This window comes from Tenacibaculum crassostreae, assembly GCF_964512405.1.
Classification (GTDB): Bacteria; Bacteroidota; Bacteroidia; order Flavobacteriales; family Flavobacteriaceae; genus Polaribacter; species Polaribacter crassostreae.
On the sequence record NZ_CAZELE010000005.1, the window covers coordinates 1 to 115,343 of the forward strand.

A 115,343-nucleotide genomic window follows, 5' to 3' on the forward strand; every position below is an offset into this window, starting at 1 on the left:
CCTTATCCTTGATCAAGTAACTAATAGAATAACTCCTCAAGCGTAGCTTTTTAAAAATATAACGTTGTTTTTATATGTTTTTTTCTATATCTAAATGATGAATAATGTACTTTGTATTTTTGTAAGGATTTATGTATAAAAACTACTAATATTATCTAAAAGTGAAATATATGAATGAAAAAATATTGACTTGGAAAGACGTGATTAATTTTGCTGTAAATGGAAATCCAGTTCCTGATAAGCGAGTAGAAAAGTCTGAGAATGAGTGGAAAGAAGAATTAACAGATGAACAGTTTAGGATTACTAGACAAAAAGGAACAGAGCGCCCTAATTCAGGGGCTTTATGTAGCGTGTATGAAGCAGGGAAGTATAAATGTGTTTGTTGTGAAACACCTTTGTTCGATTCTTCAATCAAATTTAGCTCAGGTACAGGTTGGCCTAGTTTTACACAACCCATTAAAGAAAATGCAATTAAATATAAAAAAGACACTACTTTTGGTATTGTAAGAGTTGAAGTGATGTGTAATACTTGTGACTCACATTTAGGACATGTTTTTCCAGATGGACCAGAACCAAGTGGATTGCGTTATTGTATTAACTCTGCATCGATGATATTAGATACTGAATAAGAAAATATGAAAACATTAACTGTTGGCGGAGGCTGTTTTTGGTGTATAGAAGCAATTTTTAACCAAATTAATGGTGTTGAAAAAGTAGTTTCTGGATATATGGGAGGTAAAGTTCCAGGAACACCAACCTATAGAGAAGTATGTTCTGGTTTGACTGGTCATGCAGAAGTGATACAAGCTATCTATAATCCAGATATTATAAGTTTAGAAGAACTTTTAGTGATTTTTATGACGAGTCATGATCCTACAACTCTAAATAGACAAGGAGCAGATGTAGGTACCCAATATCGTTCGGTTATTTTTTATGATACAGATGGAGAACGAATGATAGCAGAGAAAGTAATTAAAGAATTAACTCCTTATTTTGATGACGCTATAGTTACTGAAGTAAGTGCTATAACTACATTTCATGAAGCAGAAAAGTATCATCAAAATTACTATGAAAATAATAAAGAACAAATGTATTGTGCTGCGGTAATTTCACCTAAATTATCTAAACTTAGAAAATTACATGCAGATAAGTTAAAAACTGAAAATTAGAAACAAACGTGCTAAACCTTACAATAAAAGACAGTTTTAATAAAGAATTACCTGTAGATTTAGTTAAAGACAATACGCGAAGACAGGTTGTAGAGGCTTGTTTTTCATTTGTAAAACCTAAGAAGACTTCAAATCCTAAGATTTTGCATGTTTCTGAAGATATGGCAAGCAGATTGGGGTTTTACGAAGAAAAAACAAGCTCAGAAGCATTTAAAAATATTTTTACAGGGAACGAAATATATCCAAATACAAATCCGTATGCGATGTGTTATGGTGGTCATCAATTTGGTCATTGGGCAGGTCAATTAGGCGATGGAAGAGCAATCAATTTATTTGAAGTAACTCATAATAAGAAAAACTGGGCTTTACAATTAAAAGGAGCAGGAGAAACTCCGTATTCTCGAACTGCAGATGGATTAGCAGTGTTGCGTTCGTCTATCCGTGAGTATTTGTGTAGCGAAGCTATGTATTACTTAGGAGTACCTACAACTAGAGCATTATCGTTAGCCTTATCGGGAGATCAGGTATTGAGAGATGTGATGTATGATGGTAATCCTGCTTATGAAAAAGGAGCGATTGTATGTAGGGTAGCGGAATCTTTTTTGCGTTTCGGAAATTATCAAATATTCACAGCAAGAGGTGATCTTAAAACATTAAAAACCTTAGTAGATTACACAATTAAGCATCATTTTAAGTATTTAGGAGAACCTTCAAAAAACACGTATATTTCATTTTTTAAAGAAGTAGCTAACCGTAGCCTAGATATGGTAATTCATTGGCAACGAGTTGGGTTTGTACATGGGGTTATGAACACTGATAATATGTCGATTCTTGGCTTAACTATAGATTATGGGCCTTATGGATGGTTAGAAGGTTATGACCATGGATGGACGCCAAATACAACCGACAATACTCATAAACGTTATCGTTACGATAGTCAACCAGAAATTGTATTGTGGAATTTATATCAATTGGCAAATGCACTGTATCCTTTAATTGAAGAAGCTGAACCTTTAGAGGCTATTTTAGAAAGTTACCAAGAGGAGTTTCCTAAAAAGTATTTGAAAATGATGCATTATAAATTAGGGCTTTTTTCTCCCAATGAGATGGATGAAAAATTGATTTTTAATTTAGAAGAAGTACTTCATAAAACAGAAACTGACATGACCATTTTTTTCCGATTGTTATCAAGTGTTTCAAAAAATGATACCGTAAAGGAGGCAATCAGAAAAATAGAAAAAGCATTTTATACATCTTCAGAAGTTGTAGGTGAAATAAAAAAATCTTGGGAAAATTGGTTCCAAAATTATTTAGATAGACTGGAAAAAGAAACTGTTTTGGACGAAGAAAGAAAGGCAAAAATGAATACTGTAAACCCTAAATATGTACTTCGAAATTATATGGCTCAATTAGCAATTGATGATGCCGACAAAGGAAATTATGCATTGCTAAATGAGTTATATGAGCTATTAAAAAAGCCATATGAAGAGCAACCAAAATATGAAAGATGGTTTGCAAAAAGACCTGAATGGGCTCGAAATAAGGTTGGGTGTTCTATGTTATCGTGTAGTTCTTAGAATATTTTCATTGTTAATGTTTTTGTTTAGATGAAATGTTTTAATTAATTGATTTTAAGTAATTTTAATTTATGCATTAAAATATATTCAAAAGGTTTCTTTGAATAAAATTGAAAAATAATTTGGATATTCAATTTTTATAATTGAATATTTGTACTCGTAAAAGTTCAAACACTTATTGACGATGTTATCAAGAAAGGTGGAGGGATTAGACCCTATGAAGCCTTAGCAACCCTTTGTGCAAACAAAGAAGGTGCTAAATTCTACCAGAGTTTTAATAATAAGCTTGTGGATAGATAACTTAAAAGAAGTTTCAATAAAAATAAACTACTGAGACTTCTTGTAATTTCTTTATAACATTTTTCTAGTAAGCAACATCTAAAATAGATGTGTTTTGACTTTTGGTTTTAACAATCAAAAACAAAGAAAAATGAGCAGAGATGCTATTTACAAAAATCTAAAAACACTTAGCATTAATTGTTATACGACTATTAATGGGCAGAGTTATTCTAACATTACACTAAGCTATCAATTGTTTGGTAAAGAATTAGGAACAGCTCCGGTAGTTTTAATTAATCATGCTTTAACAGGAAACAGTAACGTAGCAGGAAAGAGTGGTTGGTGGAACAATTTAATTGGAGATAATAAAGTAATATGTACTAAAGAATATACTGTTATTTGCTTCAATATTCCCGGAAATGGTTTTGACGATTTTCTTATAGAAGATTATAGGAATTTTGTTGCAAGAGATATAGCAAACATCTTTTTATTAGGATTAGAAGCTTTAAAAATCGACAAGCTTTTTGCTTTGATAGGAGGTTCACTTGGTGGAGGAATTGCTTGGGAGATGGTGACGTTAAACCCTAAAATTACACAACATTTAATACCAGTAGCAACCGATTGGAAATCGACTGATTGGTTAATAGCCAATTGTCAAATTCAAGAATTGTTTTTAACTAATTCTAACAATCCGGTTCATGATGCACGTATACATGCAATGTTATGTTACAGAACTCCTGAGTCTTTCAAAAATAGATTTCAACGAACAAAGAATGAAGAACTACAACTTTTTAATGTTGAGAGTTGGTTGTTACATCACGGAAAAAAGTTACAAGAAAGGTATCAGTTAGCTTCATACAAGTTGATGAATCAATTATTAAAAACAATTGATGTAACAAAGGGTAGAGAAGGATTGAATGTTTTAGAAACTATTGAAGCAGACATTCACATTATTGGAGTAGATTCTGACTTATTTTTTACTGCAGAAGAAAATAGAGAAACTCAAAAACAATTAGCATCAGTACATCCTAATGTTACCTATAACGAGATAAATTCAGTGCATGGACACGATGCCTTTTTAATAGAATATGAACAACTAAAAAAGATTGTAGCCCCAATCTTCAATAAAAATTTAACAACTAAAAAAATGAAAGTTTTAAAGTTTGGAGGAAAGTCCTTATCAAATGAAGGAATTCATAATGTAGTTTCTATCATAGAACAAAAGGTAAGTGAAGGAGAACGAATAGCTGTGGTCGTTTCAGCAAGAGGAAATGCAACGGACGAATTAGAAGAACTTTTAGAAAGAGCTGCTAAAAACAAATCTTTTAAAGAACAGTTAGAAGCGTTTCGTTTTGAACAAACCAAATTAACCCCAATGATTGATTTTACCCAAGAATTTTCTCGATTAGAAAAACTTTTTGAAGGTGTTAGTTTATTGGGTGATTATAGCAGTAAAATTAAAGACGAAGTTTTAGCACAAGGAGAATTACTATCAATAAAAACTGTTTCTGAATTACTTGAACAAAAAGGAATAAAAGCGCATCCAACCGATGCAAGAAAGCTTTTAAAAACTGATGAAAATTATGGAAATGCCCAACCATTATTAGAATTATCAAAAGATAATGTAAAAGAACATTTTCAAAACTTTAATGGTGAAATTGTAAACGTTGTTACTGGTTTTATAGCTTCAACCCAAAAGAATGAAACTACAACTTTAGGAAGAAACGGAAGTAACTATACTGCCTCATTATTGGCAAATTATTTAGATGCTGAAGAATTACAAAATTACACCCATGTAGATGGTATTTTTACTGCCAATCCAGATTTGGTTGAAGATGCAAAAAAAATTGAAGAGCTCTCATTTTCTGAAGCAAATGAGTTGGCAAACTTCGGAGCAAATATATTACATGCTAAAACAATTATTCCCTTACTAGAAAAGAATATCAATCTTAGAATTCTTAACACTTTTAAACCTAATGATAGAGGGACATTAATTACGGCAAAATCTAGTTCAAAAGGAATAAAGTCGTTATCGGTATTAGATAATGTTGCACTTATCAATTTTGAAGGAAGAGGTTTGTTAGGCAAAGTTGGTGTGGATGCACGTATTTTCAAAGCACTAAGTAATCATGATATTAGTGTAAGTATTATTTCTCAAGGTTCTTCAGAAAGAGGTATTGGGTTAGTGGTGGGTAAAAATAACTCAGAAGCTGCGGTAAAAGCCTTAGAGCAAGAGTTTGAAAGAGATATACAAACTAAAGATGTAAACCAGATTTCTATACAAGAAGAAGTGTCGGTAATTTCAATTATAGGGCAAGATTTGAGTGAGTTTCATCACCCGTATAATGCTTTAATCAAGAATCAAATAGTTCCATTATTGTTCAACAATACAATTTCTGGTAAAAATGTAAGTTTGGTTGTTAAAAAAGAACATTTACACAAAGCGTTGAATGTAATTCACGGACAAGTTTTTGGGGTTGCCAAAAAGGTAAACATCGCCATTTTCGGAAAAGGTTTAGTAGGCGGAACTTTAATTGATCAGATATTAGATAGTGCACAAAACATTTTAGATAGACGCAAAATTCAGCTTAATATTTTCTCCATAGCAAATTCAAAAACTGTACTATTAACAAAAGATGGAATAACTAAGAACTGGGAAGATTCATTAATTAACACAAAAGAAAATAACCAAATAATTAAAAGTGTTATTGAATTTGCTAAAGAAAATCATTTAGAAAACTTAATTGCAGTAGATAATACTGCAAGCAAAGAATTTACAGAAAACTATATATCATTAATTAATGCAGGTTTCGATTTAGTTTCTTCAAATAAAATAGCCAATACTGTTTCTTACAACTTTTATCAAGAACTTAGAAAAACGTTAGAAGAAAACAAAAAAAACTATTTATATGAAACTAACGTTGGTGCTGGTTTACCTTTAATCGACACGATTAAACTACTTCATGACTCTGGAGAAAATATCACAAGAATTCGAGGCGTTTTTTCAGGTTCATTAAGTTACTTGTTCAATAAATTTTCTGAGGAAGAAGTACAATTTTCAACAGTTTTAAAAGAAGCGATAGATAAAGGATATACAGAACCAGATCCGCGTGAAGATTTATGCGGAAATGATGTAGCAAGAAAACTATTAATCTTAGCTCGTGAGTTAGATTTAGAAAATGAATTTGAAGATATAAACATAGAAAACTTAATTCCATCAGAATTTAGAGAGATCACTTCAGGAGAGTTTTTATCTAACTTAGAAAAACTAGATGCTACATTTCAACATAAAAAAGAAGCTCAAGAGGAAAATTATGTTCTAAGGTATATTGGAGATCTACATGGTGATTTACAACAATCAAAAGGAGAGTTGGATGTGAAATTGGTATCGGTACCACAAAACTCTCCTTTAGGAAGCTTGAAAGGTTCTGACGCCATTTTTGAGATTTATACTGAATCTTACGGAGAGCAACCAATCGTAATTCAAGGAGCAGGAGCAGGAGCAGAAGTAACAGCAAGAGGTGTTTTTGGAGACATTTTACGATTAGCTAAAGCAAACAGCTAAATTATAAAACAGGTTTACTTACCTAAAAAAGAAAATAATGAGTAAGAATTTTGAAACACAAGCAATTAGAACGCAAACGGAACGCACTCAGTTTTCTGAGCATTCAACACCGTTATATTTAACATCAAGTTTTGTATTTGACGATGCTGAAGATATGCGAGCATCTTTTGCAGAAGAAAAAGAGAAAAATTTATACAGCCGATTTTCTAATCCAAACACAACAGAGTTTGTTGATAAAATTGTAACTATGGAAGGCGCTGAAGCAGGATATGCTTTTGCAACAGGTATGGCAGCAGTATTTTCGACTTTTGGAGCGTTGTTAAATGCTGGAGATCATATTGTATCATCAAGATCTGTTTTTGGTTCTACACATAGTTTATTCACTAAATATTTTCCTAAATGGAATATTGAAACTAGCTATTTTAAAGTAGATGAACCAGAAAATATTGAAAGTTTAATTCAGACAAATACTAAGATTTTATATGCAGAAACACCAACCAATCCAGCAGTTGATATTTTAGATTTAGAATTATTAGGAGAAATTGCAAAAAAGCACAATTTATTATTAATAATAGATAATTGCTTTGCCACACCGTATTTGCAAAATCCAATTGAATTTGGAGCAGATTTGGTAATTCATTCCGCAACAAAACTAATTGACGGACAAGGTAGAGTTTTAGGAGGTGTAGCTGTAGGTAAGCAAGAGTTGATACGAGAAATTTACCTCTTTTCTAGAAATACAGGACCTGCTATGTCACCATTTAATGCTTGGGTATTATCAAAAAGTTTAGAAACTCTCTCGATAAGAGTTGAAAAACATTGTGAAAATGCCTTAAAAGTAGCGCAATTTTTAGAAGAGCATCCAAAGGTAAATTTAGTTAAATACCCATTTTTAAAATCTCATCCGCAATATGAAATAGCAAAAAAACAGATGAGATTAGGAGGAAACATTGTAGCTTTTGAAATAAAAGGAGGTATTGAGGCAGGAAGAAAGTTTTTAAATAGCATTCAAATGTGTTCATTATCAGCAAATTTAGGAGATACAAGAACCATAGTTACACATCCTGCATCAACTACCCATAGTAAGCTTAGTTTAGAAGACAGACTTGAAGTTGGTATAACTGATGGATTGGTACGATGTTCAATAGGATTAGAAAATGTAGAAGATGTTATTTATGATTTAAATCAAGCATTAAATTATTAAGAAGTAAAGCATATATTTGTAATATGCTTTCAAAGAAAACTAAATACGGAATTAAAGCACTTACCTTTATTGCTAGGCAAGAAAAAGGAACTATGGTACAAATTGCGACCATTTCTGAAAGTGAAAATATATCCCATAAGTTTTTAGAAAGCATATTACTTACCTTACGAAAAGCAGGTTTTTTAGGAGCCAAAAAAGGAAAAGGAGGAGGTTATTATTTGCTAAAACCTTCCGAAGAAGTTAAAATGACAGATGTTATTAGAACACTTGAAGGACCTATTGCCATGCTACCATGTGTAAGCTTGAATTATTACGAAAAATGTGAAGACTGCCCAGATGAAGATGCATGTTCGGTACATAAATTAATGATTCAAGTTAGAGATAACACACTAGCAGTACTTCGTAATAATACTCTTGCAGATTTAGTATAGTTTAACAAATTGTAAAATTTTGTTATTTATTTAATTTATTCTTTGTGAATTAAAAAGAGAATGTATATTTGTCGATTTAAAACCTAGTATTCCGATAGGGTAATGGTATTTTGAAATGATTGCAGAACAAATAATAGAAAATAAAACGAATTATAAAGAAGATAAGCTTTCTGAAAAACCATTGAGAAGTGTTGTGAAATCTGTTAGCTGGAGAGTTGTTGGTACTGTAGATACTATTCTGATATCATGGATAATTACAGGAAAAGTAAAAACAGCATTCTCAATTGGAGCAATAGAGTTAGGTACAAAAATGATACTATACTTTTTTCATGAAAGATTGTGGAACAATATAAAATGGGGTAAAAAATGAGATTAGAAAACAAATTAAATATTAAAGAATTAAATGAAGGGTTAGAAAAACTATCTCCGAAAGAAATAGTTGAATGGGTTTTTGAATTAAAGAAAAAAACTGTTGTAACTACTAATTTTAGACCTTATGAAGCAGCAATTTTACATTTAATAACTCAGATAAATCCTTCAACAAAAGTAATTTGGTGCGATACAGGATACAACACTCCGCAAACTTATAGACATGCTGAAAAATTAATTGATCAACTAGATTTAAATATTCAGTTATACGTCCCTAAACAAACGGTTGGGTATAGAAATCAAACACTAGGACTACCTTCTGTAGAAGATTCAAGACATCAAATTTTTACTGAACAAGTAAAATTAGAACCTTTTAGAAGAGCTATGGAAGAACATCAACCAGAAATTTGGTTTACAAACCTAAGAAAAGGACAAACTGCTTTTAGAGATAATATTGGTATTCTTTCATACAGTAAAGACGGAATTTTAAAAGTAAGTCCTTTTTATCACTGGTCAGATTCAGAATTAGATACCTATTTAGAAGAACAACAATTACCAAACGAGTTTAAATATTTCGATCCAACAAAAGTAGAAAGTAATAGAGAATGTGGTTTGCATATTTAAAAGATATGATTATGAATACAAGAACATTGCATGTAAATACATTAGAAAGCGAAGCTATATTTATTTTAAGAGAAGTAGTCGCACAATTTGAAAAGCCAGTACTATTATTTTCTGGAGGGAAAGATAGTATTACACTGGTGCGACTGGCTCAAAAAGCATTTTACCCAGCTAAAATTCCTTTTCCACTAATGCATATTGATACTGGTCATAATTTTCCTGAAACAATAGAATTTAGAGACAAGTTAGCTAAAGAATTAGGTGTTGAGTTAATTGTACGAAATGTACAAGACAATATTGATGCTGGTAAAGTAAAAGAAGAAACGGGGAAATACGCGAGCCGAAACATGCTACAAACTGAAACGTTATTAGATGCCATAGAAGAATTTGGTTTCGATGCATGTATCGGCGGTGCGCGTAGAGATGAAGAAAAAGCGAGAGCTAAAGAACGAATCTTTTCTGTGAGAGACGATTTCGGACAATGGGATGAGAAAAACCAACGTCCTGAGTTATTTGATATGCTGAATGGAAGAATAGACCTTGGGCAAAACGTACGAGTTTTTCCAATATCAAACTGGACAGAGTTAGATGTATGGTCGTATATAGAACAAGAGAGAATTGAAATTCCATCAATTTATTTTGCTCACAAAAGAAAAACCTTTGTTCGTGATGGTATGATTTGGTCGGCAGAAGACGGAGTGGTATATCGTGATGAAGATGAAGTAGTAGAAGAACGCATAGTTCGTTTCCGTACGGTAGGAGATATGTCATGTACCGCAGCTGTATTGTCTGATGCAGTTAGTATAGATAAAGTAGTTTCAGAGATTAGAGAATCTACAATTTCTGAAAGAGGTGCAAGAATAGATGATAAACGCTCAGAAGCAGCCATGGAAAAACGTAAGCAACAAGGGTATTTTTAAAGTAAAACCAATAGTTAGATAACAATAACTATTCAACGAACAGAACACATGAAAGTATTAAAAATAGCAACAGCAGGAAGTGTAGATGATGGGAAAAGTACCTTAATCGGTCGACTTTTATACGATACAAAATCACTAACAGACGATAAATTACAAGCTATAGAAGAAAAAAGTAAGCAATTAGGTTTTGATTATTTAGATTTTTCTTTAGCAACCGATGGTTTAGTGGCAGAAAGAGAACAAGGAATTACTATTGATGTAGCTCATATTTATTTTTCTACTCCAAAAATCAGTTTTATAATAGCAGATACCCCTGGGCATATCGAATATACTAGAAACATGGTAACAGGTGCTTCTAACTCTCAAGCTTCTATTGTGTTAGTAGATGCTAGAAATGGCGTAGTAGAGCAAACCTATCGCCACTTTTTTATCAATAATTTATTACGAGTAAAAGATGTGATAATTGCTGTAAATAAAATGGATTTGGCGAATTATTCTGAAGAAAAGTTTAATCAAATAAAAAATGAAATAAACTATTTAGTTGAAAAAAGTTCTTACAAAAATCAAAAAATAACGTTCATTCCTATTTCAGCATTGCATGGTGAAAATGTTGTAAATGTATCATCAAAAATGCCTTGGTATAAAGGGAAATCATTATTAGAACATTTAGAAAACTTATATATTGAGGATATTCAAGAACAATCTTTAGTACGTTTTCCTATTCAAACAGTAATTCGTCCAAAAACAGAAGAGTATCATGATTTTAGAGGGTATGCAGGTAAAATATATGGAGGCAATTTACAAGTTGGTGATAATGTAACTATACTTCCCTCAGCAACACAAAGTAAAATTAAAACCATTCACTTTTTCGATAAAGAATTTGTAAAAGCTGAAAGTGGAAGTTCGGTTACGATAACACTAGAAGATGACGTAAATATTAGTAGAGGTGATATGCTTGTAAAAACAGGAGAAGAACCAAAAATTGAAAAGCAAGTAACAGCAACTGTTTGTTGGATGGATAAAACTCCTTTACAAAACTCAAACAAATATTATATACAACACGGAGTAAACAATGCGCAAGCAAAGATTACCGATGTAAAATCTATTATTAAAACTGATTTTTCGGGAGTTGAAGAAAATTCACCTTCAAAACTAACTTTAAATCAAATTGGTGAAATCACTTTAAAAGCTAGCAAGCCTTTGTTTATAGATGCTTACAAAGACAATAAAACAAACGGAACTTTTATTCTTATAGATCCTAAAACCAATAATACCGCAGGTGTAGGTTTTATTCAATAACAACACACATATGGCAATAATAATAACCGACGAATGCATTAACTGTGGTGCTTGCGAACCAGAATGCCCAAATACAGCCATTTATGAAGGCGCTGTAGGTTGGAAATATAACGAAGGAACTTCTCTTAACGGAACATCTAAACTTCCTAACGGAAAAGAAATTGATACCGATGAAGAGCAAGATCCGATATCAGATGAGTATTATTTTATAGTTCCTGATAAATGTACCGAATGCGTAGGTTTTCATGAGGAGCCTCAATGTGCTGCCGTTTGTCCTGTAGATTGCTGTATTCCTGATGAAAACACTATAGAAACAGAAGAAGAACTGTTAACAAAACAACATTTTTTACACAACTAAAATTAAAACAACTTTGATATGCAAAGTTTTAGAAGCGAAATAGAAAATCCAGTTGTAGAAAAAGATATTCTAGAACTAGAACGTAAAATCCGACTTTTTAAAGAAGGTAAAATAGATGAAGAACGCTTTCGTAGCTTGCGTTTAGCACGTGGTGTTTACGGGCAACGACAATTAGGAGTACAAATGATTCGTATTAAATTGCCTTACGGTAAAGTAACGAGCCAGCAATTGCATAGGATTGCCGATGTTTCTGATGAATACTCAACAGGAAAATTACACATTACTACACGTCAAGACATACAAATTCATCATGTAAGTTTAGATAGAGCTCCCGAATTATGGGCTCAATTAGAAAAAGATGATATAACATTAAGAGAAGCTTGTGGTAATGCTGTTCGTAATGTTACAGCATCTGAAACTGCTGGGATTGACCCTAAAGAACCATTTGATGTAACACCGTATGCACACGCAACTTTTCAATTTTTCTTACGCAATCCAATTTGCCAAGAAATGGGAAGAAAATTTAAAATTTCATTCTCTGCTACTGATGAAGATTCAGCATTAAGTTTTATGCATGATCTAGGTTTTATTCCTAAAGTTCTAACGGTAAATGGAATAGAAGAAAGAGGATTTAAAGTATTGTTAGCTGGTGGATTGGGATCTCAACCTAGAGAAGCAGATGTATTTTATGAATTTTTAGAAGAAAACTTATTAATCCCAACCATTGAAGGAGTATTACGTGTTTTTGATCGTTTTGGAGAACGTACAAAAAGAGCCAAAGCTCGTTTGAAGTTTTTAGTAAAAGAAATCGGGTTAGAGGAATTCATTCAACTTGTTGAAGAAGAAAAAAAAGCATTAGCATATCAAGCTTACCCAATTAATTTGATTGAGTTTGAGAAATCAATTCAATTTAACACTAATAAAATACCTCATGTAAATATTATTGATAATGAAGAGTTTAAAACTTGGAAGAAAACTAATGTATTTAAACAGAAACAAAGAGGTTTATATGCGATAGGTATAAAAGTTACTTTAGGGGACTTTACAACCGATAAAGCAAGAAAATTAGCAGATTTAATAAGGCAGTACGCAGCAAATGAATTACGCTTTACCTTACGCCAAAACATATTAATTCGTCATGTAAAAGAAGCGTTTTTATCATTTTTTTATACTGAATTACAAAAATTAGGCTTTGCTGAAGTTGGTTACAATAGTTTAACAGATATTACTGCTTGTCCTGGCACAGATACTTGTAATTTAGGAATTGCAAGCAGTACAGGTATTGCATTAGAGTTAGAAAAAGTTCTAAAAAATGAATACCCTGAATATGCCGAAAACAAAAGCCTTACTATTAAAATTAGTGGCTGTATGAATGCTTGTGGGCAACATAATATGGCACATATTGGTTATCAAGGAATGTCTATTAATTCAGGTAAATTTGTAGCTCCTGCATTACAAGTTCTTATCGGTGGAGGTGTTTTAGGGAACGGTAAAGGTCGTTTTGCCGATAAACTAATAAAAATACCGAGTAAAAGAGGTCCTGAATCGTTACGAATTTTGTTAAATGATTTTGAAATAAATCAGCAAAGAAATGAAGATTTTTTAACGTACTATGATAGACAAGGAAAAACCTACTTTTACGATATCTTAAAACATTTATCTGACACCGATAATTTAACAGAAGGCGATTTTATTGATTGGGGGCACGACAAACAATACGTTAAAGCTATTGGAGTGGGCGAATGCGCCGGAGTAGTTATCGATTTGGTAGCAACACTACTTTTTGAGAGTGAAGAAAAGTTAGAAAATGCCTCACTAGCTTTGCAAGAAAAACAATGGTCAGATAGTATTTATTATTCCTATTCAGCACTTATTAATACCGCGAAAGCTATTTTAACTTCCGAAGGAGAAAAAACGAATACGCATGCAGGTATTATTAAAAATTTTGATGACGTATTTACAAATACGCAAACCATCGTTTTACCAACATCATTTTCAGAAATTGTTCATCAAATCAATAAAAATGAACCTTCAGAAGAATTTGCTAATCAATATTTAAGTTCAGCGAAAAACTTTTATAAAACTATTGATGCATTTAGAAAAATAGTAGTACAAAGCTAATCGTAACATCATGAAAAAATTACCAAAACTAACAGTAGTTGGTGCAGGTCCTGGAGATGCTGAATTAATTACTGTAAAAGCTATTAACACCTTAAAAAAAGCGGATGTTGTTCTATATGATGCATTGGTAAACAAAGAATTACTACAATATGTGTCAACAAAAGCTGAATTAATTTTTGTGGGTAAACGCAGAGGTTGCTATAGTTACCAGCAAGAACAAATAAACGATTTAATTGTAGCTAGAGCATATTCTCACGGACATGTAGTTCGTTTAAAAGGTGGCGATCCGTTTATTTTTGGTCGTGGTGCTGAAGAAATGGAATTCGCAGCTAAATACGGTATAGAAGTAGCGGTAGTTCCAGGAATTTCATCATCATTAGCAGTTCCTGCTTATCAAAATATTCCGTTAACAAAAAGAGGAAGCTCAGAAAGTTTTTGGGTGATTACTGGTACAACAAAACAACACCAATTATCAAACGATGTTGCTTTAGCTGCAAAATCAACCGCTACAGTCGTTATTTTAATGGGAATGGGTAAATTATCAGAAATTATTCGCCTTTTCAAACAAGAAAATAAATATAATTTACCCGTTGGAATTATTCAAAACGGAACAACTCCTCAAGAAAAAGTAGGTATCGGAACTATTGATTCTATTGAAGACATTGTGGAAAAACAACAACTAAGCAATCCTGCAATCATCATTATAGGTGAAGTTGTATATCACAGGCAACAATTGTTACAAATTCAGCAAGAACTAGCCATAAAAGAAGTAGTATAATAAGTATGGAAAGAAATAATTTATATCCAATTTTTTTAAAAACACATCAGCTAAACATTTTGTTGGTGGGTGGAGGTACTGTTGGATTAGAAAAATTAAGTTTTTTACTTAAATCTAGTCCAAAAGCGAATGTACAAATTGTAGCTCCTGAAGTAAAAAAAGAAATACTTGACCTTATCAAAAATAAGAATGTAGCCATTGCAAATTCGGTTTATAAAAAGAAGTATTTGCACAATAAAAATTTAGTAATCGTTGCTACCAATAATTATAAAATAAATGAAGAAGTATATTATGATTGCAAGGAGCAAAACATTTTAGTAAATGTAGCTGATACACCTGATTTATGTGATTTTTACTTAGGCGGAATTGTAACCAAAGGAAACGTAAAAGTAGCCATTTCAACTAATGGAAAGTCGCCAACAACTGCTAAACGATTGCGTCAGTTTTTTGAAGAAGTAATTCCAGAAGACATTAATCATTTAGTTGAAAATTTAAATAACTATAGAAAAACAATCAAAGGAAACTTTGAACAGAAAGTAGAAATACTAAACAAATTAACAGAGAGTTTAGTAAAATAATGTCATTGCGAACAACGTGAAGCAATCTGTAAGTCGATAAACAGATTACTGTATTGACAAAAAATAAATGAAAGATGATACAAACAGATATATTAATTATAGGAGCAGGACCAACAGGGTTATTTACAGTTTTTGAAGCAGGATTATTAAAACTACGTTGTCATTTAATAGATGCCTTACCACAACCAGGTGGGCAGTGTTCAGAAATTTATCCGAAGAAACCTATTTATGATATTCCTGCATATCCAGAGATTTTAGCAGGAGATTTAACCAACAAATTGCTAGAACAAATCAAACAATTTGAACCTGGTTTTACCTTAGGCGAAAGAGCTGATTCTATTGAAAGACAAGATGACGGAACTTTTATTATAACTACCAACAAAGGAACAAAGCACAAAGCACCTGTGGTAGCTATTGCAGGTGGTTTGGGGAGTTTTGAACCTCGTAAACCTTTAATAGAAAATATTGCAAAATTTGAAGATAAAGGGGTAGAATACATGATTAAAGAACCAGAGTTATACCGCGATAAAGATGTGGTAATTGCTGGGGGGGGAGATTCTGCTTTAGATTGGTCTATCTTTTTAACAGATATAGCAAAATCAGTAACCTTAATTCATAGAAGAAACGAATTTAGAGGCGCGTTAGATTCTGTTGAAAAAGTACAAGAATTGAAGAACTTAGGCAAGATTCATTTAATTACACCTGCAGAGGTAAAAGGTATTTTAGGTAATGATCACGTAACAGGTGTGGTTGTTGAGGAAAAAGATAATGAACCTTATATTTTAGATACCGATCATTTTATCCCGTTATTTGGGCTCGCTCCAAAACTTGGACCAATTGCTAATTGGGGGCTAGAAATAGAGAAAAATGCCATTAAAGTAAACAATGCATTAGACTATCAAACCAATATTCCTGGTATTTATGCCATTGGTGATGTAAACACCTATCCAGGAAAGTTAAAACTGATTTTATGCGGTTTTCATGAAGCTACTTTAATGTGCCAAAGTGCCTACCAAAGAATCCATCCAGATAAAAAATATGTGATGAAATACACAACTGTTGGCGGAGTTGAAGGATTTGACGGAACAAAAAAAGAAGCGCCTAAAGCAGTAGTAAAAGCTATCGAATAATGAGTCAAGATATAACACTTAAAATTACCGACCGTGAGGGTGTAATGTACGAAGTACTTGCTCCGACTGATATGGCAATGAATTTAATGGAAGTAGTCCGTTCTTATGAACTTGTCCCAGAAGGGACTATTGGAATTTGTGGAGGAATAGCGATGTGCGCTTCTTGTCAATGTTATATCAATTCAAATCACGAATTACCAGCAATAAACGATGATGAAGAAGCAATGCTTTCTGAAGCTTTTTTTGTAGAAAAGAATAGTAGATTAGGGTGTCAAATTTCTATAACTAATGAATTAGACGGACTAGAAGTTGAATTAGCTCCTGAATGTTAAGTATTTTTGTAGAAAGAAGTAAAGATATGCAGTTTAAACAGTACGATTTATCACTAAAAGATGATGTAGAGGTTTTTACCAAACAATTATTTTATGCCTTGTTTAATGATGTTTGTCAAGAAAAAGCAGAACATTTAAAAAATCAATTTGTAAGAATTTTAAATGGACTTGCTGTTGACAATGCGTTGGAAGTGTGGAGGGAATACCAACAATCATTTTGTGAAATACGAGAAAAGTTAGATTTAGATGCCAAAGCATTTGAAAAAACTGATCCTGCGTGTAAAAGTTTAGGAGAAGTGTATTTAGCTTATCCAGGGTTTCACGCCATTGCTGTATATCGATTGAGTCATGAATTGTATAAAATGGAAATTCCGATTTTACCAAGAATGATGAGTGAATACGCACATGGACTCACAGGAACTGACATTCACCCTGGAGCCACTATTGGCGATTCCTTTTTTATAGATCACGCAACAGGAATTGTAATTGGTGAAACCACGATAATTAAAGAAAATGTAAAAATTTATCAGGGAGTTACTTTAGGAGGAATTCAAGTAAAAAAAGAATTGGCATCTACAAAAAGGCACCCAACGATTGAAAATAACGTAACCATTTATGCCAACGCCACTATTTTAGGAGGCGATGTTGTAATAGGAAAAGATAGCATTATAGGTGCAAATGTTTGCGTAACAACTTCGGTACCCGAAGGATCTATTGTAACCTATGAGTCAGAAAATAAAATAACCACTAGAAAATCCTATGTTAAATAATGTAGGTAAAACCAACCATGAAAACTAAAACAATTGTAGATAGCATAGGAAACACTCCGTTAATAGAAGTTTCTAGCATCCTTCAAAAAGAAGGGGTAAAACTCTTGTTAAAACTAGAAGGAAACAACCCAGGCGGAAGCGTTAAAGATCGTGCGGCTTATAATATGATTGCAGAAGCTATCAAGAGAAAAAATATCCGACAAGGAGATTATTTAGTAGAAGCCACTAGCGGAAATACAGGAATTGCATTAGCACTCATGGCAAAAGTATTAGGGGTAAACATGGTATTGGTAATGCCAGAAAACTCTACCGAAGAACGTGTAAAAACCATGCGTGCTTACGGAGCTGAGGTTATTTTAACTGATGCGGAAAAAGGAATAGAAGGCTCTAGAGATATAGCACTAGAGCTACGCTATAAAAAAGGCTATTTTATGCTGAATCAGTTTGAAAACAACGATAACTGGAAAGCACATTATAAAACTACTGGTCCAGAAATTTGGAACGATACCGAGGGTGAAGTAACTCATTTTGTATCTGCTATGGGAACAACAGGAACTATTATGGGAGTTTCTACCTATTTAAAAGAGCAAAACCCTGAAGTACAAATTATTGGAGCGCAACCTAAAGACGGAGCAAAAATTCCTGGAATTCGTAAATGGTCGCCAGCATATCAGCCTAAGTTTTTTAATAGAAATAAAGTAGATAAAGTGGTAGAGCTAGATGAAAACGATGCTAAAAACATGACCAGAAAATTAGCACAAGAAGAAGGGGTATTTGCAGGTATGAGTAGTGGAGGATCAGTACATGCAGCTTTAGAAATAGCCAAAACTATTGATAAAGGTGTTATTGTAGCAGTTATTTGCGACAGAGGCGACCGCTATTTGTCATCTGACTTATTTCAATAAAAGGAATTCAATACAACGTGTTTGTATAAGCTTTGTTGCGTTAATTTAGCGGTAAATTTACTAAATAATTACAGACCAAGAAAGTCCGCGAGGACTTTCGCAAGTAGGAAAAAAGCCAGCAATAAAGTTTATACGGTGTTGTAAAACGTTTTTTTAAATTCTTAAATATAATTCAGTTTTTACAGGAGTTTTATTAATATATCCTGGTGAATAATTCAATTTTTCTATTATTAATTCCGTTATTTTCTCTTTTTGTATAGTTGTTAGTTTTTTCGGAGTTCTTAATTTAATTGACTCTTTTAAAACTTTTCCTTTTGTATCTATTGAAAACAAAATTGATATTTTATTTATCTTAAAAATGGAGTTCAATTCTATTTTGAAAGTTTCAATACTTGATAATAATTCAGGTTTTTTGTCTGTATATTTAATTTTATAAGCATCAAATGAATTAATAAAATCATATTTCTTTTTGTATTTTTTCTCGTCATTTTCACTCATTTCCTTACTCTTAATTTTAAAAGTAATAATTTTAGAGTTGACTATTTTTTTTGTCTTAAAAGAAATCTCATTTATTTTTAATTCGTAATTAATATTGATTTGGTCATTCGTTTTAAATGGATTTTGGCTAAATTCAATTTTTGAATTCGCTACTTTAAATTCAGTTGAATTCTCATTAATTACATCTGTCCAATAATTATAATAGACTGATTTTATTTCTAAATTTTCGTTAACTTTTATTAATGTAGTTTCTCCAGTAAATCCTGAATACAAACAATTATAAATCCAAATTTCGTTATCTGAAACTCGCTCAAAAAGAACTTTTTCAGATTTGTCAAATTCATTCGAAGTGTTTTGTTTTTCTTCTAAAATCTCAACATTTCTTGCTTTTTCATTATTTTTCAATTTTTCTTCATTTTTTTTACCAGAACAAGAAAAACTAAAAGTTATAATTAAAGCAAATAATATGTTTAAAACTCTCTTCATAAATGTTTTACAACTTGTTATATAAGAACTAAAATTACTGTTATCCGTTTGTTAAAATGTGATATGTGGAGTTTTTAGCAATTTTATTCTTCTTTTTCGAGCATCTAATATAAAATAAAATTGTATTGCTACCTAATGGTAGTAGGCTCTTTTTAGGTGTTAATTTAATTCTAAAATAAAAAGTTGTGTAAATAAAAAATAATACTATAACTTTGCCCTGTTCATTAACGTATTGATGTTATCAAGAAAGGTGGAGGGAATAGACCCTTTGAAACCTTAGCAACCCTTTGAGCAAACAAAGAAGGTGCTACATTCTACTGTATATTCTAAATTTATTTTAAGACTAACAGAGAGATAACGAAAAGAAGTTTTTACTTCCTCTTTTCCTGATAACTCGTACACTAACTATCAGGAATGCCTAACATTTATCAAGAAATACAAAAACGAATCCTCGTGCTCGATGGCGCTATGGGAACCATGCTTCAGCAATATAAATTTTCTGAAGAAGATTTTCGCGGAGAACGTTTTAAAGACTACCCAACTCCCTTACAAGGAAACAACGATTTGTTATCCATCACACAACCCGAAGCGGTAAAAGAAGTACACAGAAAATACTTTGCGGCTGGTGCGGATATTGTAGAAACCAACACTTTTTCTGGTACAACTATCGCCATGGCAGATTACCAAATGGAAGATTTGGTGTATGAGTTAAATTACAAATCTGCCAAAATAGCCAAAGAAGTAGCGGAGGAATTTACAGCGAAAGAACCACACAAACCTCGTTTTGTAGCAGGTTCTATCGGACCTACCAATCGTACTGCAAGTATGTCTCCCGATGTAAACGACCCAGGGTACAGAGCGGTTACTTTTGATGAATTGCGTATTGCGTATAAACAACAAGTAGAAGCCTTAATAGACGGAGGTTCTGATATTTTGTTGGTAGAAACCGTATTTGACACCTTAAACGCCAAAGCAGCTTTATTTGCTATTGAAGAAGTAAAGACTGAACGAAATATTGAAGTTCCAATCATGGTTTCAGGAACCATCACCGATGCTTCAGGAAGAACTTTATCTGGACAAACTGCCGAGGCTTTTTTAATATCCATTTCTCATATTCCGTTATTATCAGTAGGATTCAATTGTGCTTTAGGGGCTAATTTATTGCAACCACATTTAGAAGCGATTGCTTCAAAAACAGACTATGCGATTTCTGCACATCCGAATGCAGGATTGCCAAATGCTTTTGGAGAATATGATGAAACTCCAGAAGAAATGGCAACTCAAATAGAAGAGTATCTAAAAAAGAATTTAATAAACATTATAGGAGGGTGTTGTGGTACTACGCCTAAACATATTTCAGAGATTGCAACTATTGCAGCAAAGTATAAACCTAGAGGATTAGTAATAAAGTACGATTCGGACATATAAAAACTGAAAAGAATTGAGAGTATTGACTTTTTGATTCGTTTTGTGTCAAGACAAAATGAATATATAAACAATGAATACAGTAGAAAAAAAATACATGAAATTATCGGGGTTAGAACCGCTGATTATTACTCCTGAAAGCAATTTTATCAATGTAGGGGAACGAACAAACGTAGCAGGATCTCGTAAATTTCTTCGATTGATAAAAGAAGAAAAGTTTGATGAAGCCTTGGCAATTGCACGTCATCAAGTAGATGGTGGCGCGCAAATCATAGATATTAATATGGATGATGGTTTGATTGATGGTAAAGAAGCAATGGTACGTTTCTTAAACTTAATCGCTTCAGAACCTGATATTGCGAGAGTTCCTATTATGATTGACAGTTCTAAGTGGGAAATTATTGAAGCGGGATTGCAGGTAGTACAAGGAAAATCAGTAGTGAATTCCATTTCTTTAAAAGAAGGAGAAGAAAAATTTATTTGGGAAGCTACGCAGATAAAACGATACGGAGCTGCTGTAATTATCATGGCTTTTGATGAAGTAGGACAAGCAGATACCTACAAACGAAGAATTGAAATTGCAGAACGCTCATATAAAATATTGGTGGACATTGTCCACTTTCCGGCTGAGGATATCATTTTTGATTTAAACATCTTTCCTGTAGCTACGGGAATGGAAGAACACAGAAGAAACGCACTAGATTTTATTGAAGCTACTAATTGGGTTCGCGAAAATTTACCACATGTAAGTGTAAGTGGTGGCGTGAGTAATGTGTCGTTTTCTTTTAGAGGAAACAATGTGGTACGTGAAGCGATGCACTCAGTATTTCTATACTATGCGATTAAAGCAGGAATGAATATGGGAATTGTAAATCCAGCGATGTTAGAAGTCTACGATGATATTCCGAAGGATTTATTAGAACATATTGAAGATGTTATTTTAGATAGAAGATCAGATGCTACTGAGCGTTTATTGGAGTTTGCTGAAACGGTAAAAGGAACTCAAAAAGAAAACAGCGAGCAAGTGTTGGAATGGAGAAGTTTACCGCTGCAAGACCGTATAACGCACTCTTTAGTGAAAGGAATAGACGCTTTTATTGAAGAAGATGCTGAAGAAGCTCGTTTAAGTGTTGCGAAACCGCTACACGTCATTGAAGGACATTTAATGACAGGAATGAATGTAGTAGGAGACTTGTTTGGTGAAGGAAAAATGTTTTTACCACAAGTAGTAAAATCTGCTAGAGTAATGAAGAAATCGGTGGCGTATTTAAACCCGTTTATTGAAGCAGAAAAAACAGAAGAGCAAAAAGCATTAGGAAAAATATTAATGGCAACCGTAAAAGGTGATGTGCACGATATTGGTAAAAACATTGTATCTGTAGTGTTAGGTTGTAACAATTATGAAATTGTCGATTTAGGTGTGATGGTTCCACCAGAAAAAATCATTGAAACTGCCAAAAAAGAAAAAGTAGATGCTATTGGTTTAAGCGGATTAATAACGCCTTCGTTAGATGAAATGGTGTATTTAGCCAAAGAAATGGAACGTCAAAATTTGGAAATCCCATTATTGATTGGTGGAGCAACAACCTCAAAGGCACATACCGCTGTAAAAATAGACACACAATATAAAAATGCAGTAGTACATGTAAATGATGCTTCAAGAGCTGTAACCGTAGTAGGAGATTTACTAAACCAAGAAACCTCAAACGAGTATGTAGCTAAGTTGAAGAAAGATTACGAAGAATTTCGTGATAAATTTTTAAAACGAGGAAAACAGAAGCACTACATACCTATTGTAGAAGCTAGAAAGCGAAAATTCAAAATAGATTGGGATATGACTCATATTGTTAAACCAAAAGAACTAGGTATACAAAAGCTAGAACAAGTAAGTTTAAAAGCACTAGTACCTTATTTCGATTGGAGTCCGTTTTTCCGTTCGTGGGATTTACACGGAAAGTTTCCTGATATTTTAGAGGATGAAATAGTAGGGGTAGAGGCAACTAATTTGTATGAAGATGCTCAAAAAATGGTGCGAGAAATTATAGAAAAGCAAGCCTTAAAACCCAAAGCTATTTTTGGTTTGTTTGAAGCAAATTCTATTAATGACGATGATATTTCAGCTCAAAAAAAAGGAAAAGAAGTTGCTGTATTCAGAACCTTACGTCAGCAATTAAAAAAGCGAGATAATAAACCAAGTTTTGCCTTGGCAGATTTTATTGCACCTAAAGAAACAGAAAGAACAGATTATATAGGAGCTTTCTGTACCGCCATTTTTGGAGCAGATGAATTGGCATTACAATACAAAGAAAAGCACGACGATTACAATGCAATAATGGCGCAAGCTCTTGCCGATCGTTTTGCGGAAGCGTTTGCAGAGTATTTACACCATAGAGTGAGAACAAAACATTGGGGTTATGCTTCCGAAGAAAATTTAACCAACGATGAGTTGATAAAAGAAGATTATAAAGGAATTCGTCCTGCACCAGGATATCCTGCCTGCCCTGATCATCTTGAAAAAGAAACAATTTGGGACTTGTTGCAAGTAGAAGAAAATATTGGAGTTCGCTTAACAGAAAGTTTAGCCATGTGGCCAGCAGCAGCTGTTTCTGGATACTATTTTGCTAATGAAGAAGCAAAATATTTCGGGTTAGGAAAAATAACTGACGATCAAGTAAGAGATTATGCAAAGCGAAAAAACATACCGTTAGAAAAAGCCAGAAAGTGGTTGCATTCAAACATATCAGAGAATTAATAATAATTTAAAAAATCAATAAAAAGAGCGTGTTTAATTAACAATAAATTATAAGTAAGCTAAGCTTAAAGCTAAGAATCCAAACTAATATTGCAGTAAAAATTTATGTATAATGAAAAAATATCAAATAGAAATAAAGTTTGCAATTCAGTTAACCGTTATGGCAGTTTTAGCATTGTTTGTAGCTTCGTTATTGTAGGTTAATACGCCTTTATAAGCTATTACTTATGAAGGTAACAGAACATTTAGAAAAAGCTAACGGAACATCGTTGTTTTCGTTTGAAATACTTCCACCTTTAAAGGGAGATACAATTGATTCAATATTTAAAAATATTGACCCGTTAATGGAATTCAATCCGCCATTTATAGATGTAACATATCATAGAGAAGAGTACGTATATAAAGAGTTAGCAAATGGATTGCTAAAAAAACAAGTGGTAAAAAAGCGCCCAGGAACAGTGGGTATTTGTGCGGCTATTCAAAATAAATATCAAGTAGATGCGATACCTCATATTTTATGTGGTGGATTTACTAAAGAAGACACTGAGAATTTTTTAATTGACCTTGACTTTTTAGGGATTGATAATGTAGTTGCGCTGCGTGGTGATGCGGTAAAAAGTGAAACGTATTTCAAATCAGAAAAAGATGGACATTCGTATGCAAGTGAGTTGGTAACTCAAATAGAAAACTTAAACAAAGGAAGGTATTTAGATGATGATTTACAAAATTCATCAAAAACTGATTTTTGTATTGGGGTTGCAGGGTATCCTGAAAAGCACATGGAGGCTCCAAGTTTAGATTCTGACATTCATTTTTTAAAAAAGAAAATAAAAAATGGCGCTAACTATATAGTTACGCAAATGTTTTTTGACAATCAGAAATATTTTGAATTTGTAGAAAAGTGTAGAGAAGAAGGAATAAAGGTTCCAATTATTCCTGGGTTAAAGCCTATTTCAACCAAAAAACAATTGAATTTAATTCCACATCGATTTAAAGTAGATTTACCAGATGCGTTGGTAAAAGAAGTGATAAAATGCAAAGAAAATTCCGAAGTAAGACAAGTTGGAGTAGAGTGGTGTATTGCTCAAAGTAAAGAATTACTTAAAAAAGGAGTACCTATTTTACATTACTACTCGATGGGAAGATCAACCAATATTCAACAAATAGCTAAAGCAGTTTTTTAAACGCTATGTAATCGATAAGCGGTAGTTTATTAAAGGCACTGAGCGCAGTCGAAGTGCCTTATTTCTTTTGAATAACATGAAACTTCTCTTGAATGATTTGTGCTACTGGCTTGTTTTCTATTTTACTCTCAAGCCAAGAAAGAATATCTAAATACAAAAAGGCTCTTTTTTCATACGGATGATTCTCATATATCTTTAATCGGTCGTAAATACCTTTAAATTCCTTTTTAATTTGATGAGGAAATACATCACCTAAAGATTTTATAGAAGAAATAAATTCTTTCTGAACCTCTTGTAAATTCTCCATTTTTAGTAAAAAACGGTAAGTGTCTTTAAATTGTCGTTCTAAATCATAATCTAAACCACATTCATAATGAGCTATTAATGATAGTATTCTAGAAAAACACTGTAAATCTTGCGCAACATCTATGTTTTTTGCCTTTATAATTTTGTTTAAATAAGAAATACATTCTTTATTTTTCCCCATTCCAAAGTATAAGCAAGCAATCTTATAATAAAAAACAACGATGTGATGAGCGTCCAAACGATCTTTAAACTCTTCTATTTTATCAATAATAACTTCTACTAAATACTCACCTTTAGAAAAGCTTCCTTCTAAGAAATGCATATGTAATTTATTGGCGTAATAATAGAGAAATGTTAATATTTCGGTATTGCTATTTTGCGGAATCGATTTTTTTTCAATTTCTTCTTCAAACAAAGTAAGTTCTTCTTTAAACTTTTCATAATGTTTGATAAAGAATAAGCTTTCTAACAAGTAATTTTTTCCTTTTAAATAAAAAACAGGATGTAATGAAATGTTTTTAGAATCACTTTTAAATAAATCTACCCATTTGTTTGCATACTTATAACTCTGCAAAAAATCCTGAGTTAAAAAACTATGCCACAAATGTGCTTTGTACAACCATAATTTTTCACGAAAACCCAGATTTTCATAATTGTATTCAGGTAATTTTGAGTTGAAATATGAATTAACTCGCTGTAGCTCTTCATCATTTTTTACATAACCATTTTTCAATAAAGTTCCGTACAATTGAAGGGATAAATTAGATAGTTTACTCGCAATTACATTTTGTTGACTAAGCTCTTTAGCTTGAATAGTTAATTCGTCCGAACGTGTATCGATACTTCTTGTAATGTATTGACTTTCAATGACTTTTTCTAGCTCTACAATTTCGTAAGCAATGTTTTTTTCTTCATTTTCAATTGCCATGTGTTTCGCTTTATCAAGCAATTTTAAACTTTGCTTGTACAATCCTTTTTGATATAAAACTGTTGCGAAATCTAATTGTTCACGTATTTGAATTCTGATGTTTTTATGAGCAGGATTCATACGAAGACTAATTAATATTTGCTTGTATAAGTGAGCCTTTAAATTAGAAAGTTGTTGTTTGCTAACCACTCCGCTATCTATGATAGCTTTTTCGTTATAATTTTTTTGTTTTTCAAGCAATTTAAAAAGTGCAAAAAACTTAGCATCTACATTACCACCTAAACGACCAACATATAAATTAAATTGACGTTTTTCAGATTTAGATAACGACTTTATCAAAACAAATAACGCATCATTTTGTTGGTTGGAAAATGTAATTGAGTTACGCATAACTTTTTGTTTGTCAGTGTTTTGTTATTGTTTTATTGTTTTTTGATATCGTATCTAACTCGCTGTAAAAGCACTTGTTAGAAAAGCCAATATATACATTTGAATTTTATTTTGATAATCATAATTAGATTTATGCAGAACGATAAAATTCAAATTTTCGATACCACTTTAAGAGACGGAGAACAGGTCCCAGGGTGTAAATTAGATACACAACAAAAATTAATAATCGCCGAAAGACTCGATTTTTTAGGAGTAGATATTATCGAGGCAGGTTTTCCTGTTTCTAGTCCAGGAGATTTCACATCAGTACTAGAGATATCGAAACTGGTTAAAAATGCTTCTGTATGCGGTTTAACAAGAGCGGTAAAAAAAGATATTGAGGTAGCTGCTGAAGCTTTAAAACTTGCTAAAAAACCTAGAATCCATACAGGTATTGGTACTAGTGATTCTCACATTCAATATAAGTTTAATGCTTCAAAAGATGAGGTAATTAAGAGAGCTAAAGAAGCAGTTTCACATGCAAAGAATTTTGTAGATGACGTAGAGTTTTATGCAGAAGATGCCGGTAGAACCGATAATGTTTTTTTAGCAAAAGTTTGTGAAGAAGTTATCAAGTCAGGAGCGACTGTATTGAATATTCCAGATACAACAGGATATTGTTTGCCTGAAGAATACGGAGCAAAAATTAAATACTTAAAAGAAAATGTAGAAGGTATTGAAAATGTAATTATTTCTTGTCACTGTCATAACGATTTAGGTTTGGCTACAGCAAACTCTATTGCCGGAGCTATCAATGGTGCACGTCAAATAGAATGTACTATAAATGGAATTGGAGAGCGTGCAGGAAATACAGCTTTAGAAGAAGTGGTGATGATTTTAAAGCAACATCCATATTTAAACCTTCAAACTGATATCAATACTAAGTTATTATATGATACAAGTATCATGGTTCGTGAAAAAATGGGAATGCCTGTGCAACCAAATAAGGCAATTGTTGGAGCTAATGCATTTGCTCATAGTTCAGGAATTCATCAAGACGGAGTTATCAAGAACCGTGAAACTTATGAGATTATCAATCCAGCAGATGTTGGTGTGAATGAAAGTGCTATTGTATTAACCGCTCGAAGTGGAAGAGCAGCATTAGCGTATCGCGCCAAAAAGATTGGATACGAATTAACCAAAATTCAATTAGATACTGCATATAAAACCTTCTTGCAATTTGCAGATAGACAAAAAGAAGTGATTGATGAAGATATTCATCAAATAATGAAACAAGTTAATAAAATTTCAAAAATAGCCATCGCCTAATGGGAAAAACATTATTTGATAAAGTTTGGGATGCGCATGTGGTAGATTCGATTAAAGACGGTCCACAGATTTTATATATCGACAAGCATTTAATTCACGAAGTAACAAGTCCGCAGGCATTTAATGAATTAAAAGAACGTAATATTCCAATTGCACGACCTGATAAAATTGTAGCTACTGCCGACCATAATACACCAACCGTAAATCAACATTTACCAATAAAAGATGAGTTGTCTCGAAACCAGTTAGAGCAGTTAACCAAAAACTGTGAAGAAAACAATATTACTTTATATGGTTTAGGACATCGTTATAACGGAATTGTGCATGTAATGGCTCCTGAATTAGGAATTACACAACCAGGAATGACTATGGTGTGTGGTGATAGCCATACCTCAACACATGGAGCTTTTGGTACGATTGCTTTTGGTATAGGTACAAGTCAGGTAGCACAAGTATTTGCAAGCCAATGTTTGTTGTTAGAAAAACCTAAAAGTTTGCGTGTAAATGTAAATGGAAAGTTGAAAAAAGGAGTATTACCTAAAGATGTAATTTTATATATCATTGCTAAGTTAGGAACCAATTCAGGTACAGGATATTTCTGCGAATATGCAGGAAATGTGTTTGAAGAAATGTCTATGGAAGGTCGTATGACTGTTTGTAATATGAGTATTGAAATGGGAGCTAGAGGAGGTATGATAGCTCCAGATGAAACCACTTTTGAATATGTAAAAGGACGTGAGTTTGCTCCAAAAGGAGAGGAGTTTGATAAAAAAGTAGCGTATTGGAAAACACTGAAAACAGATAAAGATGCAGTGTTTGATAAAGAATATTCGTTTGCTGCAGCAGATATTGAGCCAATGCTTACCTATGGAACCAATCCAGGAATGGGAATAAAAATTTCAGAAACAATTCCTAAAGTGAATGATGCTTCCTTTGAAAAATCATTGCAATATATGGATTTTCAAAAAGGAGCATCTTTAATAAATAAACCAATTAATTATGTATTTATTGGGAGTTGTACAAACTCGAGAATTGAAGATTTTAGAGTAGCTGCCAATTATGTTAAAGGGAAGCAAAAAGCACCCAACGTTAACGCATGGTTAGTACCAGGATCGCAACAAGTGGCAAAACAAATAAAACGTGAAGGATTACAGGAAATTTTTGAAGCAGCAGGTTTTCAACTACGTCAACCAGGATGTTCAGCTTGTTTAGCAATGAATGATGACAAAATTCCTGAAGGAGAATACTGTGTGTCAACTTCCAATAGAAATTTTGAAGGACGTCAAGGTCAAGGAGCACGAACCATTTTAGCGAGTCCTTTAATGGCAGCAGCTACTGCAGTTGAAGGAAAAATTACCGATTTTACAAAACAATTAAACTAATGGAGAAATTTGTTAAACTGATAGATACTGCTATACCATTACCAACCGAAAATATAGACACTGATCAAATAATACCTGCACGTTTTTTAAAATCTACAGATAAAAATGGCTTTGGAGATAACGTGTTTAGAGACTGGCGTTTTAAAAAAGACGGTAGCTTAAATGAAGATTTTGTGTTGAACAATGAAAAGTATAGTGGAAGTATTTTAATAGCGGGTGATAATTTTGGGTGTGGTTCAAGTAGAGAGCATGCAGCATGGGCATTAGCAGGTTATGGATTTAAGGTAGTCATCAGTAGTTTTTTCGCTGATATTTTTAAAGGAAATGCATTAAATAACGGAATTTTACCTATACAAGTTCCAAAAGAATATTTACAAAAGCTACTACAAAAAGTTACCGATATACCAGATACAATTGTTATAGTTGACTTAGAAAATCAGGTTTTAAAAACTCCTATAGGGAATATAGATTTTGAAATCAATTCATATAAAAAACTATGCTTATTAAATGGGTATGATGATATTGATTTTTTAATCAGTAAAAAAGATAAAATAACAGCTTTCGAAGCAAAAATCGCATAAAAAAAGTTTATGAAATACAATATTACTGTAATTCCAGGTGACGGAATTGGACCAGAGGTAACAGAACAAGCAAAAAAAGTAATAAGAGCGGTTGGTGATGTATTTGACCATACTTTTTTATTTAAAGAAGCTCTAATGGGAGCTTGTGCTATTGACAAGACAGGGAACCCTTTACCAGATGAAACGATTGAACTATGTAAAAAAAGCGATGCTATTTTGTTTGGAGCGATTGGAGATCCTAAATATGATAACGATCCCACAGCCAAAGTGCGTCCAGAACAAGGACTCTTACGTTTGCGAAAAGAATTGGGCTTGTTTTGTAATGTACGTCCTGTGAAAGCATACGATACATTAATTCATAATTCACCCTTAAAGAAGGAAAGAATTAAAGGAACCGATATTGCAATTTACAGAGAGTTAACTGGTGGTATTTACTTCGGAATAAAAGAACTAAGTGATGATGGTACTCACGCTTTTGATGGTTGTTCTTATACTGTTAAAGAAATTGAACGAATGGCACATTTAGCATTTCAATCAGCGCAAAAAAGGCAAAAAAAATTAACGTTGGTCGATAAAGCTAATGTGTTAGAAACCTCAAGATTGTGGCGTAAAACAGTAACAGACTTAGCAAGCGAATATTCAGATGTTGAATTAGATTTTTTATTTGTTGATAATGCTGCAATGCAGCTTATTTTAAATCCGAAACAGTTCGATGTAATTTTAACAGAAAACCTTTTTGGAGACATTTTATCTGATGAAGCAAGTGTTATCGGTGGTTCTATAGGTTTATTGGCGTCGGCTTCAGTAGGAAAAGAAAATGCCCTATTTGAGCCTATTCACGGTTCTTTTCCTCAAGCAAAAGGGAAAGATATAGCAAATCCGTTAGCCTCAATTTTATCAACTGCTATGTTATTAAAACATTTAGGCTTGTTAAAAGAAGCGCAAGTAGTTGAAGCCGCAGTAGAAAAATCATTAGAACTAGGTATAACAACCCAAGATATCAATTCAGAAAATCCATTTTCAACCAGTAAAGTTGGAGGTTTTATCGCAGATTATATTCACAATCAGGAAGATAGTAATATCAATTTTCAGAATGTTCATATGGGACAAAGTACCATCATCTAAAATAATTTTTGCAAAATAATTAGGATTACTAAAAAATAATTTTAAATATTTGTAGCATCGAATGAAAAAACAAGTATTAAATATCATTTCAATTATTATTGTCGTTGTGATTATTTCACAAGGATAAGGAAGTGATATTTAAATATTTTATAGTATAAATTTTAAAAGGCTTCCTAAATTTAGGAAGCCTTTTTTGTTGTAAATAACATGAACCAATTTTTTAACATCGTAGCAATTATTATTGTCATTATTAACTCACCACCGAGTTGATACGGATAGCTATTGTGTTATAAAAGCCTGTATCAATTTTTTTGATGCAGGCTTTTTTTATGTCTTGAATATTAAAAATCAAAAAACCTAACAATCTAAAAATCAGTAAAATGAATTTAAAATCCGTCAGTTAGAAATCATAATAAACTATAAACAAGGAAAAGCAATTAAAGCGTATTAAAATAATTTCGAATAACATAACAACTAAAAAATGTACTACAACGAAGAGACTATAATTTTTTATAATGGAGAATTTGTAAAAGTTAACGATATAAAAATTGACTTATATAGCCAAAGCTTACACTATGGAAACGGTGTTTTTGAAGGAATAAGAGCTTATAACACTTCAAAAGGAGCAAGAATTTTTAAACCTTATGAGCACTATAAAAGATTAAAATATGGTGCTGAGGTAATGAATATTCAGTTTGATTATTCTGAAGAAGAGTTAACAGAAATAACTTATCAGTTATTAGAGCGTAATGGGTTAAAAGATGCTTACATCCGTCCGTTAATAACTACTGGAGCAGATATGAGTTTGACTACTTCAACAAAAGCCAATCTAATAATTCAATGTTGGGAATGGGGAAAGTATATGGGAGATAAACTTTTACGAGTTAAAACTTCAAAATTTCAACGTCCAAATCCAAATGCTTGTTTTGTAGAGGCAAAAGTAACTGGGCATTACATCAATTCTATATTATCAACGAACGAAGCAAAACAAGAAGGATATGACGAAGCTTTATTATTAGATATGAATGGAAATGTAGCAGAATGTTCTGGAGCCAATGTGTTTATGCAAAAAGACGGAAAGTTATATACACCACCACGAGGTCATATTATGGCGGGAATAACAAGATCAACAGTAATCGATTTATGCAAAGAATTAGGATTTTATGTTGAAGAAAAGCATTTCGCTTTAGAGGAAATAAAACAAGCAGATTCTTGCTTTTTTACAGGCACTGCTGCTGAGGTAGTTGGGTTACAATCACTTGATGATTATGAGTTTCCGTTAGAGTGGGAGCAATCGTTAGGATATCAATTAATGAAAGAATATAAAGACGAAGTATTAGGATTAAGAACTAAAGCTAAAGCAGTATAATGGAATTAAATAAGTTTAGTAAACAAGTAACTCAAGACGATACGCAACCCGCAGCACAAGCAATGTTACATGCTATTGGGTTAACCAAAGAAGATTTACAAAAACCACTAATAGGTATTGCAAGCACAGGATATGAAGGTAATCCGTGTAACATGCATTTAAATGATCTAGCAAAATTAGTAAAGCAAGGAACTGAGAATGCTGATTTAGTCGGATTGATATTTAACACCATTGGGGTTTCTGATGGTATTTCTATGGGAACACCAGGAATGCGTTACTCACTTCCATCTAGAGACGTGATTGCTGATTCTATGGAAACCGTTGTGCAGGCAATGTCGTATGATGGTTTGGTAACCGTAGTTGGTTGTGACAAAAATATGCCTGGAGCATTAATGGCAATGTTACGTTTAAATCGCCCTTCGGTTTTAGTATATGGAGGAACCATAGAATCAGGTTGTCATAATGGAAAAAAGTTAGATGTCGTTTCAGCTTTTGAAGCTTGGGGAGAAAAAGTAGCAGGAAAGATTGATGATAATGAATACCAAAATGTTATTGAAAAAGCATGCCCAGGAGCAGGTGCATGTGGAGGAATGTACACAGCAAACACCATGGCTTCTGCTATAGAAGCTTTAGGTATGAGTTTGCCTTATAATTCTTCAAATCCAGCAATAAGTGTAGACAAAGAAGAAGAGTCTGTAAAAGCAGGAGAGGCATTACGTGTATTATTAGAAAAAGACATTAAACCATCAGACATCGTAACTAAAAAATCTCTTGAAAACGCTATTCGATTGGTAACGGTGATGGGAGGTTCTACCAACGCTGTATTACACTTTTTAGCTATAGCAAAGGCTGCAGATGTAGCGTTTACATTACAAGATTTTCAACGTATTTCTGATGAAACACCATTCTTAGCCGATTTAAAGCCTAGTGGAAAATACCTAATGGAAGATGTTCATAAAGTAGGAGGTATACCAGCAGTTTTAAAATATTTATATGAAAAAGGATTAATTCATGGTGATTGTTTAACAGTTACAGGAAAAACCTTAGCCGAAAATTTAGCAATAGTACCAAGTTTAACAGAAGGACAAGAAGTTATTAAAGACTTAAAAACTCCAATCAAAGAAACTGGTCATTTACGAATGTTGTATGGAAACTTAGCAAAAGAAGGTTCTGTAGCAAAAATTACAGGAAAAGAAGGGTTGTATTTTTCTGGAAAAGCTAAAGTGTTTGAAGGAGAATACGCAGCTAATGATGGAATTAAGAATGGTGAAGTAGAAAAAGGAGATGTAGTCGTAATTCGTTATGAAGGTCCAAAAGGAGGTCCTGGTATGCCAGAAATGTTAAAGCCTACAGCAGCCATTATGGGAGCAGGTTTAGGTAATGAAGTAGCATTAATAACCGATGGTCGCTTTTCAGGTGGTACGCATGGTTTTGTTGTAGGTCATATTACTCCAGAAGCACAAGATGGTGGAGTGATAGCTTTAGTGAAAAACGGAGATATTATTTCTATCAATGCCGAAACAAATACGATTAATGTAGATGTTTCAGAAGAAGAATTAAATGAGCGTAAAAAAAATTGGAAAGCACCTGAATTAAAAGTAAAACGAGGTGTTTTATATAAGTATGCACGAACAGTTTCGTCAGCATCTAACGGATGCGTAACCGACGAATTTTAAACTTTTTACTATGGAAACAAAAACTGTAATACAAAACCAACAAGAAGCAAAACAAAAACTAAAAGTATCAGGAGCTGAAGCTGTAGTAAAAAGCTTATTAGAAGAAGGTGTAGATTTACTATACGGTTACCCAGGTGGTGCTATTATGCCTGTGTATGATGAGTTGTATAAATACCAAGATAAATTACATCATGTGCTTACTCGACACGAACAAGGAGCAACGCATATGGCACAAGGATATGCAAGAGCTACCGGTAAAGTAGGAGTAGCGATTGCAACTTCTGGTCCCGGAGCTACTAATTTAATTACAGGGATTGCAGATGCACAAATAGACTCAACTCCATTGGTGTGCATCACTGGGCAAGTGGGGAGTCATTTATTAGGTTCAGATGCATTTCAAGAAACAGATATTATCGGTATTTCAACACCGGTAACAAAATGGAACTATCAAATTACCAAAGCATCAGAAATACCTGAAGTATTTGCCAAGGCTTTTTATATTGCTCGTTCGGGTAGACCAGGACCTGTTTTGATAGATATTACAAAAAACGCTCAGTTTGAAGAAATGGAGTTTTCGTATGAAAAGTGTACTTCAGTTCGTAGTTATAAAGCACAACCTACAATAGATAACAATAGTTTAGAAGCTGCGGCAGATTTAATTAATAAATCGAAGAAACCTTTTGTAGTATTTGGTCAAGGAGTAATTTTAGGACAAGCTGAAGAAGAATTTAAAGCGTTTATTGAAAAAGCAGGAATACCATCAGCAACTACACTTTTAGGACTTTCTGCATTACCAACAAAACATCCATTGCATGTAGGTATGGTTGGTATGCATGGAAATTACAGTCCAAATAAATTAACCAATGAATGCGATGTGTTAATTGCTGTGGGAATGCGTTTTGATGATCGTGTTACAGGTAGTTTAGATACGTATGCTAAACAAGCAAAAGTGGTTCATTTTGAAATAGATCCTGCCGAAGTAAACAAAAACGTATATGCAGATGTAGCTGTTTTAGGAAATTCAAAAGAAACCTTGAAACAAATACTACCTCTTATTCATAAAAATGAACATGCAAGTTGGTTGCAAAAATTTAGAGACTTAGATGCTATAGAGTATGATAAAGTAATTAAAAATGACTTGTACCCAACCAAAGAAGGTTTAACCATGGGAGAAGTTATCAAAGAAATTAACAAGGCTACTCAAGGAAATGCGATTATAGTTACTGATGTAGGGCAACATCAAATGATTGCAAGCAGATATGCTGAGTTTACTCAAACTAAAAGTAACATAACCTCTGGTGGGCTGGGAACTATGGGATTTGCTTTACCTGCTGCTATTGGTGCAAAAATGGGAACACCCGAAAGACAAGTAGTTTCTATTTCTGGTGATGGTGGTTATCAAATGACCATTCAAGAGTTAGGAACCATTTTGCAAACAGGAACCGCTGTAAAAATTGTGGTTTTAAATAATGAGTTTTTAGGTATGGTACGCCAATGGCAACAATTGTTTTTTGATAAACGTTACGCATCTACCGAAATGGTTAATCCCGATTTTATCACCATCGCTAAAGGATACCATTTAAAAACAAATAAAGTAACAAAAAGAGACGATTTAGCAACAGCAGTTCAAGAAATGATAGCTAGTAAAGAAGCGTATTTCTTAGAAGTATGTGTAGAAAAAGAAGATAATGTATTTCCAATGATACCTACAGGAAGCTCAGTTTCAGATATAAGATTAGAATAATTATGGAAGAAAATCAAACCTATACCATTTCAATATATACCGAAAATACAGTAGGATTATTGAACAGAATTTCGGCAATTTTTCAAAGAAGACACATAAATATTGAAAGTGTTAATGTGTCAAAATCTGAAATTAAAAGTGTATCAAGATTTACGCTTTTAGCAAAAATGTCAGAAGACCAAATAAAAAAAATAATTGGTCAAATAGAAAAACAAGTAGAAGTCATTAAAGCTTTTTATCATACCGATGAACAAACGATATATCAAGAATCTTGTTTGTTCAAACTAAGCACCGATTTACTGGTTGATAACGATGAAATTCAAACCATAATTAACAATAGTAAATCAAGGATAATAAACGTAAATAAAGACTTTTTTGTTTTAGAACGTTCAGGTTCTAAAGAAGAATTAGAAGAGTTGTACCATGAGTTAGATAAACACGGAATTAAACAATTCGTTCGCTCAGGTAGAATAGCAATTACGAAAACAGAAATGCCAATTTCAGAAATGCTAAAAGAAGTACATAAATAAAACAAACAACACAAAGAAATATAAAAAATGAAAAATTATTTTAACCAATTACCTTTAAGAGAACAATTAGCACAATTAGGAAAGTGCCGTTTTATGGAAACTTCAGAATTTGAAGACGGAATTAAAGCTTTAGAAGGAAAAAAAGTGGTAATTGTAGGATGTGGAGCACAAGGTTTAAACCAAGGATTAAATATGAGAGACTCTGGTTTAGATGTATCGTATGCTTTACGAGAAACAGCAATTACCGAAAAGCGCCAATCGTATAAAAATGCAGTTGAAAATGGTTTTCATGTAGGTACATATGAAGAGTTAATTCCAACAGCCGATTTAGTTTGTAACTTAACTCCAGACAAGCAGCATACAAATGTAGTACAAACAGTAATGCCTTTAATGAAAGAAGGGGCAACGTTATCATATTCTCACGGATTTAATATTGTTGAAGAAGGAATGCAAATCCGTAAAGATTTAACCGTAATTATGGTGGCACCTAAGTGTCCTGGATCGGAAGTTAGAGAAGAATACAAACGTGGGTTTGGAGTACCAACCTTAATAGCTGTACACCCAGAAAACGATGCACAAGGAAAAGGATTAGCACAAGCTAAGGCGTATGCGTTTGCCACAGGAGGTAATAGAGCAGGAGTGTTAGAATCTTCGTTTGTTGCTGAGGTTAAATCTGATTTAATGGGTGAGCAAACTATTTTATGTGGTGTGTTACAAACAGGATCTATCTTATCTTTTAATAAAATGATTGAAGAAGGAATTGAGCCTTCGTATGCTTCAAAATTAATCCAATACGGTTGGGAAACCATTACAGAAGCCCTAAAACACGGTGGTATAACCAATATGATGGATCGTTTGTCAAACCCAGCAAAAATTAAAGCTTTTGAAGTATCAGAAGAATTAAAACAAATAATGCGTCCGCTTTTCCAAAAGCATATGGATGATATTATGTCGGGTCATTTTTCTAAAACTATGATGGAAGATTGGGCAAATGATGACGCTAATTTATTACAATGGAGAGCTGCAACAGGCGAAACCGCTTTTGAAAAAACAGCTGCTTTAACAGAACAAATAGACGAGCAAGAATATTTTGATAACGGAGTGTTGTTAGTAGCTTTTGTAAAGGCAGGAGTAGAGTTAGCTTTTGAAACGATGACCGAAGCAGGAATTATTGAAGAGTCTGCTTATTATGAGTCATTACACGAAACACCGTTAATTGCGAATACAATTGCTCGTAAAAAATTATTTGAAATGAACAGAATTATTTCTGATACTGCTGAATATGGATGTTACTTATTCGATCATGCTTGTCGTCCTTTATTAGAAGATTTTATGACCACCGTTTCTACAGAAATAATAGGTAAACCTTTTTCAAACTCAAACGGAGTAGATAATCAACAATTAATAGCTGTAAATAGTGCTATAAGAAACCATCCTATAGAAGAAACAGGTAGAGTTTTACGTACCGCTATGACAGCTATGAAATCTGTAAAAACTGAAGTTGAAGAACTTGTTTTAGCATAGTAATGGAGTTAACAACAAAGACATATTATCCAAAGTTAGAAAACATACAAAAAGCAGCAACTATTTTAAAAGAAGTAGTTGCTGAAACACCTTTGTTAAAAAATTATACCTATTCAAAAAAGTTCAATGCAACTATTCTTTTAAAAAGAGAAGATTTGCAGCAAGTACGTTCTTACAAAATTAGAGGAGCCTATAACAAAATTCACTCGTTATCAGATGAAGAGTTATCTAACGGTATTGTATGTGCAAGTGCTGGAAATCATGCACAAGGAGTGGCTTTAGCTTGTAGTAAAAAGAAAATTTTTGGGACAATTTTTATGCCTGCGCCTACACCAAAACAAAAGGTTGAGCAAGTACGAATGTTTGGTGGTAAGTTTGTAGATATTCAGCTATCAGGAGATACTTTTGACGATGCGTATAATGCAGCAAAATATGTTTCTGATAGTTTAGGGAAAACGTTTGTACATCCTTTTGATGATGAAAAAATTATTGAAGGTCAAGGTACTGTAGCGTTAGAAATATTAGAACAATCAAACGAACCAATTGATTATGTATTTGTTCCAGTAGGAGGTGGTGGATTAGCATCAGGAGTATCTTCTGTTTTTAAAATTTTGTCGTCAAAAACTAAAGTAATTGGGGTAGAACCCGAAGGAGCACCATCAATGCAAACCGCTATAAATGAAAATGAGAATATAAAACTAGCATCAATAGATAAGTTTGTAGATGGAGCTGCTGTGCAACAAGTAGGGAATTTAACTTATAAGATTTGTAAAGAAAATTTACACGATATGGTTACAGTTCCTGAAGGAAAAGTATGCCAAACAATTTTAGATATGTATAATAAAGACGCTATTGTGGTTGAACCTGCAGGAGCGTTAACATTATCGGCTTTAGAACAATACAAGGAAGAAATTAGAGGTAAAAATGTAGTGTGCGTAGTAAGTGGTAGTAATAATGATATTACACGTACTGCTGAAATAAAAGAGCGAGCGCTACTATATAATGGATTAAAGCATTATTTTATTATTCGTTTTCCACAAAGAGCTGGAGCATTAAAAGAATTTGTGATGGATGTTTTAGGAAAGAATGACGACATTACTTTTTTTGAATATTCAAAAAAAACAAGTAGGGAAAACGGACCCGCTGTTGTTGGAATTGAGCTAGAAAAAAAAGCCGATTTATCACCATTAATTACTCGTATGAAAGAGCGTAATTTTTTTGGTGAATACTTAAATGACAAACCTAATTTGTTTGAATTTTTGATTTAAAAGTGACAGTTAAAAATAAAGTCACTTAAAATTAAAAGAAGGAATCTATAAAATTTTAAAACTCTGTTAAATTCGTTTTAGCAGAGTTTTTTGTTTTTAGTGATACATTGTATTTTAGCAATTAGTACTCTGAGTACGATTAAATATATTGGTGTTTTAAAATTATGGTTAAAAGATGTAGAAAAGACCACACGATACAATCGTGCGGTAGCATGGGGGGAAATACGTCAATAACAAAACACAATCAGTATTAAAATATGAATTTAGCTAAGGAAATACATAAAGAGTTATGTGGCTTAAAGCCGGGAGACATGGTACAGCGTCAAAATGGAAAAAAGCATTTAAATTAGTAAAGAAATACAGCTTGGTGAATTCTAAATATATATAATATGTGGATTAGAAAATTTTTGTTTGTTGTTTTTTTTATTTTGTTTATAAGCTCTCCTTTTACTTTTATACGTTTTAAATTATTTCAAAAAAGAGTAAGATACATAGAGGATTATAGAAAAATAAAGGTAAAAGTAGATTCAATTAATCAGTTTGCTATGAATGGAGGGGTAAATGATGGGAATGTTAAAGAAATTTTTTACTTTGATAATAAATCAAGTGTAAAGGTAGATGAAGACGCCAAAAATGGAAACTATAAGCACTTTCTGCATAGCAAACAAGATTCAATATATATATGGTACAACCCTAAGGCAGATGATTTATATACAACTAAAGATTCAAAACCATTAAGTTTAAAACACCAAAAATATTTGATGTATAGAGATTTATGTTTTTTAATACTTGGAGTTATTTTAACTCTATGGTTTATTTATATCATGTTCATAGAAAAAAAGAAAATAAACGAGTAGAAACAATCTAGAAAGCTTATACTTTTGTGTGCTTTGTAATGACATTCCCCGCTACCACAACGAAATCGAAGATTCGACATATATGATGATCTTAAATTATCAATATACAGTTTACTTCGAAATTAAAATTTCTCGTAATGACGTTCATTACTTATTTTAAACTACCTTTTTATTATCAAGATATACCCAGTGATTATTTTCCTTACAAAACACTGAGTTTTCATGGATAACATCTATGTTTCCATTTTCCATAAAATAGGCGTTAAATTCAACGGTAGTTTCAGTGGTATTTAGAACTTCTAGTTTTATCCAATTAACGGATTTTGTCCAAGCTAAAATTTCTTTTTTCTCTCTTTTTGAAGGTCTAGTACTACTATGATGACTTTTTTGTAAATAATCTATATCTGCTAAAACAAAAGCACTATACCTTGAACGCATTAATTTTTCTGCTGAGGTAACCGAATGTATGTTTTGATGTGATTTTTGGCAACAATCACTGTATTTTATTGTAGGGTTACAAGGACACTGCATAGCTAGTTTTTAATTGATTAATTCTGTTTGTTCTTGTATTCTAAAACAACGCTCTTCACCAAGAAATAAAGGATTTCCATGTTTTTCTGACCAAAATCCGTCTAAAATATCTTTAGAAATACAAGTGTACACAGCAACACCTTTGTAAATTGTGTTATCATCACCTTCGTACTTAAAATTGATAACAAGTATGTTGTTTTTGTAAAAACCAGTTCCAAATTGTTCTTGCTCGTTGTTAATAAGCCATTTGGCATCAATTCGTTTATTCTCATCAAGAGTTAATGATAAAACGCCTTTATAAGTGTTTTCATTGTCATCTTGATTACTTCCAATAATATGATAGTTACCAACTAAATCTTCAATAGTCATTTATGAAGTCTATTTGTTTAAATAAAAAGGATTGTGTTTTTGTATCTTAATTTTTACGTGTTTTGATGCTGGCATATTACTACCTTTAACCGTGTTGTGAATTGAAACCAATACATTAGCCTCAGGGAAATACGTAACGGTATTCTTTTCAGGAATAGGATACTCAACAATAATGAATAGCGGAGCAACACGTTCTGTGTTATTATCATAATTAAATAAATCTACTTTGTCTCCGTTTTTAAAACCAGCTTTTTCAATATCGGTTTTACTCATAAAAATGACACGACGCTCGTTGTAAACTCCACGATATCTATCGTCTAATCCGTAAATCGTAGTGTTAAATTGGTCGTGAGTTCGTACGGTTGCCATTAAATATTCATCAGCTGCTAAAGTGTTTTTTGGTAATGAAGTTATTGAAAACGGAACGCGACTACCAAATTCTTTAGAGTTAAAATTACCATCACGAGCAGCATTTGGTAAATAAAACCCTCCTTTTTGTTTTACTCGTATATTAAAGTTCTCAAACCCAGGAATACATTTTTCAATATCATCTCTAACAGCATCATAACTGTTCATATAACGATCCCAATCAACAACAGTTTTGTCACCCAAAGTTGCTTTTGCCATTAGGCAAACGATATGAGTTTCGTTAATAAGATTGTTTGAAATAGGTTTTAGCACTCCTTTCGACCATTCTACAATTCCCATCGCATTTTCTGCACTTGTGTATTGCAGTTCGTCGTCGATAATATCAAGTTCACTTTTAGAAATAGTAGGTAAAATCAATGCTTCTTTACCATGTATAAGATGTGTTCTGTTTAATTTGGTAGAAACACAAACCGATAAGTCGAGTTGTCTCATACCAGCAGCAGTGTAATTAGTATCGGGTGTTGCTGATAAAAAGTTACCTCCCATGCTAAAATGAACTTTTACCTTTCCTTCATTCATCGCTTTTATGGTGTCAACAACATCGTATCCACTTTCTCTAGGCGGATTGAATCCGAAGACTTCTTCTAGTTTATCAAGCTGTTCTTTAGTAGGATGATTGTTAATTAGCATGGTTCTATTCCCTTGCACATTACTATGTCCGCGTACAGGACACGAACCAGCACCAGGTTTACCAATACTTCCTTTTAAGAACAAAAGGTTTAAAATTTCTTTTAAAATATCAACTCCATTAGGCTGTTGCGTTAGCCCCATACCCCAGCAAATAATGATACGTTTTTTAGTAGCCAACATTTCAGCAGCTAATTGAATTTGCTCTAAAGAAACACCAGAAGAATTTGCTAATTCTTCAAGATTATAGTTCTCAATTTCTTTAATTAACGTTTCGTAACCTGTTGTTTTATTTTTGATAAATTCTTGATCGAAAACATTCCCCGGATTTTCTTTTTCAAATTTAAGCAGGATCTGCTCAATAGCTTTTAATAAAGCTAAATCGCCATTTATTTTAACAGGAAGATACAAATCGGCAAGTTGTACGTCTTTTCCTAAAATACCACTTATTTTCTGCGGATCTTTAAATCCTAGTAAACCAGCTTCAGGTAACGGATTTACAGCGATAATTTTCGCTCCGTTTTTCTTCCCTTTCTCAAGAGCAGATAACATTCTTGGAGAATTTGTTCCAGGATTTTGACCGATTATCATAATAACATCGGTATCGTAAAAATCTTTTAAAGTAGCGGTTCCTTTACCAACTCCGGTTATTGTTCCTAAAGTATAACCAGAAGTTTCATGGCACATATTAGAACAATCAGGAAAGTTATTTGTACCAAATTCACGGACAAAAAGTTGATACGCGAAAGAGGCTTCGTTACTAGTTCTACCAGAAGTGTAAAAAGCCGCATTGTTTGGCGATTCTAATTTGTTTAGATGTTCGGCAATTTTATTAAAAGCATTTTTCCAGCTAATTGGTTCGTAATGTGTACCGTTTTTTGGAAGGTACATAGGTTCTGAAAGTCGACCTAAATGCCCAATTTCATAATCACTTAATTGAGATAAATCATATACCGAATTGTTCTTGAAAAAATCAGTTGTAATTTTTTTACTCGTAGCTTCTTCTGATAAAGCTTTTACTCCGTTTTCACAGTATTCACCAATAGGAGAGCGCTCATCGTCAGGATCGGGCCAACCACAACTAGGGCAATCAAAACCATCAAACTGATTCATTTTAAACAACGCTTTTCCTCCTCGAACCAGAGCTTTATCTGAAATTAAGCTTTTAATTGCATTGGTAACTCCAGGAAGCCCCGCAGCCCAGTCTTTTTGCTTACCTGTTCTAAGACTTAGTAGCTTATAAGGTGGTTCAGCATCAGCTTGTTTGTGAAGTTGTTTTTTAGGTTTATTATCCATTGGTGTAATCTATCTTAAAAGAAAAGATAAAGATACTAAAAAACGGTAGAGTAGTTGTTTTTGTTGGTGAAAGTGTGAGTTTAATTCCCTCTAATTCTAGTCCAGAGGTCTTTTAATAATTGTTTAGCATGTTTTTTATCTCGAGGCACTTCTTCAATTATAATTTTATGGTTATTCTCAAAAATTTTAAAGCTAAATGCAAATTGTTGATAATTAGGAGCTACACTTAGTAGGCCAAAGCGTAAATCGTTTAGGTAAATAGCGTCATTTTTTTTAGAAATTGTATACCAATTGTTGGTTAAATTTATAAGTCGTTTAACTGAAGGCTCTTCTTTATATTTTTCTAATAAATGATGATTTTTTGGATACAAATAAAATTCAATGGGTTTGGTGTCAAAAAAGGAATAATAACCAATAAGATACGAGTCTTCAGTTTCAATATTTGCTGCCCATAAAACGGAATTTAAAGGAGTAGGTTTTGTTTCAATTTCACTATAGGAAATATTTTGTTCGTTTAATGCTTGTGTGAATCTCGAATACGCAATTCCTTTAAAAATAATAGTTAGTAGCATGTAGCTACTGCTAATTATTAATCCTAAATTATTATATTTCCTTCTTTTTTTTGAAGCTTTTGGTTGAAACATCGCAAGTAGAAGAAAAACTAAAAAAGGTAAGGTATATAAAGGATCTATTACAAAAATGTTTTTAAAAGCCAATCGAACATCAAAAGGCCAAAAAAGTTGTGTACCCCAAGTTGTATGAGCATCTAATAAAGAATGTGTTATAAATCCCCAAAACATGAGCTTACTCCATTCTTTAGTGAAAGCATTTTTTTCATACAATGAAATCAACCATCCGAAAATCCATCCAAAAACAATTGAAAACAAAACTGAATGGGTAAACCCACGATGAATTTCTAATGCGGTAACGGTATCGAATAGTTTACCGATATAGACATCTAAATCAGGAATAGTACCAGCAATAGCTCCATACAACATTGCTTTGTTGCCAACTTTTTTACCTAAAACAGCTTCTCCAACAGCAGCGCCAAGAACAATTTGTGTAAGTGAGTCCATAGTACAAAAATAGTTGAATTGTTTTGGTTAAGACTTTAACGAATTAAACAAAAAATTCATTTGTTGTGTTTTTTCTTTCATCACTTTTTCGTTAACAGAGGAAAACCCCATAACTAAACCAGATTGTTTTTCTTTGGTTATATAGTAGTTGCTTAGAGGATAGGCGACAACCTCTCTTTTTAGTAATTCTTGATATATTTTTTTGTCATCAAAATCACTTTTAAATTTTCCAATTAAATGAAGTCCGTCAAAATGTTTACTAATATTAAAGATGTTTTTGGTTTGGTTTATAAAATCAGTTTTTCTCTTTTCAGAAACACTAATCACATTTCTTATATGCTTATTAAGATGGTCTTTTTTTATGAACTCTTGTAATTGTTCTTGTAAATGAACAGACACAAACCTGCTCGATTGTTCGTAAATTGATTTTATTGGGTTGATTAAATATTTTGGAACAATCATATAACCAATGCGTAAAGAAGGATGTAGAAGTTTGTTAAAGGTACCAATGTAAATTACTCTTTTTTCATTATCTAAACTAAATACTGATGGTATAGGATTTTCCCAATTGCTAAACTCATGGTCATAATCATCTTCAATAATTAATGAATTATTTTTTGAAGCATATTCTAAGAGTTCTTTCCTTCTGTTTTTACTCATTTTAATACCCAAAGGGTATTGATTAGATGGTGTTGTATAGATAAGTTTTGCCTTTTTGTTTTCTATCGAGTCTATACAGATACCTTCAGAACAAACATTACAAGGTATAATGGTTGCCTTTAAACTTTTAAAAAGATTATAAGCTCTAGGGAAAGTTGGATTTTCCATGATGATTTCATCACCTTTATCTAGTAAAGCATTTCCAATTAAGTATAATGAATGTAAAGACCCAGAGGTAATAATTATTTGATTAAAATTGCAGTGAAGGTTTCTATAAATGCGTAAATAGTTCATAATACTAATTTGTAAACTTTCTAAACCTGCTGTTGGCGCATAAGATAGGTTGGTAGGTGTGGTTTCACGCCAATAATTATTTGAAACTTGTTTCCATTTATGAATAGGAAATATATCTAACGGAGGCAAGCCTGGTCTAAAAGCAATGTTAGTTTTACTAAAGTTATCAGTATTTACATATTGATGTTTTAAAAACTGTTTGGCTCTTTTAGAAATTTTAGGATATTTAATATTGTTACTTTCTTTTTCTTCTACTTTAATTTCAGAAACTATATAATTTACATAATATCCAGACCCTTTTTTTGAAATAATAAACCGTTCAAAACAAAGTAAATCAAAAGCTTTAATAATTGTACTCCTAGAAACATTTAAGTCTTTTGCGAGAACTCTGGTAGGAGGTAATTGTGTATTGTTTGGGATGGCTTTCTTTAAAATTAAATCTTTAAAAGCGTTGTACACTCTCTTATAAATAGAGGTGTTTTCTTTGTTCCATTCCTCGGTTTCTTCTAATAAAGCTTTTATGTTAAAATACAATTGGTATTCTTTTTAAATTAAAATTGGTATGCACAATATAGGTATAAAACCACATAATTTTATGTCAGATTGTAAATTATTTTATGAAAGCTAACCTATTTAAAATTCATTTACCAATACTTTTTTTTGGTATTATTGGTTGTACTACTGTAAAGAAAGTAAGTTTTAAAACACCTGTTGATACAACTTCAAAAAGAATTAATCAACAAAAAAAACAAGTTTTTATAACTGAATCAAAAGTATTTGCGACAAACAATTTTAATGGGGCGAGGTTAAATGGTTTTGAACAAGAAAATGATAGCACTTATATAGCTTACATTCGACCAGAGAATACACCAATAAATTTCAGCGCTTATTACTCTTTTAAAATTTGGAGTGCTACTGATAAAGAAATTCAAATAAAATTCGATTATCCTAAAGGACATAAGCATAGATATATACCAAAATTAAAAAAACAAAATACAAATTGGAGGTCTATAGACTCTAATTTAGTACATAAAAAAGATTCCTTAACTTTCATTAAACTTCATGTTTCAAAAGATACTACATGGGTTTCTGCTCAAGAAATAATTACTTCAAAAGATACTGAAAAATGGTATCAAAAGGCAACAAACAACAAACCTTATGTTACAGTTAAAAGTGCAGGTAAGTCAAAACTTAACAAAAATTTACCTGTGTTAGATATCTATAAAGGAAAAAAAGAGCAGAAACCTATTGTGGTATTGTTAACACGTCAACATCCACCAGAAGTAACTGGTTTTTTTGCATATCAAGAATTTTTAGAAGTCATTTTAGCAGAAAATAATCTAACGAATGAATTTTTAAATAAGTATAGAGTTTTGGCTTTTCCAATAGTAAATCCTGATGGAGTAGATTTAGGTCATTGGCGTCATAACGCCAATGGAGTTGATACCAATAGAGATTGGTCAGAGTACCGTCAGCCAGAAATTAGACAGATAGTTAAGTTTATTACAAAAGAGTTAAAAAAGAACAACTCAAAAATAGTGTTAGGGCTCGATTTTCACTCAACATATAATGATGTATTCTATACAAATAAGATAAGAGAAGGTACAACACTTCCAAATTTTATTGACGACTGGTTTAAAGCTTTAGAGCAAAACATACCAAATTATAAAGTAAATGAAGCTGCAGGAAACAGTAATAAACCAGTTTCTAAAGGTTGGTTTTTGTACGGACATAATGCTGTTGGAATTACTTATGAAATAGGTGATGCTACACCTAGAGAAAGAATAAAAGAGATAGGAAAGGTAACAGCAGAAGAAATGATGAGAATATTAAACAAATCAAATATTAACTAAATCAATACAAATGACTAAAAAGCTCTATTTAAGTTTTTTATTACTACTAATATCTATTGGTACGTATGCACAAAAAACAATAACGGGTACTGTTGGCGATGCCACTGGAGGTTTACCAGGAGTTTCCGTTTTAGAAAAAGGCACCTCAAATGGTGTTGAAACTGATTTTGATGGAAACTTTACACTGCAAGTAAGAGAGAATGCAATTTTAGTAGTTTCTTTTATAGGAATGAAAACACAAGAAGTTACAACTGCAGGAAAAACTACTTTTCAAATTGTGTTAAAAGAAGATTCTGAGCAGTTGGAAGAGGTAGTGGTAACAGCTCAAGGGATAAAAAAATCTAAAAAAGCACTTGGTTATGCAATTACTAAATTAGAATCTGATGAAGTTGCAAAAAAACCGGAGGCAGATTTAGCAAGAGCTTTACAAGGTAAAATAGCTGGGGTTTCTATTGGTGCAGAAAATGGGCAAACTGGTTCTTCTTCACCAATAAGAATTAGAGGTAGTATTTCACTAACTCAAAGTAATAATCCGCTTATTGTTGTAAACAATGTACCTTTTAATGGTCTTCTAAGAGACATAGATCCTAATGATATTGAGTCGATGAGTATTTTGAAAGGATTTAACGCAGCTGTGTTGTATGGTAGTGAAGGTAGAAACGGTGTAATACTTATTCAAACAAAAAGTGGTAACGGTAAAATAGGCGAAAGTAAAACTACCGCTTCGTTTTCAACAACTACTTATGTGAATTCGGTTTCTCAACTGCCAGATTATCAGAATACTTACGGGCAAGGTCAAGAAGGTACCTTTATCCCGAGTTTTTTATCAGTTTGGGGGCCATCGTTTGATAGTATTGATGAAGTAGTTCATCCTTATTCAGGTTTAAGTGATATTTTTCCTGAATATGAAAACGCTATGGTACCTTATGAAGCTAAGCCTAATAATGTTAGAAATATGTTTAGAGAAGGTTTAGGTACTATTCACTCTCTTTCTGTTTCAACTTCTACTGAAAAGCAAGCATTTAATTTATCAGCAGGTTATACTGATGAAAAAGGAATTATAGCAAATAATGATTTAAAACGTTTTAATATTGGTATTGGTGGTAATGCTCAAATAAGCGATAAGTTTAATTTATCTGCAACATTAAATTATTCAACCAGAAAAGTAAATAGAGTTCAATCGCAAGAAATATTTAGAAGAACATTTTATTTACCTAGAAATATAGATTTAACAGAATTACCATATCAAAATCCTGTAACAGGTGAGTCTGTATACTACAGAAACGATACAAACCCTTTATGGGTATTAAATAACTCTGGTGTTAGTGATGATAAAGTGAGAGTTTTTGGTACAATCAATGCAAACTATAAGTTTAATGATAATTTTAATGTTTCTTATAGAGTAGGATATGATAACGAACAAACAGATACTTTCGATTATTCTAACAAAGGAGGTTTTAACGATGATGCCTTTAAAACAGGGTATTTAAACTTAGATTATATAAAAGAAGTTGTTGTTGATCAAACAGTAATATTAGGATATAATAAAGATTTAACTGAAAATTTAAATTTAGAAGCTCAAGTTGGTGTTAATTCAAAGTTAACATCAAGAAAGAGAATTTCTTCAGATTCTCAAGGGCAAATTGTTTACGGATTTTTAAGACCTAATAATTATTATACTTCTCAATCAGGGTATTATACTTCAAAAGAAAATATTGCAGGTGCTTTTGGTCAATTTCAATTAGGATATAAAAATTATTTATATGCTACTTTATCAGGTAGAAACGATTGGGGTAGTACAGTAGAAAAAGAAAACAGATCATTATTCTACCCAGGGGCGTCTATTTCATTTATTCCTACATCTGCTTTTAATTTTGGAGAAAATAGTATAGTTAATTATTTAAAGATTAGAGGAGCTTATGCAACATCATCTGGTTTTCCAGAGGTTTACAGCACAAGAACTTCATTATTAATCGATGCTAATAGATTTGCCTCAGCAGACGGTAGTTTACCAGTTACTAATCGTTTTAGTAGACAATTTGCAAATCCAGATTTAAAACCTGAACTTCATAAAGAGTTTGAAGTAGGTTTGGAAACAAAAATGTTTAAAAACAGAGTGTCGTTAGAAACTTCTCTTTATAAGAGAATTTCTGAAGATCAGATAGTTGAAGCACCTTTAGCGGTGTCAACTGGATATGATTTTCAAGTGATAAATTTAGGTAGAATAGATAATAAAGGTATTGAAGTAGATTTAGGAATTGATATCTTTAAAAATGACAGTTTTAAGTGGAACTTTAGAAATATTTTCACAGCAGATGAATCTTTAGTTGTTAAAACTACTCCAAGTGGCGCACCGATTAGGTTAACTGCAGATAGATGGGCTGTTGAAGGGCAACCAATAGGAGCTATTGTAGGAAGTTATGCCTTAAGAGATGAAGAAGGCAATTTATTAATTAGCGGTAACGGTTCTTCTACCAGAGTTGGTGAAGTAATTAGTAGTGATGATGTTGGGTTGCCAGATAGAGTTATTGGAGATCCTAATGCTGATTGGAGATTAACCAATATAAATACAGTAAGTTATAAAGGTTTTACCTTATCTGCACAGTTAGAGTACAGACATGGTGGAGAAATATCATCTAGAGCAGTAGAAGATTTATTAGAAAGAGGAGTTACTAGAGATACAGAAAATAGAGAAGGATCATTCGTAATTCCAGGTTATTTAGCCGATGATGATACAGGTGAAATTTTATTAGATCCTAACGGAAATAAAATTCCAAATACAATTCAAATGAATGGATTAAGAACAGTTTTTTCAAACTATTACAATCCTAATGATTTAAGTATGTGGGACGCTTCTGTGTTTAGAGTAAGAGAAGTGTCATTGAGCTATTCTTTTGTTCCAAAAAATGGACAAAAATTTCCTTTCAAAAATATAGACTTTACACTTACTGGTAGAAATTTATGGTATAATGCACCAAACTTTCCTAAGTATGTAAATTTTGATCCTGAAAATGATGGAGGTTTAGGAAGAAATAATGTGCCTTCAACAAAAAGAATTTCTTTAGGTATTTCAGCAACGTTCTAAAAGATTTATGATGAAAAAAATTATAAAAAATATAAAAATATTTGCAGCACTATTAGTGCTTGTAGGTTGTGAAACTACTAATTTTGATTTACAGGAGAATCCTAATTTTTTAACTCCTGAAAATGCGAATCCAGAGTTTTTACTAAACGAAATTCAGTATTTATTTCAAGATATTGTTAGTGACATGATCTTAAATTCTGATGATGTGATGCGTTATGAAGCAATGACGAGTTCTTATGGAGATATTGTTGATGTAAATGTATTAAATGTTGAATGGGAACGATTTTATGAGGCTGTTAATATATCTAAAACAATAGACAACTTAGCTTCTCAAAATTCTAATTATTTGTATCATAATGCGGTTAATAAACTGCTAATGGGGTATTTAACTATAACGATGGTTGATTACGTAGGAGACATTCCTTACAGTCAAGCTGGAAACCCTCTAGAGTTTCCAAACCCAAAATCGGATAGTAGTGTAGATTTATACAAAATGGTATTAACTAATATAGATCAATCAATTATTGATATTAATAATGCTACTGTAGATGTTAGGGATCTATTTTACAGTGGTGATAAAGAAAATTGGGTTGCTTTTGCAAATACTTTAAAATTAAGAATTTTAGTACAAGCAAAATTAGCTTCAGCAGAGATAGGTGTTAGTGATTTACAAGGAGAAATAAACTCTTTATTGAATAAAAATATAATAGATGCTCCTTCAGAAGACTTTGTTTGGAAATATGCAAACGGCGTTGATGAACCAGAAAGTCGTCACCCATATTTTAGAAGAGCTTATGTGAGTTCATTTTCACAATATATAGGAAACCAATTTATGTGGATGTTAAAAGACTCTAAGTCGGTAAGAGATCCAAGAATTCGTTATTATCTATACAGGCAAGACGATAGAGACCCATTTAGCGGTCCTCCGTACCTAGCTTGTCAAGGAGATCCATCGGTAGATTATTGTTATGTAGGTGATCATTATTGGGGACTAGATCATGGTGAAAGTAGAACAGGTAGAGGAGATAATTTATTTAGAACTACTTATGGAATTTATCCAGGTGGTGGAAGTTTAGACCAAGATTTCTTTGTAAACGCACCATCTACTACTTCTCCAGAAAATCCAGCAGGATCATTGCCTAATTTAAACGGACAAGGAATATTACCAATTTTAACGTCTTCATTTGTTAAGTTTTTAAGAGCAGAAGCTGCATTAACTATTACAGGTGTTAATGGCAATACAGAGATTTTGCTAGAAGAAGGTGTGAGAGAGTCAATAGATAAGGTTACAAGTTTTGGAGGACAATCTTTCTCTTTATCTCCAACAAATACAGATATCGAAAATTATGTTACAGAAGTAAAAAATAATTATACTAATGCTGCAGATACGAATGCAAAATTAGATGTTATAATGACAGAATATTATTTAGCCGCTTTTGGTAACTCAATCGAAGCATATAACGCATATAGAAGAACTGGTTTTCCTTCTATGTTACAAGTACCAATAGATGATGATAACCCGACTTTTCCAAGAAGTTTTAGGTATTCTAAAACTGCCGTTGATAGAAATACTTCTCTAAATCAAAAAAGTATAACAGAAAAAATATTTTGGGATACTAATCCGGATAATTTTATAAAATAAGATATTATGAAAAGATTAATAAATATTTCCTTGTGCTTTTTAATTCTATTAAGTTGTTCAGATAATAATAACTTACTAGAAGACATAGCAGTAAGAGGTGGTTATGTACAGTTTAAAAGTAAACCTACATTAGAGTTTAATATATTAAAACTAGATACTGAAAAGGTTTCAGAAGAAATTGTAGACCCTAATAATAATATACAGAGTTATTCTTTGGCTTTATATCATAATTCAACGGTTGTAGAGAATTTTAAAACAATAAATTCATTTCCATCGAATTTAGATATTACAGTAACTGAAATAATTAATGCACTAGGAATTACTGAAGATGATGTGAAGTTAAACACAAAATTTACTTTAGTAGCAACTATAGTAACTCCTACAGGTACTTATTCAGGTTTTTCACCAAATTACGATAGCAATAATGTAAATCAAGGAGGAAACACTACGACAAGATTAAAATCTACTGGTTTATTAGATGCTATTGAGTTTGATGTTACGTTCTTTTTACCACCACCAAAAAAAGTAAGAGGAACTTCATTTGAAGAAGTAGCTATTGGTGCAGCAACAGATACTTATGAAAGAAATGGAGGACTGGATGAAACTGGAGATTTAACGAACAGAGCTAACCCACCATATGTAGATTTTACAGCAACGGGTACAGGAACAAATGATGAAATAGGGTTTAACACCGAGTATTATGCGGTTACTGGCATTTCTAGCTCAGGGTTAGGTTTCTCAAGAGAAAGAATAGGTGTTTATAGCTTATTTGAAGATTATGAAGCATATCCAGATGGAGATCAAGGGTATCATATCGAAGATGCCGATGGAGGTATTAGAATAACTTTTGATACTGTAGAAATACCTGCAGATGAAGTACAGTCAGGAGTTTCGTTTGATGTTTACTTTAATGATACATCCTGGGAGTCTAAAGACGGGCTTTATGCATATGCTAATATTGTTTACAGAGATAATACTACAGCAAAAAGAGATATTATTGAGCTGTATGATAATGATGTTGAAGCTGTTGCAGGTAGTTGGAAAACATTTGTAATTAATTCATCAGGTACAGGATTTTTAAAGAATGTAAAATCTTATGAGCTTGTAATTGAAGCTCAAAGTGGCGCAACTCCAGAGTCTTTTGATATAGACAATATACTGATTTACGTTCCAGATAACGAATAAGCTTTTTCGCATTTAACAATCAGAGTGTTTTGTTTAGTTACAAGCACTCTGATTTAAAAAAGAGACAAAGAAAATGACATCCATATTACAAATAGGATTTGGCCCATTAGGGGTTCAGATAGCAGAATATATTGCCCAAAAAGAAACAGTGAAAACTGTAGCTGTAGTTGATATAAATCCAGATTTTACAGGTAAAAAACTTTCAGAAGTATCCCCCGAACTTTCTAACGAAGTAAAAATATATTCCTCAGTTAAAAAAGCTATTAATGAATTAACTAGTAAGCCAGATGTAGCTATTATTACTACCGTTTCAAGCTTAGAAAAATTGATTCCACAAATAGAAGAAGTTGCAAAATTAGGAATTTCAGTAATTTCTACTTGTGAAGAATTATCATATCCTTGGGAGTTGCAACCAGAACTTAGTACAAAGCTAGATAATATTTGTAGAGAACACAATATAGCTTGTTTAGGCACGGGAATTAATCCAGGTTTTTTAATGGATTATCTACCGTCAGTAATGAGTTCAGTGTGTAAAGATATTGAAACTATAACCGTAGAGCGTATTCAAGATGCTACTCCAAGAAGAGTTCCTTTTCAACAAAAAATAGGAGCAGGTTTAACATTACAAGCTTTTAAAGAAAAAGAAGCTACAGGAACGTTGCGTCATGTAGGATTAAAAGAATCTGTGTATTTACTTGCAAATTCAATCGGTTTAAAATTAGATGAGGTTACCGAAAGTTTAGCCCCAGTAATTGCTGAAAATGAAGTTGCTTCAAAACATATTCAAGTAAAAAAGGGCGATGCACGTGGTGTAGAGCAAATTGCACATGGTTATGTTAATGGAATGTGCAAAATTACCTTGCATTTTAAAGCCGCTATTGGTGAACCTCGATCGTATGATAAAATAAGTAGTAAAGGAATACCAAATTTTTCTTCAGAAATAGAAGGAGGAATTAATGGAGATATCGCAACATGCGCTATTACTATCAATTGTATTAATTCCATTTTAACAGCAAGTTCAGGGTTACGTACAATGGCAGATATTGCTGTACCTGGTTATATAAATTAATGTATGAAAAAAGTATGTTTTTTTGTTTTAGTATGCTGCTTTTTTTCTTGTTCTCAAAAAAAGAGCGAAGTATCTTTTGATTCTTCTTTTTTAAGCGGAAAATTAGACAGTGTTGTTAAACATACCGACAATTTTTATGAAGTATTTATTTATCCTGCTTTTGAACCAGTAAATCAAAGCCCTTGGTTTGCTTTTTCAGTAGCTTCTGAAACAAAAAAGCAACTTACAATAAAACTAAATTACGGTAAGTATAAGCATCGATATGTACCTAAAATAAGCACTGATAAAAAACATTGGAAGCCTATAAATTCGACCAATTTATATATTGATTCTTTAGGAAATGCAACTATAACAATTATTTCTACACCGCAAAAAATGTTTATTGCAGCTCAAGAAATAGAGTCGACGACCGATACTTATGCTTGGATAGATGAAATCTTAAAAGAAAAAAGTATAAAAAGAACTGTTATTGGAAAAACCGTTTTAAAAAAAGATATTTATGCGTTAGAACATGATAACGATACGGTAAAAAAATCAATTGTTTTAATAGCAAGGCAGCACCCACCAGAAATACCTGGAGGTTCAATAGGTTTTAAAGCTTTTTATTTATTTTTAATTTCTAACGATAAGTTAGCCTTAGCTTTTAGAAAAAAGTTTAATATTTATACCATACCTTTATTAAATCCTGACGGAGTAGATGCAGGTAATTGGAGGCATAATGCTAACGGAGTAGATTTAAATAGAGATTGGATTGATTTTTCTCAACCAGAAACAATTGCTGTTAAAAATTTTATCAACAATAAAATAACAGAAGGTAAAAGTATCAATTTTGCTATTGATTTTCACACTTCATACTCGGGTCCTTATATGTTGGTTTTAGATTCTGTTAAAAATTCAACAAAAAATAAAATTATACCAAAATGGATAGAAAATATTCAAAAAGAATCTGATTTTATTGTCGAAGCAAGACCAAGAAGTCAAGAGTTGCCTTATTGTTATAATTATTTTATCAATACTTTTAATTGTGAAGCTATTACATATGAAGAAGGTGATGAAATTGATAGAGATCTTATAAAACAAAGAGCGCAATGGTATGCTAAAAACTTGATTAAAACTTTACTAAATGACAAAGAAATATAGTTTTACGATATATCTATTATTAGGTGTTCTTTTTCTAACATTTTCATGTTCAAAAAGAAAAATTAACGCAGATATTGTTATAAAAAATGGATTAGTATATGATGGAATATCTGTAAATGCTACTAATAGCGTTATTGCAATTAACAACGATAAAATTGTGTTTGTTGGCGATGAAAATTCTGTAACTATAAAAGCTAAAAAAGAAATTGATGCTACTGCAATGATTGTATGCCCTGGTTTTATTGATCCACATACCCATGCCGATAGAGATTTAAAAAATAAAGAAACATCACACAACAAACCCTTTTTATTTCAAGGGATTACAACGGTTGTAGTTGGTAATGATGGTGATAGCTTTTACCCTACTGCTACTTTTGTTGAAAAATATAACCAACACGGAATAGGAACTAATGTAGTTCCTTTAGTTGGTCACGGTACCATTAGAGAGCAAGTAATGGGAAAAAGTGATCGTAAGGCTTCAGATGAAGAAATTCAGCAAATGCAACAATTAGTTCAGCAAGAAATGAGTGCAGGTGCTTTTGGAATTTCTACAGGGTTGTTTTATTCTCCAGGTAGTTACTCAAATACGAATGAGGTAATTGCTTTGGCAAAAACTGTAGCAGAAAACAAAGGAATATACGATACCCATTTACGTGATGAAAGCTCTTATACTGTTGGGTTAATTCCTGCTATTGAAGAAGCGATTGAAATTGGTAAAAAAGCAAAACTACCAATTCATATTTCACATATTAAATGCTTAGGAGTTGATGTTTGGAATCAGAGTGAAGAAATTATCAGTTTAATAGAACAAGCTAATATTAAAGGTATTGAAGTAACTGCAAATCAATATCCATATGATGCTTCTGCGACAGGTTTGAAATCTGCAGTTGTACCTCGTTGGGCTGAAAGTGGTGGAAAAGATTCGCTTTTTATAAGATATAACAACCCAAAATTAAAAGATTCAATTTTAAAAGAAACTCAGAAAAATATAAAAAGAAGGGGGGGGGCAGATAAATTATTAATAGTAAAGTGTGAAGTAGCTTCGTATGTTGGAAAAAACTTACAAGAAATAGCTGATAGTATTCAAAGATCACCAGAAATTACCGTTTTTGAAGTATTAAAAACGGGGTATGTTCGTATTGCTTCATTTAACATGAATACAAACGATATTCATAATTTTATGAAACAAGATTGGGTGGTTACAGGTTCTGACGGAAATACAGGTCACCCAAGAAAATATGGTTCCTTTCCAAGGAAATATCATAAATATGTTATAGAAGATAAGGTAATAGATTTACCAACTTTTATAAATAATAGTACTTCTAAAACAGCATCCATATTTAAAATAAATAAAAGAGGTGTTTTAGAAGAAGGAAATTATGCAGATATCATAATTTTTAATCCTACAACTTTTAAAGATAAAGCAAGCTATAATGATGCTTTTCAGCTTTCTGAAGGATTAGAATACAGCATTATTAATGGAAAAATCTCTATAGAAAATGGGGAGTTCACCAATAACTTAAACGGAAAAGTCTTAACTAAGTAAACTACCTTATATATAAATAATGAAGAGTTATAATTCTTATAACTCAGGGTAGTTACATTCAAAAAACAATAAAATGAAATATATAAAAATAGCATTTAGTACGTTGTTTTTATTGCTTTTAACCAATTGTAAGCAAGAAAAAAAAGAAGAAATTAAAGATAAAAATATAATAGAAGCTATACTTAATAATCCGAGTAGTTACTATTATATAGATATGAAAAATTATCCTGTATCAAATTCAAATCTTCCTATTGGAGTGTTTGATTCAGGTACGGGCGGATTAACAGTTTTAAAAGCAATTGTAAATTACGATGAAAATAAAAATACTACACATGAAAAAGGTAGTGATGGAACAATCGATTTTGATAAAGAGTCGTTTATCTATTTAGGAGATCAAGCCAATATGCCTTACGGAAACTACTCCAAAGAAAATAAAGTTGATTTGTTAAAAGAGCATATTGTAAAAGATGCTCAGTTTTTAATGAATAACAAGTATTATTCTGATGCAAATGATGTAACGGTTAATTTAGATAAACAACCTGTAAAAGCTTTAGTAATAGCATGTAACACAGCTACTGCTTATGGTAAAGAATATATTGAAGAGTTTTTAAAACAAGCTAACTCTAACTTAAAAGTTATTGGTGTAATCGATGCAGGTGTTCGAGGCACACTAGCATCTATTGAGAAGAATGAAGATGCCATTATTGGCGTATTAGCAACCGCTGGTACTGTAGCTTCAAAAGGTTATCATAACACTATTTTAAAAATGAAAGACAAATTAGGGTATACAGGAGTTATTGAAGTGTTTTCTCAAGGAGGTGTAGGTATCGCTGAAGCGGTAGATGAAGATCCTAATTATTTTGATAAAAACTTAAAAAAGCCTAGAGAAAGTTATAAAGGTCCTGGTTTAGACAATGATGTTCAAATTGATAAAACCTTATTTGACGTTTATAATTTTGATTTTTCTGATAGTAAAATGTTGTGTGATTCTGAAAAACAAGACGATTGCTCAATACTTCAAATTAACGATGCTAAAAATTACGTACGTTACCACTTGGTAACTTTATTAGAACAGATTAGATTATCGGGCACTAAAAACAAATTAAAATCATTGATTCTTGGTTGTACTCACTATCCGTACATGACAGATGAAATTTCTGAAATTTTAACAGAATTATATAACTATAAAGGTAAAGACGGAGGCTATTTGTATAGAAATTTTATGGTTGAAAACATTCAATTAATAGATCCTGCAGTAGATACTGCGAAAGAATTGTATGAATACTTAAATGAAGAGAAATTGTTTAATTTGAATGGGGACATAAAAAATAGTGAGTTTTATATAAGCATCCCAAATACAGAAAATGAAAATGTTAAGATAGATAGTTTAGGACGTTTTCCATATGAATATAAATACGGTAGAAATGCACATGAAATACAAGAGTATGTAAAAGTAGTTCCGTTTAGTAGAAGTAATATTTCATATGATATTTTAACCCGTTTTCAAAAGCAAATTCCATATGTGTATCAGTTAATGAGCACATTTAATCATAGAAGTGAAAAAACAAAACACTTAAAAGAAAATGAAAAAATTTAATATGAAAAAGTATTTGTTATTTTTAGCTGTAATAGTTTGTGGTTTATGTATTCAATGTTCATCATCAGAAGATAATGATTCGTTTGTAGATATTGATGCGCCTTCAAATCCTAGTAGACTGATAGCTTCTGAAGTTACTGAAACCACCTTAAAATTAGCATGGGATGCTTCTACAGATAATGTTGGAGTTGCCAGCTATTCAATTTATAAAAATGATATTGCTTTAAAATCAACGTCATCAACCACGACTGTAATTGATAATTTATTAGAAAATACAAACTACACATTTAAGGTTAAAGCAAATGATGCTGCTGGTAATAAATCAGGTTTTAGTAATAGTGTAAACGTAACTACAAAATTTTCTAGTGTTCTTCAGGCTGAGTCAGGAAGTATCCAGAATTATGTGGGTAATTTGATTGATAATTTTCCAGGTTCATCAGGAGATAATTATTCAGAACCTAATAACTCTGAGTTAACCATATGGCAAAACGGAATTTCATTTATGTTGGAAAATAAATTAAATGAAGCGATTACAGAGTTCGGGAAACTAGCATATCAAGTTATCGAATTTACCGACACATCATTAGGAACTGCTGTTTTTTATATTGTAAAAAAGAAAACCACAGGAACCAATTATTGGGGAGTTTATGTTTTTAGTAAAACACCTGTTAAAAGTAATTTAGTATTAATGGCGCCACATTCTAAATACGATACCAATACAGGTAAGCAAGCGTTGTATTGTTTTAAAAACAATCAAGCGAAAGCTTTATTGTTAAATGGAACTCATAGATGTAATAATAGTTCAACATCGTCATGTTCAGGAACAACAAGTGCATGTGGCTCAAGTAGCTCTTATAGAATTTCTGATATGGCACATACCACAACCTCAATATTTCAAAAAACAACAGATATTTTATTTAACACAGATGTAAATTCAGTTTTTGTTCAATTACATGGTTTTGGCAAAACTGCTTCAGATCCTTATGTAATTATGAGTAATGGAACACGAGAAACACCAAGTACTGACTATGCTTTAAAAATTAAGGATGAACTATTGATAGAAGACAATTCTTTGACCTTTAAAATAGCTCATATTGATACTGATTGGACTCGTTTAATTGGTTTTACCAATACTCAAGGAAGATTAATTAATAATTCGTCAAACCCTTGTAATTCTAACGCTGGCTCTTCATCAGGTAGATTCATTCATATAGAACAAGAAAAATCAAAATTACGTGATAATGAAGACGCTTGGAAAAAAATGAGTAATGCTTTAAAGAATGCTTTTTAATTTTTTAGTGAGAATTACTTTCAGATACAGTAAGTAATAAACCTGGTAGAATCAATGCTTATAGATTATTCAGGTGGAGTAAAGGAGGAAGACTTTGTTTTCTTTTGTTTGTATTTAAGAGTTTTTATTATATTATAAATAAGTATATCGTGATTGATAGTACAATTATAAAAGCTAGTATGCTATTAATACTAGCTTTTATAATTAATTCAGTTTTATTAAAAGCAATTATTTTATAGTTTTTTTAGAATTCTAAAACTCTAACAGTACTCAGATTCTCTAGTACCCATAAATTTCCTTTCTTATCAAAAGTAATGGCCCCTGGTAGGCTTAAGTTAGTTACAGATTTATCAAAGGTTCCATCTAAATAATAGCGACTTATAGTACCTCCAATTGGGTTTATACCAGGAATTCCAAGTAAAGAAAACCAACTGTTTTCGTCTAATTCAACTACATACAGCATTCCGTCTGGACCAATCTCTACATCAATAACAGAAGTTAACCTATTAATAAGTACATTACAATCACCTAAAGGGTTTTGCTCATCACAAATGGCATGATTTGATTCTAGTGGTAGTTTCCAAATACGTGAACGTCCAACAGGTAACCCTTCACCTAATGCACCTGTTAGTTCACCTATATAAATATATCCATCTGGACCAATAGCAACAGAAGTTGGTACAGGCTGTGCATAGCATTCAACAGATTGGTCATCACCAGCATACCAACGAACAAGATAATTATTGTTATTATCTAATGGAGGAGAAAGTATAGCTTTATAATCTACATCTCCGTTTGAGTTAGCATATAATAAAGTGTTACCTGCGGCATCAGCTATTAAAACAGATTCTTCATCTATAAGTGTTACTTTATATGGATTGTTTTGAGGGCCAGCACTGAAACCGTCTATGGCTTCACAAGCTTGATTTTTCCATTGAAGACCTTCAAAAGCATCTGGATCGTTGTTACGTTCAAAAGCAGCTAAATCTGCAACAATTTTAGCATTACCGTTTGTTATTTTATAAAGCTCTCCATTTTTTGCCAAGTCTGTACCTCCAGTTGTTGCAAAAGCATTTCCGCTACCAATTGTAGCAATTCCTTGAATACTGCTTGCTGCATTAACTGCAGCGATTGTTTTTACTTGTCCGTTTTTAATTATTTGTATGGTTTTACCATCGGCACCATTTACTGCAACCATTACGCTACCGTCTGGTGCAGCTGAGATATCATATACAGTTCCATTAAATGTATAAGTATTAGTGTCTGCTTCTTTTTTTAGAGCTTTCGAATCTGTAAGGTCATCATTAATTAATGCTTCACTTTCACAAGCGATAAGAAAAATGAGAGTACTTAAAAGTACCATTTTTAAAATTAGTGTTTTCATGATGTGTTGAGTTTAAATGTTACTATTTTATGCGATAATCATTATTGAAGAGTGTTTTATTTTACAGTGAATACTTTAAGCATCCTTTTAGATTGGCTATTAGGTACTTCAGAAATAAAAGCATATTTACCAGAGGATAAAGTTGCTTTAAAGTAACCTGTACTTCCTTTAGGTGATTCGTTTACTCCGCCAAGAAAAGCAACACCGTTTGGCACAGGTGTTTTTAAACCAAAAGGAGTAGACCAATTCATCCAAGATTCAAGTTGATTTAAATCTGCATTATTTGATAGTTTTACAAGGTTTACATCGTGGCCTATAAAGTGTTCATGCGGACTTTGGTCTTTAAAATACACTGAGAATATATGTTCTCCTGTTACTAAATTTCCAGAGTATTTTATACCTTCTTCTTTTGATATTGTGATTCCTACATCAGCAATAGGAGGAGAGTTGCCACTATCTTCATTAGTAACTATGATTGGTTTTGCCATACCCATTGAAGTATGAAACATTCCGTTTGGCATTTTTACATAACACTCCATAATGTAGTAGCCAGGGTCTAATTTTATAGTAGTTATAGAAGTAGATCTAGGTCCAATTAATCCAGAACCTCCTGAAAATACAACACTAAAAAACCACTCTGGTAAAGCATTAAATGCTTCGAAGCCTTCTTTTGAGTTACCTTCATTTATTAATCGCATTCCTTTTTCAAATGGAGGAATTATTTCTTCCTGGGTATTTTTTATAGTTTTTCCTTCAGGATATTTGTCTAATAAAAAGAAATGCGTTTCATTTGATAGGTTATGGTATTTAAAAGTATTCCATCCAGAAGATATTGTATCTGGAGCTATAAATTCCATACTACGAGTGGTTATTTCAATAGCTTGGTTTTGTGTTGGTTTAGTATTAATTTGCTCTTTATTCTTTTGATGTTGTTTACAAGCTATCATTGAGAGAAATAAAAGTGCTATAGTTAGTAGCTGTTTGTTGTTAAAAGAATTCATAGTTTACAGGAATTTAATTATTAATAAGTTTTTTTAGTTTTAAATCTTCAATTGCTTTCCAAACCATCTCTCTATCGGTTTCATAAGCTTTAATATTTAGTGCTAATCTATCTCTATATAAAAAGGAGATGTCTGAAAACTTCCTGTCTTTGTGAAAAGTCTCTACACCCATCATACCATTTTTAGTGAATGATTTTTCTATTTTATAAGCACTTTCATTGTCTACTTTCATGTTTTTGTACAGTGTATATTGCCCTAGTATCATTGCTCCGTTTTTACCAGCACAGTCATAAAGAGTAATTTGCATTTTATTGGTTTTATCACCCTGATATTTTGCTACTGTACCACTAATATCATTAGCAGACAATGGTGCAGCTACAACACTTACTTTTTGCATATTTATTAGTTGACTAGGAAACCATGTTTTAAACTCTTCTAAATTAATTGGAGTGATATTTTGCAAGTTTTCGATAGTGCTTACCGTTTTAATCACGTTTTTTACAACACTTGTTTTATTAATAGTTGCAGCTTCTTTTTTAATGTCGTTTTTACAGGAACAAATAAAAAGTGTGAGTAGTATGATGAGATATGTTTTTTGTGGTTTCATATTTTTTTGTTTGTGTTATTTTGCAGGACATTTTATTTCATATTGTTTAGAAGTGTTATCAATTTCTAGCTAAACGATGGCTTTTTTATTCATAACAGTGTATTAATTTTTTAACATTGCAGCACCACCAAACATGTTCATTTCGATGTAGTTATTTTTACTGATTTTAGTAGATTTCTCTGTTAGAGATTTTGCTATGACACTTACATTGTTTTTAGATTTCTTTTTGTCTTCCATTTGCATTTCCATAATTAAGCTATTGGAAAATTGTTTTATTAATCTTGGATCGATTTCTGGCAAATTCATGTTGTTTTTGGCATTACCAAAGCTTAAAAAATTACTAAGTGTGATTTTTGCTTCTGTAGTGTGATATACTTTTATAATATATCTATCATCTTCAAGTTGAAGTCCTTTACAGGCGAAGCCCAATATAGCTTTTGAAGGTAGTTCGGTAATTTTATATTTTTTATTAGTTGTATTTTGCTTTGCTTTTGGAATAGGATAAAGAGAAACGTATTTTTTTCCTTGAGCCTTCATAAACATAGCCATAACATTTAAGTTCATATCAAAAAGCATGGTAACTTCCCCCATATCTTTAGTTTGCTTAGAAACCATTTGTGTTGCCTGATACGTAGCTCCTTCTTTAATTAAAAAGGTCATATCCATTTTATCCTTTCCTTTATTTCCCATTAGGAGTTCTACATGGTATTTCCAATCGAACTCATAGGTGTCTGGGAGATTTGCTTTGGCAGTTTTGTGGTTTTTTATTGCTTTTTTCATGGCTTTGGTAGATCCTTTCATATCACTAGTATCATAATCATCTTCATCTATATCATTTTTGGGTTGGTTACCACCTTTAACAATATTAGTCATAACGCCTTCCATGAGACCTTGCCCTTGTGCTCTTACTTCTCTTGCAGGTGGTAGGTTTACTTCTACAGGTTTATATTGGTAACTAAGTAAGGCTTTGCCTTTACGAGAGAATCCCATTTCAAAAGCATTGGCCGCATTTTGATTATCATTGGTGTTTTCAACAAAAATTTCCACCAATCGGTCTTTGGAATCGAACAATACATAGCTGTTTTCATACCCAGGTTCATTTAGAAACCCAAATCTGGTATAGGTTTTCCCTTTAAAGGATTGTTTAGATTCTTCAAAATCGTCATATCTAAAATGTTCGGGTTTATAAACAAAGGCAAATTCTATAACACCATTAAATGGATTGGCAGTCATCCCTAAATCAGTTTGCTTTTGCAGGCTAGACATGACAGGTTCTGGTGGTAATTTGTAGGCTTCTAACATCATGGTAGGCATCATCATTCCCTGTGATTGTAGAGCTATGAATGATGATTTGGTATATTCACCATCCTTAAAGGAATAGATAAATCCTTCACTGTCTACATAACTTGGTTTTGTAGTTGGGTCGGTTTCTATTCTAGCGGCTACTTGATCTGCATCGAAATATTGAATTTGCCCAGGTTTATTGCTGTCTTCATGCGTTGTTAAAATGAGATCTTCTTTATAAAAATCCTTTTTTAGTTCTGTATTTATACTTAATGCTGGATTTGTTCCTTCGCTGGTTTTGCTATCTTCATTTGAGCTTTTTTGTTGATTATTATCAGTTTTTTGTTTTTTTGTCGTGGCATTATCTATAGTCTTCTCCGTTTTTTTGCTAACCACTTCATCTGTCTTTTTTAAAATGGTTCTTTCGGCTGCTTCTTGTGCTTTCTTTTTTAATTTTTTAAAAAATTGAGCTTCTGCTGTGTAACTAACACTTAAAAGGAGTAGTGTTACTAAAATGTGTTTTGTTTTCATGATTTTATGTTTTTAAGTTTACCAGCCATAGGTATTTATTATAGCATTTACAATATCGTATCTAACTTGTCTAATGTTTCCATTTGTGAGAATTACTATACCTCCACTTGTGACATTATCTATATTAAGATTTGGAAAGCCTATTACAAAAGATCTATATCCTTCATTGGAGCCACCATGGCTATAATGTCCAGAAGTGTTTGATATTACTGAACTATCATTAACAACAGCTCCAAGACCTTGAGTTATAAGTGAAGCATTTGTATTAGTGATTAAATTATTTCCATTAAAAACTCCATTATTATTTAACATGATAAGTATATTAGATAATTCAACAGCATTAGAATACATTCCTGCAGCCGCTGCTTCAGGATATCTGTTTCTGACAGATTTAAGAGAATTGGTATAGAAGCCCTTAGTCAATTCATTTTCTTGATAATAATCTTCGGGAGTTGTTGTAAAACGTGATTTATCCATTGACAGTGGATTTAAAATTTCATCCTTCATCCATTTTTCGTATTCAATGGATGTAATATCCTCAGTTACCTTTTGCAAGGTGCTAAAGCCTGGTCCAGAGTAAGTTCGACCTCTACTGCTAGCATTATAAGTAATTGTAACAGGTTCAGAGTTCACATTATCACCACCTGAGATTATTTGGTCTATATTTGGTAGTTCTTCAGGATTAATATCTATAGGATAACCTGTATAACCACCGTTTTGTACTTTACAACTAATATTTGATAGCTGAGAAGTGAGATTAACACCGTTGCCATCTATTCCGCTTTTATGATTTAAAATATTACGTATGGTAACACTATTTGTTTCTGTGTAGTTTTTAAAACATCCGTGTACAGGAATAGGACTTTCTAAAAATTTTTCTTGTAAGTCATCATCCAATCCTACACGCTCTTTTTCAATCATTTTTAAAGCGCCAACTGCTGCAATAAATTTACTTATCGAAGCAATTTGAAACATAGATCTTGGATGCACAGCATTCTTTTCATTTCCATGTTCACTTAATCCATAGCCTGTTGACCAAGCCAGCTCTCCATTAATGACAACAGCTACTGCTATTCCAGGAACATTTGCACCTCTTAAATAGTTCCATATTGATGTTCCTTTTACATTATTTTCAAATTCTCTTATTATGTTAGTAGGAATCACTTTGGTGCGCTTATCTGCTACGAGACTCCAACCATTTTTATCTGGGTCGAATGCCAATATGCTATTATTATATTCATTACCTCGAAACTCTCCAAGTTTTTTGAAAGCATCGTCAGGAATATTTCTAGCAAAAAAGTAATCTTCAGCAAAAATCACCCAGCCACCTGAAGATGTAAAGGATACTTTAGTAATCTTTCTATCGCTTGGTTTATTAGGCATATCATTTTGTCTAATATTCCGCATTATTTGATAGCATTCATCTGGTATATTTCTAGTGTAAAATTGTCCATCATTAGTCAAGATTACCCAAGCATTATTACTATTGTTGTAAATGTTCTTATAAGGAAATGATACACTTTCTATGCTCTTACCTTGCTGTTTAAACGATTGTATTTTCTCATAGCACTCTTGAGGTATGTTTCTCGCATAAGTATCATTTTCTGTAATAATTAACCATGAATTGTCTCCTCCATTAGGAGGAAAAACCACTTCTTTTATTTTTATACTTCTGGCAGTATACTCTTTAATTTTTTCATAGCATTTTTGTGGAATGTTTCTTGCGAAATGTTTATTGTCTTTTGTGATAATTACCCATCCTCCATTCGGTGAAAATGAAAAAGACTGAATACCTTTAGGTAAGAGTTCTTCCATTTTTTGATGAGCTTCCTCTGAAATATTTCTGTTAAACTTTATTTGGTCTACTGTACCTATATCTTTTGAGGTTTTTATAATAAAATTTGTAAATCCAACATTAGCTTCAAGTTTAGAATCTTTGGCAACCCCTCCAATAGATATCATTTTAGGTTGCATCTTAAAGCGCGGTATAAATAGTACCATTTGGTTATCCAATAATATTTTTAATTTACCCCCTGCGCACTCAATTTTTACATGACGCCATTCAGGTTCTAAAGATTGAAATTCTTTTAAATGATTTTTAATGCCTCCCATTTCTGGTTGATTCCAGTCAGTTTCTAATCCATCTCGATAAATTACAAAAGGTTTGTAGCGAATATTTCCTTTTTGATATCCATAAGCGCCATCCCACAATCTAAGTTCTAATCGTTGCCCATATAAGGAAGATATTTGGTCGAAGAATACATCGAATTCTACCGTAAAATCTCCACTTAAATAGTTATTGGTTTGATTGTTAACTATGGGTTTAACGATACCTCCGTTTCTAAAGCCTATATATTTGTAGTTATCATGTTGATTTACAGTAGTAATTCCACCTACTAAATCCCATTGACTAGGAAAATCACCCATTGGTTCATTAGAAAGATCATCTTGGAATGTTTGTGTATAACCGAATAATGAAATTATCCATAAGAGAAAAAATAAAATCGTTGTCTTCATAGTTTAATAATTTTGGTATTAATACTTTAAAGAGGAGTTTTGGTAAGGAGTAAGATTTGTATTATTTGCTTGAAATAATAAAGAGGTTTGGTTACTAAGGAGTTGAGTTTCAAAAAAACTATTTAACCAAATACAACTTAAAGGTAAGATTATAGTTTAAGTACAGTAGCAAAGCATTTATATATTGTTATATTTAATACATAAGTTGATTGTTAAAACACATAAATAGCTGCTTACAAAATTAAAATTCAATTTATGTTTTTTATAAGGGTTTTAGATGAATTTATGAAGTGAAATGCACTAAAAACGTATTGATTATGAAATGATAAGCTTTTATAAGTATATTTAAAGAACCAATGAAAATTAAAATTTATGATTAGAGCTATTATCATAGATGATGAATTTAATGCCATTAAAAACTTAAAATGGGAAATAGAAAGTTTTTGTAGTGATATTGAGGTGTGTGATACTTTTACAAATCCTGTAGAAGCAATTTCGGCAATAAATTATTTAAAGCCCGATTGTATTTTTTTAGATATTGAAATGCCCGAAATGGATGGTTTTCAATTGTTAGAAAAACTATCATATAGAACCTTCGATTTAATAATAACTTCAGCCTATGATAATTATGCTATAAAAGCTTTTAAAGAGCATGCAGTTGATTATTTGTTAAAACCTATAGATTCTGAAGATTTATTAAAGGCGGTAAGCAGAGTAAGAGAAAATCAACAGCAAAATGCTTTAGGAGACCAACTGAAAAGTATTATAAAATGGTATGTGCCTGAAAAAAAGAATACTCGTTTAGCAATACCAGTTTTAGGAAAAACAATTTTTGTAGCTTTAGAAGATATTATGTTTTGTAAAGCTGATGGAAGTTATACAGAGGTGCATTTTAAAGAGGATACTAAAGAAATACTCTCAAAAAAGCTAAAAGAAATTGAAGCACAAATTGATGATAATTTTTTTAGAGTGCATAATTCATACTTAGTTAATTTACGTTATGTAAAAGAATATGTAAAGAATGACGGTCCGTATTTAGTACTAACTAACGGAGTTACAATCCCTATTTCTAGAGCAAAAAAGAATGAACTACTCCAAGTATTAAACTCTTAGTTTTACATTGAAAGAATCGGCTTTAATATACTTTTTTAATCAACCACATCACAATGGTTTTCTGGTATTTACCTTTGGAATTCTTTTTATACTAACGGTTTATCATTTTTTACTGTATTTTCAACATAAAGACAAATTATATTTACTATATAGCTGTTATACTTTTTTTATAATGCTATCACAATTACAATGGGCTAGAGATGGTTTTTTGTTCGAGTTTTTAAAGCCTGTAAAAGGATTAGCTAAATTTCCGGAGGTTTACACCGAAATATATTATATAATTTACACCTATTTTGCTTTTCAGTTTTTAGATATAAAAAATGAACAACCACTTTGGTATAAGAGGTGTTTTAATTGGGTAAATGTAATTATCGTTTATTGTTTTTTTAAGCTGGTAGTTTTTATTGTAATTGGTAACCGCTATATTCTTTATAATGGATACTTCTTCTTTACCATTATGATGAGTATTTTAGGTATCGTAATGTACATTCCGTTTTTTAAATCAAAAAGTAAATTAAAATATTATATGATTGTTGGATCAATGATATTGTTTTTTGCTTCAGTTTCTTCATTATTATATTATTTACAATTAAAAGCAATAGGAGAGAAGGTTGAACCAGCTTACAGCATTTTGTATATAGGATTTATTCTTGAAAACATAATTTTTTCGTTAGGGTTAGGACATAAACAAAAAATGATTTTAGAAGAGCGTAATGAAACTCAAAATCAATTAATTAAACAGTATGTTGAAAATGAAGAATTGCGAAAAGAAGTACAAAAAAAATTAGAGTTAGACATAGTAACTTTAAACAAGCAAGCAGAAATAAAAAGAATGGAAGTAGCTAAAATTCAGTATGATAAAGAGCTAGCTGAACTTACTGTTTCAACATTACGAAACCAAATGAACCCTCATTTCATTTTTAATTCTTTGAATTCAATTAAACGATACATTATTGATAATGATAAGAAAGAAGCAGTTTTTTATCTTAATAAATTTTCTAAACTAATTAGAAATATTTTGGGTAGTACTACACAAACAGAATTCTCGTTGCAAGAAGAGTTAGAGATTTTAGAGCTTTATATGAGTATCGAAAATACTAGACTTAACAATACAGTTAAATTTTCAATAAGTATAAATGAATCCGTTGATTTGTCTATAATTAAAGTACCTCCGTTAATAACTCAACCGTTTATTGAAAACGCTATTTGGCATGGGTTAGCTTTAAAAAAAAGTAATAGGGAATTAAAGGTTGAAGTTAAAAAAACTAGTAATAATCAAATACAAATAGATATAATAGATAACGGTATTGGAAGAGTAAAATCAAGAGAAATTAAGGAAAGAAAAATTCATAAGAGGAACTCAATAGGAATACAACTTACAGAAGAACGCTTACAATATTTTGCAAAAAAATATAAAAACGAATCGAGTATAATTTTCACTGATTTATATATAAAAAATAAACCAGCAGGTACGAAAGTATCAATACTAATTCCTTTTGCTTAAGTTTCATTTCTTTACTTAATAAAGATCAGTAAATCTAAAGGAGAGAAAATCTATTTGCCGATACAGAAAGTAATAACCCTAGTAAAATTAGTACGTTCAGCTATTTGAGGTGGAGTGAAGGTGGAAGATTATACTTTCTTTTGGTTGATTTTATAGCTATGAAACTATTCACTATTTCTAGTTTATGAGACTTTTCTTTGTAATTGTATCTAAAAATTGAATTTGTAATTAACAGGTAAACTTGTTGTTTTAAATGCTGGGTAATCTAAATAATTGTATTAAAGTTCACAACATAAAAAACTAATTGTTAGTTTTTTATGTTGTGAACTTTTTTTGAGCTATATTATTTCTTATACCTTAAACTTCCCGTTTCAATACCAATAGCTGTTCTAGCCAATACAGTAAAAACTAAAGCTCCCATTGCCCAAATACCGAGCGTAACTCCAATTTCTATTAAAGTAGGGGTATACTCAGCAATTTTTCCATAAGGACCAGGAATAAACCCTGGAACAATCAAACCAAAACCTTTTTCAATCCAAATTGCTACAAAAAGAATGAAACATGCGAAATATAGTATTTTAAAATTGTTACGGAATTTATGAAATGTAAGCAGTATTGTAGCAATTACATTTAATGAAATAGCAGTCCAAATCCATGGTAATAAAGCCGTTTTACCGTGTAAACCAAAAAATAAATAATAAGCACTTTCACTGTGATGAGTTGGAGCATAAAACTCTTTAAATAACTCTGAAATTAACATAATAATATTAATTTGAGCAGCGACTGTAACAACCATTGCTATTTTTTTGATGGTTTTATCCTCAATTTTAAATTGTGTATAAGTTCTAATAATTGCTAAAACAATAATGATTAAAGCAGGACCTGCAGCAAATGCTGATGCTAAAAAGCGAGGACCTAATAAAGCGTTGTTCCAAAATGGTCGGGCTTGTAAACCTTGATATAAAAAGGCAGTAACCAAGTGAATTCCTACTGCCCAAAAAACTGACAATAGAGCTCCAGGTACATAAACTTTAGATTTAGCCTCTTTTCCTTGATAATGTCGCATTAAGATATATAAAGGAATGGTAATGTTTAAGAATAGATATCCATTAAGCACAATAACATCCCAAGTAAGCATAGAATTAGGGAAATTAAAAACACCAATCCCTGGTATCATATGCCAAAGAACAGAAGGTCCTCCCATATCGGCAATAACAAAAGCTAAACACATTAAAAGAGCTGCTACAGCTAATCCTTCACCAATTAAAACGGCTTGTTTAAAATCGATATCTTTTAAAACATAGGTTGGCATCACTAACATTACTGCTGCCGCAGCAACACCTACTAAAAATGTAAAATTAGAAATGTATAATCCCCAACTAACTCTATCGGTCATACCTGTAACACTTAAACCATGCTCTAATTGAATAGAGTAACAATACATGCCTATTAACATAATTACAGTTAAAAAAGCCATCCACAAGTGATATCTTACGGTTCCTTTGGTGATAATATCTAAGCTATCTTTAACTAAACTTCCAAAAACTTTAAGTTGTTTCATTATAAATGTTTTAATCCATGAAGTACCAGAACTTTGGTTCTGTACCTAAATCTTCTTTTAATCTGAATACTTTTTTATTTTCTAATACCCAACGAATAGTACTATTAGGATCTAATAGATTTCCAAAAATACGTGCACCAGTAGGACAAGCTTCTACACAAGCAGGGTTTTTACCAGCTCTTGAGCGTTGTACACAAAAAGTACATTTTTCCATCACTCCTTTTTTACGCATACGGTTTCCTAGGTAATGTTGGTTGTGATTTATCTCTTCTTCAGGAACTTCAGGTTTGCTCCAGTTAAATCTACGACCGTCATAAGGGCAAGCTGCCATACAATAACGACAACCTACACACCAGTCATAATCAACAACTACTAATCCGTCTTCTTCTCGCCAAGTAGCTTGCACAGGACATACTTCTACACACGGTGGATTATCGCAATGAAAACACTGTGTTCCCATATAAAAATGCCCTTCGGCAGGAACTTCATGATAGTAATTATCATCAGCTTCATTAAAATTAAAACCTTTACCGTCTTTCATTTCATGAATTCGGATATACTGCATTTGTGAATTACGATCTTGGTTGTTTTCTTCAACACAAGCACTTACGCAATCCATATATCCTTGACATTTAGAAATATTGAAAGCATACCCAAATAACACATCTTCTTCAGCATTTTTAGAAGACATATTAATGGTTTTTCCTGTACGTAATTGATAAGAACGAACTAACCTGTTTACAGTTGCTTCCTTCTCTTTATCGGTCATTAGTTTATAGTTTCCTTTAAACTGTTCTTCCCAATCTATTTGCGCTTTTTCTTTGCTTTCATCACTAGAAGTAATGCTGGTACAAGAAGACATTGCTCCAGCTCCTATAAGTAAACTAGCGGTTAGTTTTTTAAAGGCAGATCTTCGATCCATCTTAACATCAAATACTTGATCGAAACCGTCTTTATATCTTTCTTCTCCAATAGAGGCATTTACTGCAGCTTCGAAAAACTCATTTTCAGTTAATTTATCTTTTGGTTTATGTGAATCACACCCTCCTGAAGTTTTACCGCAACCACATGCATCGTTTGACGTTTGTTTGCGCCTACTATTCAGGTTAAGTGTAAACCATTTTTTATTTGTATTGTTCATGCCTGATTATTTTCGTTCTTTAATTTTTTGAGTATTAAAACGTGCTGGCCACTTGGTATGAAAACCTGGTGAGTGCGGATTATGACAGTTTACACAAGTCATAGATGCTCTAGGTGATGCCCAACTTTCAATACGTTTACCATGTGCGCCTCCTGCCCAATCTTTGTATTGTTTTTGATGACATTGACTGCATAGTTTATAGCTCAAGTTAAAATCTATAGATTTATCGGTAAGACTTTTTAAATTATCAGGATTATTACCATCATGACACGTAGTACAGTTCATAGTAGTGTCATCTGCATGATTCATTTTAATATTCCAGTGTGCCTTTTTCTGCTCTTTACTCTGCATTTGATGCAAAGGCTTGTTATGGCATTCTGTACAAGCAAAAGATTTTATTTTTCCTTTTCTTTCAGGAATTAAAAAGGTTTGACCGTTTTCGGTAACTTCAATAGTTTTGATACCTTCTAGGTATTTTTCTGATGAGATTGAAACACCATGGTAATCTTTACTTTTGGCTTCAATTTTATCTGTAATACTATGATATTCATCTTCTTTATGCTTACAAGAAGTAATTAAAAAAGCAATACAAAAGAAGCTAACGATAAGTTTTATATGTTGATAGTAGTTCATTAGTTTTCAATTTTTCTGATAAAGCTTCCAATATCTTCAGTTACTTTATTATTAGGAACATGACATTGGCGACAGTTCACTCGCTCTGGGTGAGTAACTCTAATTTCTTTTGGGGCACTAGGTCCTGCATGACATGCTAAACAGTTTTCTCTCAACTGTAATTGATGCGGAATTACAGGCGGGCTTCCTGCTAATGCATTATTAATGCCCGCTGTAGGGGTTGTGCCTCTTTCAAAATTTGTTCCTTTAAATAATGTTTGCGTTTTTTGAGGTACGTGACATTGACGACAGTTCACCATTTCTGGGTGTGGTGTTACTGGGGTATACGCCTTAAATTTATCTACATAACCTCCGTTTTCATGACATTTTAAGCATGAATTCTCTCCCATATTACGCTCACTTTCTACTTCGTGAGGAATGCTTGGAGGCGCTCCGTGAAAAGCTCTATTATCGTAATACGTTTTCATGCTTCGTTGATGGTTTTCATCAACAGGCATGTTAGCATAATCTAAAGCATATGCAGAACGTTGAAATACTCCCGTTTCAGAAGGAATTATGGGAATAGGACGATTGTTTTCTATTGGGATATAGGCTTCTTCTTGTCCTTGATAATAACTATAATTCCAAATAGTAATGAATGCTATACATAAGATTATGAATAATGATATGATACCTAAACGTTTCTTCATAATTTATGCTTTTTCTACCTTAACGGCACATTTTTTATAATCAGGCTCTTTAGATATTGGACAAAACGAATCTAACGTTATGTCGTTAATCAGCATATTCTCGTCAAAGAAAGGCACAAATACTTGCATAGGTGCAGGAACTCCACGTTGGTTAATTGATGCAGGCAAGATGATTTCTCCTCTTCGAGTCGTTAACTTTACGTTATCACCGTTTTTTATTTGCATACGTTTAGCATCTTCTGGGTTAAGCTCAACATATGAATGCGGCATTGCTTTGTGAAGCACAGGAATACGCCTTGTCATAGAGCCCGTATGCCAGTGTTCAACTACACGACCAGTGTTTAACCAGTATGGGTATTCTGCATCTGGTTCTTCAGCAGCTGGTTCATAAGGGCGTTGCCAAATCACCGCTTTTCCGTCTGGTTTTCCATAAAAATGGAAATCTTCACCATTACTACAAGCAGGGTCGTATTTAGCATTAAAACGCCATTTTGTTGATTGTCCATCTACATAAGGCCACATCATTCCAGGGTTTTCTTTTAAAACCTCTAACGGAGCCATGTTATGTTTTTTGTTATCGTGGTGTTTACGATATTCGGTATAAATTTCTTCGATATGAGTATCTTCGTTATAGTAGAATTGTTTTTCAAAACCTAGTCGTTTTGCTACTTCTACTAATTGCCAAGTATCACTCATAGCTTCACCAGGTGGTTGTACCATTTGTTCGAAGTATTGTGTTCTACGCTCTGAGTTACCATACATACCTTCACGCTCTATCCACATAGCAGATGGTAAGATAACATCAGCAATATCGGTTGTTGGTGTAGGATAGATGTCTGAAACAACAATAAATCTACCTTCTTTTTTTGCACCATCTCTATAACGTTTTAATTTTGGCATAGTAACCATAGGGTTGGTTACTTGTATCCACATAAAACGAATATCACCTCTATCTAAAGCTCTAAACATTTCTACTGTATGATAGGTTGGCTTCGGATCGATATTTTCAACGGGTACATCCCATATTTTAGCAGCAAATTCACGGTGTTCTTTATTCATTACTACTCCATGAGGTAATTTATGAGTAAGAGTTCCTACTTCTCTTACAGTACCACAAGCAGATGGTTGACCTGTTAAAGAGAATGGACTATTACCTGGAGTAGATATTTTACCTGTTAATAAGTGAATGTTGTATACTAAGTTATTTATCCATGTACCTCTTGTATGCTGATTCATACCCATACACCAAAGAGACATTACCTTTTTATTTGGGTCACCATAGTAAGAAGCCATGTATTTAATGTCTTTGGCAGATACTCCTGAGATTTTCTCTACTTTTTCTGGAGTGTAATCTTCTAAAAACTCTTTATATTCTTCAAAGCTAATTCCTTCTGGTTTATCTTTAAACTTATAGTTGTCTTCTAAACCATAACCCATATTGGTTAATCCTTTTTTGAAGTTACAGTGTTTTTTTACGAAAGATTCGTTTATCCAACCATTTTTTATAATTTCATAACAGATAGCGTTTGCTACGGCTAAATCGGTTTGAGGTAGAAATAAAATAGATTTATCTGCAGCCATACTTGTACGAGTAGTACGGGTAGCAAAGTCGATAATTTTTACGCCTCTTTTTAAACGCTGATCTAACAATCGAGAAAATAAAACGGGGTGCATTTCAGCCATATTATTACCCCAAAGAACAAATACATCAGCATGATCAATATCTTCATAACACCCCATTGGCTCATCAATTCCAAAAGAGGTCATAAAACCTGTTACAGCACTCGCCATACATAAACGCGCGTTGGCTTCAACATTATTAGTGCCAATACATCCTTTAAATAATTTTGAAGCAACATAACCATCTGGAATAGTCCATTGACCAGAACCATAGATAGAAACTGCATCTTTACCATAATCTTTAATGGTTTCTTTCATTCTAGAAGCAATTAAATCTAAAGCTTCTTTCATTGAAGTTTCTACATACCTTCCGTTTTTCTTAACTAGAGGTTTGGTAAGACGATCTTTACCATACATTGCCATTACCGAGTGGTATCCTTTAACACAACATAAACCTTTGTTTACAGGTGATTTAGGGTCTCCTTTAACAGCAACAGCTTTTCCGTTTTCAACTCCTACTAAAACACCACAACCCACACCACAAAATCTACAAGGTGCTTTTTTCCAATCTAAATTACCATTCTTAGGTAATTTTTCTTCTTGTTCTCCAGCAAACATAATTCCTGGAAACATGGTAGCAGCTGCTGTCATTGCTGAAAGCATTGCCATTTTTTTTATAAAACTTCTTCTGTTTGTTGTTGAAGTATACATAAGCTAGTTCTTTTTAGGTGTATTGAATCCAGAAACCATCGCAAGCATTTTTAAACTACTAATTGTTTCTAGTTTTTGTTTTAAAATTTCTTCTTCTGCTTTAGTTTCTGTTTCGGTAACGAGAACTAAAACATCTTCATTTTCTGCAGGAAGAACATCACATTGATTAATGTTTGAAAGAGCTTGAATTAACTCTTCTTTTTTACCATCGTGTGGATGTGCTAAATAACTTTTAATAGGCATAGAAAATAGTTGATTATTCGATTAACAAATTAATAAATATATCAATGCAATAAACATGATATTTGTCATAAGTAATAATAAATCAGTACGTTATATTTTTGGTTACATAGCGATTTGTTCTTGAAATCAAGTGGTTAAAGGATGTTTATAGTTTAAAAAAATCTAAAAAAGCGGCTTATTTATTTTTAATTTAAATAAGGTTGTTTTTTATGATTAGCCTCATAATTTAAGAGTAGGTGAGTTTATAACTTTATACTCTAAATATTATAGAATATGAGCTTCGTTATTAAAAGTAGGGTATGGATTGAGAGAGATAATAAGGTGTTTTTAGGTGAAGGAAGAATTCGATTATTAAAATCAATTGAAAGAACAGAATCATTATCAAAATCGGCAAAAGAGTTAAAAATGTCGTATAAAAAAGCTTGGAACTTGATAGATTCTGTAAATAAAAATGCTAAAAAACCTGTGGTAGAAAAAAGTACTGGAGGAAGTGGTGGTGGAGGTACAGTTTTAACTACTTATGGTAAAGATCTTGTTCGAGTATTTGATAGTATTAACGAAAATTGCTGGAAACATTTAGATAAGCAAATAGAAAAGTATAAAGTAATTTTAGAAAATAAAGAATAAATTAAAATGTATGATTTTTATCATTAATCATCTATTAATTTCTGCAGACTTTTGTGCTATAAAAGAGAGAATTTATGCTGAAAAGTTTAACAATAGTTACCGCTGAAGAAGCCGTAGCTTCGGTACAATCAAATAATAAAATTTATTTTCAAGGAGCAGCGATGACTCCTAATTTATTAATTGATAGTTTATGCGATCGTTATCAAGAATTATCAAATGTTGAAATTATACAAATACATACCCATGGTAAAGCTAAATATTTAGAAGAACCTTACAGCAATTCATTTAAGTTGATTAGCTGTTTTGTTGGTGATAATGTAAGAAAAGGAGTTAATACCAATAACGGAGATTATGTACCTATTTTTTTAAGTGAAATTCATTGGTTGTTTAGAAGAAATATTTATCAATTAGATGTGGCTTTTATTCAGGTTTCTCCACCCGATAAACATGGATATTGTTCGTTAGGAACTTCAGTAGATATTACGCTTCCAGCAATTTTAACTGCGAAAAAAGTTATTGCATTAGTCAATCCCAATGTACCAAGAACTCATGGAGATGGTATTATACACGTAAGCAAAATAGATTATGCTGTTGAAGTTGATACACCTATTCATGAATCTATTTCTGGAACTCCTTCTGAAATAGAAATAAAAATAGGAAAACACGTAGCAGAATTGATTGATGATGGAGCGACTCTGCAAATGGGAATTGGTAATATTCCTAATGCAGTTTTGCATAACTTAACAAATCATAAACGCTTAGGAATTCATACAGAAATGTTTTCTGATGGAATTCTTCCACTTGTTGAAAAAGGAATCATTACAGGAGAAGAGAAAGAGATTAAAACAGGTAAAATAGTTACTTGTTTTGCAGTTGGTTCAAGAAAATTATATGATTTTATTGATGATAATCCATTAGTGCATTTTAAAGAAGCAGGTTATACAAATGATACATCAATAATAAAGCAAAACCCGAAAGTAACCGCTATTAATAGTGCTATTGAAATTGATATTACTGGTCAGGTTTGTGCTGATACGATTGGTCAATATCAATATTCAGGAGTTGGTGGTCAAATGGATTTTATCAGAGGAGCATCACTTTCTAAAGAAGGAAAAGCCATTATTGCAATGCCTTCAATAACAGCAAAGGGGATCTCTAAAATTACCCCATTTTTAAAAAAAGGAGCAGGAGTAACAACAACAAGAGCCCATGTACATTATGTGGCTACTGAATATGGTGTGGTTAATCTTTTTGGTAAAAGTTTAAAACAACGAGCAAAAGCTTTAATTTCTATAGCGCATCCTAATTTTAGAGAAGAGCTAGAAAAAGAAGCGTATAAGAGATTTCATTAATTTTTTTTGGTTGATTAGAAACTATTCTAGTTTCGTTTTTATAAAGCCTTCTTATTTTTAAGAAGGCTTTATTTATTAGATGATTAAAATCATATTTTTCAGGTTTTATCAATAGTACTTTTGCAGTTTAAAAGTAATATTAGATGAATATAGTAAAGGAAATTGAAAAGCTTAAAAAAGAAAAGAACGCGGTTATTTTGGCACATTATTATCAAGAACCAGCCATACAAGAAATAGCCGATTATGTAGGTGATAGTTTAGGTTTATCTCAAAAAGCAGCAGAAACCGATGCAGCGGTAATTGTTTTTGCAGGGGTTCATTTTATGGCTGAGACCGCTAAAATTTTAAATCCGACAAAAAAAGTATTGTTGCCAGATTTAAATGCCGGTTGTTCCTTGGCAGAATCTTGTCCGCCAGATGCTTTTGAAAAATTTATAAAAGCACATCCTAATCATACGGTAATTACCTATGTAAATTGTAGTGCAGAGGTAAAAGCCTTGACAGATATTGTTTGTACTTCATCAAATGCTTTAAAAATAGTTGAATCGATTCCCAAAGAAACACCCATAATTTTTGCTCCCGATAGAAACTTAGGTAAGTATATCATGCAAAAAACAGGAAGAGATCTATTGTTATGGGACGGAAGTTGCGTAGTACACGAAGCTTTTTCAATAGAAAAATTGATTCAATTGCATAAAAAATATCCTGATTATAAAATTATTACACATCCAGAGTCTGAAGAGCATATCTTAAAAACAGCTACATATATTGGATCAACTTCGGGTATGATTACCTATGTAAAAGAGCATGCAGACCAAAAATTTATTGTGGCAACAGAAGCTGGAATTTTACATAAAATGCAGCAAGAAGTTCCGAATACAGAATTGATACCCGCTCCTGCCAAAGAAGATAATACCTGTGCTTGTAGTGAGTGTGCATACATGAAGGTTAATACCCTTCAAAAACTGTATGATTGTTTGTTGCATGAAACACCGCAAATAGAAGTCTCAGAAAAAACACGTAAACGAGCGTTGATTCCTATTGAACGTATGTTAGAACTCTCAAAATAAATGATTACAACCCATTATTTAGTCATTGGTTCTGGTGTTGCAGGATTGACATTTGCTGTTAAAATTGCAGAAAAATTTCCAAACAAAACCGTAACCATCGTTACCAAAAGTAACGAAGACGAATCGAATACCAAATATGCGCAAGGCGGTGTTGCCGTTGTTTTAAACACGGAAGACGATTCGTTTCAAAAACACATTCAAGATACTTTAATTGCTGGCGATGGTTTGTGTGATACTGCTGTTGTAAACATGGTGGTAAAAGAAGGACCAAAGCGCTTTAAAGAACTCATTACTTGGGGTGCTAATTTTGATGTAAATAGTGAAGGGAATTTTGATTTAGGAAAAGAAGGTGGACATTCTGAATACCGTGTGGTGCATCATAAAGATATCACTGGTTACGAAGTAGAAAGAGCTTTGTTACAACGCGTACATCAACTAGAAAATATTACTGTTTTACCGCATCATTTTGCAGTAGATATAATTACCGAACATCATTTAAAAGAAAAAAAATCGAGTCATTTATCGTGCTATGGGGCTTATGTTTTAAACGAAAGGAACAACGAAATCATTATCATACAAGCGCAACATACTTTATTAGCTTCAGGTGGTATTGGTAATGTGTATGGACATACCACAAATCCTATAATTGCTACTGGAGATGGAATTGCCATGGCATACCGAGCCAAAGCTCTTATTAAAGATATGGAGTTTGTACAGTTTCATCCAACCGTATTGTACAATCAAGAGCAAGGATCTTCTTTTTTAATTTCTGAAGCAGTACGAGGTTTTGGAGCCTATTTACGAAACAAAAAAGGTGAACGTTTTATGCTTGCTTATGATGAAAGAGCTGAATTGGCTTCGAGAGATATTGTGTCGCAATCAATTGACAAAGAATTAAAAAAGTCTGGAGACTCCCATGTATTTTTAGACTGCACACATTTAGAGGTAGCTTCTTTTAAAAAGCATTTTCCTAACATCTATCAAAAATGCATTGATTTACATATTGATATCAGTAAAGATTGGATACCGGTTGTACCTGCTTCACATTATTTATGTGGAGGAATTGTAGTAGACACCAACGGTAAAACCAGTATCAAAAATTTATTTGCTTGTGGAGAAGTCTCTAGAACGGGATTACACGGAGCTAACAGGCTCGCTTCAAATTCATTATTAGAGGCACTAGTGTATGCGCATAATGTGCATCGTTTTTTAGCAAAAAAAGATACTAATTTCTCTCCTGTACTTATTCCAGATTGGAATGATAAAGGGACTCTAATTAATGAAGAACATATTTTAATTCAACATAACTTAAAAGAGTTACAAGCTTTAATGCGTGATTATGTTGGTATTGTTCGAAGCAACCAACGATTGAAAAAAGCGTTGAAAAAACTTGATGTAATTTACACTGAGGTAGAAGAACTTTATAAAACATCTAAACTCAATACTGCGCTCTGCGAATTGCGCAACATGATTAATGTAGCCTACTTAATTATCAATCAATCATTAGAAAGAAAAGAAAATAAAGGAGGTTATTTTAATGTTGATAACAATTAACAATCACTTTCTATTAAATTGTAAAGTCAATATATATCCAATAACAATCATAAAAAAAACACTCACAGTTACTAATAAATAAGGATAGTTATTAGGATAGTAAAAACCTTTCCAAGCGACAAGTCCTCTGTAATAAATAAATAATTCGGTAAGTAAAAATCCTGTTATATAGAGAACGATACTACTTTTAGTAAGTTTTATTAGTTTAAAATAACTTAAAAAAGCCAACAGAGCTAAACTAACAACTCCTAAGAATATCCAATGCAAATAACCTATCACAAAGTCTATATTTGTTGAAGCTAGATTTGCAAAATAAGGGATTGTACCTATGAATTGTATTATTAGTTTTATACTATAAAAAAATAAAATAACCTTTAAACTTATTGACAAAATAGGAGAGAAAGTAGTGATATTTATTTTTTCTTTTTGTTTGATAATTTCTTTAAGTAAAATTCCAAAAGCAAATAGTTGTAGTAAGGCTCCGCTACCTGCAATAAAATTAGCTAAAAGTGGAAGTTTCATCCATAAAATAGAAATGACAAAGGTGAATATCACTCCAAAATTTAATAACCAAAAAAACTGTTGAAACTTTCTGTTAGAAATATTTATTTTTATTTCTTCAAAAATGTAAAAGAGAACTCCGAATAATGCAACAATAAACCATCCGTTGTACTGAAAATGAAGGTAAAAATAAATCGCATTTCTGTACCAACTAGAAGTTTCTCCAAGAGTATTCATAATAATTCCTAAAGCCCAAGGACCAACACTTGAAAGAATCATATACCACAAAGACCATTTAATACATTTATAGGAATTTGTAGCTTTAGATGCTTTTGGAGTATGTTTAAAAACTAAATATCCTAATAGATATGAGGCTATTATAAATAAAGTTGAAAATAGTATAGAAAACAGTGCATAACCAGTAATCGGAAAAGTAACCAACATTCCTACAATAGTAAACTGGGTAAACCAAAAAATGCGTTTGTATTTCTTTTCTATATTAGCTTTTTTTAGGTATAACTGATATATCAATACCATTAAAGCAGAATATACCCAACCTAACAAGGCTACGTGTGAATGTGCGTGTACAATGTGTTTGTAATTAAAATCAATTACTGCAATAGAAAAACAGCGTAATAGCACTCCTAAAATGGCTATTATTAAAAAATAACCGAGCGCAATTACGCTGTGCTTTTTTGTAATATTCATGTACTATTTTTTATTAGTAATCCTACTTTTATAGGCTACTAAAATAGTAAGTAAAATCATACTAAATAAAATTATATATACAAAATTTGGAACCGGAATAGGATCTCCAGAAGCATAACTATGCAAGCCAGATAAATAATAATTTACACCAAAAGATGTCATAATTATAGACCAAAAAGCAAACATACTTGCAATATTTAGTGTAAAAAAATTATTTAACTTCGGAATAAAACGTAAATGTAATACGATTGTGTATACAATAATACTAATTAAAGCCCAAGTTTCTTTTGGATCCCAAGCCCAATAACGTCCCCAACTTTCGTTTGCCCAAACTCCACCTAAAAATGTTCCAATAGATAAAACAAATAAACCAATGGTCATAGAAAGTTCGTTAATGTAACTTAATTCTTTAATTTTCAGGTCGATAATAGCTTTGGTTTTTTCAGTCTTAAAGAACATTAAAAAAAGTGCCATAATTCCTAAAACAGCGGATAAGGCTAGGGGAGCATAACTACTCACAATGGTGGCTACGTGTATTTTTAACCAATACGATTTTAATACAGGCATTAAATTGGTAATTTCTGGATTCAACCAATCTAAATAACTCACAAATAATAATGCACCTGTAAACAATGTTGAAAGAGGCAATGCAAAATCAGATTTTCTAAATACTATTAATCCGCTTAACAATAAACACCACGCCACAAAAATTAGCATTTCGTAACCGTTACTCCAAGGTGCGTGCTGCGCCACATACCAACGTAAAATAATGTTGAAGGTAAATAGTAAAAACGATATTAACGTGAGTAGAATTAAGGTATTCCAAGAAAATTCTACCCATTTCTTTTTTGAGAACATTCTTACAATTGCTAAGACTAATAATAAGAAACCTAACGTAAAAAACACTTGAAATAACCAGAAGTTAATATTAGCCTTATTGTACCAAATTTCAGCTTCAATACGTTCTGGCGTAGGAATAATTTCTGCTCCTAACACATCTTGATACTTTTTGATATACGTTAGTTTCTCAAAGCCTTCTTCAAACTTTCCGTTATTTAAATCATTAAAATAACTTGGTAAAACAGTTTTTGCAAAACGACCATCTTCTTCAGTAAAATCATTAAAATCGTGATTGTAACTAAACCAAGTATTGTTCTCATCATCTTTTTTAGGAAATATTTTTAAGTAGTTTCCTGTAAATAAATTGTATAGAATATTAAAGCGTTCATCAATTTTTAAAACCTCTTTATCAAACTCATTACGTTCTGCAGGTTTCTTTTTATTGGCAGCTTCAACATCAGCAGATAATAAGTAATTCCCATTTTTGTCTAAAAAACTAACAAAAGAATACAATCCGTTTTTACCAGGGGTAATCTTCTTTAGTAAATCACCTGTTTTATCGGTATCTGCTTTAATAATCGGAATTCGTTGCCATACTTGTGGCATTTTATGCATTCCTAAAAACACTTGATTCACATCTAAATGAATCGTTTTTTCAGTTGTAGGATAGGTAAAACTCGATTTTCTAGAAATCTTTCGAATACATTCTGATGCTAGTGTGTTGATTGGTTTTATTCTTCCGTCTAAATCTTGCACCAACAAACGTCCAAAAAAATCAGCTTGTTGTTTGTCTATTTGCTGTGAAGCAACAATTCTATCAAGATTTATTTTCTTAGGAATAGAATCTTGGGAAAAAGATGCAAACGAAAAGCTAGAAGCCAATAAGAAAGTTACAACTGCAGTTTTTGTTTTTATTTTTTTCAGTTTTTTATTGATGGTTTGAAATCGAGAAGCCTTACCAAATAAGGTGAAAAACATTCCAATTCCCATTAATAAATAGCCTAAATAGGTAATCCAAGTTCCCCAAAAATCGTGATTTACAGACAAAACGGTTCCGCGTTCATCGGTATCATAACTCGCTTGAAAAAAGCGGAATCCTTTATAATCTAATACGTTGTTCATAAAAATTCTGTAATCAAATTTTTCTGTCTTATCAATTACGGTTACTTCACTAGCGTATGCTGATGGACTTGAGGATCCTGGGTAGCGTTCCAACTGAAAATCGTTTAACTTTATTGAAAAAGGAGTTTGAATTGCGCCAGCACCGTATGATAAAATTACTTCGGTTCCGTCTTTAAAATCTACTTGATGTTTTATAGGTAAAAACCCTTGACGATATAATAAGTTTACTTCTTGTGTTTCTTCGCCAACAGTAACATTTACAATTAAAGCATCGTCTTGAGAAGGTTCGTTATCGGTTTTTTCTTTTGCGGTACTAACTAATTTAAATTTACCTTTTGGATGGTAAGAAGTTGGCACAAAAGAAAAATCTCCAGATCTGTATAATGTTCTTAATTGAATTTCCTGTAAAGTATCTTGCTTAATTTTTCCTGCTTGTTGAATTGACATAATAAAGAAATCAACCGGATGAGGTGTAAGCATGGTAAACTTTCCATCTTTTTCAAAAATATTGATAATTCCTTCTTTATCTGCTTCAAAACCAACTTCGTGTTGGTGTTGTCCTATCTTTTCTATTTCACCCTTCTTTAAATAAACGGTATTTCTTCCCTCACCAACGGTAGTAACCATTTTAAGTAACGGAACACCATTGATGCTGTCTGTAATTATTTCTGGAGATGCATCAGCAATATATTCTTTAAAAGAAATTGCTACTGGTTTGTTTTCAAATGTTTCATTAATGGTAAAATTGTTATCTTGTAAAGGAGTAAAACTTAGTTTCTTCTGAAATTGTTTACTGTTTTTTTCTTTTCTAATTGTAGTTGAAAGTAATTTTGTATCAGAAATAATAACATCAGATGTTGCCCCTTCTCGAATACGCATAATTCCGCTATACGAAGTGTAACGCGTAATTCCAGCACCAATTAAAGTAATTACAAAGGCAATATGAAAAAGGAAAATAGCCCACTTTCTTTTTGTTAATAAATTGTATTTAAAAATGTGTAAGAAAAAGCTCACAGCTAATCCTAACATCACAATTTCAAACCACCAAGCATCATAAATACTTGCCCAAGCTACAGCTGTACCGTAATCATTTTCTACAAACGTTGCTACTGCCATTGCCACAGCAAAAATTACTAATAATAATAAAGCTAAGTAAGAAGAGGAGAGAAGTTTGTATAATCTTTGCATGTTTCTAAATTTGAAAAAGATAATTTTTAAAGTTTTACCTCTAAAAATTATCTTTTTTACCTGTAAATTGAATTTGAATTATTTCATTGAAACTTTCTTAGTACCATAAGTAGCTTCACGTTTTTCAGCTTCATCTAACCATTTAGGTAATAAGTTTTCTTTGAACTCTTCTTTTTCTTTAGTTAATTTTTCAATATCTAAACCAATATATTTTTGAGCTTTTTCTTTAGTAGAAATATCTGGCATTTCAACAGGTTTGTTATAGCCTAAATCTGCTAACAAACGAGCTAATTTTACACGACCTTCGGTAGCTTTATCTAAACCACTAGCGATAACTCTTCCAGTTTCTACAGGTGAGTGAAAAGAAGCTCCATGCGCTGCAGCTGCATAATCCCAACGCCATTGCGCATGACGAATATCTATTAAAATATCTTTCATTTGCTCTTCAGTAGCACCTAAATCCCAACATTTCTTAGCTTCTACGTGCATTCTAACTAAAGCATCTTCTAATTTTAAACGCGCTTCTGTTGATTTTTGTTGACGCTCATAAACATTAGCCTTTAACTTATCGGCATCTTCACGGTGACAAACTTGACAAGAGTTCGCAACGTTGTTCATAGGAGATTGAATGTGGTGATCTGTAAATTTTTGTCCACCTTCACTCTTATATGGCATATGACAATCGGCACAAGAAACGCCTCTGTCTGCATGTACTCCTGTTAAGTAAGTTTCATAACCTGGGTGTTGCGCTTTTAACATTGGGGCACGACTTAATTTGTGAGTCCAATCTTTAAAGTTTATATCATCATAATACTTTTCCATGGCTTCAACAGACATACCATCTTTCCAAGGGAATGTTAAATAAGGAACGCCTTCTTTACCTGGTTTTTTCTTATCAAAATAATATTCTACGTGACATTGAGCACAAACCAATGAGCGCATTTCTTGGTGTGTAGCTTTGTTAATGTCTTTGCCCATAGCTTCAAAAGCTTCTACCAATGCTGGGCGAGTAATGGTTAGTTTCATTGTTTTAGAATCATGACAGTCTGCACAACCTATAGGGTTTACTACTTCATGACCTTTATCAGCCCATTTTCCTTTGTAAAATTCAGCAATCCCAATTTCGTTCATTAAACGAGGTACATCCGGACTTTTACAGGTCCAACATGTTGCAGGCATAGGTCCATCTCCTTTTCCTTTAGGCCCTCCAGTTCTTAATGTGTTTTGTAGATCGGTAACAGCATGTTGGTGCCCACGACCTTGGTTGTAGTCTTTTGAAAATCCGTAACCTGCCCAAAGTACCACTAAACGAGTGTCTTCTTCTAGCATGTCACGCATTTTAGAACCTCCTTGAAATGATTCGAAATCACTATTTTCTGTTTGTAAAAATGATTGATATTCAGCAGGGAAATTTTTTCCCCATTCATCATTTCTAGGTTCATTATCACTAATTTCTACTTGAGGTACGTATTTATATTTCGCTTCATTTTTCCTATTTACAATGCTAGAAGCGAGTAATCCTAATAGAAAAACGACTACTACGGTTACTATAAATAATACTTTGTTTTTCATTTGTTTGTTATTTTTGTATTTGTTGATTTAGCCATTCGGGTATTACCGTCTCTACATTATCGGTAGGTATAGGTGCTATATTATTTTTAATGGTTGATAAACCATGTACTGTACCGTGTGGTAGTTCTTGGTGACAAGACCAACACTTTCGTTCAGTTCTACTTTCTTTATGATCTTTTAGCCAACCATCATATTTTACCTGTGTAACTTGCTGTACATGACATCTAATACAGTTGTTTTGTACTACTTCTTCCGATTCCTCTCGCATAAACATTACTTCTGGCTCTGCTCTAGCTGTAAATACAGAAGCGTGTAATAAACCATCTTTAGCTTTAAAGTAATATTTATTGAATACATTGTCGTGTGGTACATGACAATCGTTACAAGAGGCTTGTTCTCTATGCGAACTATGCATCCAACTATTATACATAGGCGTCATTACGTGGCAGTTTACACATGCCAACGGGTCGTCTGACATATAAGAAACTAATGAAGCTTCTTTTGCCATAAAAAAACCTAGACCAGTTACAATTCCTATTAAAATTATTGCAACTCTTCTCCATCTAGATCTTTTATTTGGTAATATTTCGCGTTTAAAATTCAAGTTTTTAATGATTTAAATCTTACCTCTAACCGACCATTTCTTTTTCTAATGAAATAGCTTTTGGATGTAAGATGTTGTTTTCTAAATGAATGTGTTGATGTAAATCTTGCTCAAACTCTTCTAGTTTAGCATATAATGCTTTAAAAGTATTACAAGCCTCGGCTGGAGGTGTGTAATTGTTAGTTAATCTTGAAATTTCCTTAAAAATGTCTCCTGCATTTTCATGCTCGTGCTCCATCATTTTTATAGGATTGTTGACCGAACCAAACGGAGGAGTAGGAGAGGTGTTACCTTCTTTTTTACTGTCAACTAATTGTTTTATATACGGAAATAAAACTTGCTCTTCTTTTTGTAAATGTGACAGTAGTTCATTTGCTACTTCATGAAATAATTGATTTACAATAATAACTTCTTCGTAATGATGACCATGTACTTTTGCTACTTTGTTTGCGTACTGAGATATTAATGGTAAACTTTCTCTTACGTAAGTATGATGTACATTTTCAATATATATCATTAAAAAGTCTAATGCCCATTTATCATAGTCTTCAATTAAATCTTTAACTTCATCAACCTCTGAAAGTTCTTTTTCTAAAATTTCTTGATTTACATTTTTTTTAGCGCAAGCTTTTTGAATTGTAACATTTCCACCACAGCAAAAATCTATTCCGTGTTTTTTGAAAATGTGAGCAGTTTTAATGTTTTCGGTAACATAATCTGCAACAGTTTTTTCGTTTGAAATTACCATAATTTACTGCTTTTTAGTTGTGAATAAAGTAGGTTTGATTGTAATCATTACCCAACCCCAATTGTTGGTGTTGTCATCAGTATTTGCTTTTAAAACTTCCATTCCTTCTGAAGCAAACATGTGAGAGTATCCAGCTTTAAAACTAATTTCTTTAGTAAAACTATATCCGTATACTAAATCTAATTCTGTACCTAACTGCTTAGAAATAGTAGCATTGATATCTGCAGCAGCTGAGAAACTGTGAACAAAAGCTGTTAAACTAGATTTTGCATTTAATTTAAAATTTGCTTTACCATAAATATCTAATAAACCAACACTATTTATATGGTTACCTACATAGAAATAATCCATAAGTCCATTAAATTTGTGGTTTGTTCCATAAAACGGTGTGAAGGCTTTATTTTCATCAGCAGGTGTATTGTAATCGTTACCACTTTGTAATTCAATACCTAAACCTAACTTCGTAGTTTTTGAAACTTTATAATTCGCTTCAAGTCCTAATAAATAAGCACTTAAATCTCTATTGACAGCATCGTTACCAAATTGATAAAATAAATTAGCAGCAATATCAAAATTGTCTTTTTTAGTTTTTAAGTGTGTACCAATGGTTTGACTATATTTCAATCCATTAGGAGTTTGCATACCATTATTTAAAAACAGAAAACTTCCTGAGAAATCATTCCAATCTTTATGTAACCAAGCATATTGCATGGCTTTATATGTTCTTGGTGTTGTTAAATTAGTACCTGTTAAATTTTCACTAGATTGATTAAAAGCTAATCCAATATCAAACTTAAAATCATCTTTTTTGTACTTAAGCATTGCCATATCGTGGCTACGAGCTTGTTGTGCCCAACCTACATTACCAAATATTCTACTATCGTCATAAATTACTTCTTGTCGTCCTAATTTTATTGACCAATTAGGGTCAAATAATATTTCTCCCCATGCTTGATGTATACTTAAGCCATTGTTGTCTGCTGTGTTAAGTTGAGGCACATCCCCCCAAATTCTAACATCTTGAAGGCTGACATAGAAATTCAATTTTTCGATTGAATAACTTGTATTTAATCGTGTTCTTTGGGACACAAAAATTGCTGGATCTGCATTGTCAGGGAAAAGAGTTTTGAACCCATGTCTGTACTCTGCACGCGGACGTACTTCTGCATCAATTCTTAATTGAGCAAATGTTGATGTAATAGCAAAAAAGAATAATGCTGTAATAATTCTATATGTTTTCATAATATTGTGTATTTCCTAATTTTTACACAAATTACCTGATTTCATATAGTAAAAAACATGATAAAGGTCATGTTTTACTTTTTAATTAAAAGAGTGTTATTTTGGGTTGAAAAAGTGAGCTATTTGCCGATACAGAAAGTAATTACCCTAGTAAAGTTAGTGTATTTATCTATTCGAGGTGGAGAGAAGCCAAGTATAGAATCGTTAAAAGCATTGTCTTCACTTTTTGAGTTTTATATTGCCGGGGCCTCAGAACAACTTAAAGAAGAAGCATATTATAAAAAAGTGAAATCGTTTATCTTTAAACTAGGTTTGTTTTTAACCGTTCAAATTATAATGATTGTAGATGCTTTAGATACTCCAACAAGTTGGGATGCATTTTTTGTAGTGTTATTTTATTGTTCATATTTCTTAAGGCTTTCTGCTAACGATACCTTTACTTTATCTGATAGAATTAAGAAACTATTAACCGACAATAAGTTTAAATAAATGCCTTAGCTCATATCTTTCAATCGTAGATAAAAACCTAGCAAACTTCTATAAAAGCCAAAAAAACATCTATAAAGTTATAACACTCATATTCTTTATAGTATTTTAGTTTTTTTATGTTAAAAATGAAAGTTACGTATTTGAAAATTTTCTTGCATTTCTTTTTATGGTTGTTATTGTTTATATATCCAATGGCATCTTTAACAGATCAATATCTTATTAATAGAAATTGGTTGTCATTAGCCAGTATTTTGGTGGCTTTTTACCTAAACTATTTTGTGTTAGTAGATGGTTTTTTTCTAAAAAATAAGAAACTTCAATTTTATGTTTTAAATGTGCTTCTTGTTGTCGTTCTCTATATTTTAATAGGATATATCATTGGGAATACCATATTTCATCCATCTTTCAATGGAGAACCATTACGCGAAATTAGAAGTGGTGCGATGACTACCGTTCAAGTTATTTTACCCATCATTTTAAGTATAGGTATGTGCGTGGGCTTAAAAGTAAATGCACATTTGAATAAAAATAAGTTATTACTACAAGAAGTAAAACAAACTCAGCTAAATGCAGAAATTAAGTATTTAAAGTACCAAGTACAACCGCATTTTTTGTTTAATACACTTAATAATATATACGCATTGATAGATACATCTCCTATTAAAGCAAAACAATCCATACACACTATGAGTAAAATGATGCGTTATGTATTACATGAAGCTTCTAATAATAAAGTCCCATTAGTTAAAGAAATTGAATTTTTAGAACGTTATATCGATTTAATGCAATTACGGGTATCATCCAATCTAAGGTTAGAAAAAAACTTCCCCATAATTAATCAACCGATAAAAATAGCTCCACTCATATTAATTACTTTTATTGAAAATGCCTTTAAACATGGTATTGATGCTATAAAAGACAGTTACATCACCATTGATTTAGAAATTGAAAAAAAACAATTAAAATATTCGGTAATCAACTCATCATTTCCCGAAAAAGAAAAAATCACTGACTCTGGAATTGGATTAGAAAATTTAAAAAAGCGGTTAGCTATTTTATATCCTAATAAGTTTAGTTTGATAACTAAAGAAGAGAACAATACTTATATTGCACAACTAACACTTAACTATAAAGAATAATGCTATCCTGTATTTTAATTGATGACGAGCCTTTAGCGCTTAATTTGTTGGAAGACTATGTGAATGCAACACCTTTTTTAAAGCTGATAGCAACATGTAATAGTGCTATCGCAGCGATAGAAATACTAGAAAAAGAAGTTGTTGATTTAATTTTTACAGATATTCAAATGCCTAATTTATCTGGGATGGAATTTTCCAAACTGATAAAAAATAATAAGGCTAAAATTATTTTCACGACTGCATTTGAAGAATTTGCGGTAGAAAGCTATAAAGTAAATACGATTGATTATTTAGTAAAACCCATAAGTTATCCTGAGTTTCTTACAGCCGCCAATAAAGCCAAACAGCAAATTTTGCAAGGAGTTAATCAAGTGGGAATTGATGATTATATTTTTGTAAAATCAGATTACAAATTAATCAAGATTGACTTAAAAGATTTGATTTATGTAGAAGGACTTAAAGATTATTTAAAGTTTTATACTGTTACTTCCGAAAAACCAATTCTTACCCTAAAAAGCATGAAATCTCTAGAAGACGAATTGCCTAAAAGTCAGTTTATGCGTGTGCATCGTTCGTTTATAGTAAACTTAAAAAAAATAACAACTATAGAGCGTAACCGCATTGTTTTTGGAGATAAATACATTCCCGTTTCAGAAAAGTATAAAGAAGACTTTTTAAAATTTATCAAATCTGATTTTTAGTAATAGACAAAATCTACGCAAACGTCTATTTATTTTCTATAACTGTCTATTTCATTTTAAAAACTTGGTGAGTTTATTCAATTTTGATGTATACAAAAACATACATCAATGATTAGAATACTTATTTTAATAGCTATCTGTTTTAGTACACTAGCTACTTATTCGCAAAACAATTCAAAAAAACTTTCTAAAAAGGAACTCAAAGAAATCATAAGTCAGGTAACTAATTTATTAAAAGAAAAATATGTTTTTCCTGATAAAGCTACTCAAATGACTAAGCTCTTAAACAAACATTTAAAAAGTGGTGTTTACCATTCGTTTGAGAATCCAAAACAATTAGCCGAAAAACTTACAAAAGATTTACAATCCATAACTAATGATAAACATCTACGAGTTTTCTATAGTCCAAAAAGTCAACGAGGAGCAAAAGAAATAACTGCAGAACAACGAAAAAAGTTTGAACAACAGATGGTAGCCATGGAAAAGCGAGATAATTTCTTGTTCAAAGAAGTTAAAATCTTAGACGGAAATATAGGGTATATAGATTTTAAAGGATTTCGAGATCCTAAGCATGCTGGTGAAACCGTTATTGCTGCACTAAGTTTTTTACAAAATACAGGTGCCATTATACTTGATTTGAGGAACAATGGAGGCGGATATCCACAAATGGTTCAGCTAATTGCTAGTTATTTTGTTGATGATGAACCAGTTCATTTAAACACATTTTACAATAGAGTAGAAGATAAATATAGTCAGTATTGGACCTTACCCTACGTTCCAGGAAAAAGGCTACCAAATGTGCAATTATATATATTAACGGGTAGCAGTACTTTTTCTGCTGCTGAAGAATTTTCATATGATTTAAAACATTTAAAACGAGCAATACTAGTAGGAGAAACTACTGGTGGAGGAGCACATCCTGGAGAATCATTTCAAATAAACGAGAATTTTAAAGTTTGGACTCCCACAGGTAGAGCCATCAATCCAATTACTAAAACAAATTGGGAAGGCGTAGGAGTGATTCCGCATATAAAAACTACTGAAAAAGCAGCTTTAGTTGAAGCACAATTAAAAGCTTTAGATTCTTTAAACACGGTTAATAAAGATCCTTTTAGAAAAGAATATTATACATGGCATATAGAAACATTAAATGCGGTTAAATCACCTGTGAAAGTTCCTCTCGCAGCCCTAAAAAAATATGTAGGAACTTATGGTAGGATAAACATTTTATTAGAAGACGACACATTATATTATCAAAGTGGAAATGATGAAAAATTAAAACTGACTCCAATAAATCAATTTGCTTTTCAGTATGGAGAACTTACAGATGTTAGAATGATATTTTCTATTAAAAAAGGTGAAGTAGAGTTAACTACCAAAAATGTGTATGGTAGATCAGATGTTTATAAGAAAAACAAAAATTAATAAGTATGATTGTAACAACAACAGAGCAGATTCCTAATAAAGAAATTAAAGAAGTTTTAGGCATTGTAAAAGGAAGCTCAGTACGAGCAAGAAATATAGGGAGAGATGCAATCGCTCTACTTAAAAATGCAGTAGGAGGAGAGCTTGATGAATATACAAAACTGTTAAACTTGTCAAGAGAACAAGCTATAGAACGTTTAGTCTTAGAAGCTAAAAGCATAAACGCTGATGCTGTGGTTAATATTCGATTCTCAATAGCAATGGTTGTTCAAGCAGCTTCAGAAGTTTTTGTTTATGGTACAGCTGTTAAACTAGAAAATATATGTAATAATGAATAATACAGTTCAAACATCAAACAGGAAAGGTTATGCAATAGATTTAATTATTTACATAACTATAATGTTTTTAATTCGAGAAACCTCAATACCAAACACACATTATTTGGTTACAGGCTTTTTGTATTCAGGTACTACTTTAGTAGTCGCTACTTTAATGATGAAAAGACGAGGTGTAACTTGGAAAAATTTAGGTTTAATTCGCCCCAAAAGTATCAAGAAGACCCTTTTAAGTTCGGTAGTTATCTTTATCACTATTATAGCCACATTACTCATTTTTAATGTGATACAAGATTCGTTATCTATAGTTAAAGAGAGTAGTGAAGCTGCACAAGGAACAAATACTGGGTATTCGTTACGTAATGGAGATTATGGATATTTCTTTTCGGTAATTCTTTTTGTTTGGCTGCAATCAGCTCTTGAAGAATTGCTAGAAAGAGGTTTTTTAATCACTTGGGTTGAAGGTTTGTTTTCTAATGTAAAGTTTAGAACAGCCATTGCTATTATAGTTCAGGCGTGTATTTGGGGCTTTAGACATTCGTATGATATTTCAGAGCGCTCAATTTCTGTGGCTCTAATCGGAATAATTATGGGCATTGTCTATGTGAAGCTCGATAGAAATTTATGGCCAGTAATTATTGCACATTGTGCTATGAATACGATGTCTATGATATGATATAATAAAAGCAGTAAGTAAAACATTATTAATCAGCTAGAAATTTATTTTTGGTTGTTCATTTTTAGTGTTCATCTACTTTATCAAGTTTAAGGGCATTATCTTTTTATATTTCTATCAAAAATCATTTTCAGATTTACAAATAAAAAAATTAAAAACTATGAATAAAATTAGAACTGTATTAATCACTTTATTACTAATAACATTTTCACAAAAAGGAGAAGCACAATTTTGGAAAAAAATAAAACAAAAAGTTGAAAATAAAATTGAGAAAAAAGTAAACGAGGTTTTAACACCTAAAAAAGACTCCATCAAAAAAACGCCAAAAGACAAAAAATCCCCAACTGAAAAAAAGGAAACTAAAAAACAAAACACAGGTAAACAGTTAGAATTATGGACAAATTATGATTTTGTCCCAAGTAATAATGTTGTGTTTTTTGACACATTTAAAGATGATGAATACGGTGCATTTCCAGCGCGATGGGATATCAATTTAGGAAGCGCAGAAATAGCGCGTCTAAATAATGAAAAAGCCTTTTTACTTAACGACGATACAAGTGTATTTCCTTTAATCTCAAACTTGGATTTTTCTAAAAGGACCACTATTGAATTGGATATTTATTGTGGAGAAAAATTTTGGACGAGATATGTTTCTAATAAGTATAGGATTAAACTTTGGGATAAAGCTGATTATTTTGATGCTTACAAGGAATCTTTTAAAGCATCAAAACTTAGAGAGATTATAATTCAAAAAGACGGAGAAGTTTTAGAAGTTAAAATGGGAGATTTTGGACGAAAAATTAATCTTAAAAACTTTAATAATTATATAGAATGGCATCATGTTGCTATCGTTATAAACGGTAAGGGATTATTTCAGTTATATTTTGATGAATTAAAAATGTTGAACCTTCCAAAATTAGGAGTGTTACCTACAGGAATAACCATTCAAGAAGATGATTTTGGAAACCAAAAAAGTATTGCTATGGCAATTAAAGCAATTAAAATAGCACAAGGCGGAAATTCGTCATATAAACAAATTATTACAGACGGACGTTTTGTGACTAACGGAATTTTATTCAATACCGGTAAAGCCAAACTAAAACCAGCATCTAACGGCGTTTTGAAAAGAATAAAAAATATGCTCATAGACAATCCTGATTGGAAATTTGAAATTGTAGGACATACAGATAGTGATGGAGAAGAAAAAAACAACCTTATACTATCTCAAAATCGTGCTAAATCGGTAAAAAATGCCTTGGTAGCAATGGGAATAGCCCCTACACGTTTAACTATACTAGGAAAAGGAGAAAGTGAACCCCTTAATACTAACAGTACCCCGGAAGAAAAAGCAAATAATAGGCGTGTTGTTTTTATTCTTAAAAAATAAAATAATTATTACAACTAAATATTAACGATTATGGGTATAAGAAATTATAAAACAATAGTTAGTAATGATTTTACACTACGTTTAGCTATATCTATTATTCTTTTAACGCACAGTATTCCTGGAATACTTAATGGAGGTATATATGATTTTGGTAATTTGTATTTAAATCAGATAGGATTTGCTCCTTTTGGTGTATATATTGCATGGGCAGTAAAATTATCTCATATTTTATGTGCAATATCCATAGCTTTAAATATATATATGAAATGGGCTTCGATTATAACAATTTTAATACTTTTTACTGGCATTATTTTAGTGCATTTTAAAGAAGGTTGGTACGTTGTAGGGGATGGAAGAAATGGAGTAGAATATAGTTTTTTGTTAATTTGTGTATTACTTTCTTTCTTAATAAAAGTGATTAAATAGAAAAACTTTACTTTTTAATCAATAGAATTCCCCGATGCTTGCATCGGTGGTGAAGAGGAAAGTTTGAAAACCTAAGGTTTTCATCAAACTAAAAATAAAGTTTTTTCCGCTTGATACCTCGTATGCTTGCGTCGAGGTAGTTCATTATCCTAATTTTAAGATTTTGATTGAAATCGATTTTAATTAAAATTATTTTATTTGTTTATTTCCTTAGTTAATTTTTAAAACTCCTGCATTCATTAGAAACTTATTTTATAACCTTTTCTTTCACAATACTTTTGAGGAAATAATTATAAAATCATAATAGAATGAAAAATTTAAAAAAAGAATTACAGATTTTAAGAGTCTTTGCTATTTGTACAATTGGATTGATGACAGCATTTGTAACCGTAGCATTTAAAAACGGAACAAACAATCAAAAATTTGGAACCATAGATGTAGAACGCATCAATATTGTTGAAAAAGATGGTACCGTAAAAATGGTGATTACCAACGTGCAACAGTTTCCAAATGGAAAAGATACCATAAACAACAGACCTGTAAACGAAGATAGAAAAAAACGTTCAGGAATGCTTTTCTTTAATGAAGATGGTATTGAATGTGGAGGGTTTATTTACGATGGTACCAAAACAAAAGATGGACATAGTGCTGGTATGTCTTTATCTTTTGATCAATATGATGGAGATCAGGTAATGCAACTATTAGCAACCGATAAAAAAAGAAATGGAAAAAGGTATAAGACTGGTGGACTCATATTTAATGATAGACCCGATAAAGAAACGCAATTGGGTATTAGTAAAATTCACAAGGAACTAGACGCTATTAAAGACCGAAAATTAAGAAGAAAAAAGCGTCAAGAATATATAGATAAAGGACTTTTAGGTGGAGCACCAAGAATTTACCTTGGTCAAACAGGAAGTAAGAACAATGGTTTGTTTTTATTTGACAAAGAAGGAAGGAGAAGAGCTAATTTTTACATAGATAAAAATAATAATGTAAAGTTAGAAGCCTACGATGAAAAAGGAAAGGTAGTTAGCACTTGGCCAAAGTAAAATGCTTTAAACTTATATGATGAAAAAAATAAAAACAGAAATAGCAATTCTAAGAACGTTTACTATCTGTGCAATCACAGTAATGACAGTACTAGTATCTTCAGCATTTAAAAGTACTGGGAATCAAAAATTTGGTACCATAGATGTAGAACGCATCAATGTAGTTGAATCAGATGGCACTGTAAAAATGGTGATTACTAATGAAAACCATTTTCCTAGTGAAGGAGATTCAATAAATAACAGAAAGTATCATAAACGTAAAAAAAGAGCTGGAATGATTTTCTTTAATGAAGAAGGAATGGAAAGTGGTGGATTCATTTATGATGGTGCCAAAACTAAAAACGGTCATGAAGCAGGAATATCTTTAACTTTTGATCAATACAACGGAGACCAAGTAATACAATTATTAACTACTGACATAGAGAAAAATGGTAAAAGACAAAAAGCTGGATATTTAGTTTTTAATGATAGAGGAGATAATGAAACAAAGGAAAATATGATGCAAATTGTTAATGAATTAAAAAGCATAGCAGATAGAAAAGAACGAAGAATAAAATATAAAGAATACCAAGAAAAAGGAATGTTTGGTTCAGTAAAAAGAGTTGCTTTGGGTCAGATACCAGGAGGTCAAAATGGTTTATTCTTGTTTGATAAAAAAGGGAACATAAGAGCAAAATTCTGTGTAGACAAAGACAATTATGTGAGATTAGAATCTTATGATAAAAAAGGAAATATAATCGGTTCTTGGCCTACGAAATAACAGAGAAGTTTATATTTACAGTTGAGATTTTTTTCTTGACTGTAAATGTAAATCAGAATAAAACTTATGAGTATAATAATCAATTCAATCAAAAAAAATAAAACGTTCGTTTTTAGCTTATTTGTTTTTAGTTTAATACTAACATTAAAAAACAAATTAAGCTTAGCGAGTTCATGGAAAGATTTTGTTTTTCATACAGATGCTCCATTTTGGCTATTTTTATATGCTCTTTTTATTTTTTTCTTAATAAATTTTATCAAGGAAAGAATAGAACGTAAACAAGCACAAAAAATCCCTACTCAATTAAAATACATAAGGTATTTTGGTATAGGTTTAATAGGGTATTTATTTTTAAGTAATATTTTAGGATTGAGTGTTTCTCTTGCTTTTGGAAATATTTCAAGAAATTATGGTTCATCATATCAAATAACCTATAAAGTATTCAATCAGATTATAGATTTTATAATATTTGCTGGAATAACTTTGGCTTATTTATATGCAAAAGAAAATAGAAATTATAAAAAGCGTTTAAACGATTTTGAAATAAGTGATGCAAAAAGCAAAATACAGCAACTACAATCTCAATTAAATCCACACTTTTTATTTAATAATTTAAACATTTTGGATCAATTAATTGAAGAGGATAAAGAAAAAGCATCTAGCTTTTTGGCAAAGTTTTCTGAACTATATCGGTATACTCTAAAAAACTCTAATAAAGAATTGATTTCTATTCAAGAAGAATTAGAATTTGCACAAAATTATTTCTATTTGATGGAAGAAAAATACAAAGGATATTACCAATTAATCGTTAAAAATTCTACACAAACATCTAAAGTTATTGTTCCTCCATTTTGTTTACAAGTTTTAATAGAGAATGCCATTACTCATAATTTAGGAACTATAGAAAAACCTGTGATTATAAACGTTTCATTTGAAAATAAAATTAAGGTTACTAACAATAAAGTAAAACTAAACAGGAAGAAAAAAGGCAATGGTGTAGCATTAAAAAATTTATCAAAACAATTTGAATTGCTTGCCAACAAAACTATAGATATTGATGAAACAGCAGAAAACTTTACAGTGTATTTACCTTTAATTAAAACGCATCAAAAATGATAAAAGTTCTACTTATAGAAGACGAAGCTCCTGCAAGAAAAAAACTAAAAAGCTACATAGAGAAAACAGGGAGATCTATTGAAATTGTTCAAGAACTTGAAACAGTTGAAGAAACTTTGTTTTTTTTTAACAATAATAAAACTGATATTGATTTAATTTTCTCTGATATTGAATTAAGAGATGGAAATGTTTTTGAAGTATACAGCTCATTTACAATTAATTGTCCTATTATATTTACTACTGCTTACAATCAATTTTGGATGGATGCATTTGAAACAAATGGTATAGAATATCTCTTAAAACCATTTTCTTTTGAACGATTTCATAAAGCTTGGATAAAGTACGACTCTTTAAAGAATAGATTTATAGAAAATGATATAAATATCATTCAAAAATTAGAAAGGTATTATCAAAAAAAGAATTTAGAAACCACAAGCAAAAAAGAATTTCTTCCAATAAAATTAGCACAAGAAATTTATTTTTTAAAAATAATAGATATTGCTTTTTTTAGAGCAGACTATGGAGTTATTTACGCTTATGATTCAAATGATAAAAGACATATGTTAAATCAGACTTCTTTAAAAGAAGTTGAAGATGTAATAGATACGAATATGTTTTTTAAAATTAATAGAAGTGAATTTGTAAATCGAAATTTTATAAAAAAAATAGCTCGATATAACAAAAATACAGTTTCCATTTCTTTGCAATCACAAAATCATATTTTAAAAACGAGTCAAAGTAAAACAGCGGCTTTTAATGTATGGTTGGGGGTATAATACATCAATACTTAAACTTATTTAAGTGTTGAAAAAAGAGTTTTTTGTGGGTGAAATAGAAAAAATTATCTACTGACCTCTATAAAATTATTTGCCGATACAGAAAGTAATTTACCCAGTAAAATCAGTATTTGTAGTGTTTTGAGGTGGAGTAGTGGTGTAAGATTTTGTTTTCTTTTGTTTGATTTTTTAGAGAAAAAGATAAAATAAAAACCGCAAAAAGACATTAGCACTAATAACTTAACTTTTTTATATCATATTTCTTATCTGTTTACATAAAACCTAGAAGTATTAAGGTTTAAGAAAAATCAAAAGATAGCATTGACATAAAAGTGAGATTAATTTAATATCATTTTTATGTTTTTAATATTATATTAATGAGTATTTCATTAATAACAATTAACTTTATTTTAAGCTTTGAATTCACGATATTTACCAAAAATTAAAACAGAGAGTCATTGAGTTTTTAGAAGGAATAACAGTATTTAATTTTTTACTTTTTTCAATTATCATATGGTGTTTTAGAAAAAAGTTAGACATTTCTGTAAGTGTTTTTTCATTCTTTTTATTGGGAAAAGGAATAACACTTTTAAGTAATTTAATTATTTCTAAATCAATATTTACAGAAAGTAACGCTGTTTTTCTTGTGGGAATTATCCTAAACTCATTTCTCTTTTTTTATGCGCCCATTTTATACCTTTTTGCGTTAAGCATTGTTAAAGGAAGCATTTCAATAAAAAAACATATTGCCCATTTTATACCTTTTGCAATCTTTTTTGTGCTAAATGTTGCTTTGGTTTTTATGTTTCTTCTGAAACGGGATAGCGAAGTAACTTCAAATATTTTATGGATTAGAAACTCATTTGATAAACTGTATTTTGTACAAGTAATAGCTTATACTTTGATTTCTTTTTGGGTTGTGTATAAGTATAAGAGTGACGATTTAAGATTTGTAAGAATTTCTAAATGGCTAAAGCTAACCCTTGTTTTATTCTTAACAATTTGGTTGATGTTTCTTATAAGTTCATTGATAAATACTTCACCAAAAATTTCTAATGCTTTTACTTTTTTAGGAATATTGTTATTGTTAGGATTATCTAATATCACCTTATTTCAACTATTAAATCATCCCGAATTTTTCTACAATAACCTAACGGTAAAACTGCGAAAGGAAACCGCCAATCCTAAAATCAATAAGGAGATCTATACCAAGCTTTGTAACTTGGTAGAAGAGAAAAAACTCTACAAAAATGCAGATTTAAAGATTAATGATTTATCTGAAGCACTAGGTGAATCGGCTCGAAATATTTCCATTTTGATAAATACCTTTTACAAAGGTAACTTTTACGATTTTATCAATTTTTATCGTATTGAAGAAGCCAAGTTACTGCTTAAAAACGGTAATGACGATATGACTATTTTGACCATTTTGTACGAATCGGGTTTTAATAGTAAGTCTGTTTTTAATGCGGTTTTTAAAAAAATGGAAGGACAAACACCTTCTGCCTACAGAAAAAATCACATCACTTCTTTGTACGGATAGACCTTATAGGTTATCAATTTTTTTTGTTAAATCACTCTTAAAATAGCGTACGGATTTCCGTATTTACAGGTATTAGGACGACATAATTCATTTTAACAAATATGTTTGCACCAGAATTATTATTTCGTTACGTATAATGATTCTTCATAAATACCTTTAAAATTAATTATAAACAAAGTTAAATACCAAAGAAATGAAAAAGTTATTTGCTGTGCTATTTTCAGCATTTTTAATGCAGAATTTAATGGCACAATTTCACACATTAAATATTCCGCAATCAAGTCCTGAAGTTCAGGAAACTCAAAAATTAGGAGTTACAACTATTACTATAAATTATAGCAGTCCTTCAGTGAAGGGAAGAGATGTTTGGAATAACTCTAATATAATTCCTCAAAACGGAAATCCTATTGCTTGGAGAGCAGGTGCAAATATGAATACAACTATTACATTTAGTACAGATGTTTTAGTAGAAGGGCAAGTGCTAAAAGCTGGAACATATGGATTTCATGTTATTCCTAAAGGCAATACCTATACCTTATTATTTGCTCATAATAACAATCAATGGGGAAGCTACTACTTAGATCTAGATAAAGATATTACACTAAGCGTAGAGGTAACCTCAGTAGAATCGCCTTTTTCAGAACAAATGGATTTCGAATTTTTAGACCGAACAGAAAATTCACTTGTCATAGGATTAGAATGGGATAAACGTCGACTTCCTTTTAAAGTTGAAGTAGATTTAAATAAAACTACAGTTGAAAGTTTTAGAAGTGAGTTACGAGGTATAAATACATACCATTGGCAAGCTTGGAATGATGCAGCTAATTGGTGTTTAACGCATAACACAAATCTTGAAGAAGCTTTAGAATGGGCAAATAGATCCATTAATGGTGGTTATGGAGGTTTTGCTGCAGATAAAAACTTAAGAAACTTAGGAACCAAAATTAGACTTCTTAAGAAGTTAAATAAAACCACAGAATTAGAAGCTACAAAGACCGAAGCTAAGAATTTATATGCAACGGCAAATGAAGCAAACGGCTTTGGAGTTTTCTTAATGCGAAATGGGTTTTATCAAGATGCATATGCTTACAATAAAGAAAAGTTTCAACAATATCCAGATGCTTGGTTCTTACAGCTTAATAGAGGTTTAAGCCAATATTTTTTAGGAAATAAAAAGGCCGCAATTAAAGATATTAAGAAAGTAATGAAGTCTGCACCAAAGCAATTTCATAATAGACTTAAAGAAATTATAAACGAAGTTGAATCAGGTAAATACTCATTATAATAACATTAATCAAAAAATGAAACAATTAACATACATAATTCTTCTAGCTTTTTTACTAATTACACCTCATGGTTTAAAAGCACAAACCTTAAAAAGAAAAGGTCTGTTGGGAATAACAATGCAAACGTTAAATGATAGTATCGCTAAGCAATATCAATTAAAAATCAACAGAGGAGTAAGAATCATTTCGGTGTTGCCCAATTCAACGTTCGATAACTTGAGCGTAAAACAAGGTGATGTCTTAACCAAGTTCAACCAAACTTCCGTGGCAAATGTTCAGGATGTATTAACAATTACAAACACGCTTTTTGAAGGTGATAAGATAGAAGCTGAATATTATTCTAATAATATTAAAAAAAACGCTTCAACTGCACTTTTAGGAAGACCTGTTGAAGCATTTAAAAACGGAGATGTCACTTATAGTGAAGTTGCTTATAAGGACAATGTGCTTAGAAGTATTTTGGTAACTCCTAAAAACAAGAAAAATCCACCTGTAGTATATTTTCTTCAGGGTTATACTTGCGGGTCAGTAGAAACTATTTCTGATGAGTATCCTATGAAAAAGCTAATGAATGATTGGTTAAATGCTGGTTTTGCAGTGTATCGTGTAGAAAAACCAGGAGTGGGTGATAGCAAGAGTAGAAAACATTGTTCTCAGATAAGTTTTAACGAAGAATATCAGGCTTTCCTTGAAGGTTATAAAGATCTTTTAAAGCAAGATATAGATAGTGATAATATATTCATGTTTGGGCACTCAATGGGTGGCGTAATTGCACCGCTTTTAAATGAAATGAAATCGCCTAAAGGAATTATTACCTATGGAAGTGTTGGAGAAAATTGGTACGATTATATGATTGACTTATACACCATACAGCCAAAACATTTTGGAACTTCTGATGCGCAAATAAAAGAAGATAACAAGATAAATTTAAAGTTTAATGACGACTTCTTAATTAATAAGCTTTCTGGAGAAGAAATGCTTAAAAATAAGGACTATGCAGCGTTTTTTAATGTAGAGAGCTTAAAGAGAAATCAATATATAGGACGTCATTTTGATTTTTGGCAAAGCTTAGCAGATGTAAATATTCCAAAAGCGTGGTCTAAAGTGCAAACTAATGTGCTAGCCTTATATGGCGAATTCGATATTCAGGCTATAAACCCGGAAGGTTCTAAAAAAATTGCCTCAATAGTTACTAAAAATGGGGGTAATGGAGAATTTAAACTCATTAAAAAAGCTGATCATGGCTTTGTAAACTTCAACTCTATGCAGCACAACGTAGAAACTTTAGGTAATGGTAGTTATTTAAATCATGCTCTTAATAATTATAGCACAGATTTAGGTAAAGAAACCGTAAAGTGGATGGCATCAAAACTTAAAAGTAAATAAATGAGAAATAAAATTATGTTTTTGTGTGGAGTTCTGTTGTTTTCTTGTACAACAAAATCCCAAGAAGTCAAATTACAATTAAGTAAAAAACTATGGCAAGAAGATATTGAATATTTAAAGAAGAAAGTAGAAGATAACGTACCGATGTATCAAACTTCAAAAGAAAAGTTTACTATTGTTTATAATCATTTAAGAACATCAAATAGTAACGATTACAATGCAGTGTTTGCTATTCAAAATTTAATGAATACGTTAAATGATGAAGGCTGTAATGTACCATTGTTTCAAAAAGGATTAGCGTTTGAAGTTTTACCTATAAAAACTTATTGGTTTTCTGATGGGTTGTTTGTTTTAGATGCTTCAAACAATTATAAAGAAATTATTAATCAGCAGATTGTTAAGATTAATAATGTTCCAATAGAAGAAGTTTTTAATAAGTTGAAAAACTATCTAAATGCCGATAATAATCATTATAAAAAATATCTTTTTCAGATTTATGGTTTTATGCCTAAACTACTAAAAACAGTAGGTTATGGTACAAGTGATGATGAAGTAAAACTAGAGTTTGCATCAGGAAAAACAAAAACTTTAGAGAGCGTTTCCATTAATGAATATGCAAAACTAAATAGAAAATTACCAAACGATGAGTTTTTTAGTTACACGAATAAAAATTATAAAGGAAAGAATTATTGGTTAGGATTTATTCCAAATACTAAAACCTTATTTGTACAGCTACAAGCAATTGTAAATAATAAAGAAGGAGGTTCATTTTCTAATTTCATTGATAAAATTGAAGAAAAGATAACTTCCAATAAAACAGATAAAATTATTATTGATGTTAGATATGGCGGTGGTGGAAATGGCTTTAAATTAAAACGATTAACAGATTTATTAAGAGATTCTAAAACGATTAATAAAGAGGGTCACTTATTTGTGTTAACAAGTAAAGCAACAAGAGGAACTTTATTAGAATTAGCATCAATTCTAAGTCTAAACACCAAAGCAATTCTTGTTGGAGAACCAACAGCAGAAGGAGTAAATACTGTTGGAGATATTAAATACATTACTTTACCAAATTCTGGTTTAATAGTATCGATAACACATACATTGTGGCCAACTAGTTGGAAACAAGATGCTAGTAAAACATTACATCCAAATTTAAAAGTTAATTATTCTTTTACTGATAAAGAAGCGAACAGTGACCCTTGGATTAAGGTAACAGAAGCTAATTCAACAGAAGTTAAGAATAAACCTATTCCAAAAGAATTAGAAAAACAACTAGAAGGTAAATATAAGGTTGAAGGTAGAAAATTGCGTATTAAAGAGATAGACGGAAAATTGTATTTAAAAATGTCTAGACGTATAAGAAGTTTTTTTGAAATCTGTACTGAATTATATTATCAATCAGAAGGTGTGCTTTCTACAGATATTGAAAATGTTTTTCTTAAATACAGTAAAAGTTCTTCAGGAAAGATAAAAATAGAAACTGTAAAATGGAATAACTTAAATCTAAAAGTTGAATAATTATCTATACTAATATTATGAAGTTTTTAAATAAAATATTTTTTGTTTGTATGCTGATAATATTTACAAATGTTTTTGCTCAAATTGATTCTGTTTTAGTCTGTAAAGCTGAATTTAAGAATTCAAAGTTTGATAACGCTCATGCAGGAAGTGGTTTTTTACTTCGTTACAAAAGTAAAATCTATGCCATAACTGCAAAACACGTATTGTTCTTTGCAAGAACAGATCGTATGAAAGCCATCAGTTTTGGTAACGAATTAAAAGCATGGACGTTCTATTCTAAAGAAAATGAAAGCAAAGTTACAGTAGGGAAGCTCATAAACGAAAATACGAATGAAGCTATCACAATGCCACCTAAAAGAGATTGGTTAATCTTTGAAGTTAACAGTATAATACCAAAAAACATAGCAGTATATACACTTCGGGATTCACCTTTAAAAAAAGGAGAACATCTTTATTTTTTAGGTTGTCCATACAAGAAAGAAAAACCAATTAGTGTAGAAGGAACATTTGTTAATTACCCTAAAGAAGGTAGTTTAAGTTTAAATGTACCTAAAGGGAATTATGGAGGTTGTAGTGGTGGTCCTGTTTTAGATACACATGGTAAATTAGTTGGTATTGTTTCAATGGGGTATTTTAACCAAAAGGAACAGAAATATGTTTTTGAACCAGCTTCTTTGAGTTATTTCAAAAATGTAATTAAAAATTACTCTAATAGATATAATAAAACTGAATTTTACACAAAGTTGGCAGGAATTATTTCACCAAATATGAAATACAAAGGTAGAGGGAGAATATCTAAAGAAGAGTCTGTTACGTTAAAACATTATAGGTTTACTTATAATAATAAAGGAGATTTATTGAATATTAAATATTTTAATAAAAACAAACCAAGTGATGACAGTTATTATGGTACACATATGGTTAAATACGTTCATTTTAAAGATAGACTCATTAGAACTTACCTTGATGCTAAAGGTAAAAAAGCTATAGCATATAGACATTATTATCTTGGAAATAAGATACATAAAGAGGTTTTTCAATTAGATAAAAATAAAAATAAAACTTCCTTGATATTAAAAGATTCTTTAGATAATCAAGTTGAAAGTGGAATGGGATCTTATATGTTTAAATTTCAAAGAGTTGATAAAAAATCATTTATTCAAAAGCAATTTAAGAAAGATGGTACTCCAAATATACTTACTACATATTTCCCCTTTTTTAATGCTAAAATATCTATAAATAAAGATGGTTTTTTGCAATCAATTGTAAATATGGATGATGATGGAAACCCAGTTTTAAACTTTAATGCAGGTTATTCTACTGTCATCTTTAATTTTAATAAGTATGGTAATGAACTTGGTTGGTCTTTTCATGATGTTTCTAACAATTTTGTAAATAGAAAGAATTATTTAAATATGGATTATGGTTTTGCCAAAGTGGTATATAATTTTGATTGGAAAAATAATAAGCTTGGGTTACATAATGGATTTAAAGAATCTTACTATGACTTAAATAATAAGCCTACAGAGAACAATAAAGGCATTCATACTATTTCTTATAGATATAATAAAGATGGAAATTTTTCTAAAATGATTAAATATAATTTACAAGGTAAAGAAATTGAATAATGATAATTAAAACTCCAATTAAAGAAAAATGAAATTAAAAACTTTCGTATTAGCTATAGTAGTAATATTATTTTTGGGATGCTCTCAAGAAACTGATGACTATGTGGTTTCTAAACAAGATAAAGAGGAGATAGAAGCCCTAAAAAAGAATCTTCCTTTGATATTAGCAAATGAAGGATGGAAGTCTTATGAAAAAAAGTTCTCTAAGAATTATCAGAACTGGTACATGTTGGGAGACCAAGTTCGTAATAGAGAGGAATATCTTTCGCTTGTAAAGCAATGGTATGATGCTGGTAATAGAGCCAATGATAGTGAAGTAGAATCCGTAGCATTTATTCCAATTGCCAAAAACAAAGTTATGTACTTGCATAAACAAGTTGAAAAGTTCGATATAGTAAATACTGAAAAAAAGGTATCAAGAGACATTCGGTTTATTGGAATTTTTATAAAAGAAAAAGGAGAATGGAAAGTTGATTTCACTGCATTTATGGATGCACCTAAAAATAATTAAGCTCTATGAAAAACATGTTTCAATATTTTATGCTATTTGTTTTTTTCATTGGAAGTATAAACAATAACCCCTCATTTTCACAAAGCCAACAATTTAATAGTGTTAAAAAAGATTTTTTAAAGCATTATCCCTCATTAAGAATTCCAAACTTGCAAATTAACTATGTGAATACATTAAATAGTATAAAGAGTAAAGATAGTATTGCAAATCAAGAACTATTTTTTACTAAACTAAAAGAGAAATTAAAAAAAATAGATGAATCTAAACTAGCCGATAATCAAAAAGTCGATTATAATATACTTAGCTATGAAACTGAATTAAATTTAGAAAGAATTGAACTTGAAAAGCAATGGAATTATAACTCAAAATTGGATGATTCTAAAAGTATTTTCACAGTACAAGGTGGAAAACAATGGTATACATATTTATTAAAACGTTGGGTAGATAAAGAAGTGTCTTCAGAGAAGCTGTATAAGTTTGGTTTAGCAGAAATAGAAAAGGTTAAATTACATATGAAAAGGTTACAAGAAGCATCTGGTTTATCAAAATCAGATTTCAATAAATACTTAAGCAATGATTCGTTCTTTTTTAAAAATCCAGATGATGTAAAAATAGCTTTTGTTGCTATTAAAAAGAAGGTTGTTGTGAAGGCTAATAAAATGTTTCCTTACATAAATGACATTTCAGATGTAAGAATTGAAAGAGGCGTCAATACTTCGCTATCGCAAGTTCCAGCATACTATAATAATAGCACGTTTTATTTCAACTTTTTTGATAAACCTTTTAATAAAAGACAGCTAGGTTGGTTTTATATTCATGAAGCAATTCCAGGTCATCATTATCAGTTTATGGTTAATAATATTGTTAAAAGAACAGAAATTCAAAATCTGTTTTGGTATCCAGGTTTTGCTGAAGGTTGGGGAGCATATGTGGAATATTTGGGTAATGAACTAGGAGTATACGAAACTATATATGACGAATATGGTAAATGGGAATGGGATTTAATTCGTTCTGTTAGAGTTGTTTTAGACGTCGCTATAAATTACTATGGTTGGTCAGATCAGAAAGCTTTAGGGTTTTGGAAGCAACACATCAAGGATCAAGATAATATTGGAGTACGAGAAATTAACAGAATGAAACGTTGGCCAGCTCAAGTAATTACTTATAAATACGGAGCCAGTTTATTTTTAGAATTACTTGAAAAAGCCAAAAGAGATAAACATTTTAACTTTAAAAAGTTTCATAAAGAAATCATTAAAAATGGAGATATTCCCTTGTCAATTCTTAAAACGTTGACATATAAAATTATCTAATTAAAGATATTAGATAAAATCTTAATTATTACAAATCAGTATTTACTACAATTGTTTTTCTAAACTTTATTAATTAGTTTGATATATTATTATTTCTTTTGTTTGTGTTTTTTTATTAGAAGAAAACAAAGTATAATAAAAGGAAGCTAAAGGAAAGAAAATCTATTTGCCGATACAGAAAGTAATTTACCTAGTAAAATCAGTACTTATAGCTGTATGAGGTGGAGCAGAGGTGGAAGATTTTGTTTTCTTTTGATTGACTTTTAATAAGATGGGGTGATTTTTAGTATAACTTAGATAAGTTAAAATTTAGTTTAGAATTAACTAAAGCTTTATAACTATCACCAATGGGTATTTCTATTTCATTAATTTCAATATCTACTTTTGTAAAGGCAGTTATTTTATTCATATTTATAATATAAGATCTATGTACTCTTAAAAAATCAGTTCCTATTTTTTTTTCAAATGAAGAAAGGCTATGTTTTATGGTTATAGTATTATTAACTAAATGAATTTTAATATAGTCTCCGAGACTTTCAATATAATTGATGCTATTTAACCATAGTTTAATACTTTTTTTGTTATTCTTTATAAAAATAAACTGATCATCTGTTTTTTTTAAGTTTGTAATAGCAGTAGGCTGAACAGAAAGTGAAAATTTTTCAATAGCTTGGAAAAAGCGATCAAAAAATATTGGTTTTAACAAATAATCTACGGCGTTTAAATTAAAACCTTCAATGGCATAATCTCTGTAAGCTGTCATAAAAATTACTTTAGGTTTTATTAAAAGGTTTTTAAAAAAATCAGTGCCTTTAATTCCTGGCATTTCGATATCTAGAAAAATTAAATCTATGGTTTGTTTTTGAAGTATTTTATAAGCGTCAATTGCCGATTGACAAGAATCTACAATTTCAAAACCATCTATTTTTGATAAATGATTCTTAATTAATTCTCTAGCCAACTCTTCATCATCAATAATTAGACATTTATAAATCATTTATCTTAATTTTAAGTGTTATTGAATAACTGCTACAATTTTCATCTATTTTGAGTTGATGTTTGTTTTTGTAAAGTAAATTTAGTTGTTTTTTTACATTTGTTAGGCCAATAGATATTTCTTTTTTAGAACTTTTAATAGCCGTTTTTGTAGGTTTCGTATTGATGACTTTAAAAAGAATTTGATCTCCATCAGTGAATAGGTTGATTTGGATTTTAGCTTCAATAGTTTCTTGACTCACACCATGTTTAAAAGCATTTTCAACGAAAGTGAGTAAAATTAGAGGAGCAATTAAAACATTTTTTTCAATAGAATGATTAAACTGTATTTGAACCCTATTACCGTATCTTAATTTTTCTAAATCTATATAGTTTTGTAATAGTATAACTTCACTTTTTAAAGAAACTAAATTAGAATTACAACTATATAAAGTATAGTCTAATATTTTAGAAAGTTTTTCAATGACTTCGGAAGCTTTATCAGATTTCATTAATGTTAATGAATATAAGTTATTTAAGGTGTTAAATAAAAAATGAGGGTTTAATTGATTCCTTAAAGTACTTAATTCATTACTACGTTGTTGCTCGATAATTGTAGCTAATTCTTTTTCTTTTTTATAAAAATCAATAATTGATAAGATAACTATTGGAAAAAGGTAACCAGGAAGATTTGTTAAAAAAGTATAGTAATCTGTTATTCGCTGTACAAAAATCAATGGAGGTCTATAAGCATAAACTTCAGGATATTTAGGGAGTAAGTAAAAGCATCTAAAAGTAATAAAGAGTACATAAGCTGTATATAGTAGAACACAACTTGCAACAACGAACAATAATTTATATGATTTTTTTAATAAATAAGGAACTATTATTTTGATAAATGAATAGGCCGTAAATATTTGTAGAATAAGCTTAAATAGTATTCGCTCCAATAAAAAAGGCTTATTAGCTTCATATTGCCATGAAGTACTTAAGTAATATAACAAAATAACAATCCACAAAAATAGATGTGTAAAAGCGTTATGTTTAAAAAGTGATTTTTTTTGGGTCAAACTAAGATGAATAAAAGTACAAATTTAAGATAATGAAACGTATCAAATTAAAATTGAAGCTGATTCTCCTATATAAGTCTATATACAATTGTTTGTAGATGTTAAAACGTGTTTATCTTTTCTAATCCTCTCTTTAATAGCGTTTAGTTTGTGTTAATCGAGAATATTCAATTTACTTTAAAGCGCTATATATTTTTGTGGAAATTAATAACTGGTAGCATGAAGAAAGTACAAATAACACTTTTATTAATATTTAATGTATTTATAGTTTGTTATTCTCAAAGTAAAAAACAAGAATACCTGAAACTAATTAAAACAGGATGGTCACATTGGGTTAATAAAGAACCAAATAAAGCAACTGAATTATATGAAGTAGCATTCGATTTATTAGAACAGCGTGAATTACCAGACTATTACAAGTTAAAAATTGATGTTGACTTTTTAGAAACGGAAATGACCGTTCCAATAAATGACCGTTATAATTTATCATGTATATATGCTTTAAGTGGTAATAAAAAAGACGCATTTAAACATTTGTTTATCATAGCAATTGATTTAAAATGGAGTGATTATTTTCATTTAATTTACGACTCAGATTTAAATTCGTTGCACAAAGATTATAGGTGGGAAAAACTTAAAACAATCATTTTAAATAATAAACAAACAAAAGAAGCGAATTATAATCAAACTTTATTAGCAGTTTTAGATACTATATATAGTAATGATCAAAAATATAGAAATAGAATTCGAACTACTGAAGCTAAATTTGGGAGAAAGTCTAAAGTAATGGATGCTTTATGGAAAACTATTTTAAAAAAGGATTCTTTAAACCTTATTGCAGTTTCTGAAATTTTAGACACACAAGGTTGGCCTAATAGAAACGAAATAGGCGAAAGGGGTTCTTCTACAATTTTTCTTGTTATTCAACATGCAAATAAAGAAACTCAGGAAAAATATTTACCATTAATTAAACAAGCTGTTGAGGAAAATAATTTGTCTAAGAGACAATTTGCTATGTTTTATGATAGATTACTTTTAAGAAGAGGAGAATTGCAAATTTATGGAACTCAATTGGCTATTGACAATAAAAGTAAAGATCCTTATGTATTACCATTAGCAGATCCTAAGAACGCTGATATAAGAAGGTTAGAAGTAGGGCTAAATACCATGCAAGAAAACTTAAATAGGTGGAATTTAAAATGGAATGTAGAGGACTATATTAAAATCTTACCACAGATTATAGCTAGAGTTAAAGAGATAGAGTCAAAAAACTAAGAATAAATTATTTAAAGTACAGCTATTATAAAGCTAATAATTATGAAGATATTACTTTTTGGTTTAGGTAGTCGTGGAGATATAGAACCTCTTTTCTCTATTGGAGAAGTGTTAAAAGAAAAAAAGTATGATGTTGTTTATGTTTTTCCTGAACAGTTTAGAGAAATGGTAGAATTAACTAATAGTAAGTTTTATGGTTTTACCTCTGAATTTATAGAAGTTTTATTAGAAAGTGAAAGTTCTAAAAACATTACTAGCAGAAAAGGAACTTTATTTAAAAGAATTAAATCGCTATTTGTTTTAGCAAAAAAATCTATTAGAATTAATAAAGAGGTTACATTAACACAAAAAGAAATAATAGATAAGGAAAAGCCTAATTACGTTTTCTTTAATCAAAAATGTGTATACCCTATAATTTGGGGAATTCACAATCAGAATAAAAGTATTTTTATTCATCCTTTCCCATGCTTTCTTCACCCTGTAAAACACCATTCTTTTATAAGTTTTTCAGGAGGGGGTAATTATGGAAAGTATTTGAATTTTTTTAGTTATAAACTTCAATTATTTATTTTCTCATTAGCAATTTATTATTCTACAAGATCAATTAGTAAATACGAGTTTAAGAAAATAACACCTAAGCAAATCAGGAAACACCTAATTACCAAAACACCTTCTATGTATACGGTATCTTCTGCTCTTTTTGAAAAACCAAAGTATTGGAATCACAATGCCAAGGTAATAGGTTTTATAGAAAGGGATAAATGTACAAATTGGGAACCTCAAGAAGAGTTATTAAGTTTTTTAAAACATAATTCTAAACAGAAAATAGTATTTATAACTTTTGGTAGTATATCAAATACGACCCCTAAAAAAATAACACAATTTATAATTGATACTACCTCTAAACACAACATTCCTACTATAATTAATACTTCTTGGGGAGGCTTAGTAAAAATTGAAAACTGTTCGGGGAATATTTATTTTACTGAAAACATTCCTTATGATTGGATTTTTCCCAAAATTCATAGTGTTATTCATCATGGAGGAGCTGGCACAACTCATTCTGCAATTAAATATGGTTGTTCAAATTTAATTATACCTCATTTTATAGACCAATTTTTTTGGAACGAAGTAGTAGCTGAAAAAAATATTGGTCCTAAAGGTGTATCAATAAAAAAACTTAATGCAGCTATTTTTGAAAAACTCTTATTAGATTTATTGAAGAACTCTGAATATAAAAAAAATGCAGAGATGTTTTCAAATAAGCTAAAAAAAGAAGCTGAAACAACATCTTTTTTATGCACTAATTAAATAAAAGGAATAATCCGTTCATTCATATTAGTATAAATATGTATTGGAAGATTGTTATATATAGTTGCTAAAAACAATAATTTTAATGAAGGTAGTAAATATTCATCATAGAACCTACAATGTTTCTTTAGATAAAATAACAGATTTATTTTATACTCTTTCAAATACCAATGACAAGGTTTGGCCAATTGAAAAATGGCCTCGAATGACTTTTAAAGATGGAATTAAAGTCGGTGCTGCTGGAGGTCATGGACCAATTCGTTACACAGTAGAGCAATACGATCCAGAAAAATTAATTCAATTTCGGTTTGCAAAATCTCTTGGCTTTATAGGAACTCACAGATTCGAAATCAAGAAAGTTCAAAATACCCAAACCCAAGTTATGCACACAATAGAAATGAACACAAAAGGTATTAGAACCTTAATTTGGCTATTGGCTATTCGTTCTTTACATAACGCATTACTAGAAGATTGTTTAGATAAAATTGAAAATAATTTTGCTAAAACTAAGGCACATACTCAATGGAATTGGTATGTAAAATTTATAAGAACCACTTTTAAATTAATTAATAAGAAATGACACAAATAAAATCAGGTTTTTGGTTGTCTTCAAAAGGAAATCCATTTTGGATTAAAACTCAAAACAACAAAGTATTCTGGCTGGGTATGAATAAAAAATCAAATCAAACAAATATGGGAGACGATTGGTGTCATACAGCTCATGGTACTATTACCGATAACTTTATTGAGTTGGTTTGGTCAGATATTCCAATAGGAAAAGATGAATTAGAAGGAAAGATTAATATAGAAATTATTAATAGCATACATTTAAAAGTTATTGAAGATTCTGGTAATTTCGGTAAATCTGAATGGACTTGGGTTACAGATACTAAAAGATTAAGTCAATATGATAGAGAAGTATAAAAATAAAATTAGGCTTCAGTTATTGGTAATTTATACAAGGTATCTACTAGGAAACGCTTTTGTTTTTGCTAGTCTTATAAAAATTAAAGGATTAAGGTTTACTAGTAAGAGTGGTTTAAACCAACCAATAAATTCAGCTTGGCATTTTTTTGAAACTTTATACGAGTCTGGATTGTATTGGAAATTTATAGGATTCGGGCAATTTGTTACTGGATTTTTATTAATGACTCAAAAATATGCTAAACTAGGTTCTTTGATATATTTTCCTATTATGTTGAACATTTTCATTATCACGATATCTTACTATTTTGCTTTTACTCCTATAATTACTGGATTAATGTTACTTGCTAATTTATTTTTGATTGTTTGGGATTGGGACACCTTAAAAATTTTAATTAATAAACCTTTGTCGATAAATGATAACCCACGTTTAGAAAAAGAAATTTCATGGCAAATAATAGGTTTAATCATGTTTTTGTTTACATTCTGCTATCGATTATTTGTTAATGTATATGAAATATTATTTTGGGCTATAGGTTGTATAATTATTGGATTAATTGGCTTATTAATGGGCTTAGATTTGTATAAGATTAAATTTGAAAATAAAATATAAATAGAGTAAAAAGAAATTTTTTAGTTGAAAACCTTATGGAACTTTAAAACTCTAATATAAATTCATTAATGTAAAATGACTACTTTGGTAATAGGTGCTAATGGCGCAACGGGAAAAGAATTGGTTGAACAACTTCTTTTAAAAAAACAGAATATTAAAATTATTATAAGAGATCTTAATAAAATTTCTAATTCGTGGAAGAGTAATAGTAGTATAGAAATTATTGAAGCTAGTATTTTAGAATTAAATAAAGATGAAATAAAAGAAATTGTTTCTGGTTGTAACGCCGTAATATCTTGTTTGGGGCATAACTTAAGTTGGAAAGGTATATATGGACAACCAAGAAAATTAGTGACTGATGCTGTTCGTTTAATTAGTATTGCTATTAAAGAAGAAACTAGAGGAAAACCTATTAAGTTTGTGCTTATGAATACTTCAGGGAATCGCAATAGAGATTTAGAGGAGCCTCTTTCGTTTAAACATAGGCTAGTTGTTTTCTTACTTCGTTTATTGTTGCCTCCTCATGTAGATAATGAAACGGCAGCTGATTATTTAAGAACAGAAATTGGTCAAAACAATAAATCTATTGAATGGGTAGTGGTT

The 115,343-nt window shown here is 31.4% G+C and carries 98 protein-coding genes and 2 riboswitches (1 of these 100 running past the window's edge); of the genes, 72 read left to right on the forward strand and 26 right to left on the reverse strand.

Features of this window, described 5'->3' with window-relative positions:
* Window positions 1–182: 182 nt before the first annotated feature.
* The 18 genes from msrB to cysM all read left to right on the forward strand — a co-directional run bounded on the left by msrB (window position 183) and on the right by cysM (window position 18,406).
* Window positions 183–629, forward strand: coding sequence for a peptide-methionine (R)-S-oxide reductase MsrB (msrB, locus tag ACKTST_RS05425; protein WP_408047223.1), 447 nt, complete (start codon window positions 183–185; stop codon window positions 627–629).
* Window positions 630–635: 6 nt separating this feature from the next.
* Window positions 636–1,169, forward strand: coding sequence for a peptide-methionine (S)-S-oxide reductase MsrA (msrA, locus tag ACKTST_RS05430; protein WP_408046728.1), 534 nt, complete (start codon window positions 636–638; stop codon window positions 1,167–1,169).
* 8 nt (window positions 1,170–1,177) lie between these two features.
* Window positions 1,178–2,746, forward strand: a complete 1,569-nt coding sequence (locus ACKTST_RS05435) for a protein adenylyltransferase SelO (RefSeq protein ID WP_408046729.1) — start codon at window positions 1,178–1,180, stop codon at window positions 2,744–2,746.
* Between the two features lie 184 nt (window positions 2,747–2,930).
* A riboswitch (SAM riboswitch) is annotated at window positions 2,931–3,049 on the forward strand.
* Between the two features lie 127 nt (window positions 3,050–3,176).
* On the forward strand, window positions 3,177–6,590 hold the full coding sequence (thrA, locus tag ACKTST_RS05440; protein WP_408046730.1) for a bifunctional aspartate kinase/homoserine dehydrogenase I: 3,414 nt from the start codon (window positions 3,177–3,179) through the stop codon (window positions 6,588–6,590).
* 37 nt (window positions 6,591–6,627) lie between these two features.
* A complete protein-coding gene (locus tag ACKTST_RS05445) occupies window positions 6,628–7,794 on the forward strand; it encodes a trans-sulfuration enzyme family protein (protein WP_408046731.1) in 1,167 nt (388 codons plus the stop codon).
* A 23-nt stretch (window positions 7,795–7,817) separates the two neighbouring features.
* Window positions 7,818–8,225: an RrF2 family transcriptional regulator gene (locus tag ACKTST_RS05450; RefSeq protein ID WP_408046732.1), complete on the forward strand. Its 408-nt coding sequence runs from the start codon at window positions 7,818–7,820 to the stop codon at window positions 8,223–8,225.
* 115 nt (window positions 8,226–8,340) lie between these two features.
* Window positions 8,341–8,595, forward strand: coding sequence for a DUF2061 domain-containing protein (locus ACKTST_RS05455; RefSeq protein WP_408046733.1), 255 nt, complete (start codon window positions 8,341–8,343; stop codon window positions 8,593–8,595).
* Window positions 8,592–9,218 carry a phosphoadenosine phosphosulfate reductase domain-containing protein gene (locus tag ACKTST_RS05460; RefSeq protein WP_408046734.1) on the forward strand — a complete coding sequence of 209 codons (627 nt, stop codon included), beginning with the start codon at window positions 8,592–8,594 and terminating at the stop codon, window positions 9,216–9,218. The genes ACKTST_RS05455 and ACKTST_RS05460 overlap by 4 nt, the downstream gene beginning before the upstream one ends.
* A gap of 11 nt (window positions 9,219–9,229) precedes the next feature.
* Window positions 9,230–10,135, forward strand: a complete 906-nt coding sequence (gene cysD, locus ACKTST_RS05465) for a sulfate adenylyltransferase subunit CysD (protein ID WP_408046735.1) — start codon at window positions 9,230–9,232, stop codon at window positions 10,133–10,135.
* A gap of 48 nt (window positions 10,136–10,183) precedes the next feature.
* Complete coding sequence (locus tag ACKTST_RS05470; protein WP_408046736.1) at window positions 10,184–11,434, forward strand: sulfate adenylyltransferase subunit 1; 1,251 nt, start codon at window positions 10,184–10,186, stop codon at window positions 11,432–11,434.
* Window positions 11,435–11,444: 10 nt separating this feature from the next.
* Entirely contained in the window at window positions 11,445–11,792 is a 348-nt protein-coding gene (locus ACKTST_RS05475; protein ID WP_408046737.1) for a 4Fe-4S dicluster domain-containing protein, read from the forward strand.
* A gap of 18 nt (window positions 11,793–11,810) precedes the next feature.
* Complete coding sequence (locus ACKTST_RS05480; RefSeq protein ID WP_408046738.1) at window positions 11,811–13,913, forward strand: HEPN domain-containing protein; 2,103 nt, start codon at window positions 11,811–11,813, stop codon at window positions 13,911–13,913.
* 10 nt (window positions 13,914–13,923) lie between these two features.
* A complete protein-coding gene (cobA, locus tag ACKTST_RS05485; protein WP_408046739.1) occupies window positions 13,924–14,691 on the forward strand; it encodes a uroporphyrinogen-III C-methyltransferase in 768 nt (255 codons plus the stop codon).
* Between the two features lie 5 nt (window positions 14,692–14,696).
* Window positions 14,697–15,269 carry a precorrin-2 dehydrogenase/sirohydrochlorin ferrochelatase family protein gene (locus ACKTST_RS05490; protein WP_408046740.1) on the forward strand — a complete coding sequence of 191 codons (573 nt, stop codon included), beginning with the start codon at window positions 14,697–14,699 and terminating at the stop codon, window positions 15,267–15,269.
* Between the two features lie 74 nt (window positions 15,270–15,343).
* Window positions 15,344–16,399, forward strand: a complete 1,056-nt coding sequence (locus tag ACKTST_RS05495) for an NAD(P)/FAD-dependent oxidoreductase (RefSeq protein WP_408046741.1) — start codon at window positions 15,344–15,346, stop codon at window positions 16,397–16,399.
* Entirely contained in the window at window positions 16,399–16,731 is a 333-nt protein-coding gene (locus tag ACKTST_RS05500) for a 2Fe-2S iron-sulfur cluster-binding family protein (RefSeq protein ID WP_408046742.1), read from the forward strand. Before ACKTST_RS05495 ends, ACKTST_RS05500 begins: the two co-directional genes overlap by 1 nt.
* Complete coding sequence (gene epsC, locus ACKTST_RS05505) at window positions 16,725–17,501, forward strand: serine O-acetyltransferase EpsC (RefSeq protein ID WP_408046743.1); 777 nt, start codon at window positions 16,725–16,727, stop codon at window positions 17,499–17,501. The genes ACKTST_RS05500 and epsC overlap by 7 nt, the downstream gene beginning before the upstream one ends.
* 17 nt (window positions 17,502–17,518) lie before the next feature.
* Window positions 17,519–18,406, forward strand: a complete 888-nt coding sequence (gene cysM, locus ACKTST_RS05510; RefSeq protein WP_408046744.1) for a cysteine synthase CysM — start codon at window positions 17,519–17,521, stop codon at window positions 18,404–18,406.
* Between the two features lie 153 nt (window positions 18,407–18,559).
* Here cysM and ACKTST_RS05515 read toward each other — a convergent pair whose 3' ends face one another.
* On the reverse strand, window positions 18,560–19,390 hold the full coding sequence (locus ACKTST_RS05515; protein ID WP_408046745.1) for a hypothetical protein: 831 nt from the start codon (window positions 19,388–19,390) through the stop codon (window positions 18,560–18,562).
* A 235-nt stretch (window positions 19,391–19,625) separates the two neighbouring features.
* A riboswitch (SAM riboswitch) is annotated at window positions 19,626–19,751 on the forward strand.
* A 53-nt stretch (window positions 19,752–19,804) separates the two neighbouring features.
* Between ACKTST_RS05515 and ACKTST_RS05520 the strand changes: the two genes are divergently transcribed.
* The 3 genes from ACKTST_RS05520 (at window position 19,805) to metF (ending at window position 24,751) form a co-directional block, all read left to right on the forward strand.
* Window positions 19,805–20,818, forward strand: coding sequence for a homocysteine S-methyltransferase family protein (locus ACKTST_RS05520; protein WP_408046746.1), 1,014 nt, complete (start codon window positions 19,805–19,807; stop codon window positions 20,816–20,818).
* Between the two features lie 70 nt (window positions 20,819–20,888).
* Window positions 20,889–23,567 (forward strand): methionine synthase, encoded by a 2,679-nt coding sequence (metH, locus tag ACKTST_RS05525; RefSeq protein ID WP_408046747.1) that lies wholly within the window; start codon window positions 20,889–20,891, stop codon window positions 23,565–23,567.
* 227 nt (window positions 23,568–23,794) lie between these two features.
* On the forward strand, window positions 23,795–24,751 hold the full coding sequence (gene metF / locus ACKTST_RS05530; RefSeq protein WP_408046748.1) for a methylenetetrahydrofolate reductase [NAD(P)H]: 957 nt from the start codon (window positions 23,795–23,797) through the stop codon (window positions 24,749–24,751).
* A gap of 58 nt (window positions 24,752–24,809) precedes the next feature.
* Here the strand turns inward: metF and ACKTST_RS05535 are convergent, their stop codons facing one another.
* Window positions 24,810–26,375 carry a hypothetical protein gene (locus ACKTST_RS05535; RefSeq protein ID WP_408046749.1) on the reverse strand — a complete coding sequence of 522 codons (1,566 nt, stop codon included), beginning with the start codon at window positions 26,373–26,375 and terminating at the stop codon, window positions 24,810–24,812.
* A 132-nt stretch (window positions 26,376–26,507) separates the two neighbouring features.
* On the opposite strand from ACKTST_RS05535, the gene ACKTST_RS05540 reads away from it, so the two are divergent.
* From ACKTST_RS05540 to ACKTST_RS05590, 11 genes are all read left to right on the forward strand, one after another.
* The gene (locus tag ACKTST_RS05540) at window positions 26,508–27,683 is read left to right on the forward strand and encodes a 2-isopropylmalate synthase (RefSeq protein ID WP_408046750.1); all 1,176 of its coding nucleotides are present in this window, start codon (window positions 26,508–26,510) and stop codon (window positions 27,681–27,683) included.
* The gene (gene leuC, locus ACKTST_RS05545) at window positions 27,683–29,065 is read left to right on the forward strand and encodes a 3-isopropylmalate dehydratase large subunit (protein ID WP_408046751.1); all 1,383 of its coding nucleotides are present in this window, start codon (window positions 27,683–27,685) and stop codon (window positions 29,063–29,065) included. The genes ACKTST_RS05540 and leuC overlap by 1 nt, the downstream gene beginning before the upstream one ends.
* Window positions 29,065–29,646, forward strand: coding sequence for a 3-isopropylmalate dehydratase small subunit (leuD, locus tag ACKTST_RS05550; protein WP_408046752.1), 582 nt, complete (start codon window positions 29,065–29,067; stop codon window positions 29,644–29,646). Before leuC ends, leuD begins: the two co-directional genes overlap by 1 nt.
* A 9-nt stretch (window positions 29,647–29,655) precedes the next feature.
* A complete protein-coding gene (leuB, locus tag ACKTST_RS05555) occupies window positions 29,656–30,771 on the forward strand; it encodes a 3-isopropylmalate dehydrogenase (protein ID WP_408046753.1) in 1,116 nt (371 codons plus the stop codon).
* A 481-nt stretch (window positions 30,772–31,252) separates the two neighbouring features.
* Window positions 31,253–32,140, forward strand: a complete 888-nt coding sequence (locus ACKTST_RS05560) for a branched-chain amino acid transaminase (protein ID WP_408046754.1) — start codon at window positions 31,253–31,255, stop codon at window positions 32,138–32,140.
* Window positions 32,140–33,816 (forward strand): dihydroxy-acid dehydratase, encoded by a 1,677-nt coding sequence (gene ilvD, locus ACKTST_RS05565; RefSeq protein WP_408046755.1) that lies wholly within the window; start codon window positions 32,140–32,142, stop codon window positions 33,814–33,816. Before ACKTST_RS05560 ends, ilvD begins: the two co-directional genes overlap by 1 nt.
* Before the next feature lie 10 nt (window positions 33,817–33,826).
* The gene (gene ilvB / locus ACKTST_RS05570; RefSeq protein WP_408046756.1) at window positions 33,827–35,560 is read left to right on the forward strand and encodes a biosynthetic-type acetolactate synthase large subunit; all 1,734 of its coding nucleotides are present in this window, start codon (window positions 33,827–33,829) and stop codon (window positions 35,558–35,560) included.
* A 2-nt stretch (window positions 35,561–35,562) separates the two neighbouring features.
* Window positions 35,563–36,090 (forward strand): acetolactate synthase small subunit, encoded by a 528-nt coding sequence (gene ilvN / locus ACKTST_RS05575; RefSeq protein WP_408046757.1) that lies wholly within the window; start codon window positions 35,563–35,565, stop codon window positions 36,088–36,090.
* 27 nt (window positions 36,091–36,117) lie between these two features.
* Window positions 36,118–37,614, forward strand: a complete 1,497-nt coding sequence (gene ilvC, locus ACKTST_RS05580; RefSeq protein WP_408046758.1) for a ketol-acid reductoisomerase — start codon at window positions 36,118–36,120, stop codon at window positions 37,612–37,614.
* 2 nt (window positions 37,615–37,616) lie between these two features.
* Window positions 37,617–38,882 carry a threonine ammonia-lyase gene (ilvA, locus tag ACKTST_RS05585; protein ID WP_408046759.1) on the forward strand — a complete coding sequence of 422 codons (1,266 nt, stop codon included), beginning with the start codon at window positions 37,617–37,619 and terminating at the stop codon, window positions 38,880–38,882.
* A 389-nt stretch (window positions 38,883–39,271) separates the two neighbouring features.
* A complete protein-coding gene (locus ACKTST_RS05590; RefSeq protein WP_408046760.1) occupies window positions 39,272–39,739 on the forward strand; it encodes a hypothetical protein in 468 nt (155 codons plus the stop codon).
* A 156-nt stretch (window positions 39,740–39,895) separates the two neighbouring features.
* On the opposite strand, the gene ACKTST_RS05595 is transcribed toward ACKTST_RS05590, so the two are convergent.
* From ACKTST_RS05595 to pdxR, 5 genes are all read right to left on the reverse strand, one after another.
* Window positions 39,896–40,270 carry a YchJ family protein gene (locus ACKTST_RS05595; protein ID WP_408046761.1) on the reverse strand — a complete coding sequence of 125 codons (375 nt, stop codon included), beginning with the start codon at window positions 40,268–40,270 and terminating at the stop codon, window positions 39,896–39,898.
* Between the two features lie 9 nt (window positions 40,271–40,279).
* Window positions 40,280–40,639, reverse strand: a complete 360-nt coding sequence (locus ACKTST_RS05600; RefSeq protein WP_408046762.1) for a hypothetical protein — start codon at window positions 40,637–40,639, stop codon at window positions 40,280–40,282.
* A 9-nt stretch (window positions 40,640–40,648) separates the two neighbouring features.
* Entirely contained in the window at window positions 40,649–42,991 is a 2,343-nt protein-coding gene (locus tag ACKTST_RS05605; RefSeq protein ID WP_408046763.1) for an FdhF/YdeP family oxidoreductase, read from the reverse strand.
* An 80-nt stretch (window positions 42,992–43,071) separates the two neighbouring features.
* Window positions 43,072–44,067 (reverse strand): metal-dependent hydrolase, encoded by a 996-nt coding sequence (locus ACKTST_RS05610; RefSeq protein WP_408046764.1) that lies wholly within the window; start codon window positions 44,065–44,067, stop codon window positions 43,072–43,074.
* Window positions 44,068–44,094: 27 nt separating this feature from the next.
* Window positions 44,095–45,555 (reverse strand): MocR-like pyridoxine biosynthesis transcription factor PdxR, encoded by a 1,461-nt coding sequence (pdxR, locus tag ACKTST_RS05615; RefSeq protein ID WP_408046765.1) that lies wholly within the window; start codon window positions 45,553–45,555, stop codon window positions 44,095–44,097.
* Window positions 45,556–45,638: 83 nt separating this feature from the next.
* On the opposite strand from pdxR, the gene ACKTST_RS05620 reads away from it, so the two are divergent.
* The 9 genes from ACKTST_RS05620 to ACKTST_RS05660 all read left to right on the forward strand — a co-directional run bounded on the left by ACKTST_RS05620 (window position 45,639) and on the right by ACKTST_RS05660 (window position 59,429).
* Complete coding sequence (locus tag ACKTST_RS05620) at window positions 45,639–46,874, forward strand: M14 family metallopeptidase (protein WP_408046766.1); 1,236 nt, start codon at window positions 45,639–45,641, stop codon at window positions 46,872–46,874.
* Window positions 46,875–46,884: 10 nt separating this feature from the next.
* Window positions 46,885–49,959, forward strand: a complete 3,075-nt coding sequence (locus ACKTST_RS05625) for a SusC/RagA family TonB-linked outer membrane protein (protein WP_408046767.1) — start codon at window positions 46,885–46,887, stop codon at window positions 49,957–49,959.
* 10 nt (window positions 49,960–49,969) lie between these two features.
* Window positions 49,970–51,601, forward strand: coding sequence for a SusD/RagB family nutrient-binding outer membrane lipoprotein (locus ACKTST_RS05630; RefSeq protein WP_408046768.1), 1,632 nt, complete (start codon window positions 49,970–49,972; stop codon window positions 51,599–51,601).
* 6 nt (window positions 51,602–51,607) lie between these two features.
* Entirely contained in the window at window positions 51,608–52,786 is a 1,179-nt protein-coding gene (locus ACKTST_RS05635; protein ID WP_408046769.1) for a hypothetical protein, read from the forward strand.
* A 73-nt stretch (window positions 52,787–52,859) separates the two neighbouring features.
* Window positions 52,860–53,855: an NAD(P)H-dependent amine dehydrogenase family protein gene (locus ACKTST_RS05640; RefSeq protein ID WP_408046770.1), complete on the forward strand. Its 996-nt coding sequence runs from the start codon at window positions 52,860–52,862 to the stop codon at window positions 53,853–53,855.
* Between the two features lie 3 nt (window positions 53,856–53,858).
* The gene (locus ACKTST_RS05645; RefSeq protein ID WP_408046771.1) at window positions 53,859–54,995 is read left to right on the forward strand and encodes a M14 family metallopeptidase; all 1,137 of its coding nucleotides are present in this window, start codon (window positions 53,859–53,861) and stop codon (window positions 54,993–54,995) included.
* Window positions 54,979–56,541, forward strand: a complete 1,563-nt coding sequence (locus ACKTST_RS05650) for an N-acyl-D-amino-acid deacylase family protein (protein WP_408046772.1) — start codon at window positions 54,979–54,981, stop codon at window positions 56,539–56,541. The genes ACKTST_RS05645 and ACKTST_RS05650 overlap by 17 nt, the downstream gene beginning before the upstream one ends.
* Window positions 56,542–56,614: 73 nt before the next feature.
* The gene (locus tag ACKTST_RS05655; RefSeq protein ID WP_408046773.1) at window positions 56,615–58,138 is read left to right on the forward strand and encodes a glutamate racemase; all 1,524 of its coding nucleotides are present in this window, start codon (window positions 56,615–56,617) and stop codon (window positions 58,136–58,138) included.
* Between the two features lies 1 nt (window position 58,139).
* Window positions 58,140–59,429, forward strand: a complete 1,290-nt coding sequence (locus ACKTST_RS05660; protein ID WP_408046774.1) for a fibronectin type III domain-containing protein — start codon at window positions 58,140–58,142, stop codon at window positions 59,427–59,429.
* Window positions 59,430–59,673: 244 nt separating this feature from the next.
* Here ACKTST_RS05660 and ACKTST_RS05665 read toward each other — a convergent pair whose 3' ends face one another.
* The 5 genes from ACKTST_RS05665 to ACKTST_RS05685 all read right to left on the reverse strand — a co-directional run bounded on the left by ACKTST_RS05665 (window position 59,674) and on the right by ACKTST_RS05685 (window position 66,753).
* Window positions 59,674–60,813 (reverse strand): ScyD/ScyE family protein, encoded by a 1,140-nt coding sequence (locus tag ACKTST_RS05665; protein WP_408046775.1) that lies wholly within the window; start codon window positions 60,811–60,813, stop codon window positions 59,674–59,676.
* Between the two features lie 56 nt (window positions 60,814–60,869).
* The gene (locus ACKTST_RS05670) at window positions 60,870–61,814 is read right to left on the reverse strand and encodes a hypothetical protein (RefSeq protein WP_408046776.1); all 945 of its coding nucleotides are present in this window, start codon (window positions 61,812–61,814) and stop codon (window positions 60,870–60,872) included.
* 13 nt (window positions 61,815–61,827) lie between these two features.
* The gene (locus ACKTST_RS05675) at window positions 61,828–62,421 is read right to left on the reverse strand and encodes a hypothetical protein (protein WP_408046777.1); all 594 of its coding nucleotides are present in this window, start codon (window positions 62,419–62,421) and stop codon (window positions 61,828–61,830) included.
* 102 nt (window positions 62,422–62,523) lie between these two features.
* Window positions 62,524–64,236 carry a hypothetical protein gene (locus ACKTST_RS05680; RefSeq protein ID WP_408046778.1) on the reverse strand — a complete coding sequence of 571 codons (1,713 nt, stop codon included), beginning with the start codon at window positions 64,234–64,236 and terminating at the stop codon, window positions 62,524–62,526.
* Window positions 64,237–64,254: 18 nt separating this feature from the next.
* Window positions 64,255–66,753, reverse strand: coding sequence for a serine hydrolase domain-containing protein (locus ACKTST_RS05685; RefSeq protein ID WP_408046779.1), 2,499 nt, complete (start codon window positions 66,751–66,753; stop codon window positions 64,255–64,257).
* Between the two features lie 372 nt (window positions 66,754–67,125).
* Here ACKTST_RS05685 and ACKTST_RS05690 point away from each other — a divergent pair, with 372 nt between their 5' ends.
* Both ACKTST_RS05690 and ACKTST_RS05695 read left to right on the forward strand, forming a co-directional pair.
* Window positions 67,126–67,866, forward strand: coding sequence for a LytR/AlgR family response regulator transcription factor (locus ACKTST_RS05690; RefSeq protein ID WP_408046780.1), 741 nt, complete (start codon window positions 67,126–67,128; stop codon window positions 67,864–67,866).
* Window positions 67,867–67,873: 7 nt separating this feature from the next.
* Window positions 67,874–69,370: a histidine kinase gene (locus ACKTST_RS05695; RefSeq protein WP_408046781.1), complete on the forward strand. Its 1,497-nt coding sequence runs from the start codon at window positions 67,874–67,876 to the stop codon at window positions 69,368–69,370.
* A gap of 343 nt (window positions 69,371–69,713) precedes the next feature.
* On the opposite strand, the gene dsrP is transcribed toward ACKTST_RS05695, so the two are convergent.
* From dsrP to ACKTST_RS05725, 6 genes are read right to left on the reverse strand one after another with little or no spacing between them, the layout of a single operon-like run.
* A complete protein-coding gene (gene dsrP, locus ACKTST_RS05700; protein ID WP_408046782.1) occupies window positions 69,714–70,931 on the reverse strand; it encodes a sulfate reduction electron transfer complex DsrMKJOP subunit DsrP in 1,218 nt (405 codons plus the stop codon).
* Between the two features lie 10 nt (window positions 70,932–70,941).
* Window positions 70,942–72,072, reverse strand: coding sequence for a 4Fe-4S dicluster domain-containing protein (locus ACKTST_RS05705; protein ID WP_408046783.1), 1,131 nt, complete (start codon window positions 72,070–72,072; stop codon window positions 70,942–70,944).
* A 6-nt stretch (window positions 72,073–72,078) separates the two neighbouring features.
* Window positions 72,079–72,705: a cytochrome C gene (locus tag ACKTST_RS05710; RefSeq protein ID WP_408046784.1), complete on the reverse strand. Its 627-nt coding sequence runs from the start codon at window positions 72,703–72,705 to the stop codon at window positions 72,079–72,081.
* Window positions 72,705–73,394, reverse strand: a complete 690-nt coding sequence (locus ACKTST_RS05715) for a nitrate reductase cytochrome c-type subunit (protein WP_408046785.1) — start codon at window positions 73,392–73,394, stop codon at window positions 72,705–72,707. The genes ACKTST_RS05710 and ACKTST_RS05715 overlap by 1 nt, the downstream gene beginning before the upstream one ends.
* A 3-nt stretch (window positions 73,395–73,397) precedes the next feature.
* Entirely contained in the window at window positions 73,398–75,725 is a 2,328-nt protein-coding gene (locus ACKTST_RS05720; protein ID WP_408046786.1) for a molybdopterin-dependent oxidoreductase, read from the reverse strand.
* A gap of 3 nt (window positions 75,726–75,728) precedes the next feature.
* Window positions 75,729–75,968, reverse strand: coding sequence for a hypothetical protein (locus tag ACKTST_RS05725; RefSeq protein ID WP_408046787.1), 240 nt, complete (start codon window positions 75,966–75,968; stop codon window positions 75,729–75,731).
* 273 nt (window positions 75,969–76,241) lie between these two features.
* On the opposite strand from ACKTST_RS05725, the gene ACKTST_RS05730 reads away from it, so the two are divergent.
* The 4 genes from ACKTST_RS05730 to nadB all read left to right on the forward strand — a co-directional run bounded on the left by ACKTST_RS05730 (window position 76,242) and on the right by nadB (window position 80,571).
* Complete coding sequence (locus tag ACKTST_RS05730) at window positions 76,242–76,595, forward strand: winged helix-turn-helix domain-containing protein (RefSeq protein WP_408046788.1); 354 nt, start codon at window positions 76,242–76,244, stop codon at window positions 76,593–76,595.
* Window positions 76,596–76,669: 74 nt separating this feature from the next.
* On the forward strand, window positions 76,670–77,947 hold the full coding sequence (locus tag ACKTST_RS05735; RefSeq protein WP_408046789.1) for an acetyl-CoA hydrolase/transferase family protein: 1,278 nt from the start codon (window positions 76,670–76,672) through the stop codon (window positions 77,945–77,947).
* 143 nt (window positions 77,948–78,090) lie between these two features.
* The gene (gene nadA / locus ACKTST_RS05740; RefSeq protein WP_408046790.1) at window positions 78,091–79,017 is read left to right on the forward strand and encodes a quinolinate synthase NadA; all 927 of its coding nucleotides are present in this window, start codon (window positions 78,091–78,093) and stop codon (window positions 79,015–79,017) included.
* Window positions 79,018–80,571 carry an L-aspartate oxidase gene (nadB, locus tag ACKTST_RS05745; RefSeq protein ID WP_408046791.1) on the forward strand — a complete coding sequence of 518 codons (1,554 nt, stop codon included), beginning with the start codon at window positions 79,018–79,020 and terminating at the stop codon, window positions 80,569–80,571. It begins immediately after the preceding gene.
* Window positions 80,572–80,574: 3 nt separating this feature from the next.
* Here the strand turns inward: nadB and ACKTST_RS05750 are convergent, their stop codons facing one another.
* The 6 genes from ACKTST_RS05750 to ACKTST_RS05775 form a co-directional block, all read right to left on the reverse strand.
* Window positions 80,575–81,780: a hypothetical protein gene (locus ACKTST_RS05750; protein WP_408046792.1), complete on the reverse strand. Its 1,206-nt coding sequence runs from the start codon at window positions 81,778–81,780 to the stop codon at window positions 80,575–80,577.
* A 3-nt stretch (window positions 81,781–81,783) separates the two neighbouring features.
* Entirely contained in the window at window positions 81,784–84,930 is a 3,147-nt protein-coding gene (gene ccsA, locus ACKTST_RS05755; RefSeq protein WP_408046793.1) for a cytochrome c biogenesis protein, read from the reverse strand.
* A 78-nt stretch (window positions 84,931–85,008) separates the two neighbouring features.
* Window positions 85,009–86,502, reverse strand: coding sequence for an ammonia-forming cytochrome c nitrite reductase (nrfA, locus tag ACKTST_RS05760; RefSeq protein ID WP_408046794.1), 1,494 nt, complete (start codon window positions 86,500–86,502; stop codon window positions 85,009–85,011).
* 7 nt (window positions 86,503–86,509) lie between these two features.
* Window positions 86,510–87,106 carry a cytochrome c nitrite reductase small subunit gene (gene nrfH, locus ACKTST_RS05765; RefSeq protein WP_408046795.1) on the reverse strand — a complete coding sequence of 199 codons (597 nt, stop codon included), beginning with the start codon at window positions 87,104–87,106 and terminating at the stop codon, window positions 86,510–86,512.
* A gap of 25 nt (window positions 87,107–87,131) precedes the next feature.
* A complete protein-coding gene (gene ric / locus ACKTST_RS05770; RefSeq protein WP_408046796.1) occupies window positions 87,132–87,854 on the reverse strand; it encodes an iron-sulfur cluster repair di-iron protein in 723 nt (240 codons plus the stop codon).
* Between the two features lie 3 nt (window positions 87,855–87,857).
* The gene (locus ACKTST_RS05775) at window positions 87,858–89,096 is read right to left on the reverse strand and encodes an alginate export family protein (protein ID WP_408046797.1); all 1,239 of its coding nucleotides are present in this window, start codon (window positions 89,094–89,096) and stop codon (window positions 87,858–87,860) included.
* A gap of 123 nt (window positions 89,097–89,219) precedes the next feature.
* On the opposite strand from ACKTST_RS05775, the gene ACKTST_RS05780 reads away from it, so the two are divergent.
* The 19 genes from ACKTST_RS05780 (at window position 89,220) to ACKTST_RS05870 (ending at window position 108,572) form a co-directional block, all read left to right on the forward strand.
* Window positions 89,220–89,585 (forward strand): hypothetical protein, encoded by a 366-nt coding sequence (locus ACKTST_RS05780; RefSeq protein WP_408046798.1) that lies wholly within the window; start codon window positions 89,220–89,222, stop codon window positions 89,583–89,585.
* 125 nt (window positions 89,586–89,710) lie between these two features.
* Window positions 89,711–90,724, forward strand: a complete 1,014-nt coding sequence (locus ACKTST_RS05785) for a sensor histidine kinase (RefSeq protein WP_408046799.1) — start codon at window positions 89,711–89,713, stop codon at window positions 90,722–90,724.
* Window positions 90,724–91,425: a LytR/AlgR family response regulator transcription factor gene (locus tag ACKTST_RS05790; RefSeq protein ID WP_408046800.1), complete on the forward strand. Its 702-nt coding sequence runs from the start codon at window positions 90,724–90,726 to the stop codon at window positions 91,423–91,425. Before ACKTST_RS05785 ends, ACKTST_RS05790 begins: the two co-directional genes overlap by 1 nt.
* A 108-nt stretch (window positions 91,426–91,533) precedes the next feature.
* Entirely contained in the window at window positions 91,534–92,850 is a 1,317-nt protein-coding gene (locus ACKTST_RS05795; RefSeq protein WP_408046801.1) for a S41 family peptidase, read from the forward strand.
* Window positions 92,851–92,855: 5 nt separating this feature from the next.
* Complete coding sequence (locus tag ACKTST_RS05800) at window positions 92,856–93,188, forward strand: YbjQ family protein (protein WP_408046802.1); 333 nt, start codon at window positions 92,856–92,858, stop codon at window positions 93,186–93,188.
* Window positions 93,181–93,861 carry a CPBP family intramembrane glutamic endopeptidase gene (locus ACKTST_RS05805; protein WP_408046803.1) on the forward strand — a complete coding sequence of 227 codons (681 nt, stop codon included), beginning with the start codon at window positions 93,181–93,183 and terminating at the stop codon, window positions 93,859–93,861. The genes ACKTST_RS05800 and ACKTST_RS05805 overlap by 8 nt, the downstream gene beginning before the upstream one ends.
* 160 nt (window positions 93,862–94,021) lie before the next feature.
* Window positions 94,022–95,248 carry an OmpA family protein gene (locus ACKTST_RS05810; RefSeq protein ID WP_408046804.1) on the forward strand — a complete coding sequence of 409 codons (1,227 nt, stop codon included), beginning with the start codon at window positions 94,022–94,024 and terminating at the stop codon, window positions 95,246–95,248.
* 30 nt (window positions 95,249–95,278) lie between these two features.
* The gene (locus ACKTST_RS05815) at window positions 95,279–95,674 is read left to right on the forward strand and encodes a DoxX family protein (protein ID WP_408046805.1); all 396 of its coding nucleotides are present in this window, start codon (window positions 95,279–95,281) and stop codon (window positions 95,672–95,674) included.
* Window positions 95,675–95,982: 308 nt separating this feature from the next.
* Window positions 95,983–96,726, forward strand: coding sequence for a hypothetical protein (locus ACKTST_RS05820; protein WP_408046806.1), 744 nt, complete (start codon window positions 95,983–95,985; stop codon window positions 96,724–96,726).
* A 19-nt stretch (window positions 96,727–96,745) separates the two neighbouring features.
* Window positions 96,746–97,486: a hypothetical protein gene (locus ACKTST_RS05825; protein WP_408046807.1), complete on the forward strand. Its 741-nt coding sequence runs from the start codon at window positions 96,746–96,748 to the stop codon at window positions 97,484–97,486.
* A gap of 66 nt (window positions 97,487–97,552) precedes the next feature.
* Window positions 97,553–98,602, forward strand: a complete 1,050-nt coding sequence (locus tag ACKTST_RS05830) for a sensor histidine kinase (RefSeq protein ID WP_408046808.1) — start codon at window positions 97,553–97,555, stop codon at window positions 98,600–98,602.
* Complete coding sequence (locus ACKTST_RS05835; protein ID WP_408046809.1) at window positions 98,599–99,378, forward strand: LytR/AlgR family response regulator transcription factor; 780 nt, start codon at window positions 98,599–98,601, stop codon at window positions 99,376–99,378. The genes ACKTST_RS05830 and ACKTST_RS05835 overlap by 4 nt, the downstream gene beginning before the upstream one ends.
* Window positions 99,379–99,946: 568 nt before the next feature.
* Complete coding sequence (locus tag ACKTST_RS05840; protein ID WP_408046810.1) at window positions 99,947–100,921, forward strand: helix-turn-helix domain-containing protein; 975 nt, start codon at window positions 99,947–99,949, stop codon at window positions 100,919–100,921.
* Window positions 100,922–101,114: 193 nt separating this feature from the next.
* On the forward strand, window positions 101,115–102,206 hold the full coding sequence (locus tag ACKTST_RS05845; protein ID WP_408046811.1) for a DUF2911 domain-containing protein: 1,092 nt from the start codon (window positions 101,115–101,117) through the stop codon (window positions 102,204–102,206).
* Window positions 102,207–102,222: 16 nt separating this feature from the next.
* Complete coding sequence (locus ACKTST_RS05850; RefSeq protein WP_408046812.1) at window positions 102,223–103,593, forward strand: alpha/beta fold hydrolase; 1,371 nt, start codon at window positions 102,223–102,225, stop codon at window positions 103,591–103,593.
* Window positions 103,594–105,117 (forward strand): S41 family peptidase, encoded by a 1,524-nt coding sequence (locus tag ACKTST_RS05855; protein WP_408046813.1) that lies wholly within the window; start codon window positions 103,594–103,596, stop codon window positions 105,115–105,117.
* 50 nt (window positions 105,118–105,167) lie between these two features.
* Window positions 105,168–106,748 carry a S1 family peptidase gene (locus ACKTST_RS05860; RefSeq protein ID WP_408046814.1) on the forward strand — a complete coding sequence of 527 codons (1,581 nt, stop codon included), beginning with the start codon at window positions 105,168–105,170 and terminating at the stop codon, window positions 106,746–106,748.
* A 28-nt stretch (window positions 106,749–106,776) separates the two neighbouring features.
* Window positions 106,777–107,259: a hypothetical protein gene (locus tag ACKTST_RS05865; protein WP_408046815.1), complete on the forward strand. Its 483-nt coding sequence runs from the start codon at window positions 106,777–106,779 to the stop codon at window positions 107,257–107,259.
* A 164-nt stretch (window positions 107,260–107,423) separates the two neighbouring features.
* The gene (locus ACKTST_RS05870; RefSeq protein WP_408046816.1) at window positions 107,424–108,572 is read left to right on the forward strand and encodes a DUF885 family protein; all 1,149 of its coding nucleotides are present in this window, start codon (window positions 107,424–107,426) and stop codon (window positions 108,570–108,572) included.
* Between the two features lie 283 nt (window positions 108,573–108,855).
* Here ACKTST_RS05870 and ACKTST_RS05875 read toward each other — a convergent pair whose 3' ends face one another.
* Both ACKTST_RS05875 and ACKTST_RS05880 read right to left on the reverse strand, forming a co-directional pair.
* The gene (locus ACKTST_RS05875; protein WP_408046817.1) at window positions 108,856–109,569 is read right to left on the reverse strand and encodes a LytR/AlgR family response regulator transcription factor; all 714 of its coding nucleotides are present in this window, start codon (window positions 109,567–109,569) and stop codon (window positions 108,856–108,858) included.
* On the reverse strand, window positions 109,559–110,566 hold the full coding sequence (locus tag ACKTST_RS05880; protein ID WP_408046818.1) for a sensor histidine kinase: 1,008 nt from the start codon (window positions 110,564–110,566) through the stop codon (window positions 109,559–109,561). Before ACKTST_RS05880 ends, ACKTST_RS05875 begins: the two co-directional genes overlap by 11 nt.
* Window positions 110,567–110,836: 270 nt before the next feature.
* Between ACKTST_RS05880 and ACKTST_RS05885 the strand changes: the two genes are divergently transcribed.
* From ACKTST_RS05885 to ACKTST_RS05910, 6 genes are all read left to right on the forward strand, one after another.
* Window positions 110,837–111,892 (forward strand): DUF6624 domain-containing protein, encoded by a 1,056-nt coding sequence (locus tag ACKTST_RS05885; protein ID WP_408046819.1) that lies wholly within the window; start codon window positions 110,837–110,839, stop codon window positions 111,890–111,892.
* A gap of 42 nt (window positions 111,893–111,934) precedes the next feature.
* Window positions 111,935–113,203 carry a glycosyltransferase gene (locus ACKTST_RS05890; RefSeq protein ID WP_408046820.1) on the forward strand — a complete coding sequence of 423 codons (1,269 nt, stop codon included), beginning with the start codon at window positions 111,935–111,937 and terminating at the stop codon, window positions 113,201–113,203.
* A gap of 85 nt (window positions 113,204–113,288) precedes the next feature.
* The gene (locus tag ACKTST_RS05895; RefSeq protein ID WP_408046821.1) at window positions 113,289–113,783 is read left to right on the forward strand and encodes a hypothetical protein; all 495 of its coding nucleotides are present in this window, start codon (window positions 113,289–113,291) and stop codon (window positions 113,781–113,783) included.
* Window positions 113,780–114,127: a hypothetical protein gene (locus ACKTST_RS05900; RefSeq protein ID WP_408046822.1), complete on the forward strand. Its 348-nt coding sequence runs from the start codon at window positions 113,780–113,782 to the stop codon at window positions 114,125–114,127. Before ACKTST_RS05895 ends, ACKTST_RS05900 begins: the two co-directional genes overlap by 4 nt.
* The gene (locus tag ACKTST_RS05905; protein WP_408046823.1) at window positions 114,111–114,740 is read left to right on the forward strand and encodes a hypothetical protein; all 630 of its coding nucleotides are present in this window, start codon (window positions 114,111–114,113) and stop codon (window positions 114,738–114,740) included. Before ACKTST_RS05900 ends, ACKTST_RS05905 begins: the two co-directional genes overlap by 17 nt.
* Window positions 114,741–114,815: 75 nt before the next feature.
* On the forward strand, window positions 114,816–115,343 hold the 5' portion of the coding sequence (locus ACKTST_RS05910; RefSeq protein ID WP_408046824.1) for an NAD(P)-dependent oxidoreductase. The gene runs 192 nt beyond the window's last position; the window shows 528 of its 720 coding nt (coding positions 1–528); the start codon lies at window positions 114,816–114,818; its stop codon lies beyond the right edge, outside the window.

Coding starts and splice junctions, on each gene's coding strand:
- cysD (WP_408046735.1), top strand. CDS start 9,230: ATGAATACAAGAACATTGCATGTAAATACATTAGAAAGCGAAGCTATA.
- leuC (WP_408046751.1), top strand. CDS start 27,683: ATGGGAAAAACATTATTTGATAAAGTTTGGGATGCGCATGTGGTAGAT.
- ACKTST_RS05640 (WP_408046770.1), top strand. CDS start 52,860: ATGACATCCATATTACAAATAGGATTTGGCCCATTAGGGGTTCAGATA.
- ACKTST_RS05820 (WP_408046806.1), top strand. CDS start 95,983: ATGAAAAATTTAAAAAAAGAATTACAGATTTTAAGAGTCTTTGCTATT.
- ACKTST_RS05855 (WP_408046813.1), top strand. CDS start 103,594: ATGAGAAATAAAATTATGTTTTTGTGTGGAGTTCTGTTGTTTTCTTGT.
- cysM (WP_408046744.1), top strand. CDS start 17,519: ATGAAAACTAAAACAATTGTAGATAGCATAGGAAACACTCCGTTAATA.
- ACKTST_RS05495 (WP_408046741.1), top strand. CDS start 15,344: ATGATACAAACAGATATATTAATTATAGGAGCAGGACCAACAGGGTTA.
- ACKTST_RS05450 (WP_408046732.1), top strand. CDS start 7,818: ATGCTTTCAAAGAAAACTAAATACGGAATTAAAGCACTTACCTTTATT.
- ACKTST_RS05540 (WP_408046750.1), top strand. CDS start 26,508: ATGCAGAACGATAAAATTCAAATTTTCGATACCACTTTAAGAGACGGA.
- thrA (WP_408046730.1), top strand. CDS start 3,177: ATGAGCAGAGATGCTATTTACAAAAATCTAAAAACACTTAGCATTAAT.
- nadA (WP_408046790.1), top strand. CDS start 78,091: ATGAATATAGTAAAGGAAATTGAAAAGCTTAAAAAAGAAAAGAACGCG.
- cobA (WP_408046739.1), top strand. CDS start 13,924: ATGAAAAAATTACCAAAACTAACAGTAGTTGGTGCAGGTCCTGGAGAT.
- ACKTST_RS05630 (WP_408046768.1), top strand. CDS start 49,970: ATGAAAAAAATTATAAAAAATATAAAAATATTTGCAGCACTATTAGTG.
- ACKTST_RS05680 (WP_408046778.1), bottom strand. CDS start 64,236: ATGAAAACAAAACACATTTTAGTAACACTACTCCTTTTAAGTGTTAGT.
- epsC (WP_408046743.1), top strand. CDS start 16,725: ATGTTAAGTATTTTTGTAGAAAGAAGTAAAGATATGCAGTTTAAACAG.
- ACKTST_RS05795 (WP_408046801.1), top strand. CDS start 91,534: ATGATTAGAATACTTATTTTAATAGCTATCTGTTTTAGTACACTAGCT.
- ilvB (WP_408046756.1), top strand. CDS start 33,827: ATGGAAACAAAAACTGTAATACAAAACCAACAAGAAGCAAAACAAAAA.
- leuD (WP_408046752.1), top strand. CDS start 29,065: ATGGAGAAATTTGTTAAACTGATAGATACTGCTATACCATTACCAACC.
- ACKTST_RS05790 (WP_408046800.1), top strand. CDS start 90,724: ATGCTATCCTGTATTTTAATTGATGACGAGCCTTTAGCGCTTAATTTG.
- ACKTST_RS05785 (WP_408046799.1), top strand. CDS start 89,711: ATGAAAGTTACGTATTTGAAAATTTTCTTGCATTTCTTTTTATGGTTG.
- ACKTST_RS05515 (WP_408046745.1), bottom strand. CDS start 19,390: ATGAAGAGAGTTTTAAACATATTATTTGCTTTAATTATAACTTTTAGT.
- nadB (WP_408046791.1), top strand. CDS start 79,018: ATGATTACAACCCATTATTTAGTCATTGGTTCTGGTGTTGCAGGATTG.
- ACKTST_RS05825 (WP_408046807.1), top strand. CDS start 96,746: ATGAAAAAAATAAAAACAGAAATAGCAATTCTAAGAACGTTTACTATC.
- ACKTST_RS05480 (WP_408046738.1), top strand. CDS start 11,811: ATGCAAAGTTTTAGAAGCGAAATAGAAAATCCAGTTGTAGAAAAAGAT.
- ACKTST_RS05675 (WP_408046777.1), bottom strand. CDS start 62,421: ATGAAACCACAAAAAACATATCTCATCATACTACTCACACTTTTTATT.
- ACKTST_RS05600 (WP_408046762.1), bottom strand. CDS start 40,639: ATGACTATTGAAGATTTAGTTGGTAACTATCATATTATTGGAAGTAAT.
- ACKTST_RS05875 (WP_408046817.1), bottom strand. CDS start 109,569: ATGATTTATAAATGTCTAATTATTGATGATGAAGAGTTGGCTAGAGAA.
- ACKTST_RS05660 (WP_408046774.1), top strand. CDS start 58,140: ATGAAAAAGTATTTGTTATTTTTAGCTGTAATAGTTTGTGGTTTATGT.
- ACKTST_RS05670 (WP_408046776.1), bottom strand. CDS start 61,814: ATGAATTCTTTTAACAACAAACAGCTACTAACTATAGCACTTTTATTT.
- ACKTST_RS05690 (WP_408046780.1), top strand. CDS start 67,126: ATGATTAGAGCTATTATCATAGATGATGAATTTAATGCCATTAAAAAC.
- ACKTST_RS05905 (WP_408046823.1), top strand. CDS start 114,111: ATGATAGAGAAGTATAAAAATAAAATTAGGCTTCAGTTATTGGTAATT.
- ACKTST_RS05805 (WP_408046803.1), top strand. CDS start 93,181: ATGAATAATACAGTTCAAACATCAAACAGGAAAGGTTATGCAATAGAT.
- ACKTST_RS05520 (WP_408046746.1), top strand. CDS start 19,805: ATGCCTAACATTTATCAAGAAATACAAAAACGAATCCTCGTGCTCGAT.
- ACKTST_RS05895 (WP_408046821.1), top strand. CDS start 113,289: ATGAAGGTAGTAAATATTCATCATAGAACCTACAATGTTTCTTTAGAT.
- ACKTST_RS05475 (WP_408046737.1), top strand. CDS start 11,445: ATGGCAATAATAATAACCGACGAATGCATTAACTGTGGTGCTTGCGAA.
- ACKTST_RS05590 (WP_408046760.1), top strand. CDS start 39,272: ATGTGGATTAGAAAATTTTTGTTTGTTGTTTTTTTTATTTTGTTTATA.
- ACKTST_RS05885 (WP_408046819.1), top strand. CDS start 110,837: ATGAAGAAAGTACAAATAACACTTTTATTAATATTTAATGTATTTATA.
- ACKTST_RS05815 (WP_408046805.1), top strand. CDS start 95,279: ATGGGTATAAGAAATTATAAAACAATAGTTAGTAATGATTTTACACTA.
- ACKTST_RS05685 (WP_408046779.1), bottom strand. CDS start 66,753: ATGAAGACAACGATTTTATTTTTTCTCTTATGGATAATTTCATTATTC.
- leuB (WP_408046753.1), top strand. CDS start 29,656: ATGAAATACAATATTACTGTAATTCCAGGTGACGGAATTGGACCAGAG.
- ACKTST_RS05800 (WP_408046802.1), top strand. CDS start 92,856: ATGATTGTAACAACAACAGAGCAGATTCCTAATAAAGAAATTAAAGAA.
- ACKTST_RS05560 (WP_408046754.1), top strand. CDS start 31,253: ATGTACTACAACGAAGAGACTATAATTTTTTATAATGGAGAATTTGTA.
- ACKTST_RS05635 (WP_408046769.1), top strand. CDS start 51,608: ATGAAAAGATTAATAAATATTTCCTTGTGCTTTTTAATTCTATTAAGT.
- msrA (WP_408046728.1), top strand. CDS start 636: ATGAAAACATTAACTGTTGGCGGAGGCTGTTTTTGGTGTATAGAAGCA.
- ACKTST_RS05605 (WP_408046763.1), bottom strand. CDS start 42,991: ATGGATAATAAACCTAAAAAACAACTTCACAAACAAGCTGATGCTGAA.
- metH (WP_408046747.1), top strand. CDS start 20,889: ATGAATACAGTAGAAAAAAAATACATGAAATTATCGGGGTTAGAACCG.
- ACKTST_RS05455 (WP_408046733.1), top strand. CDS start 8,341: ATGATTGCAGAACAAATAATAGAAAATAAAACGAATTATAAAGAAGAT.
- ACKTST_RS05835 (WP_408046809.1), top strand. CDS start 98,599: ATGATAAAAGTTCTACTTATAGAAGACGAAGCTCCTGCAAGAAAAAAA.
- ACKTST_RS05470 (WP_408046736.1), top strand. CDS start 10,184: ATGAAAGTATTAAAAATAGCAACAGCAGGAAGTGTAGATGATGGGAAA.
- ilvC (WP_408046758.1), top strand. CDS start 36,118: ATGAAAAATTATTTTAACCAATTACCTTTAAGAGAACAATTAGCACAA.
- ACKTST_RS05860 (WP_408046814.1), top strand. CDS start 105,168: ATGCTGATAATATTTACAAATGTTTTTGCTCAAATTGATTCTGTTTTA.
- ACKTST_RS05490 (WP_408046740.1), top strand. CDS start 14,697: ATGGAAAGAAATAATTTATATCCAATTTTTTTAAAAACACATCAGCTA.
- ACKTST_RS05725 (WP_408046787.1), bottom strand. CDS start 75,968: ATGCCTATTAAAAGTTATTTAGCACATCCACACGATGGTAAAAAAGAA.
- ACKTST_RS05655 (WP_408046773.1), top strand. CDS start 56,615: ATGAAATATATAAAAATAGCATTTAGTACGTTGTTTTTATTGCTTTTA.
- ACKTST_RS05890 (WP_408046820.1), top strand. CDS start 111,935: ATGAAGATATTACTTTTTGGTTTAGGTAGTCGTGGAGATATAGAACCT.
- ACKTST_RS05900 (WP_408046822.1), top strand. CDS start 113,780: ATGACACAAATAAAATCAGGTTTTTGGTTGTCTTCAAAAGGAAATCCA.
- ACKTST_RS05845 (WP_408046811.1), top strand. CDS start 101,115: ATGAAAAAGTTATTTGCTGTGCTATTTTCAGCATTTTTAATGCAGAAT.
- ccsA (WP_408046793.1), bottom strand. CDS start 84,930: ATGCAAAGATTATACAAACTTCTCTCCTCTTCTTACTTAGCTTTATTA.
- ilvN (WP_408046757.1), top strand. CDS start 35,563: ATGGAAGAAAATCAAACCTATACCATTTCAATATATACCGAAAATACA.
- ACKTST_RS05610 (WP_408046764.1), bottom strand. CDS start 44,067: ATGGACTCACTTACACAAATTGTTCTTGGCGCTGCTGTTGGAGAAGCT.
- ACKTST_RS05650 (WP_408046772.1), top strand. CDS start 54,979: ATGACAAAGAAATATAGTTTTACGATATATCTATTATTAGGTGTTCTT.
- ACKTST_RS05830 (WP_408046808.1), top strand. CDS start 97,553: ATGAGTATAATAATCAATTCAATCAAAAAAAATAAAACGTTCGTTTTT.
- ilvA (WP_408046759.1), top strand. CDS start 37,617: ATGGAGTTAACAACAAAGACATATTATCCAAAGTTAGAAAACATACAA.
- ACKTST_RS05810 (WP_408046804.1), top strand. CDS start 94,022: ATGAATAAAATTAGAACTGTATTAATCACTTTATTACTAATAACATTT.
- ACKTST_RS05775 (WP_408046797.1), bottom strand. CDS start 89,096: ATGAAAACATATAGAATTATTACAGCATTATTCTTTTTTGCTATTACA.
- ACKTST_RS05720 (WP_408046786.1), bottom strand. CDS start 75,725: ATGTATACTTCAACAACAAACAGAAGAAGTTTTATAAAAAAAATGGCA.
- ACKTST_RS05750 (WP_408046792.1), bottom strand. CDS start 81,780: ATGAATATTACAAAAAAGCACAGCGTAATTGCGCTCGGTTATTTTTTA.
- ACKTST_RS05645 (WP_408046771.1), top strand. CDS start 53,859: ATGAAAAAAGTATGTTTTTTTGTTTTAGTATGCTGCTTTTTTTCTTGT.
- ACKTST_RS05715 (WP_408046785.1), bottom strand. CDS start 73,394: ATGAAGAAACGTTTAGGTATCATATCATTATTCATAATCTTATGTATA.
- ACKTST_RS05710 (WP_408046784.1), bottom strand. CDS start 72,705: ATGAACTACTATCAACATATAAAACTTATCGTTAGCTTCTTTTGTATT.
- ACKTST_RS05665 (WP_408046775.1), bottom strand. CDS start 60,813: ATGAAAACACTAATTTTAAAAATGGTACTTTTAAGTACTCTCATTTTT.
- ACKTST_RS05865 (WP_408046815.1), top strand. CDS start 106,777: ATGAAATTAAAAACTTTCGTATTAGCTATAGTAGTAATATTATTTTTG.
- ACKTST_RS05500 (WP_408046742.1), top strand. CDS start 16,399: ATGAGTCAAGATATAACACTTAAAATTACCGACCGTGAGGGTGTAATG.
- ACKTST_RS05445 (WP_408046731.1), top strand. CDS start 6,628: ATGAGTAAGAATTTTGAAACACAAGCAATTAGAACGCAAACGGAACGC.
- ACKTST_RS05705 (WP_408046783.1), bottom strand. CDS start 72,072: ATGAACAATACAAATAAAAAATGGTTTACACTTAACCTGAATAGTAGG.
- nrfA (WP_408046794.1), bottom strand. CDS start 86,502: ATGAAAAACAAAGTATTATTTATAGTAACCGTAGTAGTCGTTTTTCTA.
- ACKTST_RS05730 (WP_408046788.1), top strand. CDS start 76,242: ATGAGCTTCGTTATTAAAAGTAGGGTATGGATTGAGAGAGATAATAAG.
- ACKTST_RS05535 (WP_408046749.1), bottom strand. CDS start 26,375: ATGCGTAACTCAATTACATTTTCCAACCAACAAAATGATGCGTTATTT.
- dsrP (WP_408046782.1), bottom strand. CDS start 70,931: ATGAAACAACTTAAAGTTTTTGGAAGTTTAGTTAAAGATAGCTTAGAT.
- ACKTST_RS05850 (WP_408046812.1), top strand. CDS start 102,223: ATGAAACAATTAACATACATAATTCTTCTAGCTTTTTTACTAATTACA.
- ACKTST_RS05620 (WP_408046766.1), top strand. CDS start 45,639: ATGAAAGCTAACCTATTTAAAATTCATTTACCAATACTTTTTTTTGGT.
- ACKTST_RS05460 (WP_408046734.1), top strand. CDS start 8,592: ATGAGATTAGAAAACAAATTAAATATTAAAGAATTAAATGAAGGGTTA.
- ric (WP_408046796.1), bottom strand. CDS start 87,854: ATGGTAATTTCAAACGAAAAAACTGTTGCAGATTATGTTACCGAAAAC.
- metF (WP_408046748.1), top strand. CDS start 23,795: ATGAAGGTAACAGAACATTTAGAAAAAGCTAACGGAACATCGTTGTTT.
- ACKTST_RS05595 (WP_408046761.1), bottom strand. CDS start 40,270: ATGCAGTGTCCTTGTAACCCTACAATAAAATACAGTGATTGTTGCCAA.
- ilvD (WP_408046755.1), top strand. CDS start 32,140: ATGGAATTAAATAAGTTTAGTAAACAAGTAACTCAAGACGATACGCAA.
- ACKTST_RS05735 (WP_408046789.1), top strand. CDS start 76,670: ATGCTGAAAAGTTTAACAATAGTTACCGCTGAAGAAGCCGTAGCTTCG.
- ACKTST_RS05625 (WP_408046767.1), top strand. CDS start 46,885: ATGACTAAAAAGCTCTATTTAAGTTTTTTATTACTACTAATATCTATT.